95 protein-coding genes, 1 other RNA gene and 1 riboswitch (1 of these 97 running past the window's edge) are annotated in these 115,343 nt (G+C 62.8%); of the genes, 33 read left to right on the plus strand and 63 right to left on the minus strand.

The window, feature by feature from the left end:
• From BLT75_RS17215 to rpsL, 4 genes are all read right to left on the minus strand, one after another.
• Positions 1–502: GTP-binding protein (locus BLT75_RS17215; protein ID WP_143028594.1), on the minus strand; the 502-nt coding region annotated here is incomplete at its 3' end.
• An 87-nt stretch (positions 503–589) separates the two neighbouring features.
• Positions 590–2,713 carry an elongation factor G gene (gene fusA, locus BLT75_RS17220; RefSeq protein ID WP_093034631.1) on the minus strand — a complete coding sequence of 708 codons (2,124 nt, stop codon included), beginning with the start codon at positions 2,711–2,713 and terminating at the stop codon, positions 590–592.
• 15 nt (positions 2,714–2,728) lie between these two features.
• A complete protein-coding gene (gene rpsG, locus BLT75_RS17225; protein WP_093034634.1) occupies positions 2,729–3,199 on the minus strand; it encodes a 30S ribosomal protein S7 in 471 nt (156 codons plus the stop codon).
• Between the two features lie 15 nt (positions 3,200–3,214).
• Complete coding sequence (rpsL, locus tag BLT75_RS17230) at positions 3,215–3,586, minus strand: 30S ribosomal protein S12 (protein WP_093034637.1); 372 nt, start codon at positions 3,584–3,586, stop codon at positions 3,215–3,217.
• A 345-nt stretch (positions 3,587–3,931) separates the two neighbouring features.
• On the opposite strand from rpsL, the gene BLT75_RS17235 reads away from it, so the two are divergent.
• Positions 3,932–4,738, plus strand: coding sequence for a putative rhamnosyl transferase (locus BLT75_RS17235; RefSeq protein WP_093034640.1), 807 nt, complete (start codon positions 3,932–3,934; stop codon positions 4,736–4,738).
• Between the two features lie 2 nt (positions 4,739–4,740).
• The gene (locus BLT75_RS17240; protein ID WP_093034643.1) at positions 4,741–5,559 is read left to right on the plus strand and encodes a putative rhamnosyl transferase; all 819 of its coding nucleotides are present in this window, start codon (positions 4,741–4,743) and stop codon (positions 5,557–5,559) included.
• Here the strand turns inward: BLT75_RS17240 and BLT75_RS17245 are convergent.
• From BLT75_RS17245 to ccoG, 16 genes are all read right to left on the minus strand, one after another.
• Complete coding sequence (locus BLT75_RS17245; protein ID WP_093034932.1) at positions 5,539–6,408, minus strand: DMT family transporter; 870 nt, start codon at positions 6,406–6,408, stop codon at positions 5,539–5,541. The genes BLT75_RS17240 and BLT75_RS17245 overlap by 21 nt on opposite strands.
• Positions 6,409–6,523: 115 nt before the next feature.
• A complete protein-coding gene (locus BLT75_RS17250) occupies positions 6,524–7,684 on the minus strand; it encodes an MFS transporter (RefSeq protein ID WP_093034646.1) in 1,161 nt (386 codons plus the stop codon).
• Between the two features lie 117 nt (positions 7,685–7,801).
• A complete protein-coding gene (gene rpoC, locus BLT75_RS17255; protein ID WP_093034649.1) occupies positions 7,802–12,043 on the minus strand; it encodes a DNA-directed RNA polymerase subunit beta' in 4,242 nt (1,413 codons plus the stop codon).
• Positions 12,044–12,132: 89 nt separating this feature from the next.
• Positions 12,133–16,269 carry a DNA-directed RNA polymerase subunit beta gene (rpoB, locus tag BLT75_RS17260; protein WP_093034652.1) on the minus strand — a complete coding sequence of 1,379 codons (4,137 nt, stop codon included), beginning with the start codon at positions 16,267–16,269 and terminating at the stop codon, positions 12,133–12,135.
• 250 nt (positions 16,270–16,519) lie between these two features.
• Positions 16,520–16,900: a 50S ribosomal protein L7/L12 gene (gene rplL / locus BLT75_RS17265; protein WP_093034655.1), complete on the minus strand. Its 381-nt coding sequence runs from the start codon at positions 16,898–16,900 to the stop codon at positions 16,520–16,522.
• A gap of 81 nt (positions 16,901–16,981) precedes the next feature.
• A complete protein-coding gene (gene rplJ, locus BLT75_RS17270; RefSeq protein ID WP_093034935.1) occupies positions 16,982–17,500 on the minus strand; it encodes a 50S ribosomal protein L10 in 519 nt (172 codons plus the stop codon).
• 290 nt (positions 17,501–17,790) lie between these two features.
• Positions 17,791–18,714, minus strand: coding sequence for a glycosyltransferase family 2 protein (locus tag BLT75_RS17275; RefSeq protein ID WP_093034938.1), 924 nt, complete (start codon positions 18,712–18,714; stop codon positions 17,791–17,793).
• 221 nt (positions 18,715–18,935) lie between these two features.
• Positions 18,936–19,634, minus strand: a complete 699-nt coding sequence (rplA, locus tag BLT75_RS17280; RefSeq protein ID WP_093034658.1) for a 50S ribosomal protein L1 — start codon at positions 19,632–19,634, stop codon at positions 18,936–18,938.
• 1 nt (position 19,635) lies between these two features.
• Positions 19,636–20,061 carry a 50S ribosomal protein L11 gene (rplK, locus tag BLT75_RS17285; protein WP_093034661.1) on the minus strand — a complete coding sequence of 142 codons (426 nt, stop codon included), beginning with the start codon at positions 20,059–20,061 and terminating at the stop codon, positions 19,636–19,638.
• Positions 20,062–20,468: 407 nt separating this feature from the next.
• Positions 20,469–21,002 (minus strand): transcription termination/antitermination protein NusG, encoded by a 534-nt coding sequence (gene nusG / locus BLT75_RS17290; protein WP_093034941.1) that lies wholly within the window; start codon positions 21,000–21,002, stop codon positions 20,469–20,471.
• Between the two features lie 204 nt (positions 21,003–21,206).
• The gene (gene secE / locus BLT75_RS17295; protein WP_093034663.1) at positions 21,207–21,404 is read right to left on the minus strand and encodes a preprotein translocase subunit SecE; all 198 of its coding nucleotides are present in this window, start codon (positions 21,402–21,404) and stop codon (positions 21,207–21,209) included.
• A gap of 89 nt (positions 21,405–21,493) precedes the next feature.
• Positions 21,494–21,898, minus strand: coding sequence for a (R)-mandelonitrile lyase (locus BLT75_RS17300; RefSeq protein ID WP_093034666.1), 405 nt, complete (start codon positions 21,896–21,898; stop codon positions 21,494–21,496).
• Between the two features lie 47 nt (positions 21,899–21,945).
• Positions 21,946–22,104 (minus strand): cbb3-type cytochrome oxidase assembly protein CcoS, encoded by a 159-nt coding sequence (ccoS, locus tag BLT75_RS17305; protein ID WP_093034669.1) that lies wholly within the window; start codon positions 22,102–22,104, stop codon positions 21,946–21,948.
• Positions 22,105–22,108: 4 nt separating this feature from the next.
• A complete protein-coding gene (locus tag BLT75_RS17310) occupies positions 22,109–24,286 on the minus strand; it encodes a heavy metal translocating P-type ATPase (protein WP_093034671.1) in 2,178 nt (725 codons plus the stop codon).
• 4 nt (positions 24,287–24,290) lie between these two features.
• Positions 24,291–24,749, minus strand: coding sequence for a FixH family protein (locus BLT75_RS17315; RefSeq protein WP_093034674.1), 459 nt, complete (start codon positions 24,747–24,749; stop codon positions 24,291–24,293).
• A gap of 2 nt (positions 24,750–24,751) precedes the next feature.
• Positions 24,752–26,179 carry a cytochrome c oxidase accessory protein CcoG gene (ccoG, locus tag BLT75_RS17320; RefSeq protein ID WP_093034677.1) on the minus strand — a complete coding sequence of 476 codons (1,428 nt, stop codon included), beginning with the start codon at positions 26,177–26,179 and terminating at the stop codon, positions 24,752–24,754.
• A 305-nt stretch (positions 26,180–26,484) separates the two neighbouring features.
• On the opposite strand from ccoG, the gene BLT75_RS17325 reads away from it, so the two are divergent.
• On the plus strand, positions 26,485–28,281 hold the full coding sequence (locus BLT75_RS17325; protein ID WP_093034680.1) for a pre-peptidase C-terminal domain-containing protein: 1,797 nt from the start codon (positions 26,485–26,487) through the stop codon (positions 28,279–28,281).
• Positions 28,282–28,439: 158 nt separating this feature from the next.
• Here the strand turns inward: BLT75_RS17325 and ccoP are convergent, their stop codons facing one another.
• The 4 genes from ccoP to ccoN are packed head-to-tail and all read right to left on the minus strand — an operon-like array spanning position 28,440 to position 31,853.
• The gene (gene ccoP, locus BLT75_RS17330; protein WP_093034683.1) at positions 28,440–29,309 is read right to left on the minus strand and encodes a cytochrome-c oxidase, cbb3-type subunit III; all 870 of its coding nucleotides are present in this window, start codon (positions 29,307–29,309) and stop codon (positions 28,440–28,442) included.
• On the minus strand, positions 29,306–29,491 hold the full coding sequence (locus BLT75_RS17335) for a cbb3-type cytochrome c oxidase subunit 3 (RefSeq protein ID WP_093034686.1): 186 nt from the start codon (positions 29,489–29,491) through the stop codon (positions 29,306–29,308). Before BLT75_RS17335 ends, ccoP begins: the two co-directional genes overlap by 4 nt.
• An 11-nt stretch (positions 29,492–29,502) precedes the next feature.
• Complete coding sequence (gene ccoO / locus BLT75_RS17340; RefSeq protein WP_093034689.1) at positions 29,503–30,231, minus strand: cytochrome-c oxidase, cbb3-type subunit II; 729 nt, start codon at positions 30,229–30,231, stop codon at positions 29,503–29,505.
• Positions 30,232–30,245: 14 nt separating this feature from the next.
• Positions 30,246–31,853, minus strand: a complete 1,608-nt coding sequence (gene ccoN / locus BLT75_RS17345) for a cytochrome-c oxidase, cbb3-type subunit I (RefSeq protein WP_093034692.1) — start codon at positions 31,851–31,853, stop codon at positions 30,246–30,248.
• Between the two features lie 190 nt (positions 31,854–32,043).
• Here ccoN and BLT75_RS17350 point away from each other — a divergent pair, with 190 nt between their 5' ends.
• Positions 32,044–32,883 (plus strand): universal stress protein, encoded by an 840-nt coding sequence (locus BLT75_RS17350; RefSeq protein WP_093034945.1) that lies wholly within the window; start codon positions 32,044–32,046, stop codon positions 32,881–32,883.
• A 12-nt stretch (positions 32,884–32,895) separates the two neighbouring features.
• Here BLT75_RS17350 and BLT75_RS17355 read toward each other — a convergent pair whose 3' ends face one another.
• The 3 genes from BLT75_RS17355 to BLT75_RS17365 are packed head-to-tail and all read right to left on the minus strand — an operon-like array spanning position 32,896 to position 36,301.
• On the minus strand, positions 32,896–34,632 hold the full coding sequence (locus BLT75_RS17355; RefSeq protein WP_093034695.1) for an adenylate/guanylate cyclase domain-containing protein: 1,737 nt from the start codon (positions 34,630–34,632) through the stop codon (positions 32,896–32,898).
• Between the two features lie 31 nt (positions 34,633–34,663).
• The gene (locus tag BLT75_RS17360; protein WP_093034948.1) at positions 34,664–34,918 is read right to left on the minus strand and encodes a GlsB/YeaQ/YmgE family stress response membrane protein; all 255 of its coding nucleotides are present in this window, start codon (positions 34,916–34,918) and stop codon (positions 34,664–34,666) included.
• 60 nt (positions 34,919–34,978) lie between these two features.
• Positions 34,979–36,301, minus strand: coding sequence for a serine hydroxymethyltransferase (locus BLT75_RS17365; protein WP_093034951.1), 1,323 nt, complete (start codon positions 36,299–36,301; stop codon positions 34,979–34,981).
• A 98-nt stretch (positions 36,302–36,399) separates the two neighbouring features.
• Between BLT75_RS17365 and BLT75_RS17370 the strand changes: the two genes are divergently transcribed.
• Positions 36,400–37,284, plus strand: a complete 885-nt coding sequence (locus tag BLT75_RS17370) for a LysR family transcriptional regulator (protein ID WP_093034698.1) — start codon at positions 36,400–36,402, stop codon at positions 37,282–37,284.
• Here the strand turns inward: BLT75_RS17370 and fnrL are convergent.
• Positions 37,281–38,024, minus strand: coding sequence for a transcriptional regulator FnrL (gene fnrL, locus BLT75_RS17375; protein WP_093034701.1), 744 nt, complete (start codon positions 38,022–38,024; stop codon positions 37,281–37,283). The two genes, BLT75_RS17370 and fnrL, sit on opposite strands and share 4 nt — an antisense overlap.
• Positions 38,025–38,089: 65 nt before the next feature.
• Here fnrL and hemN point away from each other — a divergent pair, with 65 nt between their 5' ends.
• The gene (gene hemN / locus BLT75_RS17380; RefSeq protein WP_093034704.1) at positions 38,090–39,445 is read left to right on the plus strand and encodes an oxygen-independent coproporphyrinogen III oxidase; all 1,356 of its coding nucleotides are present in this window, start codon (positions 38,090–38,092) and stop codon (positions 39,443–39,445) included.
• Positions 39,446–39,699: 254 nt separating this feature from the next.
• Positions 39,700–41,628 (plus strand): elongation factor G, encoded by a 1,929-nt coding sequence (locus BLT75_RS17385; RefSeq protein WP_093034707.1) that lies wholly within the window; start codon positions 39,700–39,702, stop codon positions 41,626–41,628.
• Between the two features lie 47 nt (positions 41,629–41,675).
• Here BLT75_RS17385 and BLT75_RS17390 read toward each other — a convergent pair whose 3' ends face one another.
• From BLT75_RS17390 to BLT75_RS17410, 5 genes are all read right to left on the minus strand, one after another.
• On the minus strand, positions 41,676–43,256 hold the full coding sequence (locus tag BLT75_RS17390) for an ABC transporter ATP-binding protein (RefSeq protein WP_093034710.1): 1,581 nt from the start codon (positions 43,254–43,256) through the stop codon (positions 41,676–41,678).
• Positions 43,253–44,359 carry an ABC transporter permease gene (locus BLT75_RS17395; RefSeq protein ID WP_093034714.1) on the minus strand — a complete coding sequence of 369 codons (1,107 nt, stop codon included), beginning with the start codon at positions 44,357–44,359 and terminating at the stop codon, positions 43,253–43,255. Before BLT75_RS17395 ends, BLT75_RS17390 begins: the two co-directional genes overlap by 4 nt.
• Before the next feature lie 3 nt (positions 44,360–44,362).
• Positions 44,363–45,454 carry a microcin C ABC transporter permease YejB gene (locus BLT75_RS17400; protein WP_093034717.1) on the minus strand — a complete coding sequence of 364 codons (1,092 nt, stop codon included), beginning with the start codon at positions 45,452–45,454 and terminating at the stop codon, positions 44,363–44,365.
• Positions 45,455–45,463: 9 nt separating this feature from the next.
• Positions 45,464–47,365 (minus strand): extracellular solute-binding protein, encoded by a 1,902-nt coding sequence (locus BLT75_RS17405; protein ID WP_093034720.1) that lies wholly within the window; start codon positions 47,363–47,365, stop codon positions 45,464–45,466.
• Positions 47,366–47,544: 179 nt separating this feature from the next.
• Entirely contained in the window at positions 47,545–48,051 is a 507-nt protein-coding gene (locus BLT75_RS17410) for a c-type cytochrome (RefSeq protein WP_093034724.1), read from the minus strand.
• A gap of 119 nt (positions 48,052–48,170) precedes the next feature.
• Between BLT75_RS17410 and BLT75_RS17415 the strand changes: the two genes are divergently transcribed.
• Entirely contained in the window at positions 48,171–49,004 is an 834-nt protein-coding gene (locus BLT75_RS17415) for a prephenate dehydratase (protein ID WP_093034728.1), read from the plus strand.
• A 4-nt stretch (positions 49,005–49,008) separates the two neighbouring features.
• Here the strand turns inward: BLT75_RS17415 and BLT75_RS17420 are convergent, their stop codons facing one another.
• Together BLT75_RS17420 and nudC are read right to left on the minus strand one after the other, a co-directional pair.
• Positions 49,009–49,479 (minus strand): SRPBCC family protein, encoded by a 471-nt coding sequence (locus BLT75_RS17420; protein ID WP_093034731.1) that lies wholly within the window; start codon positions 49,477–49,479, stop codon positions 49,009–49,011.
• A gap of 39 nt (positions 49,480–49,518) precedes the next feature.
• Positions 49,519–50,502 carry an NAD(+) diphosphatase gene (gene nudC / locus BLT75_RS17425; protein WP_093034734.1) on the minus strand — a complete coding sequence of 328 codons (984 nt, stop codon included), beginning with the start codon at positions 50,500–50,502 and terminating at the stop codon, positions 49,519–49,521.
• 210 nt (positions 50,503–50,712) lie between these two features.
• Between nudC and BLT75_RS17430 the strand changes: the two genes are divergently transcribed.
• The 3 genes from BLT75_RS17430 (at position 50,713) to BLT75_RS17440 (ending at position 53,828) form a co-directional block, all read left to right on the plus strand.
• Positions 50,713–52,590: a bifunctional 2',3'-cyclic-nucleotide 2'-phosphodiesterase/3'-nucleotidase gene (locus BLT75_RS17430; protein ID WP_093034737.1), complete on the plus strand. Its 1,878-nt coding sequence runs from the start codon at positions 50,713–50,715 to the stop codon at positions 52,588–52,590.
• A 39-nt stretch (positions 52,591–52,629) separates the two neighbouring features.
• Positions 52,630–52,728: signal recognition particle sRNA small type (gene ffs, locus BLT75_RS17435), an RNA gene on the plus strand.
• A gap of 401 nt (positions 52,729–53,129) precedes the next feature.
• A riboswitch (cobalamin riboswitch) is annotated at positions 53,130–53,343 on the plus strand.
• An 86-nt stretch (positions 53,344–53,429) separates the two neighbouring features.
• Positions 53,430–53,828 (plus strand): hypothetical protein, encoded by a 399-nt coding sequence (locus BLT75_RS17440; RefSeq protein WP_093034740.1) that lies wholly within the window; start codon positions 53,430–53,432, stop codon positions 53,826–53,828.
• Between the two features lie 13 nt (positions 53,829–53,841).
• On the opposite strand, the gene BLT75_RS17445 is transcribed toward BLT75_RS17440, so the two are convergent.
• On the minus strand, positions 53,842–54,336 hold the full coding sequence (locus tag BLT75_RS17445; RefSeq protein WP_093034743.1) for a protein-tyrosine phosphatase family protein: 495 nt from the start codon (positions 54,334–54,336) through the stop codon (positions 53,842–53,844).
• 165 nt (positions 54,337–54,501) lie between these two features.
• Here BLT75_RS17445 and BLT75_RS17450 point away from each other — a divergent pair, with 165 nt between their 5' ends.
• Positions 54,502–56,262, plus strand: coding sequence for a DNA polymerase III subunit gamma/tau (locus BLT75_RS17450; RefSeq protein ID WP_093034746.1), 1,761 nt, complete (start codon positions 54,502–54,504; stop codon positions 56,260–56,262).
• Between the two features lie 59 nt (positions 56,263–56,321).
• Here the strand turns inward: BLT75_RS17450 and BLT75_RS17455 are convergent, their stop codons facing one another.
• Together BLT75_RS17455 and BLT75_RS17460 are read right to left on the minus strand one after the other, a co-directional pair.
• A complete protein-coding gene (locus BLT75_RS17455) occupies positions 56,322–56,795 on the minus strand; it encodes a GNAT family N-acetyltransferase (protein WP_425441146.1) in 474 nt (157 codons plus the stop codon).
• Positions 56,792–57,835 carry an NAD(P)/FAD-dependent oxidoreductase gene (locus BLT75_RS17460; RefSeq protein ID WP_093034749.1) on the minus strand — a complete coding sequence of 348 codons (1,044 nt, stop codon included), beginning with the start codon at positions 57,833–57,835 and terminating at the stop codon, positions 56,792–56,794. Before BLT75_RS17460 ends, BLT75_RS17455 begins: the two co-directional genes overlap by 4 nt.
• 49 nt (positions 57,836–57,884) lie before the next feature.
• On the opposite strand from BLT75_RS17460, the gene mnmC2 reads away from it, so the two are divergent.
• Together mnmC2 and BLT75_RS17470 are read left to right on the plus strand one after the other, a co-directional pair.
• Complete coding sequence (mnmC2, locus tag BLT75_RS17465) at positions 57,885–58,550, plus strand: tRNA (5-methylaminomethyl-2-thiouridine)(34)-methyltransferase MnmC2 (RefSeq protein ID WP_093034752.1); 666 nt, start codon at positions 57,885–57,887, stop codon at positions 58,548–58,550.
• Positions 58,547–59,452 carry a DMT family transporter gene (locus tag BLT75_RS17470; protein WP_093034755.1) on the plus strand — a complete coding sequence of 302 codons (906 nt, stop codon included), beginning with the start codon at positions 58,547–58,549 and terminating at the stop codon, positions 59,450–59,452. Before mnmC2 ends, BLT75_RS17470 begins: the two co-directional genes overlap by 4 nt.
• On the opposite strand, the gene BLT75_RS17475 is transcribed toward BLT75_RS17470, so the two are convergent.
• Positions 59,408–61,390, minus strand: coding sequence for a lytic transglycosylase domain-containing protein (locus BLT75_RS17475; protein WP_425441147.1), 1,983 nt, complete (start codon positions 61,388–61,390; stop codon positions 59,408–59,410). The genes BLT75_RS17470 and BLT75_RS17475 overlap by 45 nt on opposite strands.
• A gap of 129 nt (positions 61,391–61,519) precedes the next feature.
• Here BLT75_RS17475 and dapA point away from each other — a divergent pair, with 129 nt between their 5' ends.
• Positions 61,520–62,392, plus strand: coding sequence for a 4-hydroxy-tetrahydrodipicolinate synthase (gene dapA / locus BLT75_RS17480; RefSeq protein WP_093034761.1), 873 nt, complete (start codon positions 61,520–61,522; stop codon positions 62,390–62,392).
• A 93-nt stretch (positions 62,393–62,485) separates the two neighbouring features.
• On the opposite strand, the gene BLT75_RS17485 is transcribed toward dapA, so the two are convergent.
• The 4 genes from BLT75_RS17485 to BLT75_RS17500 form a co-directional block, all read right to left on the minus strand.
• A complete protein-coding gene (locus BLT75_RS17485) occupies positions 62,486–63,358 on the minus strand; it encodes a dimethyl sulfoxide reductase anchor subunit family protein (RefSeq protein WP_093034764.1) in 873 nt (290 codons plus the stop codon).
• Entirely contained in the window at positions 63,358–64,107 is a 750-nt protein-coding gene (locus tag BLT75_RS17490) for a 4Fe-4S dicluster domain-containing protein (RefSeq protein ID WP_093034767.1), read from the minus strand. Before BLT75_RS17490 ends, BLT75_RS17485 begins: the two co-directional genes overlap by 1 nt.
• 82 nt (positions 64,108–64,189) lie before the next feature.
• Positions 64,190–67,015 carry a molybdopterin oxidoreductase family protein gene (locus BLT75_RS17495; protein ID WP_093034770.1) on the minus strand — a complete coding sequence of 942 codons (2,826 nt, stop codon included), beginning with the start codon at positions 67,013–67,015 and terminating at the stop codon, positions 64,190–64,192.
• A 117-nt stretch (positions 67,016–67,132) separates the two neighbouring features.
• On the minus strand, positions 67,133–68,266 hold the full coding sequence (locus tag BLT75_RS17500; RefSeq protein ID WP_093034773.1) for a citrate/2-methylcitrate synthase: 1,134 nt from the start codon (positions 68,264–68,266) through the stop codon (positions 67,133–67,135).
• 36 nt (positions 68,267–68,302) lie between these two features.
• Here BLT75_RS17500 and BLT75_RS17505 point away from each other — a divergent pair, with 36 nt between their 5' ends.
• Positions 68,303–69,154, plus strand: coding sequence for a phosphate acyltransferase (locus BLT75_RS17505; RefSeq protein ID WP_093034775.1), 852 nt, complete (start codon positions 68,303–68,305; stop codon positions 69,152–69,154).
• A gap of 7 nt (positions 69,155–69,161) precedes the next feature.
• Here the strand turns inward: BLT75_RS17505 and BLT75_RS17510 are convergent, their stop codons facing one another.
• The 3 genes from BLT75_RS17510 to pdxR all read right to left on the minus strand — a co-directional run bounded on the left by BLT75_RS17510 (position 69,162) and on the right by pdxR (position 73,700).
• On the minus strand, positions 69,162–70,322 hold the full coding sequence (locus tag BLT75_RS17510) for an acetate/propionate family kinase (RefSeq protein ID WP_093034778.1): 1,161 nt from the start codon (positions 70,320–70,322) through the stop codon (positions 69,162–69,164).
• 5 nt (positions 70,323–70,327) lie between these two features.
• Positions 70,328–72,106, minus strand: a complete 1,779-nt coding sequence (gene xsc / locus BLT75_RS17515; RefSeq protein ID WP_093034781.1) for a sulfoacetaldehyde acetyltransferase — start codon at positions 72,104–72,106, stop codon at positions 70,328–70,330.
• A 127-nt stretch (positions 72,107–72,233) separates the two neighbouring features.
• Positions 72,234–73,700: a MocR-like pyridoxine biosynthesis transcription factor PdxR gene (gene pdxR, locus BLT75_RS17520; protein ID WP_093034785.1), complete on the minus strand. Its 1,467-nt coding sequence runs from the start codon at positions 73,698–73,700 to the stop codon at positions 72,234–72,236.
• A gap of 561 nt (positions 73,701–74,261) precedes the next feature.
• Here pdxR and BLT75_RS17525 point away from each other — a divergent pair.
• Positions 74,262–75,074 (plus strand): class I SAM-dependent methyltransferase, encoded by an 813-nt coding sequence (locus tag BLT75_RS17525; RefSeq protein WP_093034788.1) that lies wholly within the window; start codon positions 74,262–74,264, stop codon positions 75,072–75,074.
• A gap of 313 nt (positions 75,075–75,387) precedes the next feature.
• On the opposite strand, the gene BLT75_RS17530 is transcribed toward BLT75_RS17525, so the two are convergent.
• Entirely contained in the window at positions 75,388–75,780 is a 393-nt protein-coding gene (locus BLT75_RS17530) for a hypothetical protein (protein ID WP_093034791.1), read from the minus strand.
• A gap of 48 nt (positions 75,781–75,828) precedes the next feature.
• Positions 75,829–76,608, minus strand: coding sequence for a DUF1013 domain-containing protein (locus BLT75_RS17535; protein ID WP_093034794.1), 780 nt, complete (start codon positions 76,606–76,608; stop codon positions 75,829–75,831).
• Positions 76,609–76,736: 128 nt separating this feature from the next.
• Here BLT75_RS17535 and BLT75_RS17540 point away from each other — a divergent pair, with 128 nt between their 5' ends.
• Positions 76,737–77,366: a ribonuclease T2 family protein gene (locus BLT75_RS17540; RefSeq protein ID WP_093034797.1), complete on the plus strand. Its 630-nt coding sequence runs from the start codon at positions 76,737–76,739 to the stop codon at positions 77,364–77,366.
• Between the two features lie 6 nt (positions 77,367–77,372).
• Here BLT75_RS17540 and BLT75_RS17545 read toward each other — a convergent pair whose 3' ends face one another.
• Complete coding sequence (locus tag BLT75_RS17545) at positions 77,373–77,861, minus strand: hypothetical protein (RefSeq protein WP_093034956.1); 489 nt, start codon at positions 77,859–77,861, stop codon at positions 77,373–77,375.
• A gap of 208 nt (positions 77,862–78,069) precedes the next feature.
• On the opposite strand from BLT75_RS17545, the gene BLT75_RS17550 reads away from it, so the two are divergent.
• Positions 78,070–78,399, plus strand: a complete 330-nt coding sequence (locus BLT75_RS17550; protein WP_093034800.1) for a hypothetical protein — start codon at positions 78,070–78,072, stop codon at positions 78,397–78,399.
• A gap of 57 nt (positions 78,400–78,456) precedes the next feature.
• Here BLT75_RS17550 and BLT75_RS17555 read toward each other — a convergent pair whose 3' ends face one another.
• The 3 genes from BLT75_RS17555 to BLT75_RS17565 all read right to left on the minus strand — a co-directional run bounded on the left by BLT75_RS17555 (position 78,457) and on the right by BLT75_RS17565 (position 81,336).
• On the minus strand, positions 78,457–78,963 hold the full coding sequence (locus tag BLT75_RS17555; RefSeq protein WP_093034959.1) for a potassium channel family protein: 507 nt from the start codon (positions 78,961–78,963) through the stop codon (positions 78,457–78,459).
• Positions 78,964–79,021: 58 nt separating this feature from the next.
• The gene (gene trhO, locus BLT75_RS17560) at positions 79,022–79,936 is read right to left on the minus strand and encodes an oxygen-dependent tRNA uridine(34) hydroxylase TrhO (RefSeq protein ID WP_093034803.1); all 915 of its coding nucleotides are present in this window, start codon (positions 79,934–79,936) and stop codon (positions 79,022–79,024) included.
• 107 nt (positions 79,937–80,043) lie between these two features.
• Positions 80,044–81,336, minus strand: a complete 1,293-nt coding sequence (locus BLT75_RS17565; protein ID WP_093034962.1) for an NAD(P)/FAD-dependent oxidoreductase — start codon at positions 81,334–81,336, stop codon at positions 80,044–80,046.
• Between the two features lie 108 nt (positions 81,337–81,444).
• On the opposite strand from BLT75_RS17565, the gene pncA reads away from it, so the two are divergent.
• The 3 genes from pncA (at position 81,445) to pncB (ending at position 85,731) form a co-directional block, all read left to right on the plus strand.
• Positions 81,445–82,041 carry a bifunctional nicotinamidase/pyrazinamidase gene (pncA, locus tag BLT75_RS17570; protein WP_093034806.1) on the plus strand — a complete coding sequence of 199 codons (597 nt, stop codon included), beginning with the start codon at positions 81,445–81,447 and terminating at the stop codon, positions 82,039–82,041.
• Positions 82,042–82,112: 71 nt separating this feature from the next.
• Complete coding sequence (locus BLT75_RS17575; RefSeq protein WP_093034809.1) at positions 82,113–84,347, plus strand: ATP-binding protein; 2,235 nt, start codon at positions 82,113–82,115, stop codon at positions 84,345–84,347.
• Between the two features lie 94 nt (positions 84,348–84,441).
• Positions 84,442–85,731: a nicotinate phosphoribosyltransferase gene (gene pncB / locus BLT75_RS17580; protein WP_093034965.1), complete on the plus strand. Its 1,290-nt coding sequence runs from the start codon at positions 84,442–84,444 to the stop codon at positions 85,729–85,731.
• A gap of 12 nt (positions 85,732–85,743) precedes the next feature.
• On the opposite strand, the gene BLT75_RS17585 is transcribed toward pncB, so the two are convergent.
• From BLT75_RS17585 to BLT75_RS17610, 6 genes are all read right to left on the minus strand, one after another.
• On the minus strand, positions 85,744–86,643 hold the full coding sequence (locus tag BLT75_RS17585; RefSeq protein ID WP_093034812.1) for a DMT family transporter: 900 nt from the start codon (positions 86,641–86,643) through the stop codon (positions 85,744–85,746).
• A 2-nt stretch (positions 86,644–86,645) separates the two neighbouring features.
• Positions 86,646–88,097 (minus strand): aldehyde dehydrogenase family protein, encoded by a 1,452-nt coding sequence (locus BLT75_RS17590; protein WP_093034968.1) that lies wholly within the window; start codon positions 88,095–88,097, stop codon positions 86,646–86,648.
• A 461-nt stretch (positions 88,098–88,558) separates the two neighbouring features.
• Complete coding sequence (locus tag BLT75_RS17595; RefSeq protein ID WP_093034814.1) at positions 88,559–90,160, minus strand: ABC transporter ATP-binding protein; 1,602 nt, start codon at positions 90,158–90,160, stop codon at positions 88,559–88,561.
• Positions 90,157–90,972, minus strand: a complete 816-nt coding sequence (locus tag BLT75_RS17600) for an ABC transporter permease (protein ID WP_093034817.1) — start codon at positions 90,970–90,972, stop codon at positions 90,157–90,159. Before BLT75_RS17600 ends, BLT75_RS17595 begins: the two co-directional genes overlap by 4 nt.
• Complete coding sequence (locus BLT75_RS17605; protein WP_093034819.1) at positions 90,969–91,916, minus strand: ABC transporter permease; 948 nt, start codon at positions 91,914–91,916, stop codon at positions 90,969–90,971. Before BLT75_RS17605 ends, BLT75_RS17600 begins: the two co-directional genes overlap by 4 nt.
• A gap of 106 nt (positions 91,917–92,022) precedes the next feature.
• Positions 92,023–93,510 (minus strand): ABC transporter substrate-binding protein, encoded by a 1,488-nt coding sequence (locus BLT75_RS17610; protein WP_093034822.1) that lies wholly within the window; start codon positions 93,508–93,510, stop codon positions 92,023–92,025.
• Between the two features lie 344 nt (positions 93,511–93,854).
• Between BLT75_RS17610 and glpK the strand changes: the two genes are divergently transcribed.
• Positions 93,855–95,333 (plus strand): glycerol kinase GlpK, encoded by a 1,479-nt coding sequence (glpK, locus tag BLT75_RS17615; RefSeq protein WP_093034825.1) that lies wholly within the window; start codon positions 93,855–93,857, stop codon positions 95,331–95,333.
• On the opposite strand, the gene BLT75_RS17620 is transcribed toward glpK, so the two are convergent.
• From BLT75_RS17620 to BLT75_RS17635, 4 genes are all read right to left on the minus strand, one after another.
• Positions 95,330–96,589, minus strand: coding sequence for a flavin-dependent oxidoreductase (locus BLT75_RS17620; RefSeq protein ID WP_093034828.1), 1,260 nt, complete (start codon positions 96,587–96,589; stop codon positions 95,330–95,332). The genes glpK and BLT75_RS17620 overlap by 4 nt on opposite strands.
• 64 nt (positions 96,590–96,653) lie before the next feature.
• A complete protein-coding gene (yaaA, locus tag BLT75_RS17625) occupies positions 96,654–97,424 on the minus strand; it encodes a peroxide stress protein YaaA (RefSeq protein WP_093034831.1) in 771 nt (256 codons plus the stop codon).
• 33 nt (positions 97,425–97,457) lie between these two features.
• Complete coding sequence (recQ, locus tag BLT75_RS17630; RefSeq protein WP_093034834.1) at positions 97,458–99,497, minus strand: DNA helicase RecQ; 2,040 nt, start codon at positions 99,495–99,497, stop codon at positions 97,458–97,460.
• 149 nt (positions 99,498–99,646) lie between these two features.
• A complete protein-coding gene (locus BLT75_RS17635) occupies positions 99,647–99,934 on the minus strand; it encodes a YggT family protein (RefSeq protein WP_093034837.1) in 288 nt (95 codons plus the stop codon).
• A gap of 129 nt (positions 99,935–100,063) precedes the next feature.
• Between BLT75_RS17635 and BLT75_RS17640 the strand changes: the two genes are divergently transcribed.
• The 9 genes from BLT75_RS17640 to BLT75_RS17680 all read left to right on the plus strand — a co-directional run bounded on the left by BLT75_RS17640 (position 100,064) and on the right by BLT75_RS17680 (position 107,724).
• Positions 100,064–101,428, plus strand: a complete 1,365-nt coding sequence (locus tag BLT75_RS17640) for an MFS transporter (protein WP_093034840.1) — start codon at positions 100,064–100,066, stop codon at positions 101,426–101,428.
• A 20-nt stretch (positions 101,429–101,448) separates the two neighbouring features.
• Positions 101,449–102,309, plus strand: a complete 861-nt coding sequence (gene mepA, locus BLT75_RS17645) for a penicillin-insensitive murein endopeptidase (RefSeq protein WP_245706572.1) — start codon at positions 101,449–101,451, stop codon at positions 102,307–102,309.
• Complete coding sequence (locus BLT75_RS17650; protein ID WP_093034846.1) at positions 102,282–103,166, plus strand: esterase-like activity of phytase family protein; 885 nt, start codon at positions 102,282–102,284, stop codon at positions 103,164–103,166. The genes mepA and BLT75_RS17650 overlap by 28 nt, the downstream gene beginning before the upstream one ends.
• A 91-nt stretch (positions 103,167–103,257) precedes the next feature.
• On the plus strand, positions 103,258–103,908 hold the full coding sequence (locus tag BLT75_RS17655) for a queuosine precursor transporter (protein WP_093034849.1): 651 nt from the start codon (positions 103,258–103,260) through the stop codon (positions 103,906–103,908).
• A 257-nt stretch (positions 103,909–104,165) separates the two neighbouring features.
• A complete protein-coding gene (arfB, locus tag BLT75_RS17660; RefSeq protein ID WP_093034852.1) occupies positions 104,166–104,585 on the plus strand; it encodes an alternative ribosome rescue aminoacyl-tRNA hydrolase ArfB in 420 nt (139 codons plus the stop codon).
• A 56-nt stretch (positions 104,586–104,641) separates the two neighbouring features.
• Complete coding sequence (locus BLT75_RS17665) at positions 104,642–105,388, plus strand: SDR family oxidoreductase (protein ID WP_093034855.1); 747 nt, start codon at positions 104,642–104,644, stop codon at positions 105,386–105,388.
• 27 nt (positions 105,389–105,415) lie between these two features.
• Positions 105,416–106,432 carry a P1 family peptidase gene (locus BLT75_RS17670; RefSeq protein ID WP_093034971.1) on the plus strand — a complete coding sequence of 339 codons (1,017 nt, stop codon included), beginning with the start codon at positions 105,416–105,418 and terminating at the stop codon, positions 106,430–106,432.
• Between the two features lie 112 nt (positions 106,433–106,544).
• Positions 106,545–106,958, plus strand: a complete 414-nt coding sequence (locus BLT75_RS17675; protein WP_093034858.1) for a c-type cytochrome — start codon at positions 106,545–106,547, stop codon at positions 106,956–106,958.
• Positions 106,959–107,181: 223 nt separating this feature from the next.
• The gene (locus BLT75_RS17680) at positions 107,182–107,724 is read left to right on the plus strand and encodes an isopentenyl-diphosphate Delta-isomerase (RefSeq protein ID WP_093034861.1); all 543 of its coding nucleotides are present in this window, start codon (positions 107,182–107,184) and stop codon (positions 107,722–107,724) included.
• Here the strand turns inward: BLT75_RS17680 and BLT75_RS17685 are convergent, their stop codons facing one another.
• Positions 107,725–109,950 carry a response regulator gene (locus BLT75_RS17685; protein WP_093034864.1) on the minus strand — a complete coding sequence of 742 codons (2,226 nt, stop codon included), beginning with the start codon at positions 109,948–109,950 and terminating at the stop codon, positions 107,725–107,727. It lies immediately after the preceding gene.
• 134 nt (positions 109,951–110,084) lie between these two features.
• Here BLT75_RS17685 and BLT75_RS17690 point away from each other — a divergent pair, with 134 nt between their 5' ends.
• Positions 110,085–115,343, plus strand: the 5' portion of a protein-coding gene (locus BLT75_RS17690; protein ID WP_093034867.1) for an alpha-2-macroglobulin family protein. It continues 168 nt past the right edge of the window; only the first 5,259 of its 5,427 coding nucleotides appear in the window; it begins with the start codon at positions 110,085–110,087; its stop codon lies beyond the right edge, outside the window.

Raw genomic sequence — 115,343 nt, forward strand, 5'->3', positions numbered from 1 at the left:
CCTTGACGATCGGAATGTCGTCGCCGGGGAAGTCGTACGAGCTCAGAAGCTCGCGCACTTCCATCTCGACCAGTTCCAGCAGCTCTTCGTCGTCGACCTGGTCGACCTTGTTCATGTACACGACCAGCGCCGGAACGCCGACCTGACGCGCCAGCAGGATGTGCTCGCGGGTCTGCGGCATCGGGCCGTCAGCCGCGTTCACAACCAGGATCGCGCCGTCCATCTGCGCCGCACCGGTGATCATGTTCTTCACATAGTCGGCGTGGCCGGGGCAGTCCACGTGGGCATAGTGGCGTGCTTCGGTCTCGTATTCGACATGCGCCGTCGAGATCGTGATCCCGCGCGCCTTCTCCTCGGGTGCCGAGTCAATCGCGTCATAGGCTTTGAAGTCACCAAAATACTTGGTGATTGCTGCGGTCAGCGTGGTCTTGCCGTGGTCAACGTGCCCAATCGTGCCAATGTTGACGTGCGGTTTCGTACGCGCGAACTTTTCCTTTGCCATTGCAAAGCTCCTTTTTTCTTACAGAAAGTGCGCGGTCACACGCACCAACAGGGAGAACGGGGTGCGTGGTTTCCCACGCACCTCGGGTTATGCAAATTTCGCCTGAATCTCTTCCGAGATGTTCTGCGGAACCGGATCGTAATGATCGAACTGCATGGTGAACTGGGCGCGGCCCGACGACATCGAACGCAGGGTGTTGATGTAGCCGAACATGTTGGCCAGCGGCACGAACGCGGCAATTGCGATCGCGTTGCCGCGGTTTTCCTGACCCGACACCTGGCCCCGACGCGAGGTCAGGTCGCCGATGATGCCACCGGTGTATTCTTCCGGAGTCACCACTTCGACCTTCATGATCGGTTCCAGCAGTTTCGCGCCAGCTTTCTTCATGCCTTCGCGCATACCCATGCGGGCGGCGATCTCGAAGGCCAGAACGCTGGAGTCCACGTCGTGGAACTTGCCGTCGACCAGAGCGACCTTGAAGTCGATCACAGGGAAACCGGCCAGAGGGCCCGAGTCCATCACCGACTTGATGCCTTTTTCGACGCCGGGGATGTATTCCTTCGGCACCGCACCACCAACAATCTTGGATTCGAAGGAATATCCTTCGCCCGGCTCGGTCGGCGAAATGACCAGCTTGACCTCGGCGAACTGGCCCGAACCACCCGACTGCTTCTTGTGGGTGTAGGTGTGTTCCACCTGTTTAGACACGGTTTCGCGATAGGCCACCTGGGGCGCACCGATATTGGCCTCGACCTTGAATTCGCGCTTCAGACGGTCAACCAGGATGTCGAGGTGAAGTTCACCCATGCCCTTCATGATGGTCTGACCCGACTCCAGATCGGTTTCGACGCGGAAGGACGGGTCTTCGGCCGCCAGACGGGCCAGACCCTGAGACATCTTCTCCTGGTCGTTCTTGGTCTTGGGCTCGACCGCGATCTCGATCACCGGATCCGGGAAGGTCATGGTTTCGAGAACCACGGGCTTGGACGGATCACACAGGGTATCGCCGGTGGTGGTCTCTTTCAGACCGGCCAGCGCGATGATGTCGCCTGCAAAGGCTTCTTCGATCTCCTCGCGGTTGATCGCGTGCATCATCATCATCCGGCCGACGCGCTCGCGCTTGCCCTTGGTCGAGTTGATCATCTGGTCGCCCTTCTTGAGGACGCCCGAGTAGATCCGGGTAAAGGTCAGCGAGCCGACGAACGGGTCGTTCATGATCTTGAACGCCAGGGCCGCGAAGGGCTGTGCGTCATCGGCCGAACGGGCGATGTTGCGCTCTTCGTTTTCGTCGCCCGGTGCAAAGCCCATGTAGGCCGGCACGTCGAGCGGCGACGGCAGGAAGTCGATGACCGCGTTCAGCAGCGGCTGGACACCCTTGTTCTTGAACGCCGAGCCGGCAGCGACCGGAACGAAGCTGAGCGACAGCGTGCCCTTGCGGATCAGTTTCCGCAGGGTGGCTTCGTCGGGCTCGTTGCCTTCCAGGTAGGCTTCCATCGCCTCGTCGTCCTGTTCGACGGCAAGCTCGATCAGGTTGCTGCGCCATTCTTCGGCGACATCCTGAAGGTCTTCGCGGATCGGCTGACGGACCCAGCTTGCGCCGAGGTCTTCACCCTTCCAGACCCATTCTTCCATCTTGATCAGGTCGACGATGCCTTCCAGCTTGTCCTCGGCGCCGATCGGCAGGGCGATCGGGGCGGGGGTTGCACCGGTGCGGTCCTTGATCATCTTCACGCAGTTGAAGAAGTCGGCGCCGATCTTGTCCATCTTGTTGACGAAAACGATGCGCGGAACCTTGTAGCGGTCAGCCTGACGCCACACGGTTTCGGTCTGCGGTTCGACACCGGCGTTGGCGTCCAGCAGGCAGACGGCACCGTCGAGAACCGCCAGCGAACGCTCGACTTCAATGGTGAAGTCCACGTGGCCGGGGGTGTCGATGATGTTGAAGCGGTACTTGGTGTCCGAGGTGCCTTCGGCGGTCGGATCTTCCTGGCGCTGCCAGAACGTGGTCGTGGCGGCCGAGGTGATGGTGATCCCGCGTTCCTGTTCCTGCTCCATCCAGTCCATGGTGGCGGCGCCATCATGCACTTCGCCGATCTTGTGCGACTTGCCGGTGTAGTAGAGGATACGTTCGGTCGTGGTGGTCTTGCCCGCGTCGATGTGGGCCATGATACCGAAGTTGCGGTATCGCGTGAGGGGATATTCGCGTGCCATGTCTGCTCGCTCCTATTACCAGCGATAATGAGCGAAAGCCTTGTTGGCTTCGGCCATCTTGTGGGTGTCTTCACGCTTCTTCACGGCAGTCCCGCGCGACTGGACGGCGTCCAGCAGCTCGCCGGCGAGGCGTTCTTCCATAGTGTTTTCGTTGCGCTTGCGGGCGGCGGTGATCAGCCAGCGGATCGCCAGGGCCTCACGACGCTCGGGGCGCACTTCGCACGGCACCTGATAGGTGGCACCGCCGACACGACGCGAACGAACCTCGACCGAGGGTTTCACGTTGTCGAGCGCTTCGTGGAACACTTCCACCGGGGCGCGCTTGATCTTGGTCTCGACGCGCGTCAGCGCGTTGTAGACGATGGTTTCTGCGACCGACTTCTTGCCGTCGATCATCAGGTTGTTCATGAACTTGGTCAGAACGCGGTCGCCATACTTGGCGTCGGGCAGAACTTCGCGTTTCTCTGCAGCGTGACGGCGCGACATGCTCGTCTCTCCTTCTTACTTCGGACGCTTCGCGCCGTACTTCGAACGGCGTTGCTTACGGTTTTTGACGCCCTGGGTATCCAGAACACCGCGCAGGATGTGGTAACGCACACCGGGAAGGTCTTTTACACGGCCGCCACGGATCAGAACAACCGAGTGCTCTTGCAGGTTGTGGCTTTCACCGGGGATGTAGGAGATCACTTCGAAACCGTTGGTCAGGCGAACCTTGGCAACTTTCCGCATAGCGGAGTTCGGTTTCTTCGGAGTGGTGGTGTACACGCGGGTACAGACGCCGCGTTTCTGCGGGCACTGCTCCAGGTGCTGGGACTTCGAGCGTTTTACTTTCGGCTGCCGCGGTTTGCGGATCAGCTGTTGAATCGTTGGCATTCCGGTTTCTTCCCCGTTTTGCAACACACATGTCATGCACGCGCGCTGCGTGCGGCTTCATTCTTTGCGCGCTTGCGCTAACGCAAACACAAAACCCGCGAGCGTTCCCATTCCGAGGTGAACGTCGCGGTTGGTTCTCAGAGGATCGGGACTACGAAATTGTCCGGACCTTGACCACGTCTATTTGAAATCGGTCTTGGGGCGACCCCCGGTTCCGAGATGTTGCGCGTAATAGGGGGAGTCGGCAGCAGTGTCAACAGCCCCGGTTCATGTTGCCAAGAGGCTGACGGACTGCCAATGTCGGAGCGAGCAGTTTCTACAGGTTTATTCGTGAACAGCAAGGACATGCAAGTCATCGGCCTGTGCCGGTTTTCCTATCCCGCCTTGGGAGGGTTTCAGGTCGAACACGAAACCATCGACGAACGCATTTCCTATCTCTATGCCGAGGACCGGCTGGAAGAGCGGTTCCGGTTGATGGAAACCGTCGCCCTGCCCTGTCTGCGGGAACAGACGGACCAGGAGTTCGAACTGATCATCGTTATCGGCGACAGCCTGCCCAAGCTGCACTGCGACAGGTTGCACGAGCTGACCGCCGACATGCCGCAGGTTCGCATCGTTTCGGAACCTCCCCGTCCCCAACGCGAAGTGATGAAGGAACTGCTGAACGAAGCCCGCAAGGACCCCTCCAGACCCTGCCTGCAGTTCCGCCACGACGACGATGATGCGGTTTCGGTCGATTTCATTGAACGGCTGCGGCAGACGGTGCGCGACTGCCCCGGCCTGATCCGAGACAACCGGACGATGGCAGTGGATTACAACCGCGGCTACGTGGCCGAGGTTGGCGCGCATGGCATCTCGGCCACCGAAACCGTCCGGTCTCTCTATGTCGCCGCTCTGGGCATGTACGTGGCGGGCAACTGTAGCCTGACGATCATGAATTTCGCCCATGAAAAGATCGGCCGGTTCATGCCGGTTGTCAGCCTGAGCGATACGCCGATGTGGGTCCGGACGCACAACGGCTACAACGACTCGCGCCAGAAAAAGGTGAAACCGGTTCCGGTCGAACCATTGACCACGGAGCAAAAAGCCGAATTCGCCATCCGTTTCGCGGTTCGGGATGACCACGTCAAACGGGCGTTTTCGGGAGAATGACGATGCAGATTCTGGGGCTGTGCCGGTTCAGCTATCTGGGCCACGGTGGTTTCAAGATCATGCATGAAACATTGGAGGAACGCCGCGCCTATCTCTACTCCCCGGAACGCATGGAGGACAGGTTCCGCCAGTTCGAGGCCATCACCCTGCCGACCATCGCCGGTCAGACCGACCGCGACTTCGATTTTGTTATCGCCATTGGTGAGTGTTTCCCGGACCGCTATCTGGCCCGTTTGCAGGATCTGACCCGCGACGTTCCCCAGATCCGCATTCGCGCCTTTCCCCCGATGCGCCACCGCACCGCCATGGCGCGTGCGCTGGACGAGGCGCGACGCGACATCGACGCGCCCTGCCTGCAGTTCCGGCTCGACGATGACGACGGCATGGCGCGCGATTTCGTCGAACGCTACCGGCAGGTGGCCGAGGATACCCGCGCCCTCTGGCAGAGGCATCCGGCAGTCGCCGTCGATTTCAACACCGGCTACGTGTTCCGCTGCGGGGAACGCGGCATCGAGATCACCCCGTTCCAATACGCCTACAGCGCCATTGCGCTGGGGGTGATCGTTGCGCCGGGGCATACCGAGGGGATCATGCATCACGGTCACCACAAGCTGTGGACCGTGATGCCCACCATCACCCTTCCGGGCGAGGACATGATGCTGCGCGGGCATAACGATTTCAACGACTCGCGCGCCAAACCCGGCGCGAAACAGTTCGACTATGTCCCTTTGGATGCCGAGGCGGAATCCTATTTCAAGTCCCGGTTCAACGTCGACAACGCGCGGGTTAAGGAGATCTTCTCACGCCCGGCGGCGGCGTGAGCGTTCGCGGAACAGGGTGAACAGACCCGTTGCGACCACCAGGCCAGCGCCCAGCATGGTGACGGGGTCGGGCCAATTGCCGAAGATGAACCAACCAAGCATCAAAGCCCAGATCAGGCTGGTGTAGCGGAAGGGCGCGATAAACCCCACATCGCCCACCCGCATCACCATGACGCTGCACAGGTAGCCCATCAGGACAAAGACCGAGGCACCGAAGATCAGCAGACCCAGATGCAGGTCAAGCGGCACCCAGGTCGTGGTCAGCGAACCCAGCAGGCCGAAACATGTGATCGTGAGCGCGGTTGCAAGCGTGACCACCATTGACGGCACATGTGTGGACATCCGGCGGGTGATCAGGTCGCGCGCAGTCACGCAGGTGACCGCCAGCAGCGCATAGATGGCATAAGTTGTGAACCCGTCCGGACCGGGCCGGACAATCAGCAACATCCCGCAGAACCCGATGCCGATGGCCGACATGCGTCGCCAACCCACCGACTCGCCAAAGATCAGGGCGGCGCCAAGCGTCACGGTCAGAGGCAGCGCCTGCAGGACAGCGGTGACATTTGCCAGCGGCATGTTCATCAGCGCCGTCAGAAAGAAGAAGGTGGCGCCCACCTCGGACAGGCACCGCATCGCCACCAGCGTGCGGTCACGGCGATCGAACCGCAGGTGCAACGCCCCAAGATACCGGGCGAGCAGGAAAATCCACACGCAAGTCAGGGCGCCGCGCAAGGTGATGATCTGGAACAACGGCAGGCTTCCGCCCAGCAATTTGACGATGGCATCGTTGACGGTAAAGGCGGCCATGCTGCCCATCATCAACAGCGCCCCGCGGGTATTGGGTGACATGTTTCGACCTCTTCGCGTGGAGCCGCCGCCGGTGTCGTCTGCCTGTTCGTTCACAAGCTAACGGGCGTGTTCTGACCCGCCACACGGGAAATGACAAGATGCCGCAATCAGGGGATCAAGCGAGCATGCGCCGTCGTTGCATCCAGATGTGCAACACAATTCCGGCCGCATAGAACAGAATAACCGCCGCAAGCATCCCCGCGGTTCCGCCGCTTTGCAGAACGATCATCAGAACCGGGGTGCCCAGCGTATTGCCCAGGTTCCCCATCTGCGCCATCGCGCCATTGGCCAGGGCCCTGTCGCGCGCCGATGCGTTCAGCTGCGGAATGGCCGCGAAACTCGCGCCCTGCACCAATCCGAGAACGGCGAACAGCGCGATGCAGGTCGCGGCAGGCGGTACGCCCAGCCAATAACTGCCGAGCACCGCTGCGGACAGCGCGAATCCGGCCATCACGATGCGCACCGCCGGCCAGTATCGCAACAGCGGCGTGACGATCAGCAGCGAAACGCCGATGCTCGCCACCGGCATCAACCCCACCACGGCCGCACGTTGCCCCTCGGGTAACAGACCCGGCAGGATGGCAACAAGAGAGACGAATGTCAGTGTATAGAACAGCCAGCCCACGGCAGGGGCCGCGACGGACGCCGATCGGTAGGCGTACAGATGCAGGCCGAGAACTTCGCCCAGGTTCAAGGCATTGCCCGACCTGGTCGAATTCTCGTCGGGATCGAGGAGCCACCAGACAAGAGCGGCCAGCGTCGCCATGATGCCGCCGTGGATCAGGAACAGAAGTTGGATTCCGTAGGCCTCCGCCATGGGCAGTCCAAGCCAGGCCACGATCGAGAAGGCAACGGCGAAAAATGTGCTCCAGAGCGTCATCGCGGGCCCGCGCAACCGGTCGCCGGCAATCTGGGCGATCAGCGTTGGCGCGGCGACAACGATCACCAGGTGTGACAGACCTTCGACGATCCGGCTGGTCAGCATCTGCGCAAATCCGGGCATCGTCGCCTGCCAAGCCGAGCACAGGGCGCCCACGATCAAGCCGAGGACCAGCAGCCTGCGAAACCCGTGCCGGGCCACGAGAATGCCGGCGGTCATCCCCAGCACGATCCCGGCAAAGCTGATCATCGAAAGCAACAGGCCAAGCCCTGCGCCGCTGTCCGGATATCGCTGGCCGATCAGGTCGAAGGGCACGGCGATCTTGGCGAATTGCCCCGCCGCGCCCAGTCCGGCGCACCAGAGAAGAAAGATAAGGAACAGCGGGCTGCGTTGCATGCACAAGGGTTATCCCGTTGCGTCTGCGTCCGCCATGCCGATCAGTTCGCGAACCGCAAAGAAAAGACCCCCGCGCAGATGGCGCGGGGGTCTTCTTTCCTTGCTCGGATCAGCCGATCAGTCGCGGCTTTCCGGGGTATCGACCAGCGAGTCGAAATCGTCGTCGACGATGTCGGCATCCATGATCGGCGCGGCCAGCGCGGCAGCGGCTTCGGCCTCTTCGCGGCGGGCCGCGATGACGACGTTGTCCCGCTGGGTCGCGATCTGACGTACCCGCTGGGTCGCGCCACCGGTACCGGCCGGGATCAGGCGGCCGACAATGACGTTCTCCTTGAGGCCCACAAGCTTGTCCATCTTGCCCTGAACCGAGGCTTCGGTCAGCACGCGGGTGGTCTCCTGGAAGGAGGCCGCCGAGATGAACGAGCGGGTCTGCAGCGACGCCTTGGTAATGCCCAGCAGGATCGGTTCGCCCGTCGCCGCGCGACCTCCACGAGCGATCGTCTTCTCGTTGGCCGCGTCGAACTCTTGCTTGTCGACATGCTCGCCCTTGAGCAGCGTGGTATCGCCGCTGTCGGTGATCTCCCACTTCTGCAGCATCTGGCGCACGATGACCTCGATGTGCTTGTCGTTGATCTTCACGCCCTGCAGGCGATAGACCTCTTGCACCTCTTTGACCATGTAGGCCGCGAGAGCCTCGACACCGAGGATCGACAGGATGTCGTGCGGCGCCGGGTTGCCGTCCATGATGTAGTCACCCTTCTGCACGAAGTCGCCTTCCTGCACCGGGATGTGCTTGCCCTTGGGCACCATGTATTCGACGGGCTCCAGACGGTCGTCCGAAGGTTCGATGGTGATGCGGCGCTTGTTCTTATAGTCGCGTCCAAAGCGCACGTAACCGTCGATCTCGGCGATGATCGCGTGATCCTTGGGACGACGGGCCTCGAACAGTTCCGCCACGCGAGGCAGACCCCCGGTGATGTCCTTGGTCTTGGCGCCTTCGCGCGGGATACGGGCAATGACATCGCCGGCCTCGATGGTCTGGCCATCTTCGACCGAGAGGATTGCATCCACCGACATCGGGTAATGAACCGGGTTTCCGGCATCATTACGGACCGGTTCGCCATCTTCACCGACAAGGATGATTTCCGGCTTCAGCTCGCTGCCCCTGGGTGCCGCACGCCAGTCGATCACGATCTTCTGGGTCATGCCGGTCGCTTCGTCGGTCTCGTCGCGCACGGCAAGGCCCGAAACGAGGTCGACATATTTCGCGGTACCGGCCTTTTCGGCGATGATCGGCAGGGTATAGGGATCCCATTCGAACAGCTTGTCGCCGCGCTTGACCGCCGCGCCGTCCTTGACGAACAGCTTGGAGCCATAGCCCAGCTTGAAGCTGGCGCGTTCCTCGCCCTGCGCATCCTTGATCACCAGCTTCATGTTACGGCCCATGACCAGGCTTTCGCCTGCGGCATTGACCAGAAGCTGCGGGTTCTCGAAAGCGATCACGCCGTCCTGGTTGGCTTCCTGGAACGACTGCTGGCCACCCTGGGCAACGCCGCCGATGTGGAAGGTCCGCATCGTCAGCTGGGTGCCTGGTTCACCGATCGACTGTGCGGCGATGATGCCGACCGCCTCACCGATGTTCACGCGGGTACCACGTGCCAGGTCACGACCGTAGCACTGGGCGCAGACGCCCTCTTCGCTTTCGCAGGTCAGCGGCGAACGCACGCGCGCGGTCTGCACGCCGGCCTCGTGGATGGTGTCCGCCATCCGCTCGTCGATGAGCTGACCCGCGGCCACGATCACCTCGTCGGTGCCCGGACGCAGGATATCGTCGGCCGCGACGCGGCCAAGGATACGCTCGGCCAGCGAGGCGACGATCTCACCGTCGTTGACAGCGGCTTCGGCGGTGATGCCGCGGTCGGTGCCGCAATCGGGCTCGCGCACGATGCAGTCCTGCGCGACGTCCACCAGACGACGGGTCAGGTAACCCGAGTTCGCCGTTTTCAGAGCGGTGTCCGACAGACCTTTCCGCGCGCCGTGGGTCGAGTTGAAGTATTCAAGAACGGTCAGACCTTCCTTGAAGTTCGAGATGATCGGCGTCTCGATGATGTCGCCGTTCGGCTTGGCCATCAGGCCACGCATGCCGCCCAACTGCTTCATCTGGGTGACCGAACCCCGCGCACCCGAGTGGGCCATCATGTAGACCGAGTTCGGTTCCTTGTCGGCGCCGTTATCGTCTTTCTGGACCGAAGAGATGGTGTTCATCATCGCCTCGGTGACGCGGTCGTTACACTTCGACCATGCATCGACGACCTTGTTGTACTTTTCGCCCTGGGTGATCAGGCCGTCCATGTACTGCTGTTCAAAGTCTTTCACCTGCTCGCGCGTGTCCTCGACAATGCCCCATTTGTCATCGGGGATCACCATGTCGTCCTTGCCGAACGAGATACCTGCCTTGAACGCCTCGCGGAAGCCCATGGTCATGATCTGGTCGCAGAAGATCACCGATTCCTTCTGACCGCAGTAGCGGTAGACGGTGTCGATCACCTGCTGCACTTCCTTCTTGCGCAGCAGACGGTTGACCAGTTCAAACGGCGCCTTGTTGTTCATCGGCAGCAGCGCACCAAGGCGCACACGGCCTGGCGTGGTCTCGAACCGCTTGAGCACCTCGTTGCCCTCGTCGTCGATCTGGGCGATCCGCGCGGTGATCCTGGAATGCAGATGCACCTCGCCCGCGTCCAGCGCATGCTGGACCTCGTCGATCGAGCCGAAGACCTTGCCTTCGCCAACCATGCCTTCGCGTTCCAACGTCAGGTAGTAGAGACCCAGGATCATATCCTGCGAAGGAACGATGATCGGCGCGCCGTTGGCAGGCGACAGAACGTTGTTGGTCGACATCATCAAGACGCGCGCTTCCAGCTGCGCCTCAAGGCTCAGCGGCACGTGCACGGCCATCTGGTCACCGTCGAAGTCGGCGTTGAAAGCCGAGCAGACCAGCGGATGCAGCTGGATCGCCTTGCCTTCGATCAGGATCGGCTCGAACGCCTGGATGCCCAGACGGTGCAGCGTCGGCGCACGGTTCAACAGGACCGGGTGCTCGCGGATCACCTCGTCCAGGATGTCCCAGACCTCCGGACGCTCCTTCTCGACCAGCTTCTTGGCCTGTTTCACGGTGCTGGACAGGCCCTTGGCCTCCAGCCGCGAATAGATGAACGGCTTGAACAGTTCGAGCGCCATCTTCTTGGGCAGGCCGCACTGGTGCAGCTTGAGTTCGGGACCGGTCACGATGACCGAACGGCCCGAGAAGTCGACGCGCTTGCCCAGAAGGTTCTGACGGAAGCGACCCTGCTTGCCTTTCAGCATGTCGGAAAGCGATTTCAGCGGGCGCTTGTTTGCTCCGGTGATCACGCGACCACGACGGCCGTTGTCGAACAAGGCATCGACCGACTCTTGCAGCATCCGCTTTTCGTTGCGGACGATGATGTCGGGCGCGCGCAGTTCGATCAGGCGCTTCAGACGGTTGTTCCGGTTGATCACCCGGCGATACAGGTCGTTCAGGTCCGAGGTCGCAAAGCGGCCACCGTCCAGCGGCACCAGCGGGCGCAGTTCCGGCGGAATGACCGGAATCACGGTCATCACCATCCATTCGGGCCGGTTACCCGACTCGAGGAAGCTTTCCACGACCTTCAGGCGCTTGATGATCTTCTTGGGCTTCAGCTCGCCGGTCGCTTCGGCCAGATCGGCGCGCAGCTGTTCGGCCTCGGCTTCGAGGTCGATCTGGCTCAGCATCTCGCGGATCGCCTCGGCGCCGATGTTGGCGGTGAAGGCGTCCATGCCGAACTGGTCCTGGGCATCCATATACTCTTCTTCGGTCATCAGCTGACCATAGGAGAGATCGGTCAGGCCCGGCTCGGTGACCACGTAGTTTTCAAAGTAGAGGATGCGCTCCAGGTCCCGCAGCGTCATGTCGAGCATCAGGCCGATCCGGCTGGGAAGCGACTTCAGGAACCAGATATGCGCGACGGGCGCGGCCAGTTCGATATGGCCCATGCGCTCGCGCCGGACCTTTTGCAGGGTGACTTCCACGCCGCATTTTTCGCAGACAACGCCGCGATACTTCATGCGCTTGTATTTGCCGCAGAGGCATTCGTAATCCTTGATCGGGCCAAAGATACGGGCACAGAAGAGACCGTCACGCTCGGGCTTGAACGTGCGATAGTTGATGGTCTCGGGCTTCTTGATCTCGCCATAGGACCACGAAAGGATTCGCTCGGGGCTGGCCAGCGACACCTTGATCTCGTCAAAGACCTTCGGAGGGGTCAGCGGGTTGAACGGGTTGTTCGTCAGTTCCTGGTTCATTTGTTTTCCTCAAATTCGTGCGGAGTGTGGGGGGAAGCCCAGGATTTTTCGGCGAAAAATCCTGGGTCGAGAATTTTCGTCGAAAATTCTCAGTCTTCCACCTCCGCATCCAGGAGTTCCATGTTCAGGCCGAGGCCACGGACTTCTTTCACCAGAACGTTAAAGCTCTCGGGAATGCCCGCTTCGAAATTGTCCTCGCCCTTGACGATCGACTCATAGACCTTGGTCCGGCCGGCCACGTCATCCGACTTCACCGTCAGCATTTCCTGCAGGGTGTAGGCGGCACCATAGGCTTCCAGGGCCCAGACCTCCATCTCGCCGAAACGCTGTCCACCGAACTGCGCCTTGCCGCCCAGCGGTTGCTGAGTGACCAGGCTGTACGGTCCGGTCGAACGCGCGTGGATCTTGTCGTCGACCAGGTGGTGCAGCTTGAGCAGGTACTTGATGCCCACCGTGACCGGGCGCGCGAACTGCTCGCCGGTGCGGCCGTCGAACAGGATGCTCTGACCGCTGGTGTCGAACCCGGCGCGCGTCAGCGCGTCGTTGACATCAGCCTCTTTCGCACCGTCAAAGACCGGCGTTGCGATCGGCACACCCCGGGTGACATTGCCTGCGGCTTCGACCAGCGCGTCGGCGTCCAGACCCGAAATGCCCTCTTCGTACACGTCCTCGCCATAGGCGTGGCGCATCGCTTCGCGCACCGGGGTCAGGTCACCGGACCGGCGGTATTCCTGCAATGCCTCGTCGATCCGCAGACCCAGACCGCGTGCGGCCCAACCCATATGGGTTTCAAGGATCTGACCGACGTTCATCCGCGACGGCACACCCAGCGGGTTGAGGCAGAAATCGACCGGGGTCCCGTCGGCGAGGAACGGCATGTCCTCCATCGGCACCACTTTCGAAATCACACCCTTGTTGCCGTGACGGCCGGCCATCTTGTCGCCCGGTTGCAGCTTGCGCTTCACCGCGATGAAGACCTTGACCATCTTCATCACGCCCGGCGGCAGGTCGTCGCCACGGCGGACCTTCTCGACCTTGTCCTCGAACCGAGCATCCAGAGCACGCTTTTGCAGCTCGTACTGCTCGTTCAGGGCCTCGACGATCTTGGCGTCTTCCTCGTTCTCCAGGGCCAGCTGCCACCACTGACCGCGGGTCAGGGTTTCCAGCAGGTCCTCGGTGATCTCGGAACCCGGCTTGATGCCCTTGGGACCCTTGACTGCGACCTTGCCCATGATCAGCGACTTCAGACGCGCATAGATGTTGCGGTCGAGGATCGCCAGCTCGTCGTCCCGGTCACGGGCCAGACGTTCAACTTCCTCGCGCTCGATCTGCAACGCACGCTCGTCCTTGTCGACACCATGGCGGTTGAACACCCGGACCTCGACCACGGTACCGTAATCGCCCGGCTTTACCCGCAGCGAGGTGTCGCGCACGTCGGACGCCTTTTCACCGAAGATGGCACGCAGAAGCTTTTCTTCCGGCGTCATCGGGCTTTCGCCTTTTGGAGTGATCTTGCCGACCAGAATGTCGCCCGGCTGCACTTCGGCACCGATATAGACGATACCGGCCTCGTCGAGGTTGCGCAGGGCTTCCTCGCCGACGTTCGGGATGTCGCGGGTGATCTCTTCCGGCCCAAGCTTGGTGTCACGGGCGGCGACCTCGAATTCCTCGATGTGGATCGAGGTAAAGACGTCATCGCGCGCGATGCGCTCCGAGATCAGGATCGAGTCCTCGTAGTTGTAACCGTTCCACGGCATGAAGGCCACGACCACGTTCTTGCCCAGGGCCAGTTCGCCCATGTCGGTCGAGGGGCCGTCGGCGATCACCTCGCCCTTGGCCACGACATCGCCCACCTTGACCAGCGGACGCTGGTTGATGCAGGTGTTCTGGTTCGAACGCTGGAACTTGCGCATGCGGTAGATGTCGACACCCGCATCGCCGAGTTCAAGATCCTCGGTCGCCCGGATCACGATACGCTGCGCATCGACCTGGTCGATGATGCCCGCACGCTTTGCCTGGATGGCCGCGCCCGAGTCGATAGCCACCTTGGCCTCGATGCCGGTGCCTACCAGCGGCGCCTCGGCCCGCAGGAGCGGCACCGCCTGACGCTGCATGTTCGAGCCCATCAGAGCGCGGTTGGCGTCGTCGTTTTCAAGGAACGGGATCAGCGAGGCTGCAACCGAAACCAGCTGTTTCGGCGACACGTCGATCAGGTCCACGTTTTCGACCGGGGCCAGGGTATAGTCACCGGCCTGACGGGTGTTGACCAGTTCGTTCACGAACCTGCCGTTCTCATCCAGCGTCGCGTTGGCCTGCGCCACGGTGTGACGCATTTCCTCGGTCGCGGACATGTAGTGCACTTCGTCAGTGACCTGCCCGTCGTTGACGACGCGATACGGGGTCTCGATGAAGCCGTACTTGTTCACGCGGGCAAAGGTGGCCAGCGAGTTGATCAGACCGATGTTCGGACCTTCGGGCGTTTCAATCGGGCACATCCGGCCATAGTGGGTCGGGTGCACGTCGCGCACCTCGAAGCCGGCGCGCTCGCGGGTCAGACCGCCCGGCCCAAGCGCCGAGAGGCGACGCTTGTGCGTCACTTCGGACAGCGGGTTGGTCTGGTCCATGAACTGGCTGAGCTGCGAGGAGCCGAAGAACTCGCGCACCGCGGCAGCAGCCGGTTTCGCGTTGATCAGGTCCTGCGGCATCACGGTGTCGATCTCGACCGAGGACATCCGCTCCTTGATCGCGCGCTCCATGCGCAAGAGGCCGACGCGGTACTGGTTCTCCATCAATTCGCCGACCGAACGCACCCGGCGGTTGCCGAGGTGGTCGATGTCGTCGATGTCGCCCTTGCCGTCGCGCAGTTCAACCAGCGCACCGATGCAGGCGATGATGTCTTCGCGGCGCAGGGTGCGCTGGGTGTCGGCGGCATCCAGATCGAGACGCATGTTCATCTTGACCCGGCCAACGGCCGAGAGGTCATAGCGCTCGCTGTCGAAGAACAGCGTATCGAACAGCGCCGACGCAGCCTCGACGGTGGGCGGTTCGCCCGGACGCATGACGCGGTAGATGTCCATGAGCGCGGTTTCCCGGTTCATGTTCTTGTCCTGCGCCATGGTGTTGCGGATGTAGGGGCCGACGTTGATATTGTCGATGTCCAGAACCGGGATATCGGTGATGCCGGCATCCAGCAATTCCTTGACGGTGCCGCCGATCAGGTCGCCGTCCTTGTCATACTCCAGCGTCAGCTCGTCGCCGGCCTCGACATAGATCGCGCCCGTTTCCTCGTTGATGATATCCTTGGCAACGAACTTGCCGACAATGTGACCGAAGGGAACCAGCAGGTTCTTGACGGTGCCTTCCTCGATCAGCTTCTTCACCGCGCGGGGGGTGATCTTCTTGCCGGCCTCGGCAATCACCTCGCCGGTTGCGGCATCGACCAGGTCATAGGTCGGGCGGGTGCCGCGAACACGTTCCGGGAAGAAGGGAGTGACCCAGCCCTTCTTCTTTTCAAGCTTGAAGGAGATCGTCCTGTAATAGGCATCCATGATGCCTTCCTGATCCAGGCCCAGGGCATAGAGCAGTGTCGTCACCGGCAGTTTGCGGCGGCGGTCGATACGTGCGAACACGATATCCTTGGCGTCGAATTCGAAATCCAGCCACGAGCCGCGATACGGGATGATGCGGCAGGCGAACAACAGCTTGCCCGAGGAGTGGGTCTTGCCCTTGTCATGATCGAAGAACACGCCCGGCGAACGGTGCATCTGGGACACGATCACCCGCTCGGTGCCGTTCACGATGAACGTGCCGTTGGGCGTCATGAGCGGCATGTCGCCCATGAACACGTCCTGCTCCTTGATGTCCTTCACGCTCTTGCCGCCGGTATCCTCGTCCACATCGAACACGATCAGCCGCAGGGTGACTTTCAGCGGGGCGCTGTAGGTCATGTCGCGCTGCATGCATTCGTCGACGTCGTATTTCGGCTTTTCCAGCTCGTATTTCACGAATTCCAGCACGCTGGTTTCGTTGAAATCCTTGATCGGGAAAACCGACTGGAACACGCCCATGATACCTTCGCCATCGGCAGGCTTCGCGCCCTCGCCGGAGTTCAGGAACAGGTCGTAAGAGGATTTCTGCACCTCGATGAGGTTCGGCATTTCCAGCACTTCGCGGATCTTGCCGTAGTATTTGCGAAGACGTTTCTGGCCAAGGAACGATTGAGCCATGTCAGATGTCACCTTTTCATTTTCTCACCGGTCAAGGGCGCCGCCGGGCCCCGGCGCCTTGACCATTCGAGACGACACGTTCGGATCAATTCATGGCCACCGTCCCGAATGGCGGCCTCCCGATGCGCGAACCGCGTCTTAGAAAACGCCCCGATTCCAGAGGCCCTTTCTAAGACAGGTTCGGCTGGACCCGGATTTTTCCGGGCCCAGCCAATACTGCGATGCGTCCAAGACGCACCTGTGACCGTGCTTAGGCCAGCTCGACCTCGGCGCCAGCTGCTTCCAGCTTGCCCTTGATCTCTTCGGCTTCTGCCTTGGCAATGCCTTCCTTGATCTTGCCGCCGGCTTCGACCAGGTCCTTGGCTTCCTTGAGGCCCAGACCGGTGATCGCGCGCACTTCCTTGATCACGTTGATCTTCGAAGCGCCGGCGTTCTTCAGAACGACGTCGAATTCGGTCTTTTCCTCTTCGGCAGCTGCGCCGCCGGCGTCGCCGCCTGCTGCTGCAACCATCACGGCGCCGCCAGCTGCGGGCTCGATGCCGTATTCATCCTTCAGGATGTTTTTCAGTTCCTGTGCTTCCAGCAGGGTCAGACCCACGATGCTTTCTGCGAGTGCTTTCAGATCAGCCATTTTATCAGCTCTTTCCGTTTACAGTGTGTGTGTTCCAACGTCGGGGCACATGCCCCACGCAGATCATTCAGTGCCAACCGCTTACGCAGCTTCCGCCTTCTCGATGATGGTGGAAAGGATGCCAGCGATGTTGCTTGCAGGTGCGCCAATCGCGCCAGCGATGTTCGAAGCAGGTGCGCCGATGCACGACACGATCTGAGCAATGAGCTCTTCGCGCGACGGCATTTTCGACACGGCTTCGACGCCAGCACGGTCCAGAGCCGCTCCGCCCATTGCACCGCCGAGGATCTCAAATTTCTTGTTATCCTTGGCGAAGCCCTCGGCCACCTTGGCTGCTGCCACGGGGTCCTCGGAATAGGTCAGAACGGTCATACCCGTCAGCAGGTCGGCCATGCTTGCACACGGCTTTCCCTCAAGGGCGATTTTGGCGAGCCTGTTCTTGGCAACACGCACAGACCCACCCGCTTCGCGTGCACGCGCGCGCAGGTCCTGCATCTCGGCAACTGTCAGACCGGCGTAGTGAGCAACCACCACGACGCCAGAGCTTTCGAAGATCTGGCCGAGTTCTTCGACCACTTTCTCTTTCTGGGCTCTATCCACAGTTCTCTCCAATTTTGGGACGTTGATGCGTCCCGGCTCATATTTGCCGGGCTTGCACCCGGCGTTCATGTCCGCATTACGGGGCTGAGCCAAATAATCGCCCGAGGGTCGAGCCCTCGATCTCTTTGGTCCTTCCCGTCTCAGGCAGGAAATTAAGGCCGCATTTGCAACCACCCACCGTCTTGGACGAAACGAAATAAAGCGCACGACGAATCGCACGCTTTAATCCGGTCCTTTACTTAGGGCAGAGCGGCGGGCTTTCCAAGGGGTAAAACGACCGATCGGCGCATTCAGGCCGCTGCATGATCCTCGCCAAAACGGCGGGCACTGATTTCATCAAGGTCTATCGGCAGTTCCAGACTTACCCCTTCTGCGCGAAGCCGATCAAGCCTGTCGGCGTCGACGCCATGCAGATCGGCATGCAACGTACGCAACCTTTCTTCGACATCGGGCGCATCGAGGATGGCGCGGATGCGTTCCGTCAGCGGAACGGTAAAACCGGCGGAAACCAGACGCCAATCGAGCTTGGACCGCCAGACGGCATAGTCCAGGCCGATATGATGAAGGAGGGCCGCGCCCTCGCGAACCGGCACGTATTTCTCGGCGATTTCGCTGCCGTCCGCGCGCTGCGCCCAATGCTGGCGCAGGCTGACGCCGGGCAAACCACACCGGATGAAGGACTTTCCCTGCGGATGTCCGATCAGGCCTTTTCTGCGAGGACCGAACAACGCGGCGCTGTCGCCATAGACGCGGCGGGCGACATCCCTTTCCATCGGCAGCCGATACACATGCCCGGATGCCTGCGCCGGAGACGCCACGATTTCGGCGGTTTCCACCCGCACCGCCTCGACGGCATCCGGCACGCCCGCCAGAAAGCCCGCCACCGTCCCGTTCATTACATGAAGGAACTCGTCTGCATCGACATTCAGAAGCCAGCCAACCGGCAACGACCGGTAGACCCAGCTGAGCGCCGCATTCTGCCGCTTGGTGAAACGGGTGTCGGGTGTCAGACCCAGATCAGCCCAGAAACTCGGGGTGCAGGGAATGCAGGTGATTTCAGGGATAGCGGAAAGCACCCTTTGGGCAGGATCGTCCGGATTGTCGAACAGCAGGATCAAGCCGGCGGCCCCGGCCTCAAGATACCAGGCGGCAAACCGCAATGTGTCCGACAAAGGTTCGTTGAGGATGGCGCCCACGCGCCACTCTGGGGTCATGCCCCGCACCGTATTTTCATTGCCGCTCGCCTCTGCCATGGCCTGACGTTTTTGCGAGCGAAGCTTACACCCAAGGCATTTGCCAAGTCAAAACGGCGCCGGATATTCCGCCCGTCCCGATGCCCGGCGCAAAACCTCCCGGAAAAGAAAAACCCGGAACCGCCAGTTGCGATTCCGGGTCATGTTTTCAGGCTGCGGGCAAAGCCGCAAACCCCGTCGGCTTAGTTGCCTGCGGCGTTCGACACGTCGACCGACACGCCCGGACCCATGGTCGAGCTGAGCGCGATCTTTTTCAGGTAGGTGCCTTTTGCGCCGGTCGGCTTGGCCTTGGCGACGGCATCCACAAAGGCGCGGATGTTCTCGGCCAGCTTGGCCTCGTCAAAGGACACCTTGCCAACGCCGGCATGGATGACGCCGGCCTTTTCGACCTTGAACTGGACTTCACCGCCCTTGGCGTTCTGCACGGCCTGAGCGACATCCATGGTCACGGTCCCAACCTTGGGGTTCGGCATCAGGTTGCGCGGGCCGAGGATTTTACCCAGGCGGCCGACAACCGGCATCATGTCCGGGGTCGCGATGCAGCGGTCGAACTCGATCTTGCCGGACTGGATGGTTTCCATCAGGTCCTCGGCACCGACGATGTCCGCGCCAGCGGCCTGTGCCTCTTCGGCCTTGGGGCCACGGGCAAACACGGCGACGCGCACGGTCTTGCCGGTGCCGTTCGGCAGGCCGACAACACCGCGGACCATCTGGTCGGCATGGCGCGGGTCAACGCCCAGGTTCATCGCGATCTCGACGGTTTCGTCGAACTTGGCCGAGGCCGACGACTTGATCAGGGCAACAGCTTCTTCGACCGACAGGTTTTCCTTGCCGGCAAAGGCTTCGCGGGCTGCGCGGGTGCGTTTTCCAAGCTTTGCCATCTTACTTCACCTCGATGCCCATGGACCGGGCCGAGCCCAGGATGATCTGCATTGCGCCATCGATGTCGTTGGCGTTGAGATCCTTCATCTTCGCTTCGGCGATTTCGCGGACCTGAGCAACCGTCACGGTACCAGCGGTGGCGCGCGACGGGGTCTTGGAGCCCGACTGGATCTTGGCGGCCTTCTTCAGGAAATAGGACGCGGGCGGCGTCTTGATTTCCATGGTGAAGGATTTGTCCTGATAATAGGAAATCACGGTCGGGCAGGGTGCGCCAACTTCCATGTCTGCGGTCTTGGCGTTGAACGCCTTGCAGAATTCCATGATGTTGATTCCGCGCTGACCCAGCGCGGGGCCGACTGGCGGCGACGGGTTTGCCTTGCCGGCGGGCACCTGAAGCTTCAGCGTGCCGATCAGTTTCTTGGCCATTGGCCTTCTCCTTTTTCAACACCTTCGGGGCGCGCCCCTCAGGCCATGTTGCCGTGGTCCGGTCCGAATGCCGCGGCACTCTCGCCTCCCACACAGGTGTCGAAGGCCAGCCATGGGCTGCCCCCGAACGCGAGCCGTTTAGAGGGTTGTTCGCAGGTTTGCAAGAGATTCCCTGAAGTATCCGCATTTGAAGAGGCGCAGCCGATCGCGGCCTCTTCCGCCTCGTTCCGGCGGTACGCAAATGGCGGCCAGGTCAGGCTATGGCTGCGACGGGACAAATCCCGCAATCTCGCGCTCGACAGCACCGGTAAACGCCAGAGCCGCCCGGTTGCTCCCTTGACCACCGGCTGCGTGTACCCGACGGGCAAATCGCCGATGCGGTCCTCGGGCCAACCCGCGCCGATGAATCACGACTGTTTGGCGACCTGTGTGAAGTCCAGTTCGACCGGGGTTTCCCGGCCAAAGATCGACACCGAAACACGCAGCTTCTGGCTGTCGTCGTCCACGCCTTCGACCATGCCGTCGAACCCTTCGAAGGGACCATCGTTGACCTTGACGCGTTCGCCGATCTCGAAGGAGATCAGGGTGCGCGGCGCTTCCTCGCCTTCCTGGACGCGGTTCAGGATCTGGTTGACCTCTGCATCGCGCATCGGCATCGGCCGGCCCTGCGGACCGAGGAATCCAGTGACCCGGTTGATCGAGTTGATCAGGTGATAGCCGCGATCGGACATTTCCATGTGCACCAGCACGTAACCGGGCATGAAGCGGCGCTCGGTCGTGACCTTCTTGCCCCGGCGCACCTCGATGACCTCTTCGGTAGGAACCAGAACCTCGTCGATCTGGTCCTCCAGGCCATTCTCGGCGACCGAGGAACGGATCTGCTCTGCGACCTTCTTTTCGAAGTTCGAAAGAACGCTGACCGAGTACCACCGTTTCGCCATGAACCTGTCGTCCTTGTCTTTGCTTGCCAGGTCGTCCAAAGGCCCCGGCGGATGTGTCGAATTGGGCGCGGCAAAGCCACGCTCTCCGGAACAAAAAGCGGCGCGCAACTCGAATCGCCGCACGCCCGTCCCAAAGGTTCCGCGTGAACTAGCCCCTGAACAGCAGATGTGCAAGGCCGGATTGTCCACCCGGCCCGCGGTCGGTCAGTTGAACATGCCCAGAAGCAGTTGCAGGCCGCCACGAATCGAAAGGTCGACGAGCGCGAAGAAAACTGCCGTGAGCGCAGCCATGATGAAGACCATGACCGTGGTCAGCAGAACCTCGCGGCGGGTCGGCCAGACGACTTTCGAAATCTCTGCGCGGACCTGCTGGATGAACTGGATCGGGTTGCTGGTGGCCATCTGCCTGACTTCTCTCTGCTTGCGGATTATGGGCACATAACTGGACCGGAGGTCGAATTCAAGGCCGGTTCAGTTCCCCGGGCATTCGTTCACGCGGGAACGGCCAGGTAATCGGAGTCGGAAACCTTGTCCAGCCAGTTGGCCACCTGTCCGTTCTCCGCCTCTTGAATAGCCAAATGGACCATTCCCGTATAAGGCGCGGCCCCGTGCCAATGCTCCTCGCCGGGCGGAATCCAGACAGTGTCGCCCGCGCGAATAAGGCGTGGCGCTGAATTCCGGGTGCCGACCAGTCCCACCCCGGACAGCACGTGCAGCGTCTGACCCAGCGGATGCGTATGCCAGGCGGTTCTGGCGCCCGGTTCGAACCCCACACGAAGGGCGCGTACCCGAGCCGGTTCCGGAGCCTCGATCACCGGATCCTGCCAGACGGTCCCGGTGAACCATTCCTCGTTCGCGCGCCGGGTCGGCCGGCTGCCGCTTTCGAATATCTCCATTCTGGATCTCCCATGTTTCCCTCAGTCTGGCGCAAGCCGGAAAAGCGTCAAGGCTTTGGCCGGTCGTCCCAGTCATTCGACAAGATGCGGCGGGCATCGCCTTCGGGGTCGTCATACTGGTTCGAGCGCACGGTATAGACAAAGGCCAGCAATCCGACCGCACCAAGGATCAGGGAAATCGGGATCAGGATCGAAAGGACTTCCATAGGCTCACCTCAGCCGCAGCGCATTGAGAGACACGGTAATGGACGAGGTCGACATGGCCAAGGCCGCAATCAGAGGCGAACACAGGCCGACAACCGCAAGAGGCACGGCAATGATGTTGTAGACGGTGGCGATCTGGAAGTTCTCCCGAATGCGGCGGGTCGCTTTTTTCGCGGTGTCACAGGCACCGGCAATGGGGCTCAGATCGGTGCCCAACAGAACGATGTCGGATGCCACCCGCGCCGCATCCAGCGCCGAGGCGGGCGAGATCGAAACATGGGCGGCGGCCAGTGCGGCCGTATCGTTCAACCCATCGCCAACCATCAGGATGCGCCTGCCCTGCCCGGTCAGCGCCTGTACCCGCGTGACCTTGTCCTGCGGCAGCGCCTCGGCCATCCAGTTGGCAATCCCCAGCCGGGCGGCGAGCGCCTCGACCGCGCCGGTCGTGTCGCCGGAAATCAGCATGACCTGCTTGCCCGACGCCTGAAGCGCCGCAACCGTTTCCTCGGCGCCGGGACGCAGCGCATCGGTGAACAGGAAGCCGACCGGCGAATGGTCACCGACCGCCAGCCAGGCCGAGGTTTGTCCGCCATGTGTCGCGCCCACCCAGGCAGCGCGCCCAAGGCGCACGCGCTGGCCGTTCCAGACACCTTCGGTGCCGTAGCCGGGCACCTCGGTCAAATCCTCGACCGAAGCCGGTTCAACGTCAGCTGCCCGCGCGGCACGCGTCAGCGAAACCGCAAGCGGGTGTGACGACGCCTGCGCCAGTGCCAGCGCGATTGACAGATCTTCGCGCGACATACCGTCCAGATTGGTCATTTCGGGCATACCTGCGGTCAAGGTGCCGGTCTTGTCGAAAACCACAGTGTCGACCTCGGCCAGCCGTTCGAGCGCGGTTGCGTGCTTGATCAGCATGCCCTTCTTGAAGAGCCGACCCGAGGCGGCAGTGGTCACCGCGGGCACCGCAAGACCCAGCGCACAGGGACAGGTGATGATCAGCACGGCGGCGGCGATGTTCAGGGCCGTGCGCACGTCACCGGAATAAATATACCAGCCGACAAAACTGAGCGCAGAGAGGATATGCACCCCCGGCGCATAAAGCTTTGCCGCGCTGTCCGCCAGCGAGGTATAGCGCGAGCGCCCGCTTTCGGCGATGGCGACCAGATCGGCCATGCGGTGCAACGATGTCTCCTGCCCCACTGCGCTGGCGCGAATGACCAGCGGCCCGGTCAGGTTGACCTCGCCGGCGCTGACTGCAAAGCCCGGTTCCGCAAAGACCGGCAACGTCTCACCCGTCAAAAGCGAGCGGTCGAGCTCGGAGCGGCCTTCGACAATCTCGCCATCCACGGGCATCCGCCCACCCGGACGCACCAGGATCAGGTCACCGACCACCAGCTGCGCAACGGGCACTTCGGTTTCACGGCCAGCCTCCATCCGGATCGCCCGGGGAACTTCGAGCGCGGCCAGTTCTTCGGCCGCCGAGCGTGCAACCGCCCTTGTCCGATAGTCAAGGTACCGACCCGCCAACAGGAAGAAGGTCAGCGTCAGCGCCGCATCGAAATAGGCATGTTCGCCCGAGAGCGAGGTTTCCCACAGCGAGGTCACCAGCGCCAGAACGATGGCCAGCACGATGGGCACATCCATGTTGAGGCGCTTGACCTTCAATGCACCCCAGGCACTGACAAAGAAGGGTTGCGCCGAAAAGGCGATGGCCGGCATGGCGATGGCCGCGGAAATCCAGTGGAACATGTCGCGCGTCGCATCCGAAGCCCCCGACCAGACCGACACCGAAAGCAGCATGACGTTCATCGAGGCGAAGCCCGCCACCGCCAAACGCATCAGCAGGTCGCGGCCGGCGCGATCGGTCTGCGTGGCATTCAGCGCGCCCGGGTCAAGTTCGTGCGCCTCGTAGCCGGCGCGTTCCAGAACCGGGATCAGGTCAGCAGCACGCAGGTCCGGGGCCGCCTTGATCAGCGCCCGCTTGAGTGTCAGGTTTACGCGCGCATCCTCGACACCCGGATGGGCGGCCAGGGCACGCTCCACGGTCGAGATACAGGCCGAGCAATGAATCCCTGGCAAGGACAGGGCGATCTGTACGTCCTCCGGAACCGGCCTGGCCGGTTCAACCGGACCTGCCACGCAGGCCGGGCAGGCCGCAAGCGAGGGGCGAAGCTGGGCCGTCACCGCATCAGCCCTTCACGTGCAGAACGACACGCTGGGTGAATTCGGTGCCATCGTCGGCCCGCGCGACCATCCGGATGTTCCAGTTTCCGTCGCCCAGTTCCGCCCTGGCCACGTAGACTGTGCCGTCAAACGTGAAAGCAGGCTCGATGTCTTCCTTTACATGCGTGGCGCGCCCCAGCACCGCCTTCAGATCCGACACTTCGACCGGTTGCCCGGCCTGGTCGGTAATCGACACGGTGACAAGCCCGCCCGAGGCGTCGGCACGAACCGACCAACCCAGGGCCTCTTGCGCGTGCAGCCGGGTATTGAATTCCTGGCTGGCAACATAGGAATTCTTCACCTCCAGCCCTGGAAAGGTCTTTATCGCGCTATAGGCCAGCAGGATGTTGACCCCGATGATCACACCGAAGGCGCCGATGAACACCGCCGCTGCGTGCTTTCCGGTAAACTTGCGTTCGCTCATGATCAGTTCCCTCGCCCGTTGAATGTCGTGTCCTTGTAGGCGCGCTCGCCATTGCCCAGATCCTCGACCCAGATACGTACATCGGTGCTCGCGGCCTGCGATGGCGCCGCGTCCTTGGGTGTCACGATGTATACACGCTGGAGCTGGGCCGTATCTGCCGGAACAACCACGGATTCATAGGGCGTTCCCTCAAGCTCGATCCGCATGGTCGGGTCTCCGACGACAGACAGGCGGAATCTGCGGTCTTCTCCATGCTTGTTGCGCAGGCGCACGTCGTAAGTATTGCGGATCGACCCGTCAGACAGGGTGACAAAGGTCGGGTTGCGCACCGGGGCCACGGTCAGGTCGATATCGGACCGGATGAAAAGCGCGAAAAGCAGCGCAAAACCGACCAGCGACCACAGGCCAGTGTACATGATCGTGCGCGGCCGGAAGATGTGCTTCCATACGTTCTTGGGAGGCTGGCCTGCGCGCTCGGCCTGCTCGTCCTTGAGCGCCATGTAGTCGATCAGGCCGCGCGGCTTGCCGATCTTTTCCATCATGTCGTCGCAGGCGTCGATGCACAGCGCGCAGGTGATGCACTCCAGCTGCTGGCCGTCGCGAATGTCGATGCCGACGGGGCAGACGTTGACACAGGCCATGCAGTCGATGCAGTCGCCCAGTTCCGAGTCCTCGGTGCGCTTGCCCTTGCCGCGCGGCTCGCCGCGCCACTCGCGGTAGCCGACGGTCAGCGTATCCTCGTCCATCATCGCGGCCTGGATCCGCGGCCAGGGACAGGCGTAGATGCAGATCTGTTCACGGGCGAACCCCCCGAACAGGAATGTGGTGAACGTCAGCACTGCCATCGTCGTATAGGCGATGGGGTGCGCATTCAGCGTCACCAGATCGCGCAGCAGGGTGGGCGCATCGGCAAAATAGAAAATCCAGGCCCCGCCGGTGGCCAGGCCGATCAGCAGCCAGACCGTCCATTTGGTCAGCCGCAGCCGCGCCTTGCGGAAATCAAGCTTCTTTTGCCGATGCAGGCGCAGTCGTGCATTCCGGTCGCCTTCGATCCAGCGCTCGACCAGGATGAAAAGGTCGGTCCACACGGTCTGCGGACAGGCATAGCCGCACCAGACCCGGCCCAGTGCCGATGTGAACAGAAACAGCCCCAGCCCCGCCATGATCAACAGGCCCGCAACGAAATAGAACTCATGCGGCCATATCTCGACCCAGAAGAAATAGAACCGGCGGTTGGCCATATCGAGAAGCACCGCCTGATCCGGCAGGCTTGGACCGCGGTCCCAGCGAATCCAGGGGGTCACATAGTAGATGCCCAGCGTGATCGCCATGATGATCCATTTGAGATTGCGGAACTTTCCCGACACGCGTCGGGGAAAGATCGGCTCTCGCGCGGCATAAAGGCTGGGGGCCGGGTTGGATTCGCTCACGGATTCGCTCCGAACATTTGGGCAGTTTTCCGGGTGACTTCTTCCAGATCGTTGCCGCTGCCACTTTGACATGGGTCAAAAAGCATATCTGTGGTTAAGCTTTTCGCACGCAACCCGGCGCGACACCGTGACACCCGAGCCGCCCAGCCAGGACGGCAATCATCGCCTGCGTACCGTGTACGACCGCAAACTGCCTATGCCGCAAGAGCCGGAATCGGAGGGGGAGCCAGGTCAGCATCTTTACATAAAGGCTCCTGCTAAATATCGTTTCGTCTCAAGATTGAAATCGTTTAAGGACTGTTGAAATGGCTTTGATAACCGGTGATTTCGCGCCCAATCCGCCCGTTACGGAAACAGATGATCTGCCGAACGATCTGTCCACTTCCGTTTCCTTGATTCCGGCCCAGGTTCTCAACGGCACGATTGACGCCGCAACCGGCGATCGCGGCGACTGGGTGTCGGTGGAGTTGGAGGCCGGCACGGACTACGTCATTCGCATGGACGGGGCCGGATTGGATGACCCGTACCTGGTTTTGCTGGACTCGGCCGGGAATGAGCTGCGTGTAAATGATGACTGGAACGGCTTGAACTCTCAGATAACATTTACACCTACGGAAAACGGCACGTATTTTGTCCGGGCGACTTTCTTCCGCCATTGGAATCCGGGTTTCCAGGCTGGCGGCAGCTATACACTTTCGGTTTCCCCGCCCAACGGTCAACAACTGTCCGGTACCGGGCTGGATGACACAATCATCGGCAATCCAGACCGCGACACGATCGAAGGGTTCGCTGGAGACGACTGGATCGATGGAAATGGCGGCGGCGACCGGATTTACTCGGGCCTTGGCGACGACACGGTAGTAAACGCCGGAGATCGTGCCGAGATCGGCACTGGTGACGGCAACGACTCGGTAGAGGGAGCCAGGTGGGTTCGGATCTGGACAGGCGCCGGAGCAGACACGGTTGTCGTGGAAGGCCGCAGCGCCGAGGTACACACGGGTCAGGATGGCGACATGGTCACCGTTGTCCGTGACGATGACGATGCATACTGGGGCGGAAACCGGATCTACACATGGTTTGGTGATGACACCGTTGATGTCGAGGCGCCCGCGACCGTTTTCGGCGGCCCCGGAAATGACCTGATCCGGGCAATCGGCCCGGAAGCCATTCTTTACGCAAATGGCGACACCGGAGGGCCGGACTACTCGGACCATGGCAACGACACGATCATCGGAGGAACCCAAGGCGACAGGATCTTTGGTGGCTACGGCGACGACAGTTTGGTCGGAAACGCCGGCAGAGATCTGATGTATGGTGGTTCCGGAGATGACACCCTTGATGGCGGTGACGGCGACGACGTTCTGCATGGCGAACTTGGTAACGACACTATCGATGGCGCAGAAGGCAACGACTGGATTTTCGGCGCAGAAGGCAACGACAGTATTCTTGGCGGCGACGGTGCAGACAGCCTTTTGGGGGATCAGGGAAATGACAGCCTCGATGGCGGCAACGGCGCGGATTGGATGGAAGGGGGCCATGGGAACGACGTCCTGCATGGCAACGATGGCAACGACCGCCTATGGAGCGGCGACGGCAACGACACCGTCTCTGGCGGCGAGGGCGATGACCGGTTGGGCGGCGGACAAACCGGCGACGACAGCCTGTCCGGCAACCAGGGCAACGACCTCATCTGGGGCGGACACGGAAACGATACGCTGATCGGCGGCTATGGCAACGATTCCCTTTATGGCGGCACCGGGGACGACCTGTTGCGCGGCGATGACGGAGACGACCAGCTCGACGGCGGGTCGGGATCCAACCTGCTCGATGGCGGGGCAGGCAATGACACTTTGATCGCAAGGTCCGCGACAGATACCGTCGCGTTTTCCGACGGGGACGATCTCCTGCTGGCCTTTGCACCCGGCAGCGGTGCGCGGATCGACCTGTCCGGCGTCGCCGCGATCACCGATTTCGCGGACCTGCTGGCCAACCACCTGAGCGATACGGATCTGGGCGCGGTGATTGACGATGGCAGCGGCAATACCCTGACGCTCGACCATCTCCTGATCGCCGATCTGAGCGCCGACGACTTCTTGTTCTGAACGGTCCTGGACAAGGAAAACCCCGCCAAACAAAAATTGGTTGGCGGGGTTTTTTGCTTTACATCAAAAGGGCGTCGGCTGTTCAGGAAACGCGCGAACAGATCGAACAGCCGACGCCAGCCACCGGGCAGCGCAGGCCGCCCGGTGGTATTCCGGTTTTACTCACCGCCGCCCAACTGGTGGACATAGGCCGAGACCGCGCGGATCTCCGCCTCGGTCAGGCGGGTGTTCCACGGAGGCATGACGCCAAAGCGCGAGTTTGTGACGGTTTCCGAGATATCCGCATAGTCGCCACCATAAAGCCAGATCGCATCGGTCAGGTTCGGTGCACCTTGGGTGCGGTCACCTGTTCCGTCCTCGGCATGGCAGGACGCGCAGTTGTCGGCATAGACCACAGCACCTTCGGATACCTTGGATGCATCCCGCGGCTCACCCGACAGCGACATCACGTAGTTGACCACCTGGTCGATCTGTTCGGCCTCCAGCAACTCGTCACGACCGAATGCCGGCATTTCGGAATAGCGCGCATCGTCGTTTTCCGTGTTTCGGATCCCGGCGGTGACGGTTTGGTGGATTTCTTCCATCGAACCACCCCAGAGCCAGTCATCATCGAGCAGGTTCGGATAGCCCTTGGCCCCCGCCGCGCCGGACCCGTGGCACTGGGCGCACCAGGTCTTGAACACGGCTGCCCCCGCAGAAACGGCATAGGAGTTCAGCTCGGCATCCGAACTGATCGCGCTCAGTTCCGCGGCTTCCAGCCTGGCGTTGATCGGCGCGTTGGCCTCTTCGACCTCGGCGATTGCCGCCGCGACGTTGGCGCGCGTCGACCAGCCCATCACCCCCGCCGTGGCCGAATTGATCAGCGGCCAGGCAGGATAGGCAATGGTGTAACCGATGCCCCAGATGATCGTCAGGTAGAAGGTCCACAGCCACCAGCGCGGAAGCGGGTTGTTGAACTCTTCGATCCCGTCCCAGGAGTGTCCGGTCGTTTCCGGATCGCCTTTCTTGATTTCGGATTTCTTGCTCATTGCCGCGCCTCCTTGGATGTGGCGGGTTTGTCCTGGTGGCGGAAGGGGATGTTGGCCGTATCGCTATAGGATTTGCTTGCTCCCGGACGGAAGACCCAGAGGATCACTCCGATGAAGAAGGCGAACAAGGCCAGCAGCATCCAGCTGTCCGCGAATTGCCTGAGGAGTGTGTACTGTTCCATTCATGCCTCCCTCAGCGGCTCGCGTCCGGCGTGAAGGTCGAGAAATCGACCAGCGTGCCAAGCATCTGCAGATAGGCGATCAGCGCATCGGCCTCGGAAACACCCGGCTGACCGTCGAAATTGCGCACGTTCACCTTGTCGCCATAACGCTCGAGCAGACCGTCATAGTCGCTGTCCGGATCCGCCTGGGCGGCAAAGTCGGCCTGCGCGTTCTCGATCATCTCGTCGGTATAGGGCACGCCGACGATTGCGTTGGTCGCCATGATGTCGCCGATGTACTTGCCGTCGATCATGGTGCGCTCGAGGTAGCCGTATTTCGGCATCACCGACTCCGGAACCACCGACTGCGGATCACGCATGTGGTCCACATGCCATTCGTCCGAATAGCGGCCACCGACACGAGCCAGGTCGGGCCCGGTCCGTTTGGACCCCCACTGGAACGGATGGTCGTACATCGACTCGGCCGCCAGCGAGTAGTGGCCGTAACGCTCGACCTCGTCCCGCATCGGGCGGATCATCTGGCTATGGCAGACGTAGCAGCCTTCACGCAGGTAGACTTCGCGCCCGGCCATTTCGAGCGGGGTGTAGGGCCGCATGCCCTCCACCTTCTCGATGGTGTTCTCCAGATAGAACAGCGGGGCGATCTGAACGATACCGCCGATGGTCACGACCAGGAAGCTGAAGATCAGCAGGAGGGTCGCGTTGGTCTCGAGGATCTTGTGTTTTTCGAGAATTGCCATTGCTCCGGCCCTCCTTATTCAGCCGGGACCGCGACCGAAAGGCTGGCCTCTTTGGCCGGTGCCTTGCGGACGGTCATCCACAGGTTGTAGCACATGATGATCGCGCCGGTGAGGTACAGGACCCCGCCCAGACCACGCACCACGTACATCGGGAACTTGGCGGCCACGGTGTCGGCGAACGAGTTCACGAGGAAGCCGTTTGCATCCACTTCGCGCCACATCAGGCCTTCCATGATGCCTGTCACCCACATCGAGGAGGCGTAGAGCACGATACCGATGGTGGCGAGCCAGAAGTGATAGTTCACCAGTTTCAGCGAGAAGAGGCGATCACGCTTCCACAGTACGGGCACCAGGAAGTAGAGCGCGCCGAAGGTGATCATGCCGTTCCAGCCGAGCGCACCCGAGTGCACGTGACCGATGGTCCAGTCGGTGTAGTGGCTCAGCGAGTTCACCGCGCGGATCGACATCATCGGCCCTTCGAAGGTGGACATGCCGTAGAAGCCGACCGAGATCACCATCATCCGGATGATCGGATCGGTGCGCAGCTTGTCCCATGCGCCCGACAGCGTCATCAGGCCGTTGATCATGCCACCCCACGAGGGCATCCACAGCACGACCGAGAACACCATACCCAAGGTCGAGGCCCAGTCGGGCAACGCGGTGTAATGCAGGTGGTGCGGACCGGCCCAGATGTAGATGAAGATCAGCGCCCAGAAGTGGATGATCGACAGCTTGTAGGAGAACACCGGGCGTTCTGCCTGCTTGGGAATGAAATAGTACATCATACCCAGGAAGCCTGCGGTCAGGAAGAAGCCGACGGCGTTGTGGCCGTACCACCACTGCGTCATGGCATCCTGCACACCCGCCCAGACGATGACCGATTTGGAACCCCAGATGCTGACCGGAATGGTCAGGTTGTTGACCACATGCAGCATGGCGACGGTGACGATGAATGACAGGTAGAACCAGTTCGCCACGTAGATATGGGGTTCCTTGCGCTTGATGATCGTGCCCAGAAACACGGCCAGGTAGGCCACCCAGACAATTGTCAGCCACAAGTCGACATACCATTCGGGCTCGGCATATTCCTTGGACTGTGTTCCGCCCAGCAGATAGCCGGTTGCCGCCAGCACGATGAACAGCTGATAGCCCCAGAACACGAACCACGCCAGGTTGCCGCCCCAGAGCCGCGCGGCGCTGGTGCGTTGAACCACATAGAACGAGGTTGCGATCAGGGCGTTACCACCAAAGGCGAAAATTACCGCCGAGGTGTGCAACGGACGCAGACGACCGAAGTTGGCAACCCCCTGCGCCCATTCGAAATTGAGGCCGGGGAAGGCGAGCTGAAAGGCGATGAATGTTCCGACGAGGAAACCGACGACACCCCAGAAGGCGGTAGCGATCACTCCATAGCGGATCACGCCATCCATGTATTCACCCGACAGGTTGATCGTCTTGCCGGGCTCGTCCGTCTTGCGCAGCGTCCAGATGAAAAGCCCACCGGCGACAAACAATACGATGACCGCATGCACCTGGTAAGCCAAATCACGCGCGAAATTGATCCCCATCGCGGCGAACAGCGCGATGAGACCAAGCGCAATAAGCTTGATATAATTCGACATTTTGCGTCCCTTTGCCTTGTCCCACGCGATTCTTGTGCCACGCCAGACGGATTAGACTGGGCGTTTAATTGAAGAATTGCGCCCCACTCTGCTTTGATCTGCATCAAGACATGCGACGGAAATGTGTGAGACGCATAATCCAATTGGAACGCCCCGAATAACCGGGGTGCGATACGCGCACGAGGTTGAGATGGCCTACAAGTCCCTGCTGACGGTACTGACAGACCCCGAACAGTCGAAAACGGCTCTGGATCAATTGGTTGCACTGGCGGAATCTCAGGATGGCCATGCCGAGGCTCTCTGCCTTGGCGTCGACCGTAGCCAGACGGGATACTACTATGCCGGCGCAAACGCCCTGATCCTGCAAGAGACCCTGAACCGGGCGAATGCGGAAGCTGAAGAGGTTCTGACTTTGGCCAAGGATCACCTGAGCAAGTCAGGTGTTCGCTGGTCGGCCGAAAGCGGCGTCGCCCAGATCGCCGATCTCGGCCGCCACGTTGCTTACCGTGCCCGGTTTTCGGACCTCGTTGTCCTGCCACGTCCCTATGGCGAAGGCCGGGGCGCCGAGGCCGAGCCGATCGTCGAAGCCGCCATGTTCGAAGGCCATGCCCCAGTCCTGGTCGTGCCCGACAACCGCGCTCCGATGAAACTGCCGCGCACCGCCATGATCGGCTGGAACGAGAGCGTCGAGGCAATGCGGGCGATCCGGCTTGCAATGCCATTCCTCAAGGCGGCCGAACTGGTCCGGATCGTGGTCATCGACCCGCCGCAACACGGACCCGACCGTTCCGATCCCGGCGGGTTGCTCAGCCAGATGTTGTCGCGTCACGGCGTCAAGGTCGAGATCGACGTCCTGAGCAAGACGATGACACGGGTTTCGGACATCCTGAACCGACACGCGGCGGATACCGATGCGGATTTGATCGTGATGGGCGCCTATGGCCATTCACGGTTCCGCGAAGCGATTCTTGGCGGCGCAACCCGGAACATGCTGGAGAAGGCAAGCGTTCCCATTTTCATGGCGCACTGAATTAGCAAGGGGTTACTCCGGTAGCCCCACCGCCTTGAGCCAGTGGCTGTTCTGCTGCGTATGCAACGCGGCGCGAAAGAACTTGTGGTGATCCTGGAACCGGGACACCGAGAATTCGGGTGACAGGTCCAGCAGCCTGCGCGCCATCGTATGCGCCTCGTCCATCCTGCCGAGTTCGCAGAGCGAACAGATCGAATGGACATAAAGCACGACGACATTTGGGTTCAACCGCAACCCCGCTTGCGACGCCTCGAGCGCTTCTTCGAAACGACCGGCGTCGCGATGAACCGCGGCAATCGCGACCAGCGCCCGAAACCACAAAGGGTCCTTGGGGTTCAACTGTCGTGCCCGGTCCGCCAGATCCAGGACCTTCAGGCTGTCGCCCTGCAACGCCTCGAGCATCGCCAGCGAGGTCCAGGCCCAGGCGAAACTCGGGCAGCCTTCGCAGGCTTGCCGGACCAGCCCCATTCCCTTTTCGATTTCCAGACCGAAGAAGGCCAGCGCATAGCCTGCATAGGCCGCGACTTCGAGATCGCCCGGAGCAAGGTCGAGTGCGGCATTGGCCAACTCACCGCCGCGCGCGCGGTCCGTCTCCTGCGCATAGCCGACGCGCCACGCGACATTCAACGTATGGCACCATGCCCGGAGCGCCATGGCCTTGGCATAGTCGGGGGCGGCCCCGATCGCCGAATCCAGAAGTTCGGCCGCCTTGGCGACCTGTGCCCGGTTCAGCGCCGCCAGCCCTTGCAGGTAATAATCATAGGCGCTGGCATTGCCGGGCGCGCTCTGGGCGGCGCGTCTCATCTCGGCCATCTGGACGGTTGGGGCCACGGCCGCGACCACGGCTTCGGTCACCTTGTCTTGCAAGTCGAAAATGTCTTCGCCGGTTCCGTCGAAACGCTCGGACCAGACCTGCGCGCCTGTGGTGGTATCCGCCAACTGGCCCGTTACCCGGACCCGGTTTCCCTGAATCCTGAGACTTCCTTCCAGGATGTATCTGACCCCCAGTTCCCGCCCGATCTGACGAATGTCCATCGGCGTCCCCTTGTAGGCGAAGGAGGAATTCCGGGCGATCACGAACAGCCAAGGCACCCGCGCAAGGGCCGAGATGATATCCTCGGTCAACCCATCGGCGATGTACTCGGTTTCCGGATTGGCCGACCAGTTCGTCAGCGGAAGAACGGCCAGGGATGGTTTGTCGGCTACTCTTCTTTGCGTGGCGGGCGCCGCGACCTGCCTCAAAGGCATCCACTCGAACAATCGGACGCTGCGCGAGATGTTCTTCAGAACCGGTGCGCCCGCGTCCCGAAATACCATGTCCAGCCGCCCCGAGACTTCGTCCCGGACCCGTTCCGAAACGACAACGCCACCCTCGGGCGCGAAGGCCTCGATCCGGGCGGCGATGTTCACGTCATCGCCAAAGATGTCGTTGTTTTCCGAGAGGATCTCGCCCGAATGGACGCCAACCCGCAATCGCATCTGTTCGCCATCGTCCAATGGCGCATTGCGTTCCATCATCCGGTTCTGGATCGCCGCCGCACAGCCGACCGCGTCGCGGGACGAAGCGAATTCGGCCAGCAGCCCGTCGCCCATCGTCTTGACCACCCGCCCCCGGTGCAGTCCGATGACCAGTTCCATGGCGTCCAGATGTCCCCGCGCGGCGCGAACCGCCATTTCCTCGTTGCGCCCGACATGAGCACTGTAACTTGCGAAATCCGCGACAAGAACCGCCGCCAATCGTCTTTCCATCAGGCCCCACCCCTGCTTCAAAGCCGAGGCATCATGCCTTGCGGATGAGACCGATCAGGAACAGCAGGATGACCGCGCCGATCGTGGCATGCAGAACGGATGCCAGAAACCCGCCGCCCACGGCAAAACCCAGGGCCGGGAAGATCAATCCGGCCAGAAAAGCGCCCACGATACCGACGATGAGGTTGCCGACCAGGCCAAACCCGCGTCCGGCCATGATCTTGCCGGACAACCACCCGGCCAATGCCCCGACGATGAGCATAACCAGCAGGCTTTCGAACTGCATCATCCCTGTCTCCCGAACCTTGGTTTCCTTCGGCAAGTAGATCACGGATCGGCGGTTCGGTCACGTTCTGATGTAATGCATGCCCTGAAACCGCGCGCGCATCTCGCGGGTACGGAGCGCCACCGCCTCGGGGTCGTTGCCGGTCAGCCCCTGGGTGATCAACCATGCCAGCTCGGCGGCATGTTCGGGCGTCACACCCCGGCGAACCAACTCTGGCGTTCCGATCCTCAGCCCATTCAGATCACCGGCCACCGGGTCGATCGGCAAGCCGATGCCACAGGCAAGAAACCCCGCGCGGCGCAATGTTCTGGATCCGGCCTGACCACCGCCGAACCGGCCTGCCTCGACCGCGAACTGGTGTGAGGCGGTTGCACCGCCCAAGCCATGAAACACCGGCAGACCCAGCGCTTCCAACTCGGCGGCCAGTGCCTGGGCAAGATCGACCATGGCCTGGGCATAGGCCGGCCCGTGATCAACCCAGTCGAGCAGCGAAATCGCCAGTGCCGCTGATTTCGCCGCGTCGAAATTGGCCGTCATACCGGGAAAGGCGATGGCGTCCAGGCGCTCGGCAATTTCGGCATCGTTGGTCACGATCAGGCCGCCGGCAGGGCCGCCGAGGCTCTTGTAGGTGCTCATCGTCATAAGATGCGCGCCCTGTTCCAGCGGATTTGCCCAGACCCCGCCCGCGATGATGCCGCATTGATGCGCCGCATCGAACAGGACCTTTGCCCCAATCTCATCGGCAATCTCGCGCACCCCTGCAACCGGATGCGGGAACAGGTTCAGCGACCCGCCGACGGTGATCAGCCTGGGTCTGTGTTGCCTTGCAAGTTCGGCAAGCGCGCGCAGATCGACGCTGTACCCATCCGAATCCACCGGCGCCTCGATGGTCGCCAACCCATAAAGACCGGCACAGCCGGGCTTGTGATGCGTGACATGCCCGCCGACGCTGGCGGGTGGCGCGATGATCGTGTCGCCGGGCCGGGTGACCGCCATGAATCCGTAGAGATTCGCCAACGCACCCGACGCGACCCTGATCTCGGCATAACGGGCATTGAACACCTGCGCGGCCAGTTCGGCGGCGATCACTTCGATCTCCTCGATGGCTTCGAGACCCATTTCGTATTTGTCGCCGGGGTATCCAAGGGACGGGCGGCTACCCAAACCCGCCGCCAATGCGGCCTCGGCGCGCGGGTTCATCACATTGGTGGCCGGGTTCAGGTTGAAGCACTCTTCGTCATGGATAACCCGGTTCCGTTCGATCAGCCTCCCGAGCCGCTCCTCGATCGCGTCGCTGTTTGCGCGCGCGGTCTCGGCGGCGATCTCCTGCACACGGGCTTCGCATTTGGCAGGAACCCAAGAGCGGTGGACAAGATTTGGCATGTTGATCTCCATCTTTCATCATCAGGATGGTCTGCGTCCGGATTGCGCACAAACCAGATTTAGGAAAAATTAGGGCTAGAAAAATTGAGGCTCACGCAATGCCGATATCTCCGCCACGCCCACGCCCGCTGCCACTGAACGCCCTGCGCGCCTTTGAGGCGGCGGCGCGGCTTGAAGGCTTTGCCGCCGCTGCCGAGGAGATCGGGGTCACGCCTGGCGCCATCTCGGCGCATGTGAAACAACTCGAACAAGCATTGGGTGCCCCGTTGTTCGTGCGCACTGCGCGTGGTGTTTCGTTGACAGCGCTGGCGCTCAAGGTTCTGCCGGACCTGACGCGGGGCTTCGATGCCCTTGCAGCCGCCAGCCGCACGCTACAGTCAGACGCCGCACCGCAGGTGGTGCAGGTGGTGGCCTTGCCTTCGGTTGCGCAACTCTGGCTGTCGCCTCGGTTGCCGGGTCTGCGGCAGGCCGCGCCCGAGATCGAAATCTCGGTCACCGCGATGGAGGCGCCGCCCGATCTCAAACGTGCACCCTATGACCTGTACCTGTTCTTTGGCGATGGCCCCGGAGAACCGCTGGCGCCCGATGTCATCTTTCCGGTCTGCGCCCCCGGACTGGCGAGCAAGCTCAAGCGACCGGCAGACTTGGCCAACCTGCCCTGTCTGTCCGACAGTAGCTGGAGCGGCGATTGGGAGGCATGGGCGACCGAGGCGATGCCGGGCCAGCGATTTGCCCCCCGGGGTCCGGTGTTTTCGCTCTATGCGCTCGCGGTCGAAGAGGCGGTGAATGGTGCCGGCGTTCTCATCGGACACGAGGCGCTGGTTGCTCCCCTGCTGGCCAGCGGCCGGCTTGTCGCACCTTTCGACATCAAGGTCCGGCTGCAACGGCAGCTTTCCCTGTGGAGCCCCCGCCCCATTCGCGAAGGCAGCACCGTGGACCGCGTGGCGCGCTGGTTGCGACAGGGTAGTGCAGGTCTCCTCTAGACCAGGAAACCACCATCCGCATCATCGCCCGCTTCTTCCATCAGCCGGCCCATGTCGGGAACGGTCACGTGACGCTTGCCTTCGAGGTGGATGACACCATCCTTTTTCAATGCGGAGATCTGCCGGCTGACTGTTTCCAGCGTCAGCCCCAGATAATCCGCCATTGCCTCGCGGGTAAGCGGCAGGTCGAACACGATCGGCCCACTCAGCCCGCGCTTGGTCAGCGACGCATCGCGCCGGGCGATGATCGACAAAAGGCTGGCGATCTTTTCCCGTGCTGTCTTGCGGCCCAGCACAAGCATCCACTCGCGCGCGGCATCAAGTTCATCAAGGGTCATTTCCAGCAGCCTGTGCGCGATATGCGGCGTCCGCGCCATCAGATCCTCGAACGGTTTCTTGCGGAAACAGCACATCACCAGATCGGTGGTCGCCACGACATCATAAGGCGCATTTTCGCGCCCCGGTCGACCGACGAAATCGGATGGCAGCAAAAGGCCCACCATCTGGGTACGGCCATCTTCCATGGTCTGGGTCAAGGAAGCGATTCCAGAAACGACGGAGCCTACGAAATTCATCTGGTCACCGGACCAGATGATCGTCTGCCCGGCCTCGAAACTGCGATAGTACTTGATCACTTCGAGTTCGCCCAACTCTTGCGGCTCGCAACGCGCGCAAACCGCACGATGCCTGATCGGGCAATCGCTACATTCCGAGTGGCTGAGTTGCGGTTGGCTGCTCATATGTTCTCGGTCCTACTTGATCTGGGTCAAGGTCCATCCTGGACCGCTCACTTAAGCCTACTTCCATGACAGCGAAATCTCAATTGGCCCGACTCGGACTTTTTGACGCGAAAGTACCGAGATATACGAGTTACCCCACCGCGCCTCATTTCAGCAATGACGTGGGCGCAAGTGATTTTGGCGACTGGATCGGGGCGATTCCACCGGGAAGCGCGATTTCGCTTTATGTGCATGTGCCTTTCTGCCGAAGGCTTTGCTGGTTCTGCGCCTGCCGGACCCAGGGCACCAAGACCGACAATCCCGTCATTGCTTACGTGGATACGCTCAAGGAAGAATTGGCATTGCTCGCCCGCCGCCTGCCAGCGGATGTCCGCCTGTCACGATTGCATTGGGGCGGCGGTACTCCGACACTTCTCCGCCCGGAGTTGATGCGCGATCTTGCACGCGTCATTTTCGACGTCGTGCCGCTGGGGTCCGATGCCGAGTTTTCCGTGGAAATCGACCCCAATGAAATCGACGAGGCCAGATTGGACGCGCTGGCCGAGGCAGGCATGAACCGCGCCTCGATAGGGGTGCAGGATTTCGATGAGGAAATCCAGAAGACGATCGGCCGTATCCAGGGCTACGACGTGACGCGCCGGGCTGCAGAAATGATCCGTGCGCGTGGGATCCGGAGCCTGAATGCCGACATTCTCTATGGTCTGCCGCATCAGACCCGCGGCCGGATGACCGAAAGCGTCCAGAAGCTGCTGTCGCTCAATCCCGACAGGGTCGCGCTGTATGGCTATGCGCATGTGCCGTGGATGTCCAAGCGCCAACAGCTGATTCCCTCGGATGCATTGCCCACACCGGAACAGCGGCTCGACCTGTTCGATACCGCGCGGCGACTGTTTCTGTGGGACAACTATGCCGAGATTGGGATCGACCATTTTGCAACCCAGGACGACGGGCTGACCAAGGCGCAGGCGCGCGGACAGCTCAGGCGCAATTTCCAGGGCTACACCGACGATCAGGCCGATGTTCTGATCGGCATCGGAGCCAGTTCGATCTCGAAGTTCCCACAAGGATATGCGCAGAATGCCCCCGCCACATCGGCACATGTAAACGCGATCCGTGCCGGTCGATTCTCGACGTCGCGTGGGCACCGGTTCAAGGGGCAGGATGTCCTGCGCGCGCGCCTGATCGAGGCGCTGATGTGCGATTTCCGAATCGACTCGACCGAAATCCTGCGGGACCACGACATCTCGGCCGACGAGTTGCGCCGCATGTTCCAGGACGCAAACAACATGTTCGAAGGCATTCTCAAGATCACGGAAGACGGGCTGTTCATTCCGCAGGAAGCCCGGCCCCTGACCCGCATGGTGGCACGCAGCTTCGACGCCTACGACCTCAGCAAGGCCGGGCACAGTTCGGCCATCTGATCCCAAGAAAGAGCCGGGTGGGTACATTCCTATCCCGCCCCGCAACCAACCAAGGGGGTTGACGGACAAACCCCCGATTTCACACACTTGGCACAAGGCAGGATTTTCCGGCGGTGCGCCCGCGCACCGAACTTGCGGAACATCCTGTCGCGAGGCAGGTGATAACCCGGAACAGGCAGGCGGACGCGGTACCGTTCGCAACGGGTCCTGTCGTGCAGCAAGACAGTATTGCAGCAATAAAAGGGACAGCCCCCATGCGCGTTTTCACCGTTCTCGGACCCACCCAATCGGGCAAGTCCACATTGGTCGAGGCCATCAGTCGCCTCGACAGCCGCCCCACAACATTCGACTTGTCCGGAACCGTGCACTTGCACGGTTTTTCTTACCTTGACGAGCCGTGGTGCGCGATTGACGTGGATGGGGGCGGCGATGCGCTGGCCTTTGCCGGCCCGGCCATGGCGATTTCCGATGCGGCGGTGATCGTGGTGCCGCCCGACCCGGATGCCGCCGTGCTTTGCGCCCCCTATCTGCGGTTGGTCGAAGAAGCGGGTATCCCGTCCATCCTCTTCATCAACAGGATGGACAATCCCAACGGACGCATCCGCGATATCGTGGCGACCTTGCAGGGTTATTGCAGCCATCACATCACCCTGCGTCAGGTGCCCATCCGCGATGGCGACCAGATCGTGGGCGCGGTGGATCTGATCTCGGAACGGGCCTGGCAGTATCGCGAAGGCCAGCCATCGGCGCTGATCGAAATACCGGGCTCGGCCATGGAGCGGGAACAGGAGGCACGCGCCGAACTGCTCGAAGCATTGTCGGATTACGACGATCACCTGCTTGAACAACTGATCGAGGACAAGCAGCCACCCAGTGCGGAGATCTACGATCTGGCGGCCAAGGTCCTGCAGAACCACCAGTTGATCCCCGCCTATCTGGGTGCGGCGAGCCATGGCAACGGGCTGACGCGCATCATGAAGGCGCTGCGCCACGAGGCGCCTCAGTTCGATATTGCGGCCGGGCGCGACGCCGCTGGTGAAAAGGCCCGCGCCATCGCCGGATTTGCCGATGTCAAGAAACACATCGGCAAGATCGTCGTGCTGCGCGGTCTCGGAGAGGGAGTAAAGGCACATGAATCTCTGGGCGGCGAGTCCGTCGGCAGCCTGATGGATCTGGACGCGCGCAACCAGATCGGCGCGCTCGAAGCGGGCCGGATCGGGCTTGCGGTGAAATCCGATCACCTGTCGCCGGGCAATATCTACGACAGCGCCGGGGCGACCGAACTGCCGCATTGGGCGCGCAGCCACCCGCCTAGCCTCCGGCAATTGATTACCCCGGCCCATGAGCGCGACGATGCCCGGCTGTCATCGGCGCTGGCCCGGATGGAAGAGATCGACCCCGGACTGAGCCTGAGCGTAGACGAAGCCACCGGACATGCCATCCTGGGATGTCAGGGTCCGCAACACCTGCGCCGGGTCTCGGCAAAGCTGGCCGAGGATTTCGGAGTGGAGATCGTCGCTGAACCGGTCGATGCGGCTTACCGCGAAACGATCCAGAAGCCGGTAGAACACCACCATCGCCACCGCAAGCAATCGGGCGGGGCCGGTCAGTTCGCCGACGTGCTGATCTCGGTCGAACCGCTACCACGCGGCAGCGGGTTTCTCTTCAACGAGGTCGTCAAGGGCGGCGCGGTGCCAAGGAACTATATTCCCTCGGTTGCGCAGGGGGCCGAGGACGCGCTGGCGCAAGGGCCCGAAGGCTTCCCGGTGGTCGATTTGAAGGTGACGCTGAAGGACGGCAAGCACCACGCGGTGGACAGTTCCGACTATGCCTTCCGCACGGCGGGAAAGGCGGCAGTACGCGAGGCGCTGCCGCTGGCAAAACCCGTTGTCCTGCAACCGATCCTGCGCGCTGAAATCCACCTGCCATCGATTTTTGTCGGTGATCTCGTACCAACGATCAGTTCGCTTCAAGGGCAGGTCCTCGGCTTCGAAGCACATCCCAGCGCCACGGGTTGGGAGGTGTTCAACGCCCTGCTGCCAGCCGTGGCCGAAGACGAGTTGCACAGATCTCTGGCCAGTTCCACCCGAGGCACCGGTTGGGTGAAACTGAGCTTCGACCATTACGAGGAATTGCGCGGCCCCGTGCCGAAATCGGCAAAGGAACGCGCCGCAGCCGGATGATATAAGCTGTTCCGAAAGGCCCGGCGTTACTCCGGGCCTTTCAAAGGTCAGCCAGCCGCCGCAATCAGGGTGCGTGTATAGTCGGTCCGGGCGTTTTCGAACAGTGCCTCGGTCTCGCCGGTTTCGATCACGTCGCCTTGGCGCATTACGACAACCTTGTGCGACATCGCCCGCACGACCTTGAGGTCGTGGCTGATGAACAGGTAGGCCAGACCGTACTTGCGCTGCAAGTTGCGCAGCAGGTCCACGATCTGAACCTGCACCGTCATGTCGAGCGCGCTCGTCGGTTCGTCCAGCACCAAAAGCTTTGGCCGCAGCACCATCGCCCGCGCAATGGCGATCCGTTGGCGCTGGCCACCGGAAAACTCGTGCGGGTAACGATCCATCGTCGCCGGGTCCAGCCCGACTTCACGCATCACCTCGGTGACCAGTTCGCGCGGCGCACGTTGCGGGTCCACCTTGTGGATCGTCAGCCCCTCGGAAATGATCTGGGCGCAGGTCATGCGTGGGCTCAGGCTGCCGAACGGATCCTGAAAAACGATCTGCATGTCCTTGCGCAGGCGGCGCAATTCACGCGTGGACCAGCCGCGCACGTCCTCGCCACGAAAGGTAATGCCGCCCTCGGACCCAATCAGCCGCATGATGGCCAGCGCCAGCGTGGTCTTGCCCGAACCGCTTTCGCCCACGATCCCCAGCGTTTCGCCCGCGCGGACGGAGATCGAGGCGTCGTTCACCGCCTTTACATGACCCACGGTCCGTTTCAGGAATCCGCGCTGGATTGGGAACCACACCCGCAGGTTCCGGGTGCTCACGATTTCCTCGGCGCTCCGAGAAACCGGATCTGGCCTGCCCGAAGGCTCCGCCGCCAGCAGCTTGCGCGTATAGGGGTGCCGGGGGTTTGCAAATATCTCGGCGGTCGGGCCGGTTTCCACGATCTCGCCCGCTTTCATCACGCAGACCCGGTCGGCGATCCGCCGCACGATGCCGAGGTCATGGGTGATGAAGAGCATTCCCATGTTCTCGGATTTCTGCAAATCCGCCAGCAGTTCCAGGATCTGCGCCTGTATGGTGACATCCAGCGCGGTGGTCGGTTCATCGGCGATCAGGATGTCGGGCTTGTTTGCCAGCGCCATGGCGATCATCACCCGCTGCCGCTGCCCGCCGCTCAACTGATGCGGATAGGCATCCAGACGGGTCTCCGGGTCGCGGATCCCGACCTTGACCAGCAACTCCAGAATACGCACCCGCGCCGCCTCGCCCGCCAGCCCCTGATGCAACGCCAGCGATTCCGCCATCTGTTTCTGGATGGTGTGCAGCGGGTTGAGCGAGGTCATCGGCTCCTGGAAGATGAAGCTGATGTCGTTGCCGCGCACATCCATCAGCCGCTGTTCGCTGGCGCCGATCATCTCCTGCCCGTCATAGGTGACAGAGCCTTCGACGATGGCGCTGTCTCCCAAAAGCGACACGGTCGACAGGGCAGAGACCGACTTGCCCGATCCGCTTTCGCCTACCAAGGCCACCGTCTCGCCGCGGTTGACCGAGAAGGAGACGCCGCGCACTGCCTGGCTGATCCGGCCATCCTGGCGGAACGAGACCCTCAGATCTTTCACCTCGAGAAGTGCGCTCATGAAAAGGTCTTTCTCGGGTCGAAGGCGTCGCGCACGCCTTCGAAGATGAAGACCAGGAGCGACAGCATGATGGCAAAGGTGAAAAACGCCGTGAAGGCCAGCCAGGGCGCTTGCAGGTTCTGCTTGGCCTGCAAGGTCAACTCGCCCAGCGAGGGCGCCGAGGACGGCAGGCCGAAGCCGAGAAAGTCGAGCGAGGCCAGACCGCCGATGGAGCCTGTGACCAGAAACGGCAGAATGGTGACCGTCGCGACCATCGCGTTGGGCAGCATGTGGCGGAACATGATGGTCCAGTCGCTGACGCCCAGCGCCCGCGCCGCGCGCACATATTCCAGGTTCCGGGCGCGCAGGAATTCTGCCCGCACGACGCCCACCAGCGCGGTCCAGCCGAAGATGATCGAGATGATGACCAGCATCCAGAAACTGCGCTGGAAGATCGAGAACATGATGATGATCACGTAAAGCCCCGGCGTGGCCCCCCAGATCTCGATCACCCGCTGCATGATCAGATCAAGCCTGCCGCCGAAAAACCCCTGCAACGCCCCGGCGATCACGCCTATGACGCTGGAGGCGGCGGTGACGATCAACGCAAACAGGATCGACAGGCGGAACCCGTAGATCACGCGCGCCACGACGTCCCGCTTGGTGTCATCGGTGCCCAGCCAGTTCTGCCCGTTGGGCGGCAGCGGCGCCGCGCCCGGCCGGTCCACCGTGGTACGAAAGGAATAGGGGATCGGCGGCCAGATGGCCCAACCCTCGTGAAAGTCGTCGGCCTGATAGGTGCCGGCCTCGATCTCTTCGATGATCCCCTCGGGATCGTCGAAACACTCTTCCATTCCACCGCTGGCGATCAGGCATTGCACCTCGGGGTCGCGATAGATTGCCTCGGTCTGGAAATCGCCACCAAAGGCGGTTTCGGGATAGAAGGAAAAGATCGGCATCCGCAACTCGCCGCGATAGCTGACGACAATCGGTTTGTCGTTGGCGAGAAACTCGGCAAAGAGCGAGATCCCGAACAGGACCGAGAACACGATCAGTGACCAGAAGGCGCGGCGATTTCGGCGAAAATTGTTCCAGCGGCGCTGGTTCAGCGGCGACAGGCGCATGGATCAGCCCTCCCGCCGTTCAAAGTCGATCCGGGGATCGACCAGCACATAGGTCAGGTCCGACAGGATGCCGACCAAGAGACCGATCAGGCCGAACACGAAAAGCGTGCCGAACATCACCGGATAGTCGCGCGCCACCGTCGCCTCGAACCCCAATCGCCCCAGACCGTCGAGCGAAAAGATCGTCTCGATGATCAGCGAGCCCCCCAGGAAAACCGACAGAAACACCGCCGGAAAGCCCGAGATCACGATCAGCATCGCGTTGCGGAACACATGACCATACAGCACTCGGCTTTCGCTCAGCCCCTTGGCGCGGGCCGTAATCACGTATTGCTTCTTGATCTCGTCGAGAAAGCTGTTCTTGGTCAGCAGGGTCAGCGTGGTGAAGGCGCCGATGGTATAGGCGGTCAGCGGCAGGGCGATGTGCCAGAGATAGTCCAGCACCTTGCCGATCAGCGACAGGTCGGCGAAATCGTCCGATGTCAGGCCGCGCAACGGGAAGATCTGCCAGTAACTGCCACCGGCGAACAGCACCAATAGCAGGATGGCGAACAGGAACCCCGGGATCGCATAGGCCGCTATGATCAGCCCGCTCGTCCAGGTGTCAAACCGTGACCCGTCGCGCACCGCCTTGCGGATGCCCAGCGGGATCGAGATGGCATAGGCGATCAGCGTCGACCACAGGCCCAGCGTGATCGAAACCGGCATTTTCTCCAGCACCAGGTCGACGACGTCGATCTTGCGGAAATAGCTCTCGCCGAAATCGAGATGCAGATAGTTCCAGAGCATCAGCAAGAACCGTTCATGCGCCGGCTTGTCCAGCCCGTAAAGCTCCTCCAGCTCCTTGATGAACTCCGGCGGCAGGCCGCGGGCCCCGATGTAGCGGTCGTTGACCGCATTGGTCTGAGTGTTCAGCTGCGCATCGTTACCCTGCCCGGCAAAGCTCTCGAACACGTCGCCGCCGCCCTGCAACTGGGCGATGGCCTGATCCACCGGACCGCCCGGAACGAATTGCACCAGAACGAAGTTGACCAGCATGATCCCGAGCAGCGTCGGGATCACCAGCAGCAATCGTCTGAGGATATAGGCGCCCATCTAGCCGGATTACCTCAGCGCGCCCGAGGATTTCAGCGCGGCAGCACGGTCGGCGTCGATCCACCACAGATCCTCGATACCCAGCGCATAGGGCGGCAGGTTCTGAGGGTAGGAATACATGTCCCAATAGGCCACCCAGTATTTGCCCAGGTACCAGGTCGGCACCATGATCCGCTTGGCCCGCAACACACGGTCCAAGGCCCGTACATTCGCCTGCAACTCCTCGGTGGTCTTGGCCGCGACGATCCCGTCGATCAGCGGCTCGATGTCCGGCCCGTGCACGCCCGACGGGTTGAACACCGAATAGGCCGCGGCCTCGGCTCCGAACTGCTGATAGAGCCCGGTCGAAGGTTGCAGCGACATCGGGTAGCCGCCCACGATCATGTCGAAATCACGGTCGCGCCGCCGCAGGGTGAATTGCGCGTCATCCACCCTGTTGTAGAGGGCGTCGATGCCCATGACCTTGAGGTTGTCGACAAAGGGCTGGATGATCCGGTCAAGCGTCGGTTCGTCGGACAGGAACTCGATCCTGAGCGTCTCGCCCGAGGCATTGCGACGCACGCCGTCGCTGCCGACAGTCCAGCCGGCCTCGTCCAGCAGCTTCATCGCGCGGCGCAGGTTCTTGCGGTCGTTCTGGCGGTCCGGGCTGGAGCTGTGGGCGCTGACCGGCTCCTCGTTCAGCACGGCGGGATCAAGCGCGTCACCCAGCGCTTCGAGCACCTCTCGCTCGCGCCCTTCTGGCAGGCCGGTCGCTTCGAGCGGGGTGCCTTGCCAGAAGGAATGCCGCTGCTGGAACAGCCCGTATTGCAGGCTCTCGTTGGTCCATTCGAAGTTGAACGCCAACTGCACCGCCGCGCGCACGCGAATGTCCTGAAACTGCGGCCGGTCCATGTTCATCACGAAACCGCTGGCATTGGGCACATCACCATCGACCAGTTCAGCCTTGACCACATGGCCCTTGGCAATGGCCGGGAAATCATAGGCGGTGGCCCAGCTTTTGGAGTTGTTTTCCTGCCGCAGCGTGTAGTTCCCGGCCTTGAACCCCTCCATCGCGGCAATCGTGTCGGTGTAATACTCGACCCGGATCGTGTCGTAATTGTTGCGCCCGACGTTCACGTTCAGATGCGCACCCCAGTAATCGGGATTGCGGCGGTAGGTGATGCGCCGGTTGATGTCGAAACTTTCCAGGACATAAGGCGCCGAGCCGATACCCTGTTCCAGCCGCGGTTCGTCCAGGCGGCGGTTTTCCGGATCGGCCATGAACCACGCCTTGGAAAAGATCGGCGTGCCGCCCACTTGTGTGATCAGCGCCCGGCGCGGAATGTCGGGCGCGAAATGGAACTTCACCCGGTGGCTATCCAGCGCCTCGGCCTTGGGGATACGTTTTCTGACCGCATCGGCATAGGATTTCAGCCCCTGTTCCAGCAGGATCTCGTGACTGAACACCACGTCCTCAGCGGTGATCGGCGTGCCGTCGGAAAACCGCGCCTCGGGCCGGATGTTGAAGATCACCCAATCCTGGCTTTCGGGATATTCCAGGCTTTCGGCCACCAGCCCGTAATACGACGCCGGTTCGTCGTAGGATGGAAAAAGAAGCGACTCGTACTGGTCCGCCGACCGCGCCGCCGCGCGTCCCTTGCGGGTGAACGGGTTGAGGTTATCGAAGGTGCCGATCGCGGCATAGCTCAACTCGCCGCCCTTGGGCGCATCGGGGTTCACATAGTCGAAATGCGCGAAGCCTTCAGGGTACTTGAGGTCGCCGAATTCCGCAAACCCATGGCTCTTGATGATCGTCTCCTGGGCGCGGGCAAATCCGGCCAGCGCCAACAGGACGATCCCGGCAAGCAGCAGCATCACACCTGGCCGGAAATCCAATGCTTTGGCACGGGTCGCGGCACGGGGGGATTTCATCGGGCTCTTCCTCCGGTTTGGGTTGGCATGTCCGCCAATCTTGTTTCCGATAGCTAATGGCCCCGCAAGGGGACTTGCAAGTTTAGATTAGGTGAACCGTTCGTGAAGTCAGCCCCGGCAAACGAAAAAGGCCGCTGCACGGTGGCAGCGGCCTTGATCTGTAAGAGTTTTGCCTCGGCTCAGCTGCCGGTGCTTTGCAGATAGGCGATCAGGTTCACCCGGTCGCCGATCTTGTTCAGGCCCGAAAAGCTCATCGAGGTACCCGGAACGGCAGCCGACGGCTTGGCCAGGAATTCATTCAGCGCTTCGGGCGTCCAGTCGCCGCCGTGCGCCTGCATGGCGCCGGAATAGCCAAACCCTGCGACCGAGGCCACCGCGCGGCCAACTACTCCGTCGAGGTGCGGGCCGGTGGCATCTTCGCCATTCAACTTGTGGCAAGCGGCGCATTTCTTGAAGACGTTCTTGCCCTTTTCGGCATCGGCCGAAGCCATCAGCTCTTCAAAGCTGACGGTTTCTTCTTCACCGCCCGATTCTTCGGCTTCTGCAACTTCGATTGCATAGGCGGGCTCGTCGCCGTGGCCGCCAACATGATAGACCGTCTCGGCGGCCCACTTGGCGAGAAGAAGCGCCAGGAAAGCGCCGAACAGGCCGGCAGCGGCCTTGGTAACTGTCATCGTGTCGAACATTGATCGCGAGTCCATTTCAGCTGTCTGCGCGGCTGTCTAAGGCTTCCCCTCGCAAGAGGCAAGGTATAGACACCGCGACCAAACGCCCAAAATGTAACTTGTTGCACGGAAACGACCCCATGACCCATCGCATCGCCTTCCAGGGAGAGCCCGGCGCCTATAGTCACGAGGCCTGCCGCAACGCCCGCCCCGAGATGGAAGCGCTGCCTTGCCGTACGTTCGAAGACGTGATCGAAGCCGTGCGTTCCGGCGAGGCCGAGCTTGCGATGCTGCCGGTCGAGAACACGACTTATGGCAGGGTCGCCGATATTCACCGGCTGTTGCCGCACAGCGGATTGCACATCATCGACGAAGCTTTTGTGCGCGTGCACATCAACCTGTTGGGTGTGCCGGGTGCGAAACTGCAAGATATCCGCGAGGCGCATTCGCATCTTGTGCTGCTGCCTCAGTGTTCCGGTTTTCTGAAGAAGCATGACATCACCGGCCGGGTCAGCCCGGACAATGCCCGCGCCGCCCGTGAAGTGGCCGAACGGGGCGACAAGAGCCATGCCGCGCTGGCCAGCGAACTGGCCGGAGAGATCTATGGTCTGAACGTGCTCGCCCGCCATGTCGAGGACACCGACAACAACACCACCCGGTTTCTTGTAATGTCCCGCGAGGGCGACGAATCGCGGCGCGGCGATTTCGGCATGATCACCAGTTTCGTCTTCGAAGTGCGCAGCATTCCGGCTGCGCTCTACAAGGCTCTGGGCGGGTTCGCGACAAATGGCGTGAACATGACCAAGCTGGAAAGCTACATGCTGGACGGTTCGTTTTCGGCAACCCAGTTCTATGCCGACATCATGGGACATCCCGACGATGCCAACGTCGCGTTGGCGATGGAGGAACTCAACCACTTCACCACGAATGTCGAAATTCTGGGGGTCTATCCCGCGGCCCGGCCCCGCGCCTGAGGGATCACGCGCGGGCGCGGGCGCACCGGTCTTCCATTTCTTTGGCGAATTCGGCCATGCGGAGCTTGAACCGGCGCGTCAGGTTCTTCTTCGCCAGCTTCAGGGATTGCAGGAACAGTCGCGCCGAAAGAGACTTTGCGCCCAGTTCGACCCCCAGGCTCAGCCGCGTCCTGCGCGGAGACAGCGCCAGCAACTCGATTGTCACGATCGAATCGATGTTCTTGCTGTGCCCTTCAAAGCGCATCAGTTGCGGTGGCTCGAACTGTGTCAGCACCACGTGCATCTCTCGGGGCCGCCCGCGCAGATTGAACCGCGTGTCCCAGGCCATGCCCGCGCCGACCGGTGCATCCTGATCGACCCGCTGAACCTCTACGCCACGGCGAATGGCCGAGCGTTCGAAGCTCTCGAATTCCGATAGAATGGCGAATACCTCGGCGACCGGCGCTTCGATGTCTTCCTTGCTGGAAAATTCCATGACAACCCTGACTTGTTGAGCGTTGACCCGACTGTCCCTTTAATCAAGTGTATCCGCAAGCCAGTTCTGCAACAGGAAGTGCGCAATGGCGCCCTTGCGGGCAGGTTTGATGCGGTCATGCTCACCTGCAAAAACCTGCATCATTTCGCTGCGACCGACCCAGATTGCATCCTCCAGTTCCGCAGGGTCGACCCGGATGTCACGCGCCAACGCTTCGCCGCGGCACCCCATCATCAACGAAGCGGGGAAAGGCCAGGGCTGGCTGGCCAGATAGTCGACCCGGCCGACCGGTATGCCTGCTTCTTCCAGGACTTCCCGACGGACAGCCGACTCCAGCGTCTCTCCCGGTTCGACAAATCCCGCAAGCAGCGAATACATGCCCTCGGGCCAGCCGGGAGACCGGCCCATCAGCACGTCATCCCCATTGGTGATCAGCATGATGACCACGGGATCGGTGCGCGGGAAATGCTGCCCGCCACAGGCGGGGCAGCTGCGTTGCCATCCGCTTTGCACCATTTCGCTGCGCTCCCCGCAACGGGCGCAGAACTGGTGCGACAAGTGCCATCCCGAAATGGCCTTGGCGGTTGCGGCGAGTTCCGCCTCGCGCGGGGTGAGCCGGGTCATCACCCTGCGCAATTCCACAAAGACCTCTCCGGGCGGCAGGTCGGGATGTTGTTGTTCCGACTTGTCAAAGAACGCGCCGACGCTGGCTGTATCCAGTCCTACGGCCTGCCAATTGGAAATGTCATGTCCGAACACGGCTGCGCCGTCGTCGTCCAGCCCCAGAAAGACGGGGCTGTCGGTATTGCCGCCGGGACCGCTCTGGATCAACTGATGTCCAAGCGGCACCCAGGCCAACCGGTCCAGCCCATCGCCCCCCAACAGCAGCTTGCCGCGCCACATCAGCAGGCAGCGTGCGGCGGCGTCCGAAGCCAGCCGGTCCAGGGCAGCAGGATCTCCGCGCAAATGAGCAGCCCTGTCCAGCCCGGAACTTCCGAAAGTCACCGATTCCGCCCGTTTCATTTTCGCCCCCTGTGTTCCTGTCGCCAGAGGCGTGCCACGTGAGATGGTCCAAATCAATCTCGTCGGCAAAGCTGACGCGCATTCGATGCAGCACTGACACAAATGGTATCTGGCCAATCACTTGTAATTCGGAGTTTTTCCGTGTGCAGATCGAGAAACTCAACCTCCTGAAGGCGATGGCATTGCTTCACGAGAATCATTGGTAATCGAATGACACGCTGCGCCTCTCGCTCTGCGGGCGGAAAACCGGAACGACACTTGCACCCGCAAAGAATTCGGCTGCTCGCCACATCGGACCTGCACATGCAGTTGACGGGCTTCGATTACTACGCGGACCGGCCCGAAACAGGATCCGGCCTGACCCGGCTTGCAACCCTGATCAACCTGGCCCGCTCCGAGCCGGGCGTGGATCTGGCGGTCCTGCTCGACAATGGCGACAGCCTTCAGGGAACGCCAATGGGCGACGTCTTTCACGAAGTCACGGACCTGCCCCATCCTCTGATAAGCGCCTTTGACCACTTGCGGTACGACGCAATCGGGCTGGGCAACCACGATTTCGACTTCGGACTCGACGCTCTTGGACGGGTGCTGGCGCAAGCACCCTGCCCGGTGGTCTGCTCGAATGCCCTGCTTCTCACCGGGAAATGCCCATGGTCGGAAACGCTGGTCCTTAAACGGGTTTTGAACGTCGGCGGCGAGAGCCACTCGCTTGCCATCGGGCTGGTTGCGGTTTTGCCCCCCCAGACTGCGCAATGGAATGCCCATCATCTCGACGGCAAGGTCAAGATTGCTGACATCGTCGAAACCGTCCGGATCAAAAGCGCACAGCTCAAGGCGCAGGGGAGCCACCTGGTTGTCGTTCTCGCACATTCGGGTCTCGGGGAAACATGCGAAAAACCGCATCAGGAAAACGCCGTTATTCCGCTGGCGGCCCTGGACACCGTGGATGCGATAGTCGCCGGCCACACTCATTTGCGGTTTCCTGCGACATCCGGCGACATGCGCCCGCATGTTGCGGCGGAACAGGGGATGATCCATGGAAAGCCGGTGGTGATGCCAGGGCAATTCGGATCGCATCTAGGGGTAATCGATCTCGACATTCTGCCCAACCACGAAAGCGGCTGGAAGATCGCGCGCGCCACCGCCTCCTTGCGGTCGGTTGACGATCGTACGCCCCACGCCAAGGACCTGCTTTCCCTTTTGTCCCCCGCGCATGAAGCGACCCGGCAGGCGGCGAACCGGCCCGCCGGGCACAGCGGGCAGGAACTGCACAGCTATTTTTGCTTTGCCGCGCCCGATCGGGTGTTGGCCAAGGTTGCGGCCGCACAGGCGGCGGCAACGCGCTCGTTTCTGCAAGGTAAACCCGAGGCTACGCTGCCTCTCTTGTCGGCCGCCTCTCCATTGAAGGCCGGAGGCAGATCTGGTCCGGGCCATTACACCCATGTCCCCGCAGGAGACCTCACGCTGCGCCATGTATCGGATCTCTACATGTTCCCAAACGAACTTCGTGCGGTTGTCGCGACCGGCGCAGTGTTACGCGAGTGGCTGGAAATGGCGGCGGGTGTCTTTTGTCGGATAGACGGTGGTAGCCGTGACTATCTGCTGCTGAACGATGCCATGCCCGGCCACAATTTCGATGTTCTCCACGGGCTCAGCTATGAAATCGACCTGTCTGTATCTGCCCGTTACGACCATGACGGCGCGGTAGTTCATCCACAGAACCATCGTATACGCGACCTGACCTGGAACGACGAACCTGTCCGCGACGATCAACGCTTTGTGGTGGCCCTGAACAACTACAGGGCAAACGGCGGCGGCCACTATCGCATGCTCGCCAGCGCCAAAGCCCTGGGCTTGCCGACACTCTCGATTCGATCAGCGCTCTGCGACTACCTGTCGGGCCGCCTGCCCCGAGACCCGCTGGAGGATGCCCCGCCCCCCTGGCGATTTTCCCCGCAGCCAGGGCATTCGGCCGTTCTTCGCACCAGCCCGCGCGCGCGAGACCATGTCGCCGACCTGCCGGATCGGCGCACCACGGATCTGGGCGTCGATGACCAAGGCTTCCTCTGCCTGAAGCTCGACTTGTGATGTCTTGCCTTTGCACGCCTCTGCACCTATATGAGCGGTCGAGAGGTTGGCGCGGGCGAGCGCCTCGCCAACTTGGTCAGGTCCGGAAGGAAGCAGCCACAACGAGTCCCGCTTGGGTCGATGTCCAGCCTCTCACCCCACCCCCTCCCAGTCGGCAGAAAGCACACGAACCCCTCGGTTTTCATGGGCGTATGCAACAAATCTTGCTTCAATTTCTGCTACAAATCAGGGTTTCGAGACAGGCAGGAAAGACGTCCGGCACATTCGCAGCAAACGGTGCGTTCGGATCAGCATTCCGAACGAGCTGGCCCCGATCATCGGCAGGACCGGGCTGACTGGAATCAACCTGCCCCCTGAGCCTCCCGCGCTTGGTCAGGCGGAGCGAACCACCTGCGCGGCCGAGAATATCGGCCCCTGTGGCCTGTTCAAGATTGCAGATACGCGCCCTGACCGCCGTTTAGTCGGGGGCACTTGGTCACTCTCCCGGAAAACCCTCCACAGGTGCCTCCGGATGCCAGTTGACAGCCACATCCGGGTCCGGTTACCGCTGGGGCGATGGTTCCCGTGCCGATTTTCGACTCGGGATGAAAAGGGAACGCGGTGCGATCTTGTGGAAACACAAGGCCAATGCCGTGACTGCCCCCGCAACTGTAGGCGGAGAGCGAAGCCGAAACACCACTGGCCATCAGGCCGGGAAGGTCGGCAAAGCAGCGACCCGCGAGTCAGGAGACCTGCCATCGAAGACGTAACTCGAACCCGGGCGGGGTGTCCGGAAGAGACATTCGCGCCTTGTCTGGCCGTCTCTCTCGATCGCCCCTGCCCCCTGCGCGGAGGGCGCAATGATCTGGACGACCGATACACATAATTTTTCCGCCACCCTGTGCCAGCGCACCGGCAAACCATGCTCGGCGCTTGCGGCAATGGCTCAGAATCTGGCCCATGCCATGAACAAGGCAGAAGCCACGACAGGACAGGATTTCGAGATCGAAGGCGAGTTCTCCCTGCCGACCTGTCCTGGTGGCTGCCGGGCGCTCTATGCCGCCTCGCACCGCCGCATCCGCGTGTTCTGCGGCGTTACCGAAACGGCAGAAACATCCTGGTTGAACCGGATGGCCGACGCGCTGATGGACCCGCAGGGACAGGTCTTGACGGCGGACGGGCATACATCGGCCTGCGCTTTTGCCGAAGCGGTGCGCACCCCGAATTGGCATCGGCAACCAGAGGCAGCGCCGATGTGACCAGCGGAACGAGTCAACCGGTTTTTCGCCCGGCCTTGGCCCAGGCAAGCTGTTCATCCGTTTCCACCGCACATGGGCGAACCGCGCGCAGATGCTTCAGCGCGGCTTCGGGAGTCTCTCCGGTCTCGATCATAAGGCGCAGCGCCGCCATTCCGGACCTGCCGCAGCCGCCAAGGCAATGGATCAGCACCCGCCCACCACCATGCAGCGCGTGGCGGGCCGAGGCACTGACCGCGGTCCATTTCGCCTCGGTCTCCCGACCCGGCGTGCCGAAATCCTCGACCGGAAGATGCGCCCAACGGCAGGCACGCGCCTGGATGTCTGCACCGAAATTGCGCGCACCATGCTGCATCATCTCGATTTCCGTGGACATCGAGATCACCAGCCCCGGCGCCCAGGATCCGATCAGGTCGACATCGCCGGCATAGTCGCCGGACCGCCCCGGCAGCTGGCAAATGGCAAGCGTACCGCCGCCGACCTGCAACGCATAGATCACGAGGTCAGACATGCCCCGTCCTTTTTCCCTGCCGACAGCATCCCGCTGCCTTCGACATGTCTAACCTCGCCTTGTCCGCCACGAAAGAAAATTTCACTGACTGGTGTGATCTGGCGAGGTGGACGTGCGGACCCGGGGCCACTACCCTGCCGCTGACCCGATTCAGACAGAGCGCCAATGACCGACACTGCCTCCACGCCTTACCAGGTACTGGCCCGCAAGTACCGACCCGAGACCTTTGCCGACCTGGTGGGTCAGGATGCAATGGTACGGACGCTGAAGAATGCCTTTGCCGCCGACCGGATCGCGCAAGCGTTCATAATGACCGGTATCCGGGGGACCGGAAAGACAACCACGGCGCGGATCATCGCCAAGGGAATGAACTGTATCGGTCCGGATGGAACGGGCGGGCCGACGACGGACCCCTGCGGCAAGTGCGAGCACTGCGTCGCCATCATGGAAGGCCGCCATGTCGACGTGATGGAAATGGACGCCGCCAGCCGCACCGGCGTGAACGACATCCGCGAGATCATAGACAGCGTCCGCTATCGCGCCGCCAGCGCACGCTACAAGATCTACATCATCGACGAAGTTCACATGCTGTCGACAAACGCGTTCAACGCGCTCTTGAAAACGCTGGAAGAACCGCCCGCGCATGTGAAATTCATCTTTGCCACCACCGAGATCCGCAAGGTGCCGGTGACCGTGCTCAGTCGCTGCCAGCGGTTCGACCTGCGCCGGATCGAGCCCGAAGACATGATCGCGCTGATGCGTCGGATCGCCGATGCAGAGGGGGCCCGGATCGCCGAGGATGCGCTGGCGCTGATCGTGCGCGCCGCCGAGGGTTCGGCGCGGGATGCGACCTCGCTCTTGGATCAGGCGATCAGCCATGGCGCGGGCGAAACCAGCGCCGAGCAGGTGCGCGCGATGCTGGGCCTGGCCGATCGCGGCCGGGTGCTGGACCTGATGGACATGATCCTGCGCGGCGATGCGGGCGCGGCCCTGACCGAGTTGGGCGCGCAATATGCCGAAGGTGCCGACCCGATGGCGGTGCTGCGCGACCTGGCCGAGATCACCCATTGGGTCTCGGTGGTCAAGATCACGCCCGATGCAGCCGAAGACCCGACCGTTTCGCCCGACGAACGCGCACGCGGACGGCAGATGGCAGACGACCTGCCGATGCGGGTACTCTCGCGCATGTGGCAGATGTTGTTGAAAGCGCTGGAAGAAGTGGCCGCAGCCCCGAATGCGATGATGGCCGCCGAGATGGCGGTGATCCGGCTGACCCATGTCGCCGACCTGCCCAGCCCCGAGGAATTGATCAAGCGGTTGCAGGATGCGCCGCCTCCGCCGAACCCGGGCGGCGGGGCAAAGCCGGCACCGGCGGCCAGCGCGCCCCTTGCGGGCAGCGGGGCGCAGATGGCCTATGCCACTGCAAGCGCTCCGCGCGGCGGGAATGGCGGGCCGGTCGCCGCATTGGCGCAGGAGGCGCAAGCCGTTCTGGCCCGCTATCCGAGCTTCGACCATGTCGTCGAACTGATCCGGACCAACCGCGATGGCAAGCTTTTGGCGGATGTCGAAATGGATCTGCGTCTGGTCAGCTATCAGCCGGGCCGGATCGAATTCCAGCCGACCGAACGCGCGCCATCCGACCTGGCTCAGCGGTTGGGAAGCGCCCTGCAACGCTGGACCGGCAACCGCTGGGCCGTCACTGTGGTGGCCAGGGGCGGCGGCAAGACCATCGACGAAATCCGCAATGCCGAACGCTACGCTCTGGAGGAACAGGCACGCGAACACCCGCTGGTGCAGGCCGTTCTGGCCCAGTTTCCCAAAGCCCGGATCACCCATATCGAAACACCCGAGCAGAAGGCCGCGAAAGTGGTCAGCGAGGCCCTGCCCGAGGTCGAGGAAGAATGGGACCCGTTCGAGGATGGTTGAGCGCAGGTGGTGGCACGCGAAGCGCCAAGAATTTTCGTCGAAAATTCTTTGGCCCTCAGTCAGGATAGTCGTTTCTGCATGGTGATGGAGGTCGACCGGTCATATCCGGAATGTGCCTTTTCACCGGTCTTGACGAACCCCATACGGGCAAAAGCGGCGTGGTTCTCGACCAGTTCGACACGCGTTTCCAGTTCCAGCACCGGCAAACCCAAGGCAAGGGCACGCGCTTCGGCGCAGTTTACCAGCCGTCGCGCAAGACCCTTCCCACGGCAGGCCGCCTTCACCGCCAGCTTGCCAAGGTAAAGCCGCCCCGGCTTCACGGTCAGGAACATCACCGCCACCACCGGATCGCCCAGAACCCAGACCTCACCCCGTGCGGCCTGTTCCGATATCGCAGTCTTGGTCAACCGGAGCATCGAGGATGGCGGGTCGATCCGCCCGTCCATATAGGCGAAGCTGGTTTGGATGAGCGACAGTATGGTGCCGATTTCGGCACTGTGCGGCTCGATCCGACGCGGGATTTCGGCGGTCACAGCGACGCCTCCGGGCGGAAATCCTCGGGGATGCCATCGCGCCGGTCAAGCAGCAGGTCGGCCATGACTTGCGCCACCTTGGGCGCCATGCCGAAACCGATCTTGAACCCGCCATTGGCGATGAACTGACCGGGATGGAGCGGATGTTGCCCCAGCATCGGCGCACGCGAGCGGCTGCGCGGCCGCACACCCGCCCAGCGCTCGATCACCTCGGCCCCGTGCAGGACCGGCACGGCCTGCACCGCACGGTCCAATACCTCGTCCAGAGCGGCGTCAGTGCTGCGCGGATCGTCATATTCGCGTTCCGAAGTCGAACCCACAGCAAGCGTGCCGTCAGCATGGGGTACGATATGCACCGCATCGACAAACAGCTGCGGTGCCGCGCGGCCTGCATCGAACCGCAAGAGCGCGGCTTGCCCCTTGATCCCGCTTCCAAGAGTCCGCCCGGTTACACGGTTCAGTTCCTCAAGCCCGGCAACCCCAGTGGCATGCACCACCTGGCCACGGTCAGGTGCATCCGCGACGACCTCTACCCCCCGCACGGCAAGCGCAGAAACCAGCGCGGCACAGGCACGGCGCGGATGCATCCGGGCGCTGAGCGTGTCATGCACGACCAGCCCGGTGGGCGACGGCGGGCACCAGCCGCCCATTTCCCCAACCGGACGAACCCGCCATTCCGCCCGCCCTTGCCACAGCGTGCTGGCGTTTTCCGCCCGCGCCCGCGCCAGTTCCACCGAGCGGTCATCCGTCAACGGCTGGATGCGCCCGGTGCGGGCATAGCCCGGAGATACACCGCCCGCCGCTTCGACCCCGGCCCAGAACGCTTCGGCCATGATCAGGCTGTCAAACTGGAATGCCTTCTTGGCGTTCCAGTTCTCCGGCACATGCGGGGCCAGAGCGCCGACCAGCCCGCCCGAGGACCCCGAACCCGGCCCGAACGGGTCCACCACCTGCACCCGCGCACCGCGCAGGACGCAGGTCCAGGCAATGGACAGGCCGAATATCCCCGCGCCGCGTATCGTCACTTCGGCCATTGCCATTGCCCGTATCCTTCGCCAGTGTCGCGCCGATTTCGTAGGGGATATTCGCATGGTTGACCAGCACGCGAAACTGAGCTGGACCGATGACCGGGTGCCGGTGTCGGAGCGTTTCAACGACCCCTATTTCTCGCTTCAGAACGGTCTGGCGGAAACACGTCATGTATTTCTCGCCGGTAACGACCTGCCCGCCCGTTTCGCCTCCGGCTTTCATATCGCGGAACTGGGCTTCGGGACCGGGCTCAACATGCTGACCGTCTGGGCCGAATGGGAAGGTGCCGGGCGAACCGACCCCTTGCGCTTCACCAGTTTCGAAGCCTTCCCCATGGCCCTCGCCGATCAGGCACGGGCGCTTTCGGTCTTTCCCGAGCTCGCGCCATGGGCAGAGCGGTTCCTGGATATTTGGCAAGGCGGCACCTGCGACCTTGGCACCCTGCACCTGAGCGTGATCGAAGGCGACGCCCGCCAGACTCTGCCCGCCTGGGACGGCCTTGCCGACGCCTGGTTTCTGGACGGGTTTTCCCCGGCCAGGAATCCGGAACTCTGGGAACAGGAATTGCTGAACCATGTCGCAAACCACACAGCACCCGGTGGCACGGTTGCGACATATACAGCAGCGGGATTCGTTCGCCGAGGACTGGCGGCCGCCGGCTTCTCGGTAACCCGCACCCCGGGCTACGGGCGAAAACGGCACATGACACAAGGTCTGAAGGCATGACTATGGCGACGACGCGGGTGCAACAGAACAACATTCCGGCCGGCATTGCGCTGATGCTGGCGTCGACCATTGTCTTTTCCTTGCAGGACGGCATCTCGCGGCATCTGGCATCGAGCTACAACACCTACATGGTGGTGATGATCCGCTATTGGTTCTTCGCGGCCTTTGTCATCACCCTGGCAGCCCGGTCGCGCGGCGGCTTGCGTGCGGCGGTGCGGACTTCGCAACCCGGCATGCAGATCTTTCGCGGCCTGCTGCTGGCCGGCGAAATCTGCGTCGCCGTTTTCGGCTTTACCGTGCTTGGCCTGATCGAGAGCAATGCAGTCTTCATCTGCTACCCGCTGCTGGTCGCGGCCCTGTCCGGGCCGGTTCTGGGCGAAAAGGTCGGCTGGAGAAGATGGAGCGCCATCAGCATCGGCCTGGTGGGCGTGCTGATCATCCTTCAGCCCGGCGTGGGCGTGTTCAACCCCTGGGCCATCGTACCGCTGATCTCGGCCTTCATGTTCGCGCTCTACGCGCTTTTGACCCGCTACGTGGCACGGCAGGACAGCACCGCCACAAGTTTCTTCTGGACCGGCACGGTCGGCGCGGTCGCGATGACGGCGGTCGGTCTGTGGTTCTGGGAACCAATGACCATGGCCGACTGGCGCTGGATGGCGGTCCTTTGCGTGACCGGCGCTCTGGGTCACTGGCTGCTGATCAAGTGCTACGAGATGGCCGAGGCGAGCGCGGTGCAGCCCTTTGCCTATTTCCACCTGATGTGGACCTCGATCCTGGGCATCACGATCTTTGGCGAGAATCTGCGCACCGCCGTTATCGTCGGCGCCACGCTGATCGTCGCCGCAGGGCTGTTCACCCTATGGCGCGAACGCGCGCAACGTCGCGCCGGCAAGCTCGGCTGAGAAGGGGATCGGCAGCGGCTCCTGCCCCAAACGCGCCCGGTAGACCGGCAGACTTTCGGTCACCCGCATGATGTAGTTCCGGGTCTCCTCGAACGGGATATGCTCGATCCAGTCGACGACATCCGGATTGCCGGTGCGCGGGTCGCCGAACCGCTCCATCCAGCTGATGGGGCGATTGGGCCCCGCGTTGTAGCCTGCGGCCATCATCACCACATTGCCATCGAATGAGCCGGCAAGACCGGCCAGGTAATTGGCCCCGAGCTTGGCATTGTATTTCCAGTCCTGCGTAAGATTGTCGGTGGAGTGTCCACCCAGAATGCCAAGTCCGTCTGCCACCAGTTCCGCGGTTGCCGGCATCACCTGCATAAGCCCGCGCGCCCCTGCGCCGCTGATCACCACCGGGTCGAACTCGCTTTCGCGGCGGGCGATGGCCAGCACCATTTCGGGCGCCATCGGCAACTCCAGGTCGGCAACCGGGTGCAGCGGGTAATAGGCGCCCGCCAGCACAACCCCCTCCTGTGCCTTGCGCTTGGCGATCATCAGCGCCAGATGCGGTTGACCCATTTCCAGCGCCATGTCGGCCAGTTGCGATGCCTGCCCCTCGTCCAGGCTCTCGGCAAGATGCGTCAGAAAGCGCTCCGCCAGATCCAGTTCTCCCGCGCGCAGCAGCAGCAACCCTGCTTCCAGCACGCTGGACTGCATGAAGGGCGCGTCGCGCCATGGCGGGTTTTTCGGCGGCGTCCTGAGTATCGGATCGAAGGGCCGCCCGATCCGCTCGGCGGCCAGAAGCCCGTAGAACGAGGTCTGGTTCTCGGCCCCGATCGAATAGGCGGCGTGCGCCTTTTCCGCATCGCCCAAAGCCGCATGGGCTCGGCCTAGCCAATACCCCGACCGCCCCTTTGATATCGGTGAATTCACCGCCGCATCGAACCTCTGGAAATGAATCACCGCAGCAGATGGGTCATTCAGCTTGGCCAGCGCGATATACCCGGCAATCCATTCCAGTTCGGCATAGGTATACCCCATCTCAGGCGTCATGAAGTGCAGCGCCGCCACCTTGTAGGCGCGTTCGTTCTCTTCCTGACGCATCAGCAACCGGGCCAGCCGGGCGCGGGCATTGCCCCATTTGTCCGGCTCTCCCAACGACTCGGCACTGACCGAGCGTTCAAGCATCAATTCTATGGCGCTGTCGTCGAGTTCCTTTCGGTCGCGCCAGACAAACCGGTCATGCGCCAGCCCCGGCGCATCGGCCAATGCCGCCGGAACGGCCGCAATCAGTGAATCCACTCCCGGCTCCATGTCCTTGAGCGCGATACGGGCCGCCGCCAGCTTGCGTTGATCCTCGTCCACCAGCGACAGCATCTGCCGGGCGCTGATCGTGTAACCGTCCCACAACATCCGGTCGAGCCGCGCCTCGTGATGCGGTTTCAACAACTTGCCGAAGTTTTCGATGAAATCCTTCTGTAGCCCGGCACCCATGGGAAGGGTCCGCCAGGCCTTGACCAGTTCCGCCTCGGCATCTCCGCGCTGTCCCTTGGAGATCAGCGCCACGGCATGATTCAGAACCCCTTCGGCGCTTTGCGGCGGCATGGCCCGATAAAATTGCAGCACCCGATCCGGGTCCGCATTGGTGAACTGCGGCTCGGCCTGCTTGCGCAGATAATCCATGCCGGGCCAGTCCGCACGCCTCTCGGCAAACACAAGGGCATCGCCGTCCGTGCCGTAACTCCGCCGCAGCCAGTGCCAGACGATTATGTCCCGCGCAACCGAACCTCGCTCGCCCGCGATGCTCAGCGCCTCGGTCCAGTTGTCGTCGCGCATCTCCCGCAACGCGAGGCGCAGATTCGCGGCCGCATCGGCCCAAACCGGGGTGACGAATGCGAAACACCAGAAAATCATGGCCGTCAGAGCGGCTGGAAGGCGGGTCATCCCTTGCATTTCCTGTCGAACCAAGGCTAGAGCCTTTCACGTTAAACCTTGCGCGAACGGGATCAAATCACATTCCTGCCCGCGCGGGGAACCAGCGGGCAATTGCCCGTTTGCCATGCAATCTAGGGAGCATCTTCCATGTTCAAAGGCTCGATGCCTGCACTCGTCACCCCGTTCCGCAACGGCGAGCTGGACCTGGACACGCTCAAACGTCTGGTCGAGTGGCAAATTGGCGAAGGATCGACCGGTCTCGTACCCGTCGGAACCACCGGTGAAAGCCCGACTTTGACGCACGAAGAACACGAAACCGTCGTGGCCGAAGTGGTCAAGGCCGCCGCCGGCCGGGTGCCGGTAATCGCCGGCGCGGGCTCCAACAACACGATCGAAGCCATCCGCTTCGTCCAGTTCGCCGAGAAGATCGGCGCCGATGCCGCCCTCGTGGTGACCCCTTACTACAACAAGCCGACCGCGCGCGGCCTGCTCGCCCATTTCACGGCGCTGCACGATTGCGCCGAAATCCCGATCATCATCTACAACATCCCCGGCCGCTCGGTCGTCGACATGAAACCAGCGACCATGGGCGCGCTCGCCAGGCTGCCGCGCATCATCGGCGTCAAGGATGCGACCGGCGACCTCGCCCGCGTCAGCCAGCAACGCGCCGCCTGTGGACCCGATTTCATCCAGCTGTCGGGCGAGGATGCCACCGCACTGGGCTTCAATGCACATGGCGGCGTGGGCTGCATCTCGGTTACGGCCAACGTGGCGCCCCGGCTCTGCGCCGAGTTCCAGCAGGCCACCTTGGCCGGTGACTACGCCAAGGCGCTCGAATACCAGGACCGGCTTATGCCCCTGCACGAGGCGATCTTCATCGAACCCGGTCTTGTCGGCGCCAAATACGCGCTGTCCAGACTCGGCCTGTGCAGCGAGGAAGTCCGCTCGCCCCTGACAGGGCTGGAAGACAGCACCAAGGCCGCCATCGATGCGGCGATGAAACACGCGGGTATCCTGTAACCCGCCCGACACCGGGCCGGCGCCCTCTTCCTGGCGCCGTGCCTGCTTCTTTCTGGTTATAAATACTCGTTTGGCGCGGCCTGTCCGCGCGCGCTACCGCTTGCCGTAATAGAGCCCCACGACATGTTCCGCCTGGGCAAAGAACAGCCAGCGTGAGGCCACAACGCCCGCCACATGGGACAAGACGGCCAACAATGCAAAGACATGGCTGAATGGCAACAGCAGCAGCGCAAGAGGCACTGCAAAGGCCAGTCCGAATGCGATCAGCCGGAGTTTTTGCGCATGTTTGCGGCCCACCACATGCACGAATTCCCGCAGCAGGTAATTGCTGCCGGTGTGAGGCGGCTCGAAGGCACGCACGGCACCTCGGGTCCCCAGTCCGGTCGCCGTTCCCAGATCGGTTCCGGAACGCGCCAACGCACCATCCGTGATCTTCCACCATGCCAATTGCACAAGCGCAGCAAGGGTCAACAGCACCAGCGCCAGGGAAATCTGGCCGGACAACAAGGCCCCGCCGGCCAGGCTCAGCGACAGGAACAGCACTGGCGTCAGCCAGGTGTTCCAGCGGGGGATACTCCTGAGTTGGGCGTAGATCATCGATGTCGTGAACACCGTACCCAGCGACAGCGCCGCGCCCAGCCAGCCCAGAAGACCCCAGCGCTGCCCAAGGAACACCGGGCCGATTGCATAAAGCCCCATGACGAGCAGCGCCGCAACGGCGGTACAGCCCTCGCGGCTCAGCCAGCTTGTGCGCCACTGGCTGAACGCCTTCCAGGCGCGCTCGGGGTGTCCGAGGTGGAAGGTCGACGCCAGAAGCCCACCGACCGCCAACCCGTAGGCTATTGCAAAGAAGACAAAAGCCACCCAGCCCGAAACGTCCGGCACGCCAAGACCAAGAAAGACCAGCAGACCAAATCCCAGCCCCGACAAGGTGGTAAAGATGATGACGGAAGGAGCAGGATGCATCAGAGTTTCTCCAGGGCCTTGTCGAGCCAGGCGATGAACCCCTTGGGCTCTTCGGCGACCGGCGCCAGCAAGGGCGCCAGGATGTCGATCTGATCGTCGATCCGGTCCTTTGGCCGGGGGGGAAGGTACTTGTTCACGGGCTTGGTGCCCATTTCCGGCATCAGGTCCATGCCCCCACGTTCAGCCACCAGCTTCGACACCGCGCTGCCCGGATCACCCAGATCGCCGAAATGACGCGCGCCCGCAGGGCAGGTGCGCACACAGGAGGGGACACGGTCCACCTCGGGCAGGTTGTCGTTATAGATCCGATCGACGCAGAGGGTGCATTTCTTCATCACCCCCTCGGCCAGATCCAGTTCACGCGCGCCATAGGGGCAGGACCATGCGCAAAGGCCGCAACCGATGCAATCGCTCTCATTCACCAGAACGATCCCGTCCTCGACCCGCTTGTAGCTGGCCCCGGTCGGGCAGACGGTGACACAGGGCGCGTCCTCGCAATGCAGACAGGACTTTGGGAAATGGATCAGCTGTGCCGCACCCTGTTCCGGCTGCACCTCGTAGGAATGGACCCTGTTCAGGAAGGTGCCCGACGGATCGGCCCCATAGGGGTTCTGGTCGCTGAGCGGTGCGCCGTAGTTCTCGGTGTTCCAGCCCTTGCAGGAAATCACGCAGGCATGGCAGCCGACGCAGGTATCGAGGTCGATCACCAGCCCCATCTTGCGGTCTGTCTTTTCGGGAAGGTCGGTCATGTGACACTCTGCCGGAGTTGTGCGCGACCAAGAAAATTCGGCGAATTTTCTTGGCGGTGATCCAGTTGGAAACCCAATCTCTTCATCGGCCAACCTTCCATTTGAGCTGGCCCGGCCCAGTGCCGACCGGCGACTTGATCGGCGGAAAGGCGGGCTGGCTTTCGCTCCGGCCTTCTGGGTCCGCCGCTTTCTCGATCCGGACCTTCAGATCGAACCAGGCTGCCTGACCGGTCACCGGGTCGGAATTGGCCCAGCGCAGCCCGTCGCCCCTGGGCGGCAGCAATTCGTGGATCAGATGGTTCAGCAGAAAGCCCCTGGTGGCCTCGGGTACATCCGTTTCCAGCGCCCAGGCGCCCTTGCGCTTGCCGATCGCATTCCAGGTCCAGACGGTGTTGTCATTGAGCGCTGCCATCTCCATCACCGGTACCACGATCTCGCCATGGGGTGAGGTGACACGCGCCCAATCGCCATCCTCAAGCCCTTGTTCGCGCATGATTTTCGTCGGGACGTATAACGGGTTTCGCCCGTGCAGCTGCCGCAACCAGGCGTTCTGGGTGCCCCAACTGTGGTACATCGCCATGGGTCGCTGGGTCAGGGCGTTGATGGTGAAGCCCTGGTTCCCCTGCTGGTCCGTTTCGTACCAGATCGGCAGCGGGTCGAGTTGTTCCCTGATCCGGCTTCGCAACCGGTCCGGCGGCTGGCGGTCGCCGTGGCCCTCGGCGGCCAACTGGAACCGACGCATCGGCTCGGAATAGAGCTGGAACAGATAGGGTTGCGGACTGTCGTACAAACCCATGCCGACGGCCCAATCCTGATAGGCCGCATTCCATGGCTTGTAGTAGCGTGCCGCATCCGGCACGTGTTCGACAAAGAAGCCGCCGTTTTCGATGTAGCGGTTCAACTGATCCGGATTGACCTCGCCGCGGCCGGCCTTGTCGCCCGCCTCCCCCCGGAATCCGGCCAGCGGGCCGATGCCGGGTTTGCGCTGGTGGTTCACGATGTAATCGGCGTAGTCAGTATATCTGGCCTGACCGTTTTCATCCGTGAAACCGGGCAGTTTCAACAGGTTGGCCAGCTGGATCAGCACCGTCTGGAAGCCGCGCACGTCACGATCGGGCGCGATCACCGGCCAGCGAATCGCGTCCGCCGCGCCGTCCGCCTCGCAAATCGGACGGTCCAGAAGCGAGATGCAGTCATGCCGTTCCAGATAGGTGGTGTCGGGCAGGATCAGGTCGGCATAGGCGACCATTTCCGAAGAATAGGCATCCGAGTAGATGATCCTCGGGATGACGTATTCGCCGCTCTCGTCCTTGTCCGTCAGCATGTCGATCACGCCGCGCGTGTTCATGGTCGAGTTCCACGACATGTTCGCCATGTACAGGAACAGCGTGTCGATCCTGTAGGGGTCCCCGGCATGGGCGTTTGAGATCACCATATGCATAAGCCCATGGGAAGACATGGGATTTTCCCAGGTGAACGCCTTGTCGATCCGCGCCGGGCTGCCATCAGGTTTGAGCGCCAGATCCTCGGGACCGCGCACGAAGCCAAGGTGCGGGCCATCGAGCGGGGCGCCCGGTGTTGCCTTGCAATGGGGTTTGGGGTGCGCCTCGACCGGCTTGGGATAGGGCGGTTTGAAGCGGAAGCCGCCGGGCACCTCGACCGTGCCCAGAAGGATCTGCAACAGGTGCAGGGCGCGGCAGGTCTGGAAGCCGTTGGCGTGGGCCGAAATACCACGCATGGAGTGGAAAGAGACAGGTCTCCCCAACATCTTGTGGTGCTTCTCGCCCCGGAAATCGGTCCATTCCTGGTCGATCTCGAAGGCTTCGTCAAAGGCGACGCGGGCGATTTCGGCGGCCAGCGCGCGGATGCGCGGGGCGGGGATGCCGCAGCGGTCGGCCACGGCCTCGGGTGCGTACTCCTCGGACAGGTAGCGATTGACCATTTTGTACATCACCGTGTGGCAGGTTTGGCCGTTTTGTACATGGGTTCCGGTCAGGTCCGGGCGCACGCCGGGGCGGTCGAAGGGGGCCAGTTCGCCGGTCGCGCGGTCGATCACCAGCACCTTGCCGTCTGCATCACGCAAGAGAAGGCCGTGGTCGTCGCCACCCGGGTTCTCGATCACCAGACAGGGCGCGTTGGTGTAGCGCGCGAGATAGTCGAGGTCGACCTTGCCCGCCTTCATCAGCACGTGGACCAGCGACAGGATCAGCAGCCCGTCGGTGCCGGGCGTGATCCCGAACCAGTCGTCGGCCACCGCGTTATAGCCCGAGCGGATCGGGTTGACCCCGACCACCCGCGCGCCGCGCGCCTTGATCTTGCCTATGCCCATCTTGATCGGGTTGCTGTCATGATCCTCGGCCACGCCGAAGAGAATGAACAGCTTGGTGTGATCCCAATCGGGTTGCCCGAATTCCCAGAAGGCGCCGCCCATCGTGTAGATGCCTGCCGCCGCCATGTTGACCGAGCAGAAGCCGCCATGCGCGGCATAGTTCGGGGTGCCGAAATTCTGTGCCCAGAAGCTGGTGAAGCTTTGCGACTGATCGCGCCCGGTGAAGAAGGCCAGTTTCGACGGGTCGCTCTCGCGGATCGGTTTCAGCCAGCTTGTGGCGATCTCTAGCGCCTCGTCCCAGCTGATCTCCTGGAACTCGCCCGAACCGCGCGGGCCGACGCGTTTCAGCGGCGCGCGCAGGCGCGAGGGCGCGTTGACCTGCATGATGCCGGCCGACCCCTTGGCGCAGAGCACGCCCTTGTTCACCGGATGGTCGCGGTTGCCTTCGATATAGGCGACCTTGCCGCCCTTCATGTGCACGTTGATGCCGCAGCGGCAGGCGCACATGTAGCACGTCGTCTTGCGCACCTCGTCGGACACAGGCGGCGAGGTGTCGATCTGCGGCTGCTGAAAGGTCATTCCCTGTTCCCCGTTTTCCGCAACGGTAATGCGGAAGGTTGTTTTTTGTGAACCATTTTCTGCGTTTTGCGGATCAGTCGGGACAATGTCATCCGTTTCGTGCCGCTTGCGGTAATTCTATCTCTGGTCCATCGGCACGTAAGCGCGCGGTGCTGGACCGTCGTAGAGCGTGAGCGGACGGATCAGGATGTTGCGCCGCAGCTGTTCGATGCATTGCACGATCCAGCCCGGCACCCGGCCGATGGCAAAGATCGGCACGTAGAAGTCCATCGGGATGCCGTGCAGCTGGTAGATCACGCCCGAGTAGAAATCGACGTTCACGTTCAGCCCGTGCCGGGCATAGGGCTGCATCGCCTCGACCACGCCTTGCAGGATGGCATACCATTCCGGCGCGCCCATCTCCTCGCCCAGCTTACGCACGCCCTCGCGCATGTGGCGGGCGCGGGGATCCTCGGTGCGATAGACGCGGTGGCCAAAACCGGTGACCGGTTCGCGCATCTTGCGCTTGGCCCTGACATAGTCGGCGGCGTTCTCAGGGCTACCGATCTCGTGCACCATCTTCATCACATCCTCGGCGGCGCCGCCATGGGCGGGGCCTGCGAGGGTCGAGAGCGCGGTGACGATGGCGCCGTGCAGGTTGGCCTCGGTCCCCACCGTGACGCGGGCGGCAAAGCTGGAGGCGTTGGAGCCGTGTTCGGCATGCAGGATGAAATCGACATCGGCCAACCGGGCGGCATCGGCCGAGGGTTTCTCGCCCTTCAGCATCCAGAGCCAGTTGGCGGCGTGCGACAGGGTATCGTCGGGCGCCACCGGATCGCGGCCATTGCGGATCGCCTCGTGCGCGGCGATGATCATCGGGATCTGGCTGGTCAGGCGAATGCCGTTCTCGACAAAGGCGTCCTCGCTGACCTCGCGGCTGGCGGGTTCGAGGGCGGCCAGCGCCGAAACGGCGGTGCGCAGCACGTCCATCGGGTGTCCGTCTTTGGTCGCGCGAATGATGTCGAACAAGGGCGGCGGCAGGGTGCGGGCGGATTTCAGCCGGGCGTCGAAGGTGGAGAGTTCAGCGGCCGTGGGAAGCTCGCCATGGATCAGCAAATAGGCCACCTCCTCGAAACTGGAGCGGGTGGCGAGATCGTGGATCGAATAACCACGATAGCTGAGCTCGCCCCTGGGCCCGTCGATATGGCTGACGCCGGAGCGTTCGAAATAGACGCCCACCAGGCCACGGTTGATCTTGACCTCGTCTTTCATAGCTGTCTCCTTTCGGGGATTGGACTGGAGGGGAAGATGACGGCACTGGACCGCGCGCTGGAAACAGCCCGGACCCGCGAGGCGCGGGTGGTGTTTCCGGAAATGGACGATCCGCGCGTGGCCGCGGCCACGGCGGAACTGGCCCGGCAGGGCCTGTGCACGCCTGTGGGATTGGGCACTCCGTCCCAGTCCCATGTCGCGGCGCTGGTCGAGGCACGCGGCGTGAAGGAGGCGGTGGCGCGGCGGATGCTGGGCAAGCCGCTGTACCTGGCCGCCGCGATGGTGGCCTGCGGCGAGGCCGAGGCGATGGTGGCGGGTGCCGACAGCCCCACCAAACGGGTGATCGAGGCGGCATCCATCGCGATCGGGCTGGCCGAGGGGGTTTCGGTGCCCTCGTCCTTCTTTCTGATGCAGTTCCCGGACGGGCGCGAACTGATCTTTGCCGATTGCGCGGTGAACGTGGCCCCGGATGCCGGGGCGCTGGCGGCGATTGCGCGCGCCTCGGCGGTCACGGCGCAGGCGCTCCTGGGATCGGCGCGGGTGGCGCTGCTGTCATTCTCGACCGGCACCTCGGGTGCGGGAGACAGTGTCGAGCGGGTGCGGGCAGCGGCAGAGGCGACCGGGTTCCTCGGGCCGGTGCAGGCGGATGCGGCGCTGAACCCCGCCATCGCCGCAAGGAAGGGGCTGGGCGCGGGCGATGCCAACGTGCTGGTGTTTCCCGATCTCGATGCCGGCAACATCGCGTACAAGCTGTGCCAGGAACTGGCCGGGGCGCAGGCGCTGGGGCCGATCCTGCAAGGGTTCCGCAAACCGGTCTGCGACCTGAGCCGGGGGGCCACGGTCGAAGATATCGTGGCGGCGACTTCGGTGACGCTGGCGCTGGGATAGTCCGGGGTCATTCGGCCTCCAGCTGGGTCCGGGCATCGCGGGCGATCATCCGCTCTTCTTCCGCGGGGACGATCCAGATCGCGACGCGGGAGTTGTCGGTGTGCAGACGCGGCTTGCCCGCGTGGTTGGCGTCAGGGTCCATGCGGGCGCCCAGCCATTCGAGGCCGCGCAGGATGCGGGCGCGCACGCCGATGGCGTTTTCGCCGATGCCGCCGGTAAAGGCGATGGCGTCGAGCCCCTCCATCGCGGCGATCAGGCTGCCGGCGTGGCGCAGCGTCCAGTAACAGAAATGCTCGATGGCAAAGTCGCTGTCGGCGGTGTGGTCCAGCATCAGGCGGCGCATGTCGGACTTGCCGCCCGACAGCCCCAAGAGCCCGCTTTCGTGGTTCAGGATCGCCTTGGTGCGCTCCAGCCCGTGATCTTCGACCAGCCTTAGGACGGCGTTGGCGTCGATGCCGCCCGAACGAGTGCCCATTGTCAGCCCGTCGAGCGGGGAATAGCCCATGGTGGTGGCGATCGAATGCCCATTGCGGATGGCGCAAAGCGAGGCGCCGTTGCCGAGGTGGAAGGCAAGAAGGCGGGCGGGCAGCGGCTCTCCCGAAATCTCGGGCAGGCGGCGCACCAGCGAGGCATAGCTGAGACCGTGGAACCCGTAGCGGCGGATGCCCTTGGTCTCGATCATCCGGGGGATCGCATAGCGGGTCGCGACCTCGGGGTTGGTGGAGTGGAACGAGGTGTCAAAACTGGCGAATTGCGGCAGGTCCGGCGCCAGTTCGGCCAGCGTGTCGATGGCGGCGAGATTGTGCGGGTTGTGCAAGGGGGCGAGTGGCGAGCAGGCGGCGATCTCGGCCCGGACCTCGGGCGTGATGCGCACGGGCGCGGTCAGCTTGCGGCCGCCATGCACGACGCGATGGGCGGCGGCGCGCAGATCCGAGACCTGCACGCCTGCGGTTTCAAGCGCCTTGAGCACGGCAGAAAGGGCGGCGCGGTGGTCGATCAGCGGCAATTCGGTCTTTTGCGTGCCGACCTGCAGGAAAGACACGCCGCCGATGCCGGCGGCGATACCGGACAGGCGTTCCGCGAGGTCGGGACCGAAAACCGCGAACTTGATCGACGAAGACCCGGCGTTGAGGACGAGAATCATGTCTTTGGCGCCGGGTTCGCCCATGTCGATCAGACCTGCTGCTCGCGCATGTCGGCCTTGTCGATGCCGGCCACGCGGACGGGTTTCTTCATTGCGTCGCGGCGGAAAGGCTCGCCGAGTTCTTGGTTGATCATGGCCTCGATCAGGGTGGTACGCCCATGTTTCATCTGGTCCTCGATGGCTTTGGCCAGTGCGGTGGTCAGTTCGTCCATGGTGCGGGCGACGACGCCTTGCAACCCGCAGGCGCGGGCGATGCCGGCATAGCTGACCTGCTCGTCCAGTTCGGTGCCGACGAAATTGTCATCGAACCAGAGGGTCGAGTTGCGCTTTTCCGCGCCCCACTGGTAGTTGCGGAACACCACCTGGGTGATCGCGGGCCATTCGCCGCGGCCGATCGCCGTCAACTCGTTCACCGCGATGCCAAAGGCGCCATCCCCGGCAAAGCCCACGACGGGCACGTCCGGGCAGCCGATCTTGGCGCCGACAATCGACGGCAGGCCATAGCCGCAGGGCCCGAAGAGGCCGGGCGCGAGGTATTTGCGGCCTTCCTCGAACGAGGGATAGGCATTGCCGATGGCGCAGTTGTTGCCGATGTCGGAGGAGATGATCGCCTCTTTCGGCAGCGCGCTCTGGATGGCGCGCCATGCCATGCGCGGGCTCATCCACTCGGGCTTGGCGGCGCGGGCGCGTTGGTTCCAGGTGGTGCCCGGATCGTCATCCTCGTGGGTCATCTCGGTCAGTTGCTGCGCCCAGCGCGACTTGGTTTCGGCGATCCTGGCCTTGCGGGCGGCGCGGCCTTCGTCGCCGGCACTGTCCGAGAGTTGGTTCAGGATACCGGTCGCCACCTTGGCGGCGTCGCCCACGATACCCACGGTGACCCGCTTGGTCAGGCCGATACGGTCGGGGTTGATATCCACCTGGATGATCCTGGCCTCGGTCGGCCAGTATTCCATGCCATAGCCCGGCAGGGTCGAGAACGGGTTCAGACGGGTTCCGAGGCAGAGCACGACATCAGCGTCCTTGATCAGTTCCATCGCGGCCTTGGAGCCATTGTAGCCGAGTGGCCCGGCAAACAGCGGGTGCGAGCCGGGGAAGGCGTCGTTGTGCTGGTAGCCCACGCAGACCGGCGCATCGAGCCGTTCGGCCAGCGCCTTGGAGGCCGCGATGCCGCCGCGCGACAGAACCACGCCGGCGCCATTCAGAATCACCGGGTTCTTTGCATTCGACAGCAGGTCGGCCGCCTGCGCTACGGCCTGTTCACCGCCCGAGGGGCGTTCGAATTCGACGATCGCGGGCAGTTCAATGTCGATCACCTGGGTCCACATGTCGCGCGGGATATTGATCTGGGCCGGGGCGCTGGCGCGCCTGGCGTTCATGATCACGCGGTTCAGAACCTCGGCCACGCGGCTGGGGTCGCGCACCTCTTCCTGGTAGGCGACCATGTCCTCGAACAGTTTCATCTGCTCGACTTCCTGGAAACCGCCTTGGCCGATGGTCTTGTTGGCGGCCTGCGGAGTGACCAGCAAAAGCGGGGTGTGGTTCCAGTAGGCGGTTTTCACGGCGGTCACAAAATTGGTGATGCCGGGGCCGTTCTGGGCGATCATCATCGACATCTTGCCGGTGGCGCGGGTGTAGCCATCGGCCATGAACCCGCCCGAGCCTTCATGCGCACAATCCCAGAAGGTTATGCCGGCGGCCGGGAAGATGTCCGAGATCGGCATCATGGCCGAGCCGATGATGCCGAAGGCATGCTGGATGCCATGCATCTGAAGGGTTTTGACGAAAGCTTCCTCGGTCGTCATTTTCATGAGAACGCACTCCATGCGATTGATCACTGGCCAGCGCCATTCCGGACGCAGGCGAATTGGAGTCAGGTTTAGGCGCAAGGGGAAGGCCAGCGTTAGGGCCAGAAAGGAAACCCACTTAGCGCCAGTTTCAGTCGGCGTGCCGCTCGATTGCGCGGGCGATGCGTTCGATGCCCGGCGCAATGCGATCCGTCGGGATCGAGGAATAGCCAAGGCGGTAGTAATTGGTCGGCCGGTCGCTGCCGGAGAAGAAGGTGGTGCCCGGTTCGATATGCACGCTTTCGCTGCGCAGGGACATGGCCAGCGCGCCGCAATCGACGCCCGTCGGCGCTTTCATCCACAGGGAGGAACCGCCATAGGCGCCGCGCCCGGCGATGGTCAGGCCGTGTCGGGCGATGGCGCGCTCGATTTCCTGACGCCGTTGCAGCAGGACCGAGGACATGCGGCGGATCTGGGCGTCGTAGTGACCCAGCGACAGGAAATAGGCGGCGGTGCGCTGGATATGGCCGGGCGGGTGGCGCAGCACCAACGAGCGCAGGGCACGCGCCTCGCGTATGAACGGCTCGGACCCGACCATGTAGCCGAGCCGCAGACCGGGAAACAGCGATTTGGAGAAACTGCCCACGTAGATCACCCGCCCGTCCTGGTCGAAGGATTTGAGCGCCGGAGAGGGCGCACCCAGAAAGGCCAGTTCGAATTCGTAATCGTCCTCCACGATGGTGGCGTCGATCTCGCGCGCGCGTTCCAGCAGGGCGTGGCGGCGCGCAATCGGCATAGTCGCGGTGGTCGGGCTCTGGTGGCTGGGGGTGGTGAAGATCACGTCCGTGTCGTCGGGAATAGCCTCGGGCGGCAGACCATCGAGATCGACCCGGAGCGGCACCAGGCTACAGCGCGACTGGATCAGCAATTCCCGCAGGGCGTAGTAGCACGGGTCCTCGATCGCTGCCTTGCGCCGACGGTTCAGCAGCACCCGCGCCGCCAGCCAGAGAGCGTTCTGGGCGCCAAGCGTGATCAGGATTTCCTCGGGCCGGGCCGAGATGCCGCGCCGGGGCAGCGTGTGCCGTGCGATGAATTCGATCAGCAGCGGATCGTCCTGGTCGACGTAATCGGCGGTGAGCGAGGCGAAATCCTTTTGCCCCAGCGCGCGCACGGCGCAGAGCCGCCAGTTGGCGTGATCGAACAGGGTGGGATCAGCCTGGCCGTAGATGAAAGGGTAGCGATAGCTGCGCCAGTCCGCCGGTTTCTGCAACGTGTCGCCGCCGGTGAACTTGCGCGCGATGGCGCGGGACCAGTCCACCGTTTCCTGATCGCGCTGGGCCGGCGTGTAGCTGGGCGGGATGGGGGCGTTTTCCGACACGAAATAACCCGAGCGTCCGCGGGACGTCAGGTAATCGTTGGCGAGAAGCTCGGTATAGGCGAGGGTCACCGTTATCCGGCTTACGCCCAGATGAGCAGCCAGGCGTCGCGACGAGGGGAGTTTCTCGCCCACGTGAAAACGCCCCGACAGGATGCCTTCGGCGATCATCTGCTGGATACGCGCCTGCAACGTGCCCTGCACGCCCTGTTTCAGAAAGAAGGTTTCGACCGGGATGCCCATCAGACCATTCTATGTTGGACTTATGAGGGCTACAATCTGGACTTACCGGATGGAAACAAGATCTTTGCCGCTCTGGCAATAGAGGTGTGGTTCAACTGGACTGAGCGGTGTTTTTCGGACCCTGCGAGGGATCAGGCCAATCACGTGCCCGGCCTTCCGATAGCCTGGGGTCCGGGGCCGTCCTCGGGACAGCCCCGGCGGGATAGGGTCAATGGAACTGGTCGACCCGGCGCTGCATGTCGATGCAATGCTGAAACGCACGAACGAGGTTGTCGATGATGCGGGCGGTTTTGGGGGACGGGATAATCATGGGAAACTCCGTTGTTTGAACTTACGCTAAAGTGAGTCGCGACATAGGTCTGTGAACTGTTTCATGCGTTATGGCGCCGACCTCGTGTCAGCCACCGCAAGTGGCCCCCGGGAGGTTGGCGGACAGGCGGGAGCAGTCGCAACCGGCAGAACCGAGCATCCGTGACATCACGGGGGCATAGAGTCCGCTTCGGAGATTCGAGACATTCGTGGTAAGCTGACTGCATTGCCGTTGAAATCAGAGCGACCGACATGTCGGACGATGCAGCGAAGTTCACGGGAGATATTCCCACTCATTATGACGCCGGCCTTGGCCCCGTTCTGTTTTCCGACTTCGGGGACAGGTTGTGTGCCGCCGCTTGCGAGGGCACGGCAACAAGGGCAATCGAACTGGCGGCCGGAACCGGGATCGTCAGCCGCAAATTGCGCGATACCCTGCCTCGCGAAGCGTTGCTGCTCGTAACCGATCTCAACGCCCCGATGCTGGAGGTTGCCCGGCGCAAGTTCTCTGACTCGGAGAACGTGGAAATCGCCTTGGCCGATGCAATGGACCTGGATTACGAGGATGCCGCGTTCGACCTGATGGTCTGCCAGTTCGGGGTGATGTTCTTTCCCGACAAGCCCGCCTCGTTTCGCGAGGCCGCGCGGGTGCTCAGGCCGGGCGGACGCTATGTGTTCAACGTCCTCAGCGCCATGCAGGAAAACCCGTATTCGCAAATTGCATACGCCATACCCGCGCAGTTCTTTTCCGGAGAACCGCCCGGATTCTACAAGGTTCCGTTTCACTATGGAGACCCCGACGTGGTTCACAAGGATCTGGCAGCGGCCGGTTGGCAGGACGTGACGCATGAGACCATCCGGTTGCGCAAGAAGATCATGGACCCGGAGGCATTTGCCCGGGGTCTCGTGTACGGCAATCCGGTGATTGACGAATTGCGGACCCTGGGCGGTGTTGACCCGGAAATCGTCGCAGAGGCAGTGCTTAGAGCCCTTGAAGTCACGTTCGGGCCGACCGACATGACAATGCCGCTGGAAGCGACGATCTTTTCCTGCACTGTCACCTGATGTCCCGGCAAGACGGACTCCGCCCAAACGTCGGCTCAGTCCGGACGTAAGCCAGTCGCACTCCGCGCGAAAAGCGACGGCTCTGGCACATGCCTCACAAAGCATCCTGTTCGCGGTGCTGCTGGCGCTGGGAGCACTTGGGGGGGCCCCTGTCGGAGGTCATGTCCTTCTGGCAGAGCGCGCGTGCTGGCACTGTCCCGCAGCGGTGCGCTGGCGGATTCGCTGCGCAGATACAAGCGTTCGGGCTGCTGTGGATGCGGCACCCGGAAACCGCAGACCCCGGTGTGGTGGGTTCCGGATGCTCTGCGCCCGTTTACTGCCCCGCGCAATGATGCGGCAGTTTCAGCCGGTAGCGCGCCTCGCGGCTGGTCACATAGACCCGTTTCTCGACACAAGCGGTGGTGGTGATCGAGGTGGCAATCGGCCCGTCGGTGGTGGTGATCGAGATGGCATGCCCGTCAGGCAGCCGCAACGAGACTACGGCGCCCTTGTTCAAGTCACCGTTGATGGCAACCGCCGACAACACATCGAGGGTCAGGAAAGCTTCGTGCTCGTGCTCCTCCTCGCCTTTGCCGAAGAAGAACAACATGAGCAGGATTGCCACGATCAGAGCCGCCGCCGCCAGAACGGCGCCACGGGTCTGGAAGAAGGCATAGACTGAAACCGCGCGGTGCGGTCCGATCAGTTTGGAAAGGACTTCAAGCATGGGCTCGTACAGGCAGGAACCCCGGCCATCTGGCCGGGGCATGTCGGATCAATAGCGCGGATCGTCGTCGTCTTCGTCTTCGTCGTGATCTCCGCCCTTGGGCAGGTTGAAGAAACTGTCGGCATCCACGATCGGCCCGTTGTCGTCTTCGTCGTCATCGCTGGTGTCGATCGGCTCGGAGAGCGAGAAGTTCTCCAGCCCTTCGATGGCGGTCGGGATGCGCGGAGAGGTTTCCATGCCCAGCGACTGTTCGGTCGAAACCAGCTTGCGGCGCTCGTCATCGCTCATCACGCCACCTTCGGCGGCTTTCTTGGCAGCGGCCTTTTGTACCACCGAGTCCAGTTCGGACTGGCGGCAAAGACCCAGAGCCACCGGGTCGATGGGCTGCATGTTGGAAATGTTCCAGTGGGTGCGCTCGCGGATCGACTGGATCGTCGGCTTGGTGGTGCCGACCAGCTTGGCGATCTGCCCGTCGCTGAGTTCGGGGTGGAACTTGACAAGCCACAGGATCGCGTTCGGACGGTCCTGCCGTTTCGACAGCGGGGTGTAGCGCGGGCCACGACGCTTTTCCTCGCCTGCGGCGGCGGGGTTGAACTTGAGCTTGAGCTTGTGCAGCGGATTGTTCTGCGCCTTGTCGATTTCTTCCTGCGTCAGCTGGTTGTTGGCGATCGGGTCGAAGCCCTTGACGCCGACAGCCACGTCGCCATCGGCGATGCCCTGGATCTCCAACTCGTGCATGCCGACGAAATCGGCGATCTGCTTGAAGCTGATCGTCGTGTTGTCAACCAGCCAGACGGCGGTCGCCTTGGCCATCAAAGGTTTTGCCATGGCTTGTCTCCTTGCGAATACATCTCTCCCGTCGCCGGAATTCGGCTGCCCCAGTGTCTGGAGCGTGTTTCCGTTGTCGGGGAACTCGGGGAGTATATAGTCGGGCCAGGCAGATAAGGAAAGAGCGAATGCGCTGGCTGGTCTTTTGGGTACTGAGCGCGGTTTCCGTGCTGGCCGACGGCGAGAAGCCGGGCCGGTTCGACTATTACGTCCTTTCGCTGAGCTGGTCGCCGAACTGGTGCGAGACCACCGGCGATGCGCGGGGCGAGGACCAGTGCAACCCGCGCCATGACCATGGCTGGATATTGCATGGGCTATGGCCGCAGTACCAGTATGGCTGGCCATCCTACTGCAGTACCTCCGAGGCGCCGCCGACCCGGCGCATGACCGCCAAAATGGCAGATATCCAAGGCAGTTCGGGCCTCGCCTGGCACCAGTGGAAGAAACACGGCACCTGTTCGGGGCTGAGTGCGCAGGGCTATTTCGACTTGTCGCGCGAAGCCTATGACAGCGTGGTGCGGCCAGAGGTGTTCCGCCAACTGGACCGCACCGTCCAGCTACCGGCACGGGTTGTCGAAGAGGCGTTTCTCCTGGCAAATCCGGCGCTTGAACGCGACATGCTGACAGTGACCTGCAAGGGACGCTACATCGCCGAGGTTCGAATCTGCCTCTCGAACAGCCTGAAGCCCGTCCCCTGCGGCCGCGACGTGGTGCGGGATTGCCGGACCGAGGATGCCCTGCTGCACGCGATTCGCTGAGTTCCGTCAGCCCTGTTCCTTCTGGCATTCCCGCGCATATTCCAGCGCCTTGGCAGTCCCTTTCAGGTCGATGGCCATGACCTGCCGGCCATCGGCGCCATAGACGGTCATGGCATTGCGCTGGGCAATCGCATGCACGAATTCGCGGTCCGTGAAGAACACGGTCGCGCCACGGATTTTGTCCTGTTTGGCCCCGATCGCGGTGGCTTCGAACTTTTCGCCGTCGAGATCGAAGGTTACGGGATAGCTCTTGCCGTCCTCGATCTCGCCCCAGGCCTGATTGTAGACGGTAAAGTAACCGCGATTGCCCAGCTCGTCATATCCCAGACGGACAACCGAAAGATCCTGATACACGGTCTGGATCAGGCAGCCGTTGCCAAGGGCGGGGTCGACCATCAGATTCCAGCCATGCACGAAACCCTTGTCGATCAAGTCCTGTGACCATGCGGCAGTCGCTGTTGTGGCAGCAAGAACAAGGGCGATCAGGCGGGTCATCGGGAGTTCTCCGGGATTGGTTCGATTGCTTGAAACCTTGGTAGCGGCAAAGCCCGCGAAGCCAAAGGTAAAGTTTCGGACCGCCAACATCCGGTCCCTGCCGGCGAAACGCGAGGCCATGGTTTGAAATCGCGGTTTCCGGCAGAGGACTTGAAACAGATCCGAAAATGTTCTACTTTTGTTCCAAATCGGAACGGAGGTGCTGCCCATGCTCAACGCCCCCAATATGCAATGGTCTGACGGACCCGCCAACGATTACCATCTGTTGCCCGTAACCGAGAAACAGATGCGGTATGCCCGCGCGATAGCCGAACGTTCGGCACTGGAAATTCCGGTCGAGGCCCAGCGCGACCGCCGGGTTCTCTCCGCCTGGGTTTCCGCGCATCGTCCGGCCGCCCAATCCCGGTTCGACCGCTACCCTTCGGGCAAGCAGGTCGCCTATGCCGAGCGCATTGCACGCGCCAAGCATCGCAGGGTGCCGCCGGAGTGTTTTCACGACAAGTCTGCCATGTCTGCGTGGATCGACAGGAACCGCTGAAGGGAAACGGATTGCCGGGTGGCCACAGGCACCCAGCACCTTGGTTTCCGAGGCACGTCAGGTTTTCGAATGACGCTCGTACGAGGCCACCGCCACTGCCGCCGAGACGAAGAGACCGAGCAGGATGTATCCGGTGACCGCCTCGGCCACGGCCAATCCACGGCACATGCCCACGGGCTGCAGATCGCCGTACCCGACCGTGGTGAAGGTGACATAGGAAAAGTACAGAAACTCCGATGATCGGTCGGCACCCAGAACGCAGCTGTCGGAGTACCCGAACGAGGAATAGACCGCTGCATAGAGAAACGGGACGGACTGGATGAAGGAAATGCCCATCAGGACGACCTGATGCTTCGGCTGGCCGATCCTTACTACATAGGTCCAGAGCTGCATCAGCAACCAGCCGGCCAGCAGAACCGTCGAGATGACGCCCAGGGTGCCCCCGGCAATTCCTTCGCCGACACGGGACAGAATGGCAAATGCCAGGCTGGAGACGATCACCATGCCGCCCGCCGCGATCAGCGTTCCACGCCATTCGCGAGTCAGGGATATCGGTTTGACCATGTCCAGCTCCTCCTGTGCCTGGCGCGATCTTCTCTCGCCGGACACAAGGGCGCAAGCCTTACCCGGCGCAATGGCCGCCGAGGTGTTCCTCTCCACGGGCGCGGGCCAGAGCAATCTGTTTCTGGCGTTCGCGGAACCGCCTCTTGTCCGCTTCCGAAGTCTCGTCGATGCAAAGATGACAGCTTACGCCGTGTTCGTACTCGGGGCGCTGGCGATCTTGGGGCAGGATCGGGCGGCGGCACCCGTGGCACAGTTCGTGCGGACCCTCGACCAGCCCGTGACCGACCGAGACCCGGTTGTCGAAGACGAAACACTCGCCCTGCCAGGTACTGTCATCGGCCGGCATCTCCTCGAGATAACGCAGGATGCCGCCCTTGAGGTGATAGACCTGCTCGACGCCCTGTCCCAACAGGTAGTTGGTGGATTTCTCGCAGCGGATCCCGCCAGTGCAGAACATCGCCACGCGCTTGTTGTGGAACCGGTCCTTGTTGGCCTCCCACCAGGCGGGGAACTCGCGGAAACTGTCGGTCTTGGGGTCGATGGCGCCTTCGAACGTGCCGATCGCCACCTCATAGTCGTTGCGGGTGTCGATCACCACGACATCTTCCGACCGGATCAGGTCATTCCAGTCCTTCGGTTCCACGTAATGACCGACCCCGGCCAGAGGATCGACATCCGGCTGGCCCATGGTGACGATCTCTTTCTTCAGCCGCACCTTCATCTTGCCAAAGGGCGGATGGTCGCTCTGCGCTTCCTTCCATTCCAGATCGGCACAGCCCGGCAGGCTGCGGATACGAGCCAGCACCGCGTCGATTCCGGCACGGGGGCCGGCGATGGTGCCGTTGATGCCTTCCCGTGCCAACAACAGCGTACCCTTGACGTCCTGCGCCCGACACAGGGCCAGCAAGGCCGGTTGCAAGGCGGCGGGATCGGGGAAACGGGTGAAATGATAGAGGGCGACGATCGTGTACATGCCCCGCCCTTAGAGCGATGCGCCCGCCAATTCAAGAGGCGGTTTCATACGCCATTTCCAATAAAACAAGGGTTTTTCCTGCATGTTTCAGAGGTAGTCCGCCAACATCAGAGACCAAGCGCATCAAGCAACCGGTATTTCGCGACCGTCGCGGCAACCCCCAGGCGCCGAAGGCCATGAAACGGGATCGGACGCGGATCGGTAACCGGAAAATCCAACCCGACCTCGGGCGTACCGCTGGCCCAATCCGCCATCACCCGCCCCATGGCGGTCGCCATCGCCACGCCACGCCCGTTGTAGCCGAGCCCGGCCATGATGCCCTTGCCCAGCCTGTCGAGATGCGGAAAGTGATCTGTTGTGACCGCGACGAACCCACCCCAGGCATGGGTCCATCGCACACCATCCAGTTGCGGGTAGAGCTTTGCGCTGACCTGCCGCAGCGCCTTCATCCGGGTGCGCGTGGCGGCAGCGCCATAGGCGCCGCGTCCGCCCATGATGAAGCGCCCCGCCGCGTCCCGTCGGTAGTAGAGCAACAGCCGCCGGGTGTCCGAGAGGGCATGTTCGCCCGGCAGGATTCCGGCCAGCACCTCTGGCGGCAGGGGTTCCGTGGCTACCTGCACCGACCGGACCGGAACCACCGTTCGGGCCAGGCCCGGCGCGAATGCGTCCGTGTAGGCATTGGTGCAGATCAGCACCCGTCGCGCCCGCAGGGAACCGCCGGTTGTGGTGAGGATATGCGTCGACCCATCCGCTTCGATCCGCAGAACCCTGCTATGCCCGTGGATCGCTGCGCCGGCGCGGACCGCTGCCGCAGCCAGGCCCAGCGCATAGTTCAGCGGGTGCAGGTTGCCGCCGCGATGGTCGATCAACCCGCCGCGATAGGCAGCGCTCCCCGACAGATCGGCGATTCCGGCAGCGTCCAGCGGCTCAACCGCGGCGCCAAGCCTTTGCCATTGCGCGGCTTTGTGATGCAGGTCGCGCAGACCGGCGGCGTCATGCGCGCCGCGCAGCCAGCCGACCGGGCGTGCATCGCAGTCGATTCCGTACCGTGCGACAAGGTCGAAGACCAGTTGCCCGGCCGTTCCCGAAAGCCGCAACATCCGCCCGCCCATGTCGGCTCCGAACCGCGTGGTGATCTCCTCGGGGTCGGGGTGAAGGCCGGGATTGACCTGACCGCCGTTGCGCCCCGAGGCACCCCAGCCGGGCGTTTCCGCCTCGAGCACAACACAGGCAATCCCGCGTTCCGCGAGGTGCAAGGCCGCCGAAAGCCCGGTGAACCCACCACCGATTATGGCGACCTCGGTTTCAAGGCTACCGGTCAGCGGCGGATGGGGCGCGGACATGTTTGCCGTAGCTGTCCACAAGCTGTTGGCGATCACGGGCGGTTCATTGGCGATCATGGCGTCCTCCGTCGCTGCCACGGTTCGGTCAACTCGCCGTTCCGGTCAAGCGCATTGACGCACGCGGACTGGCTGCTTACCCATGTTTCAGCCAGGAAGGAGAACGGTATGACCCAGGCCCTAATCGTGATCGACGTCCAGAACGATTTCTGCCCTGGCGGAGCGCTGGCCGTGCCCGACGGCGACGTGATCGTGCCCTTGATCAACGAGATGATGGGCGATTTCGATTCCGTCATCCTGACGCAGGACTGGCATCCGGCGGGCCATCTGTCCTTTGCCTCGTCGCATCCCGGCAAGGCGGCTTTCGACCTGGTCGATATGCCTTATGGTCCACAGGTGCTGTGGCCCGACCACTGCGTTCAGGGCACCCGTGGGGCGGCGTTTCATCCCGACCTGCGGACCGATGCCGACCTGATCATCCGCAAGGGGTTCCGAAGGGGAATCGACAGTTACTCGGGCTTTTTCGAAAACGACCGGACAACGCCGACCGGGTTGGAAGGATACCTGCGCAACCGTGGCATCGACCGGCTGACCCTGGTTGGCCTCGCAACCGATTTCTGCGTGCATTACTCGGCGGTCGACGCCGCGCGGTTGGGCTTTGCCGTCGAAGTCCGGATGTCCGCCTGCCGCGCCATCGACCTTGACGGCTCGTTGGAAGCCGCGACCGGGGCGATGATATCCGCAGGTGTGATCCTGGCCGGATAGTTGCCTTTTGTTAAGAGGTTGCGCGCTAGAACCTTGGGACCAAAGTCAATGTTTTTCCCCGGGGTTCGCCGATGCAAAAAGCCGGGTCGTCTGCGGCCGACCAACTGGCGGAGTTCGAGCGGAGATACAGCCGCCGCGGCCTGCTTGTCCGTTATGCTCGGGGGCGGGTGAAGAATTTCGGCAATCGCCAGATCATGACGTTTTCGGGCGGGTTTGCCCTGGCGCTGACCGAAGGACCGGTGACAGGTGGGGCGGCTGTTCTGATCGCCCTGTTCGGCGAACTGGTCGATTGCCTGTTCCTGTCGCGTCTGCCCCGTTTGCTGGAATCCGGTTTCGGAATTCGAAAATTGCTGGTGATCAGCACGGTTACGGCCGCGGTGCAGGCGCTGACGATCGTGGCTTGCGTATTAATGGCCTGGTTCGGCGACCAAAGCGGATTGTCCCCGCTGTTTACCATCGCGTTTCTTGCAGGTGCGTCAATCAACGCCGGCCTGGTGCTTCCATTCCACCGCTCCGCCGGAACGGTCCGGTTGATCGCCTATGCTCTGGCGACCGCATTCATTTTTTTCTTCGATGCCCTGAATGCCCCGAGGATCGACTCCGTCCATTTCCTGAATGCCGGCGGCACTGCGATGCTTGGTTTCATGGTGGCCCTGTTCCTGAGTTTTGTGAACAGGGGATTCGAGACGCATCGGAAGACCACGCTTCGCCTTATCGAGCAGGGTCAAGACCTGATGCGCCATCAGAAAGAGGCGCAACAACTGTCCTTGGTCGCAAGAAATGCCAATGACAGCGTGATCATGTCAGATGCGAATGGTCGGATTGTCTGGACCAACGAAGCGTTCAGCAGGATCACCGGATACTCGGCTGCCGAAGCACGGGGGCGGCTTCCCGCAGAGTTGCTGAACGGGCCTGAAACCGATCTTGCCACTTCGAACGCCATCACAGCCGCGCTTATGTCGGGAAAACCCTTTCGCGGAGAGATCCAGAACCTGACAAAAGACGGCCAACCGATCTGGATGGACGTCAACATGGTGCCGATCGTGGATTCAGACGGCAATATCGAGATGACGGTGGCCGTCGAACGCGACATAACATCCGGGAAGATCCACGAACAGGAACTGGCGGCCGCTCGCGAGGCGGCAGAAGAAGGGGCCCGGGTCAAAGCCGATTTTCTGGCCACGATGAGCCATGAAATCCGTACGCCGATGAATGGAGTTGTCGGCATGGCCGACCTGCTGTCCGAAACCCGGCTGAACACCGAACAGAAAGAATATGTCGATACCATCAAGAATTCGGCAGCGGCCCTGCTTGCCATCATCAACGACGTGCTCGACCTGTCACGTCTGGATGCCAACAAAATGACGGTTCATCCCGTCGACTTCGATCTTTTCGCCTGCATTTCGGAAACGGTGCGGCTGATCCGGCCACAGGCGCAACACAAGGGATTGAAGCTGACCTTGAAGACATTGAGCGAGGTTCCCGATCTCGTGAACGCCGACAATGGACGGTTGCGCCAGGTGCTGATCAACCTTCTCGGGAACGCGGTGAAGTTCACGGAAACCGGGGGGGTCGATCTGCGCCTGTCCGTGGAAGACACGGATCTTGGCCATATTGCCACGATCGAGGTCGAAGATACCGGCATAGGAATTCCGGCAGAAAAGCTTGAGCATGTGTTCGAACGCTTTTCACAGGCCGAGGCGGACACCACCCGGGCCTATGGAGGCACCGGCCTTGGATTGGCGATTTCGCGCGAGCTGGTCGGGTTGATGGGGGGGCGGCTCACCGTCGAGTCCACTCTGGGCCGCGGGTCGTGCTTTACCCTGCGATTGCCGCTTGGGCTGCCGGACCGTACAGGCGGCTCCGGCAGCAGGCCCGTCATTGCGCCACGACACCGCGCCCTGCTCCAGGGGCGGGTGGTGCTGGTGGCAGACGACAACAGGATCAACAGGCTGCTGATCGCCAAGTTCCTGGCAGACTTGCCTGTACGGCTCGAATTCGCGTGCAATGGCCAGGAGGCGGTGGACATGGCAGTACGTCTCGCCCCTGACATCGTCTTCATGGACATGTCGATGCCGCAAATGAGCGGGGTCGAGGCGACCCGGCTCATTCGCGGGAACAACGGGGCGCATCCGCCTATCGTGGCCTTGACGGCAAATGCCTATGACAGCGATCGCAAGACCTGTCTTGATGCCGGGATGAACGACTTTCTCAGCAAACCCATCGGCAGGTCCGAACTGGTTTCGTGCCTGCTGGCTCACCTCAATGGTCCCGCATCGGCCACCGAAGAACACCGGTCCGCTTGAAACGGATCACGCCTGTCTGGCCGGCCAAGCGCCGAATTGCCATACCTGCGCTGCTGGCGTATCCATGTCTGACCAGATTTACGAGGCCGGCTCAGTGGACATTGCAACCCGTGTGTACAATCACAAATGGAAGATCGACCCCATCGTGCGGTCGTTGATCGACACTGATTTCTACAAGCTGCTGATGTGCCAGTCAGTGTTCCGGAACAAGCCCGACACGGAAGTCACCTTTTCGCTTATAAACCGGACCACACGCATACCGCTGGCGAAGCTGATCGACGAGAGCGAATTGCGGGAGCAGCTGGATCACATCCGCTCGCTTCGCCTGAGCAGGGGGGAAAGCACCTGGCTGCGCGGCAACATGTTCTATGGCAAGCGCCAGATGTTCCGGTCCGATTTCATGGAATGGTTCGAGGGGCTACAACTTCCACCCTATCATCTGGAGCGCCGGGGCGACCAGTACGAACTGACCTTCGAAGGCAAGTGGCACGAGGTCATGCTGTGGGAAATCCCGGCGCTGGCGGTGCTTATGGAATTGCGTTCGCGCGCAGTGCTGCACGACATGCGACGATTCGAATTGCAGGTCCTCTATGCCCGCGCCATGACCCGCGTCTGGGAAAAGATCGAACGCCTGCGCCAGATCAATGCGCTGACGATCGCCGATTTCGGAACCCGGCGGCGGCATTCCTTTCTGTGGCAGGACTGGTGCGTGCAGGCGATGATCGAGGGGCTGGGACAGAGTTTCACCGGCACTTCGAATTGCCTGATCGCCATGCGGCGCGAAGTCGAGGCGATCGGCACGAATGCGCATGAACTGCCGATGGTCTATTGCGCCCTGGCCGAGGATGACGCCGCCCTGGCCCGCGCGCCCTATGACGTGCTCAGCGATTGGCACGAGGAGCACGACGGCAACCTGCGCATCATCCTGCCCGACACTTACGGAACCGCCGGTTTTCTGGAACGGGCGCCGGACTGGCTGGCCGGTTGGACAGGAATACGCATCGACAGCGGCGACCCGGCAACGGGCGCCGAAACAGCGATCCGCTGGTGGCGAGCGCGCGGCGAGGACCCGACACAGAAGCGCATCATCTTTTCCGACGGCCTGGACGTGGACAAGATCGTCGAGCTGCATCGGCAGTTTTCGGGCCGCGCCAAGGTTTCGTTCGGCTGGGGCACACTCTTGACCAACGATTTCCGCGGTCTCGTGCCCGATGACGGGCTGGCGCCGTTCTCGCTGGTCTGCAAGGCGGTTTCGGCCAACGGCAACCCCACGGTGAAGCTGAGCGACAACCCCGAAAAGGCGATGGGACCGGCCGATGAGGTCGAGCGTTACAAGCGGGTGTTCGGCGTGGGCAAGCAGGAGCGGCAGGAGGTTGTGGTCTGAGACGGCTCCAGATCAGGAACGCCGGGACATCCGGCGTTCGCGCCAGATGACCAGCAAACCGCCCGCGACGATGAAAAGTGCCCCGGGAAACAGGTCGGCCCAGGGCGCCTCGTCGAACGCGATCCAGCCCGCGACAAAGGCGAAGGGGATGCCGAAATAGCTGAACGGGGCCAGGTTGCTCTGTTCGGTCATGCGGTACGAGACCACCAGGCACAGAACGGCTGTGCCGCCAAAGGCGCCCATGGCCGCCACCCAGGCGAGATCGCGGAAATCCGCGATGGGTGTGAACCCGCCCGCATAAAAGGCCAGCGCCAGCGACCCGAAAAGCGCCGAGACAACAGAGTACAAATTGATCACCGGGCTGGGCACCTCAGGGTCCATCAGGCGGGCCGACACTCCGGACAGGGCATAGAGAAAAGCCGCACCCAATGGAGCAAGCGCGTCCAGCGTGAAGGTATCGCTGCCCGGTTTCATCACCATCAGAACGCCGGCAAACCCGAGCAGAACGGCCAGCCAGCGAATCCAGCCTACCCGCTCGCCCAGCAGCGGAACCGCGAGCGCCGTCATGAAGATCGCGTTGGCATAGGTGATGGTGGAGGCGGTGGCAAAGGCCATCACGCCCAGCGAGTAGTAGAACAGGAACTGCGCGAAGGTGACAAAAATCCCGCGCAGAAACCCCAGTTTCCATTGCCGCAAGCGCCAGGGCCTGCCGGCCGCATGCCACGCCCGCGAGGACCACAGCGCAATCAGGCTGGGAAAGATGCCGAAGAAGTTGCGATAGGCCGAAAGCTCGGCGGCGGAATAGCGCGGCGACAGGAGCTTGATGATCAGCCCCATCAGGTCGAACAGCACCAGCGCCAGCAGCGACAGCGCGATCGCCAGTATGACGTTGTCGCCGCTGCGGCCGCTCATCGTCAGCCGTGCCGGGCCGCGACAGTCTTGAGCTGAGAAAAGCCGTAGAGCGCCTCGAATCCTTTTTCGCGGCCGTGACCGGATTTGCCGACCCCGCCAAAGGGCAGCTCGACCCCGCCGCCTGCACCGTAATTGTTGACAAAGACCTGGCCCGCCCGCAGCCGTTTGGCCAGCCGCATCTGGCGTGCGCCATCACGGGTCCAGATGCTGGCGACCAGGCCATAGTCGGTGCCGTTGGCGATTGCGACCGCCTCTTCTTCGGTATCGAACGGGATGAGCACCTGAACAGGGCCAAAGATCTCGTCGCGGGCCAGCGCGTGATCGGGGGGCACGTCGGCAAACAGCGTCGGACGGACATAGGCACCGGCCTCCGGCGCGTGGTCGACGATCCGGCCCTGGGCGGCAATGGTCAGATCCGCGCCCTTGGCCAGGAACCCGGTTACGATCTCCTTTTGCCGGGCCGAGATCAGCGGCCCGACCCTCAGATCCTCGGCCGCCGGACCAACTGTCAGTTCGGCATAGGCGGCGGCCATGCGCGCCTTGACCTGGTCATACACGCCCCGCTGCGCGAGGATGCGGGACGAGGCCGAACAGGTCTGGCCGGCGTTCTGGCAGCCGGCATTGACAAGAAAAGGCAGCGCCGCATCCAGATCGGCGTCGTCGAACACAAGTTGTGGCGACTTGCCTCCCAGTTCCAGCGTCACCGGCACCACGTTGCGCCCCGCCGCCTGCTGCACCAGTGCGCCGGTGGCAACCGATCCGGTGAAGGAGATATGATGCACGCCCGGATGACCGGACAGGGCCGCGCCCGCCTCGGCCCCCAGCCCCGGCACCACGTTCAAGGCCCCGGCAGGCAACCCCGCCTGCATGGCCAGATCGGCAAAGGCCAGCGCGGTCAAACAAGCCTCTTCGGCCGGTTTCAGAACGCAGGCATTGCCCATGGCGAGCGCCGCCCCGACCGAACGGCCGATGATCTGCATCGGATAGTTCCACGGCACGATATGGCCGGTGACGCCATGCGGTTCGCGCAGGGTATAGACGGTGTAGCCGTCAAGATATGGAATCGTCTCGCCCATCACCTTGTCGGCGGCACCTCCATAGAACTCGCAATAGCGCGCCAACGCCACGGCATCGGCACGGGCCTGGGTCAAGGGTTTGCCCACATCCGCCGCCTCGATCACGGCGAGATCCTCGACCCTCTCAAGTACCAGCTGACCCAGCCGGGTCAGCACCCGGCCCCGCTCGGTCGCGGTCATCCGGCCCCAATCGCCGTTCAATGCCGCCTCGGCCGCGGCCACGGCAGCGTCGATATCTTCGGACCCGCCACGGGCGATCCGGCAGATTTCAGACCCGTCAGAAGGGTTGACCAGAACCAGGGTCGCACCGCTTTGGGCCGGTTGCCAGGCGCCTCCGACGAGGCACAGAGAAGGGTCGAACCAGAGAGGCAGCGACATGGTGGTCTCCTTTCCGAAGTCAAATGTGTAACTGTAGCGCTGATGCGGTGTAATTGGAGGGCATCGGCGCAGATTGGCAAGGGCCGGCATCCCGGCAAGGCAGTCGGCCCAGAATCCATCCGCCGCGACCGCGGCATTGGCAACCCCGAAACGCCAGCGCCCGGGATGTCGGGCAAAGACGGATTGTGCCGCCCTGCTGCCAAATCCTTGCCGCCGGAACGCGGGGAAAACGGTGAATTCGGCCAGTTCCCGCAGCCCGCAGCGATGCAGTCGGACCAGCGCAAACCCGACCTTTTGATCCTTTTGGAGAATCCAGTAAGCCACCCTGTCGGCATCGCGCCAATGACGCGCCGCCATTTCTCCGACGGGCAAGGGCACATCCGGGACGACTTCGGCCAGATAGGGGAGCATCGCCGCTATAAGGTCGGTCCGGTCCTCTCTGCCGATCCGGGTCAACACGATCATCGCGCGACCATGGGTCTGCGCCGTGGCAAACGGGGGGCGGCGGCGATCAGCGCCTCGGTATAGGGGTGCTGGGGGTCGGAAAAAACCTGTTCGGTTTCGCCCTGTTCCACGATTCGCCCCGCCTGCATGACCATTACCCGATCGGTGATTGTCCGGACCACGCTCAGGTCGTGACTGATGAACAGGTAGGTCAGGTCATAGGCGGCGCAAAGCTCGGCCAGCAGGTCGAGGATTTGCGCGCGAACCGAGACATCGAGCGCCGAGACCGCCTCGTCGAACAGGATCAGTTGCGGGCGGGTAATCAGCGCGCGGGCGATCGCGATGCGCTGCCGCTGGCCGCCGGAAAACTCGTGAATGTACTTTCCGGCATCGTCGGGCGACAGGCCGACAGCGGTCAGCATCTCGGCGATGCGGTCGCGCCGCTCCGTGCCGGTCGGCGGCTTCTCCAGCAGAAAAAACGGCTCGGTCACCAATCGGTCGACCCGGTGACGGGGATTGAAACTGCCATAGGGGTCCTGAAACACCACTTGCATCCTGCGCCGGACCGCCAGATTGGGCCGGTTGCCGGTATAAACCGGCTGCCCGTCAAGAAGGATATGACCGTCCTGCACCGGCTCCAGCCCGAGAATCGCACGGGTCAAGGTGGACTTGCCGCAGCCGGATTCGCCCACCAGCCCCAGACGTTCGCCCCGGTGCAGCGTGAAACTGACATGATCGACGGCGCGATGCTGCCCCGGCCTGGCAAACAGGCGCGTGCGCGGCAACGGATAGTCGCGGACCACGTTCGCAACCGCCAGTAAAGGTTCCTGACCGAGAGGTTCGGGCAGCGTGACCTGATGTTCCGACGCGGCAAAAAGCATCTTGGTATAGGGATGTTTCATCCCCGCCAGCAGCTGCGGCGTCGGCGCGGCCTCGACCACTTCTCCATGCCTCATGACGGTGATGTGGTCCGCCATGTCCGCAACCACGGCCAGATCATGGGTGATCATCAGCATACCCATGCCGTATTCGTCCACCAGACCCTTGAGCAGGTCGAGGATCTGCGCCTGGGTGGTCACGTCCAGCGCGGTCGTAGGCTCGTCGGCGATCAGCAGTTTCGGGCGCAGCGCAATGGCCATCGCAATGACGACCCGCTGCCGTTGACCGCCGCTGAGTTCGTGCGGATAGCGCGACAGCGGGAAACGGTCGGGCGGCAGCCCGACGCGAGTCAGAACCTCTCGGGCGCGGTCTTCGGCCTGATCCGGCGGCATTGCCTTGTGGATCAGGATCGTTTCCATCACCTGATCCCCGATGGTCTTTACCGGGTTCAGCGCGGTCATCGGTTCCTGGAACACCATGCCGACCGCAGCTCCCCGCAAGGCGCACATGCGGGTTTCGGGCAGGGTCAGGATCTCTTGCCCGTCCAGGCGGATCGAGCCACTGGTCCTTGCGCCATCTGGCAGAAGCTGCATCACCGCCAGCGCCGTCATCGACTTGCCCGACCCGCTTTCGCCGGTGACGGCGACAATTTCGCCCGGCTCGATGATCAGGTTCACACCCTTGAGGATGTCGAAACCGTGGATCGACAATGACAGGTCATCTATGCGCAGCAGGCTCATGTTCGGGCCACCCGAATGCGCGGGTCGAGCAGGTCGCGCAGACCGTCGCCCATCAGGTTCAGCCCCAGTACGGTCAGGATGATCGCAACCCCCGGTATCAGCGCCAGATGCGGGGCAAAGCTGACCATCGTCTGCGCATCCGCCAGCATCCGGCCCCAGCTGGGCGTGGGCGGCTGCGCGCCCAGCCCGACATAGCTCAGCCCCGCCTCGGCCAGGATGCCCAGCGAGAACTGGATGGTGCCCTGCACGATCAGCAGGTTCGCCACATTGGGCAGGATATGTTCGGCCGAGATCCGCGCAGCCCCCTTGCCCGCGACGCGCGCGGCCATGATGAACTCGCGCTCCCACAGGCTCAGCGCTGCGCCACGGGTGATGCGGGCAAAGACCGGGATGTTGAAGATGCCGATGGCGATGATCGCGTTGACCGCGCCGGCTCCGAACACCGCGGTGATCAGGATCGCGATCACCAGCGAGGGAAAGGCAAAGACCAGATCATTGCCGCGCATGATCAGCTCGTCCAGCCAGGACCCCTTGCGCGCGGCGGCGGTCAGGCCCAGCGGTACGCCAAGGCTCATGCCGATACCCACCGCCAGAAGGGCGACCGCGATCGAGGTCCGTGCGCCCACCATGATCATCGAGAACATGTCGCGCCCGAAATGGTCGGTGCCGAACCAGTGCTGCGCGCCTGGCGTTTGCAGCTTGGCGGGAATGTTCAGCGCGGCGTGATCGTAGGGAGTCCAGACAAAGGACAGAAGCGCCGCCAGCACCACCAGCGACGACAGCGCCGCGCCGAGGATCAGGTTGCGGCTCATGTCCGGGACCTCAGGCGCGGATCGACGGCGGCATAGGCCAGATCGACCAGGAAATTGACCATGATCACGGCAAAGACCAGCAGCATCACCACCGATTCCACGACAATCAGATCGCGCGAGGAAATCGACTGGAACACCAGACGCCCCAGACCCGGCAGGTAGAACACCTGCTCGATGATGATGGACCCGGCGAGCAGGAAGGAGAATTGCAGACCGATGATCGTGAGAACCGGGATCAGCGCATTGCGCACCCCATGCCGCCACAGCGCCTGCCGGCGCGTCAGCCCCTTGGCGCGGGCGGTACGCATGAAATCCTCGCCCAGAATATCCAGCAGCGCCGAGCGCATGACCCGCGCGAGAATCGCGGCCTGCGGCAGGGCCAGCGCGACGGCGGGCAGGGTCAACGAATGCAACCCCGCCCAGATGCCCTTGTCCCAGCCAGCGAAACCGCCCGCGTTGAACCAACGCAGATTGATGGCAAAGACCAGCACCAGCATCATCGCAAACCAGAAGTTCGGCACCGCGACTCCCAGCTGCGTCGCGCCCATCACCGCAACGTCACCGGCCTTGCCCCGGCGCGACGCGGCATAGATGCCGGCCGGGAAGGCAATCGCGGTCGACAACGCCAGCGCATAGAGCGCCAGCGGCAGCGAAACCCACATCCGGTCGGCGACCATTTTCGACACCGGAGTGCGATAAGTGTAGGAGACGCCGAAATCGCCCTGCAACATGCCGGCGACCCAAGTGAAATATCGCTCGGTCTTGGAGACGTCGAGACCCAGCTCCGCGCGCAACGCGGCCAGGGTATCCTCTTGCGCATTGACCCCCAGCATGAACGAGGCGGGATCGCCCGGTGCCACCTCGATCACCGCAAAGATGACGAGCGAGGCAACAGCGAGGCTGAGCACAAGCGACAGGGCGCGTTTCAGGCTGTAGCGAAGCATTCCGAGGAGAATCAACCAGTCCAGTAAATGGCCCGCCACCGAGGCGGCGGGCCAGGAAATCGCAGATTTTCTGAGCCATTTTCGGTTCGGGAAAATGGCTACCGGATCACTCGGCCCAGCTGATCGCGGCAAGGTCGGTCGCTGCGGTCGGCGCGTTGGCCCACAGCCCCCGCACTCCGGCCTTGGCCACGCTCAGCGCAGCAAGCTGGAACAGGTAGCCGTTCACGTAATCTTCGGAAATGATGCGCTGAGCCTGTTGCAGCAATTCGGTCCGCTTGTCCGGATCGGTGGTCGAGTTCAGCGTGGTCATCAGCTCCTGGAATGCCGGGTTGTCATACTGGAAATAGTAGTCCGGCCGGGCATAGATGCCGATGTCCATCGGCTCGGTATGGCTGACGATGGTCAGGCCGAAATTCTTGCCCTTGAACACGGTTTCCAGCCATTGCGCCCATTCGACATTGGTGATCTCGGCCTTGATGCCGACCGCGGCCAACTGTGCCGCGATGATCTCGCCGCCACGACGGGCGTAGGATGGCGGCGGCAGGTGCAGGGTGGTTTCGAACCCGTCCGGGAACCCGGCCTCGGCCAGCAGCGCCCTGGCCTTGTCGGGGTCAAAGGCCGAGTTGCCGGTGAGATCGACATAGGCCGGGTTATGCGGCGCGAAATGGCTGCCGATCGGCGTACCATATCCGAACATCGCCCCGTCGATGATCGCCTGCCGGTCGATCGCATGAGCCATCGCCTGACGGACCTTGATGTTGTCAAAGGGCGGCTGCTTGTTGTTGGTGGACAGGATCGTTTCACCCTCGGTCGAACCCACGAGCACCTGGAACCGCGGATCGGCTTCGAACTGCGGCAGGTTCTCGGGCGCGGGGAAGCCGGTGAACACATCCACATCCTCGGCCATCACTGCGGCAAAGGCGGCAGTCGGGTCCGAGATGAACTTGAACGTCGCCTGCGCCAGCGCCGGTTGGTCGCCCCAGTACCCAGGGTTGCGGTTCAGCACGATCTTGTCGCCCTGCACCCATTCGCCCAACGTGTAGGGGCCGGTGCCGACAGGCGCGGTCTTGATGTTCTCGATGCTTTCGGGTGCCACGATCACCGCGTCGCCCCAGGCCATGTTGAACAGGAAATTGCCGTCTGGTTCCTTCAGCGTGACCTTGACCGTCTGCGGATCGACCACGTCCACGCTGTCGATACCTGCAAACAGCGCCTTTTGCGCGTTGGCGCTGTCCTCGGCGCGCGCGCGGTCGAGGCTGAACTTCACATCCTCGGCATCCATCGTGGTGCCGTCGTGGAATGTCACGCCGTCATGCAGATTGAAGGTATAGACAGTGCCGTCGTCCGAAATTTCCCAGCTTTCCGCCAGGGCCGGCACGATCGAGCCGTCACCCATGAACCGGGTCAGGCCCTCGAAAATGTTCACATAGACCACCGAGTCGATGGCCTGCGCGGCAGCACTGGTCGGGTCCAGATGCGGTGGCTCAAGCTGCATCGCGATAGTGATGTCATCCTTTGCCGACGCGGCTCCGGCAAGCAGCAGGGCGCTCAGGGCAAGACCAGATACAAGCCCCTGTTTTCCAATCCATTTCATTTCATCTCTCCCGGTTCGGTTAAGGCGACGCGGTGCAGCGACCGGCCATGGCATGCCTCACTGTTTCGCCAAAGTTCGGGGTAATCAAGGAAATGTTGGCGCAACCCCGCTATCTCGAGGCGAGGGAGGTTCAGCGGCCCGCATGCCGCCCTCATCAATCAGGCAACCAGAACACACGCCATGCACCTGTAACCCCTCCGGTCTTCGCCGGAGGCAGGCAGACAGAACGGCGACGCGACTTTCATACGAAACCCTGCACGTCACAACCATCTGGTATGGGCTTCCGGCAATCCTGCTTTTCCGTCTAAAGTCCCCGGTCAGACGACCACGACAGGGGGCAGCAGATGACCTATATTCTGGCGATAGACCAGGGCACGACCTCGACCCGGGCGATCCTGTTCGATGCGGACATGCGCCGGGCCGCAACGGCGCAACAGGAATTCACCCAGCATTTCCCCGAACCGGGATGGGTCGAGCATGACGCCGACGAAATCTGGGCGACCACGCTCAAGGTCTGCCGCGACGTGATGATGGCCCAAGGCATCGGCCCCGAACAGGTCGCGGGCATCGGCATCACCAATCAGCGCGAAACGACCGTGGTCTGGGACAAGGCCACCGGCGCGCCGATCCACCGGGCCATTGTCTGGCAGGACCGCCGGACCTCGGCCATCTGCGAGCGCCTCAGGCACGCGGGATGCGAGGATGATTTCATCGCCCAGACCGGCCTGCTGCTGGATCCCTATTTCTCGGGCACCAAGGTGAAGTGGATCCTCGACACCGTGCCGGACGCCCGTGCGCGGGCCGAGGCCGGAGACCTGCTGTTCGGCACCATCGATTCCTTCCTGATCTGGCGGCTGACCGAGGGTCGCGTGCACGCGACCGACGCGACCAATGCCGCGCGCACCCTGCTGTTCGACATTCACGAAGGGGTCTGGAGCAAGGAAATCTGCGAATTGCTCGACGTACCCATGAACATGCTGCCCGAGGTGTGCGATTGCGCCGCGGATTTCGGGACCACAACGCTGCTTGGTGGACAGATTCCCATTCTGGGCGTGGCAGGCGACCAGCAGGCGGCAACCATCGGTCAGGCCTGTTTCAAGCCCGGAATGATGAAATCGACCTATGGCACGGGGTGTTTCGCGCTGCTCAATACCGGGACGCAGCCCGTTGCCTCGCAGAACCGGCTGTTGACCACTATCGCCTACCAACTGGACGGGCAACGCACCTATGCGCTGGAAGGGTCGATCTTTATCGCGGGGGCCGCGGTGCAATGGCTGCGCGACGGGCTGGGCATAATCGAGAATGCGGCCCAGAGCGGCGAGTTGGCGGCCAAGGCCGACCCGGCGCAGAACGTCATCCTGGTGCCCGCGTTCACCGGGCTGGGCGCACCTTATTGGAAGCCCGACTGCCGCGGCGCGATGTTCGGCCTGACGCGCAATTCGGGGCCTGCCGAATTCTGCAAGGCGGCGCTGGAAAGCATCGCCTTCCAGACCCGCGACCTGTGGGAGGCGATGCAGGGCGACTGGGGCGCGGATGCGGATGTGATCCTGCGGGTCGATGGCGGCATGAGCGCCTCGGACTGGGCGATGCAGGGCCTTGCCGACCGTCTGGGCGCCCCTGTGGACCGGCCGGTGATGCAGGAAACGACGGCGCTGGGCGCGGCCTGGCTGGCCGGGATGCGGGCCGGTGTCTATCCCGACCAGGCCGGATTTGCCGAAACCTGGGCGCTGGACGCGCGCTTTGCACCGAAGATGCCCGAAGGCAATCGCGAAGCCGCCTATCGCCGCTGGAAGACAGCCGTAGAGGCTGCCATGCTGGTCTAGCCTGCTATCCGCGCGCCTTCGGCGATTGTCCGGGGGCGCGCATTCAACTCTTCGATCGAAAACCCCGCGATGGATTTGTACTTGGCGGCATGCGCGGCCAGTTCGCTGCGGGGAATGACGGTTTCGATGTCATCGAACGCGCCACCGCACAGGTCCTCGACCCGCTGCAAGATCCCGTCCGGACCACCGCCCGCGCGATTGGCGCGACCAACGGCGGTCGTCACCGGGCGCACCCCGGCCTCGTAGGCAGCCAACGCCGCCGGCGTGGGCCCATGCGCCAGTATCATTGCCCCGATGATGCGGGCATCGAGAATGGCCTGGCTTGCCCCGTTCGACCCCACAGGATAGGTCGGATGGGCGGCATCCCCCATCAGCGTCACCGAACCGTCCGTCCATACCGGCAGCGGGTCACGATCGACCATCGGGTATTCATATACCACCTCGGCCCCTCGGATCAGGCCCGGCACGTCGATCCAGCCGAATGACCAGTCGGCGAAGTCGGGCAGGAAGTCGGCGATATTCGCCGCCCGGTTCCAGTCTTCCTTCTTCCACGCGGCGTCGAGAGGGAATCGTTTCTCGGCGATCCAGTTGATCACCGCCATCCCGTCGCTGTCGGGATTCGAGATCGGATAGGACACCAGCCGCAGGTCGTCGTGCCCGATCATCACCATCGCCCCGCCGCCGAAGTAATCCGGCGCGCGGGTCGTCGCGCGCCACAGCACGCGCCCGTTCCAGATCGGCTCTCCTTCGTCCGGATACATCTGCGCGCGCAGCGCCGAGTGGATACCGTCGGCGGCCACCAGCAGGCGGCCTTCGACCTTTTTCCCATCGGGCAGGACCAGCACCGCGCCATCCGGCCCGGACTCGAACCCGGCGGCGCGCGCGCCCGTGACCACACAGTCGCGACCGGCGCGGTCGATGAGCGCGCGGTAGAGCATCATCTGCAGATGCCCTCGATGCACCGAATATTGCGGCCAGGCGTACCCGGCCCAGGTTCCGCGCGGTTCTTCCCAGATCGTCTTGCCAAGTTTCGAATAGAACCCGAGCTGCCGGGTGCGCACCCCGATCCGGTCCAGTTCCTCGCCCAGACCCAGATCCAGCAGTTCGCGCACCGCATTCGGTTGCAGGTTGATCCCCACCCCCATCGGGCGCAGTTCGGACGTGGCCTCGTAAATGCGGAATGGCACCCCGATCTGGTGCAGCGTCAAACCCAGGCTGAGCCCAGCGATACCTGCGCCCGCGATCAGTACTGTCATGTGCTGTTCTCCCTCTCTTCGGGCCACAGACTGCCGGTCCGGGCGTGGAAGGTCGAGAGGAAATTCACCCCTGGTAGGGGCGCAGGAAAACCGGCCGATCCGGTTTGGACATTTCCGGGCGATAGGCATAACCGCCCGCATCGAACTCGGTCAGCGATGCAGGGTCGGTCAAGCGCCGTTGTATGACATACCGGGCCATTGCACCGCGGGCCCGCTTGGCGAAAAAGCTGACCACTTTCGGCGCCCCACCCTTGTCCTCCATGAAGACAGGCGTGATCACCCTCAGCTTCAGCGCCTTGGGCGCGACGGCGCCGAAATACTCCTGGCTGGCACAGTTCACCAGAACGTCGGTCCCGATTTCCGCCGCCTGTGCGTTCAGCGCCCCGGACAGCTGATCGCCCCAGTAGTCGTACAGCGATTTCCCCCGCCGGGTTTTCAGCTTGCTGCCCATTTCCAGACGATAGGCCTGGATCGCGTCCAGCGGGCGCAGCAGACCATAGAGGCCCGACAGGATGCGCAGGTGATCCTGCGCCCAGTCCATCTCGTCGCTGTCCAGCGAACCGGCCTCGAGGCCGAGATATGTTTCCCCGGCAAAGGCCAGCGCCGCCGGTCGGGTCACGGCACCTTCGGGTGCCTCGGCAAAATCCCGGAACCGGTCACGATTGAGCCGCGCCAGATCGTCACTGAGATCCATCAGCTTCTTCAACTCGGCCAGCGTCAGGTTGCGCGCCGATCTTGCCAGTCGGACCGCATCGTCCTGAAAGGCCGGTTCGGTGACCGCAATGTCACGTTCCGCCCAATCCAGCCTCTTGGCCGGAGAGATCACCACCAGCATGTTCCGCCCCCTGTTCCCTAGTCTCGGCCGTATCTAGTCCGACTGCCCGAGAACGTCCAGAAATGCCGCGCCAAATCGTTCCCAGCGACGATCCCCCAGAGCCTGCTGCACCGCATTCCGATCATCGGCGCGCATCTGCGCCACCCGCGCCAACTGCGCCGCCGAGCAACTGAGCGGCTTGTCTATCCCGTCCGGCCCGCGCATCAGGCTGGCCTGTACCGCCAGAAGCCGATCATAGGTTGCGGCCGTGTCGCGCCCCGCCAGTCGTCGCCGGGCCGGGTGCAGCATCTCGGCCGCACCGTTCACGACCTCCAGAAACATGGCACCGTAGCGCTCCAGCTTCCTTGCCCCAACACCGCCGATCCGCGCCATCTGGTCCAGCGTCGCGGGGCGCTTTTCAGCCATTTCGATTAGGGTCCGATCGGGAAAGATGACATAGGCCGGAACGCGCGCCGCCTCGGCCAGCGCCCGGCGTTTGGCCTTGAGCGCCGAAAGCAGCGGTGCATCTTCCTCGCCAACCATGGCCTTGACCGCCGGACGTCGTGCCGCGGCGCGAACCGTATCCTTGCGCAATTCGATTGCTGCCTCGCCCCGCAGGATCGGCAAGGCCGCCTCGGTCATCCGCAGCGCCCCATGGCGTCCGGGGTCAGGGCGAACCAGATCGTGTCCCATCATCTGCCGGAAAATTGCCTGCCACTGCGCCTTGCTGAACGTGATGCCAACGCCATAAGTCGGCAGAAGGTCATGACCGCGTTCGCGGACCTTGTCGGTCATGTTGCCCAGCAGAATGTCGGTCAGATGCCCCGCTCCGAACCACTCCTCGGTCCTCAGGATCGCCGACAAGGCCATGCGGACCGGCGTCGTGGCGTCGAACAGTTCGACCGGGTTGTCGCACAGGTCACATCTGCCGCAGGTGACATCGGTTTCGCCGAAATAGCCCAGCAGGGTCTGACGGCGACAGGTCAGCGCCTCGGCCAGGCCCAGCAGGGCGTTCAGGCGGGCATGGTCGGCAGCACGGCGTTCGGGTGGGGCAAGCCCCTCGTCGATCTGGTTGCGGCGCAGGCGGATGTCGTCAGGGCCATAGAGCGTCAGGGTCTCGGCCGGGCCGCCGTCACGGCCCGCACGGCCGATTTCCTGGTAATAGGCTTCGATCGACTTGGGCAGGTCGGCATGCGCGACCCAGCGGATATCCGGCTTGTCGATGCCCATGCCGAATGCGACGGTGGCCACCACGATCAGCCCGTCTTCACGGGCAAAACGGGCCTCCACGATACGACGGTCCTCGGCCTCCATGCCACCATGATAGTGGCAGGCGCTATGTCCATCCTCGCGCAGCGCCTGCGCGAGCACCTCGGTCTTGGCGCGCGTGCCGCAATAGACGATGCCCGCCTGCCCCCGTCGTCCCCCCGCAAAATCGAGGATCTGACGCCGCGGACTATCCTTCACCGCAAAGGCCAGATGGATGTTGGGCCGGTCAAACCCGCGCAGGAAGAAACACGGCTCGACTCCGTCGAACAGTTTCTCGACAATCTCGGCGCGCGTCTCCGCATCGGCGGTGGCGGTAAAGGCGGCCAGCGGTACGCCCAGCGCCCGGCGCAATTCACCGATCCGCAGGTAATCGGGCCGGAAATCATGGCCCCACTGGCTGACGCAATGCGCCTCGTCGACCGCGATCAGATTCACCCCGATCCGCCTCAGCATCCCCATCGCCGCACCCGAGGCAAGCCGCTCGGGCGCCATGTAGAGCAGCTTCAGCCGTCCCTCCTCCAGCGCAGCCCATACCGCTTCGGTTTCCTCCACGGTGTTCCCCGAGGTCAGGGCGCCCGCCGCGACGCCCGCCTCCTGCAAGCCGCGGACCTGATCCCGCATCAGGGCGATCAGGGGCGAGATGACCACCGTCACCCCGTCACGCATCAAGGCCGGCAACTGGAAACAAAGCGATTTGCCGCCCCCGGTGGGCATGATTGCCAGCACATTCTCGCCACTGGCGACCGCATGGGCGATCTCTTCCTGCCCGGGCCGGAACGCGTCGAATCCAAAGACATCTCGCAGCAGGGGCGCGGCGTCGAACATGTGGAAAGGGCCTGCTCTATCTTTTCAATATGCTCGTTTCCGGCAGCATACACGCGGCCAAAAGACTGAAACAAGCCTGCTTCTTTCTGGTTGGCAATACTCCGGGGGAACGGCCGCAGGCTGTGGGGGCAGCGCCCCCCGCCGGCTGATCAGTAAAAGGCCGCCGCGTTGTTGATCAGGATGATCCGCAGCGCCATGATGCCCAGCAGCACGACCAGCGGGGTCAGGTCCAGCCCGCCCATCGGCGGCAGGATGCGCCGGATCGGTCCATAGATCGGTTCAAGAACCCGGTTCAGCCCGTACCAGATCTGCGCCACCAACTGCTGGCGCATGTTCAGCACCTGGAAATTGATCAGCCAGCTCATGATCACATGCGCCAGGATGAAGAACCAGACCACATCCAGGATCAGCATCAGGATTTGAAACAGCGACTGCATGGGGCCTCCTCGGTTGCCGACCGGAAAAAGACCTAAGAGCAGCCGCGCAAAGACGCAAGGGCCAAGGAAAGACTTGCCTAATGGCCAAGGCAACCGCCATAACCAGAAAAAACGGGCAGGGAAACGGAAATGGCAGGGATTTCGGCGCGCAAGCGGATCTGGGGCTGGTATTTCTTCGACTGGGCCAGCCAACCCTATCACACCCTGCTGATCACCTTCATCTTCAGTCCTTTCTTCGCCGCGGTGGCCGCGGATTACTTCATGGGCCAGGGTCTGGAGACCGAGGCCGCCAAGGCACAGGCACAGGTGGTCTGGTCGCAATGCCTGACGATCACCGGGCTGATCATCGGTATCGGCGCCCCGTTTCTGGGCGCGATGGCGGATATCTCGGGGCGGCGGATGGCCTGGATCACCCTCTTTTGCGTCATGTATGTCGTGGGTGCCTGGGGGCTTTGGTACATGGATCCCGCGGGCGGCAACCTGTGGTGGATGATTGCAAGTTTCGGAATTGGTTTCATCGGAGCCGAATATGCGCTCATCTTCATCAACGCGCAGCTGCCCTCGCTTGGCACCAAGGAAGAGGTGGGCAGGATCTCGGGGTCCGGTTTCGCCTTTGGCTATCTTGGCGGCGTCGTGGCTCTGTTCATCATGCTGCTGCTGTTCGTCGAACAGACAAACGGCAAGACGCTGATCGGGCTTGACCCGGCGCTGGGGCTCGATGCCGAAACACGCGAGGGCACGCGCTCGGTCGGTCCGTTCACCGCGCTCTGGTTCGTGGTCTTCATGATCCCCTACTTTCTGTGGGTGCGTGAACCCCCCGGCAACGGGCGGCGCGGCAGATTTGCAGAGGCTGTCAAACTGGTCGTCCAATCGGTGAGGAATCTGCGCCACCGGGGCAGTCTTGCCAGTTATCTCGCTTCCTCGATGTTCTATCGCGATGCACTGAACGGGCTCTACGGGTTCGGCGGCGTTTATGCCCGGCTGGTTCTGGGTTGGGAAATCACCCTGATCGGCGTGTTCGGGATCATCGCGGCGATTTCCGCCGCGCTGTTCAGCTGGGTCGGCGGACTGGCCGACCTGAAATATGGCCCGAAACGGGTGATCATCGGCTCGATCCTTGTCCTGATCCTCGTCTGCACCACGATCGTCGGCATGGATCGGACCCAGATCTTCGGCATCGCGCTTGCCGAAGGGTCAAAACTGCCCGATGGCCTGTTCTTCGTCTGCGGTGTTCTGATCGGTGGCTTTGGCGGCATCCTGCAGGCATCCAGCCGCTCGATGATGGTGCGCCACACCGCCCCCAATGCTCCGACCGAAAGCTTCGGGCTTTACGGTCTTTCAGGCCGTGCGACCGCATTTCTCGCACCCGCGCTGATCGGTGCGGCGACCGCCGCCACCGGCAGTGCACGCCTGGGGGTTTCACCGGTCGTCGGCTTGTTTATTCTGGGCCTGATCCTGCTGAAGTGGGTCAATCCGAGAGGAGACCAGAGTTAGTGTTTTTCCAGAGAGTTGCCATATTCCTGTTCTGCCTGATTCCCCTGACGGGCCTGTCCCCCGCGCAGGCGGAACCACTCGCAAAGGAACTGTTCGGGGCGCAGAAGACCGCCTCTCGGCAAAAACCCGCCGCCTATGGCAGCTATGCCAAGGGCTGCGCCGCCGGGCTGGAGCAATTGCCGGAAACCGGGCCTACGTGGCAGGCGATGCGCCTCAGCCGGAACCGTAACTGGGGCCACCCCGACACGATCGACTTCATCAAGGACCTCAGCGCCTTTGCCGCCGGTCAACGCGGCTGGAACGGTCTTTACATCGGCGACATCAGCCAGCCGCGCGGCGGGCCGATGTTGACGGGACATCGCAGCCACCAGCTGGGCCTCGATATCGACATCTGGATGCTGCCGGCGAACAACCTGCGCCTGTCCGGTCCGCACCGCGAAAAGATTTCTTCGGTTTCGCTGCGCCGGGCCGAAGGCGCCTATGTCAATTCCAACTGGACCGAGCAACATCACGCGATCATCCGAGAGGCCGCGCGCGACAAGCGGGTGGCGCGGATCTTCGTCTTTCCGGGCGCCAAGGTCTGGATGTGCAACAACGAGAAGGGAAATCGTGCCTACCTGCGCAAGATCCGGCCGTGGTGGGGGCATCACTATCATTTCCATGTCCGACTCAATTGCCCCAACGGGTCTTCGGGCTGTGCCGATCAGGATGCACCGCCCAGCGGTGACGGCTGCGCCGAGGCACAGGAATGGGTAAACAACATCCTCAATCCTCCGCCACCGAAACCGCGCGATCCGAACGCGCCGCCTCCCAAACAGCGCCGCGAGTACGTTCTGGCCGATTTGCCCAAGCAATGCGTCTCGGTCTTGCAGTCGCAATAATCGCTGCCGTCGCGCTGTCCCTGCCTGCACGGGCCGTCGACCGGGGCAAGGCCGAGCATCTGGACAGTTTCACATGGCACCGGGTGGAACCCTGGTTTGGCGGGTTTTCGGCAATCGAACTTGCGCCGGATGGTCTGTCGATGACGGTCTTGTCGGACCGCGCCACCATACTGACCTCACGGATCGAGCGAGACACGGACCGGATCACCGCGATCACGCCCGACCAGGTCCAAAAGCTCAGGTCGAGCCGAAACAAGGTGCTCGAAGGCCGTGTCGGGGACAGCGAAGGACTGGCCATCGCGCCCGACGGGTCCGTCTACATCTCTTTCGAGGGCGTCGCGCGGGTGGCGCGTTACCGCAGCCTCGACGCACCGGCCGAGGTCCTTTCCCGCCCCCGGGCCTTTGACCAGTTGGCGAGGAACGGGGCGTTCGAAGCACTGGCGATGGATGCAAGGGGGCGTCTTTACACCATGCCCGAGATCAGCCGCGCCGCGGATGGCAGCATCCCTGTCTACCGCTGGGATGGCCGGGCCTGGGATACCGCCTTTCATCTGGAACAAGTAGGGGGGTTTCTACCCGTCGCCGCCGATTTCGGCCCGGACGGCCGGCTTTATGTTCTGGAGCGCGATACCGGCACCATCGGCTTCCGCTCGCGCCTGCGGCGCTGGACCTTGACCGGACGGGGCGTGACCGAAGAGGAAACCCTGTTCCAGAGCAGGACGGGCAAGCATGACAATCTCGAAGGGCTGTCCGTCTGGCGCGATACCCAGGGCCAGTTGCGTGCCACCATGATCTCGGACGACAATTTCCGGTTCCTGCAACGCACGGAAATCGTTGAATACCGCCTGCCGGATTGACTCGGGACAGCTGCGCAGGCTACAGGCGGCGCTTGCTCGCCCTGTTCGGCGGGCCAAGTCGCCGCACCCTTGTAAAAACGGACTCTGAGACATGACCCGCAAACACTTTCCCGGCATTCTTGCCATGGCCGCCATCGTCGTGGCCTCGAACATCCTGGTCCAGTTCCTGATCTTCGACGGTCTGCTGACATGGGGAGCGTTCACCTATCCGTTCGCCTTCCTCGTCACCGATGTGATGAGCCGGGTCTATGGGGTCGAAGCGGCGCGGCGCGTCGTGTTCGCGGGTTTCGTGACCGGCGTTGTCTGCTCTCTGATCGGCAGCCAGATCATGTTGCAGGGAGACGGATACACTTATGCCGCCGTGCCGCTGCGCATTGCGGTCGCTTCGGGCACCGCCTTCCTGATCGCGCAACTGACCGATGTGGCGGTGTTCAACCGGCTGCGCGGCGGCGGCTGGTGGCGGGCGCCGCTGGTTTCGACACTGGTCGGATCCGCGCTTGATACCGCCCTGTTCTTCACCATCGCGTTTTCGGCCAGCATCCCGGTGTTCGGTCCGGATGCCGATGCCGCGATCAACTGGGCGTGGGAATCCGTGCCCTTCATGAACTGGGGTGCGCCCGCGCCTTTGTGGGTGACTCTCGCGTTTGCCGACTGGCTGGTCAAGCTGTCGCTGGCGCTGGTCGCATTGATACCGTTCCGCCTGATCGTTCGGCATCTGACGCCAACCCGAGGCGCTGCCTGAAAAAAACGTTTGGCGCAAATCACTTCCTGTGGCAGGCTGAAGGTGAGTTCAACAGCAAAGCAAAGGAGGTGGTCCAGTGTCGAGAAAGGGATTGGAGAGAGGTGTCGGAACCTAGGGCAGGCGCCGGTCAAGGCAGTCCTTGGCGGTGATCCGCCCCGGTCGAGCCGTTTGGCCCACTGGCACAGCTTCCTGAACTTTCGAAAGGTCGCCCCATGGGCGGCCTTTTTCATGGGACGTCGCGAGGCTATGGTCACGCCATGCTCTATGTGACCAACGATATCGCAATTCAGGACTGGGAGTTGAGCGAAAGCTTCATCCGCGCCTCGGGGCCGGGTGGGCAGAATGTCAACAAGGTCTCCTCAGCGGTCGAACTCCGGTTCGAGGCAGCACGCTCTCCCTCACTGCCTGCCCCGGTCAAGGCGCGGCTGAAACGGCTCGCCGGGCGGCGCTGGACCAACGAAGGCGCAATCGTCCTGCAGTGCGACGAAACCCGCAGCCAGGCGCGGAACCGGGAGATTGTCCGCGAACGGCTTGTGGAATTGATCGCCCGCGCGCTGATTGCCCCCAAGCGCCGTATCGCCACGAAACCGACCAAGGGTTCGGTTCGCCGGCGGCTCGACGCAAAGAAGGCGCGTGGCGAAATCAAGTCACTGCGTGGCAAGATAGCCGACGAATAGGCTGGCGCCGCCTCGTTCCGGTGCTAGGGTGTCGCCAGCGCAGAGGGAGCAAGCATATGAGACTGAACGGAAAGACCGCAATCGTCACGGGTGGCGCGCAGGGTTTCGGCGCTGGGATCGTGGCCAAGTTCGTGTCCGAAGGCGCGCGCGTCATGGTTGCCGACATCAACATCGAACAGGCACAGAAAACGGCGGCCGAAATGGATGGTGACGCCATTGCCCACCAGGTCGACGTATCCGATGGAAACTCGGTCGACGCGATGGCGGCAGCGGCATTGCGCCGGTTCGGACATGTGGACATCCTGGTCAACAACGCGGGCGTGACGCATCTGCCGACCCCGCTGGAGGATGTCAGCGAAGCCGATTTCGACCGGGTGTTCCTGGTCAACATGAAGTCGGTCTACCTGACCGCCCGCGCGTTGGTTCCCCATATGAAGGGGCGTGGCAACGGTGCAATCCTGAATATCGCCTCCACCGCAGGCGTTTCGCCGCGCCCCCGGCTGAACTGGTACAATGCTTCCAAGGGTTGGATGATTACGGCGACCAGGACCATGGCTGTCGAACTTGCCCCGTCGGGAGTTCGTGTGAACGCGTTGAACCCCGTTGCCGGTGAAACCCCGCTGCTCAAGTCCTTTATGGGCGAGGATACGCCGGAGACGCGCGCCAAGTTTCTGGCGACAATCCCGCTGGGCCGGTTCTCGACACCGCAGGACATGGGCAACGCCGCCTGTTTCTTGTGCTCGGACGAGGCCAGCATGATCACTGGCGTCGCCATGGAAGTCGATGGCGGTCGCTGCATTTGAGCAACCGGAGATCAGGACCGACCAATGATGCATCCCGGCCCCCGCAACCTGATCACCGATGTTCCCGGTCTGAAAGTCGGTAACGCACAGGATGACGTGCTGAAATCCGGTGCGACGGTTCTGACAGCGGACCGTCCCTTCATGGCCTCTGTCCACGTGATGGGCGGCGCGCCGGGGACACGTGAAACCGACCTTCTGGCCCCCGACAAATCGGTCGCGCGTGTCGATGCGCTGGTGCTGTCCGGCGGTTCGGCCTATGGGCTGGATGCCTGTTCGGGCGTCTCGGATGCCTTGCGGGCACAGGGCCGCGGGTTCCACGTGGCCGATGCCGTGATCCCGATCGTACCGGGCGCGATCATCTTCGACCTGCTCAACGGCGGGAACAAGGACTGGAGTGAAAACCCCTATCGCATGCTCGGTGCGGCGGCGTTTCACGCCGCAGCCGAAAATTTTGCCCTTGGCACCGCCGGGGCAGGAACCGGCGCACTCACGGCAATGCTGAAGGGGGGCCTGGGCTCGGCCTCGCTGGTGCTGCCGGATGGCACCACGGTCGGTGCATTGGTCGCGGCCAATCCGATGGGCAGCGTCACGACCCCCGGCGAGCGCCATTTCTGGGCCGCCCCGTTCGAAATCGGTGACGAATTCGGCGGGCTTGGGCCCGACAGCGCCACCGGTCTCGGACGCCAGATGGAGAGCCGTAAGGCCAAGGCCATGCGAAACCGAACCGATGAACGCGCCAATACGACGATTGCCATCGTCGCCACCGACGCCGACCTCAGCAAGGCACAATGCCAGCGGATGGCAATTGCGGCGCACGACGGCATCGCGCGGGCCACGGTGCCCGCCCATTCTCCCGGCGACGGGGACCTCGTGTTTTCGGTTTCGACCGGCGAACGCCCGATGGCCGCGCCGGAGCGCGATCTGACCATGATCGGTCATGCTGCGGCGATCTGCCTGTCACGCGCCATCGCCCGCGCCGTGTTTCTTGCGCGACCTGCCCCGGGCGATTTGCTACCATGCTGGGAAACGGTCCAAATCACATAAAAAGCCCGTGATCGGGTGCGACACAGTGCCTGAATGGGACATTCGGACAGTTGACTCGCACCGAGAGTAAAGTCTCTCTTTGGCGCAACGGAAAACCTGAGGAGATCACACAATGAACCGCATCATTGCCACCGCCTTTGCCTGTGTCCTTGCCGTCCCTGCCCTTGCATCCGGCGATGCCGAGAAGGGTGAAAAGGGGTTCAACAAGTGCAAGTCCTGCCACATGGTCGAATCGCCCGCCGGCGAGACCATCGTCAAGGGCGGCAAGACAGGGCCGAACCTGTACGGCGTCGTCGGTCGCGCTGCTGGCAGCGCCGAGGATTACAAGTACAGTGACAGCATGACGGCCGCAGGGGAAAAAGGACTTGTCTGGGACGAAGAGACCTTCGTGGCCTACACGCAGGATCCGGCAGGCTTCCTGAAAACCTACCTGGATGACACCGCCGCCAAATCCAAGATGACCTTCAAGCTCAAGTCGGGCGGTGAGGATATCTTCGCCTTTCTAGAAAGCGTTGCCGCCGAATAATGGACCCTGTCCGGGTATCGCGATCGAGGCCGCAGTATCAGACTGCGGCCTTTTATACGATTGAACACGCGCCGGATCGCTTCCACTTTGGAAGGGCGGAAACGCCAAGCGGGACTGACATCGCTTCGAACGCCGCAAGAAACACCCTTTTCTGGCCGGACCGGCCCCCGATCTGACGATAGACGGGCTTCGTGCATGCAGGAGTTTTCGACATGGGGATGGTATGGGTATCCTGATTCCGGCCTGGGTCGATGGCGCACTCGCCCCGGTGGACAAGTTGGAAGCGCATGAGAAAGGCCTGAAGCACAAGGCGGTATCAGTGTTCGCCGTGCGTGGCATGGATATCCTGATTCAACGCCGGGCCCTGGGCAAATATCACACACCTGGCCTTTGGGCGAACACCTGCTGCACGCATCCGGAATGGGACGAAAGCGCCTCGGCCTGTGCGGTGCGCAGACTTCGCGAGGAACTTGGAATCACCGGACTTTACCCCGAGTATCGCCACCGGCTGGAGTACCATGCCGACGTCGGCAACAACATGGTCGAAAACGAAGTCGTGGACGTGTTTCTCGCCCATGTCCGCGGGCCGCTGGATGTCACTCCAAACCCCGATGAAGTCATGGATACCCGCTGGATCGCGTACCACGATCTCCTGGCCGAAGTTCAGCGGTATCCCGAGCGTTTCACACCCTGGCTGAAGATCTATCTATACCACCATGCGGATACGATCTTTGGGCCGGACCTGATCATTTCGGCAAAAGCGTGATCAGTCGTCCTCTTCCGTTGTGAACGGAAGGGTATCGCTGGGCCGTGCCTCGGAAATCTGGGCATGAAGCAGGGCCTTGCGCAGGGGTTTCGTCATGTACTGATCCAGCCCCGCGGCGAGAATCCCCTCGCAATCTCCGGACATGGCATGGGCGGTCAGCGCGACGATGGGAACGTGTCGGCCGGTTCCGGCCTCTTGCCTGCGGATTTCCATGGTTGCCTGTTTGCCATCCATTTTGGGCATCGAAATATCCATGAAAATCAGGTCCGGATGGAACTCGCGCCAAATATCCACCGCCTCCAGGCCGTTGTCGGCAAAACGCAGGTCGATATCCAGCGACTTGACCATCTTGGCAAACACCAATTGGTTCGTCCGGTTGTCTTCCGCTGCGAGAACCTTCATTTTCCGACTTTGCCGGGGCTCGCCTTGCGGGCCTGGTTCAGCTTCCCCCCGAGGGGCCTGCTGCGCGCTTGCTGGTGCCACAGGGCAGTCCGGGACACCAGCAGCAACAGAGAACAGGAGACGAAACAGTTCCGATCGCGGAATCGGTTTCTGAAGTACCGCCTGCACATGCAGACGCGACGGGTCACCGCTCAGCTGAGCGGGATTGGAAGAAAGCAACAAAACAGGGACATTGCCCCAATTCTGTTCCCGCAGCTTCCGTGCAAGCCCCAGACCGTTCATGCCCGGCATGTCGTGGTCGCAAAGCACAAGGTCTATGCTGTCGTCCATCAGCCGCAGCGCCTCCTCGCCCGAGGCACAACATGTGACCCGTACCCCGAGTTGCGACAGCTGCTTGTCCAGGATTGCCCGGTTCACACCCTGATGGTCGGCCACGAGAACATGCCTGAGCGCCCCAGGCAGGTTTGGTAATTCCGCTTGCTGCGGCTCGCTCATCGGCAAAGTGAGGCGGAACCCGAAACACGATCCCCGCCCCTCCTCGCTTTCGACCCACACGGTGCCGCCCATCATCTGGACCAGACGCCGCGAGATGGCGAGGCCAAGCCCGGTCCCGTCGAACTGGCGGTTGCGCTCGTTCTCGACCTGGTTGAATTCGCCGAAGATATGCGAAAGCTTGGATTTCGGGATGCCGAGACCGGTGTCCTCGATCGCGACATGTATCGCGCACCGCCCCGATAGCGGATCGGGTACGCCTGTGACCCGAACCAGCACATGCCCCCGAGACGTGAACTTGACCGCGTTGCCGACCAGATTTGTCAGGACCTGACGCACGCGCCCCGGATCGCCGACGAAGAGCGTCGGCAGGAACAGGTCGTAGTCGACGAGGAGCGACAGCGCCTTGTCCCGCACCGTCGGTTGCATCAACATCGCCACTTCGTGGACACAGCGCTCCAGATCGAAGGGCTCGGGGTGCAGCACCATCTTGTCCGCTTCGATCTTGGAATAGTCCAGCACATCGTTGATGATCACCAACAAGGCTTCGCCCGAGCTTTTTATCGTGCTGGCATACAGTCTCTGTTCCTCGTCGAGAGCGGTGTCGCACAAAAGCTCGGCCATGCCCACAACGCCGTTCATCGGCGTACGGATCTCATGGCTCATGTTCGCGAGGAATGCGGACTTGGCACGATTTGCGGCTTCCGCCTTTTCGCGGGCGGCGCGCAACTCGGCCTCGTATCGGACCGTAGATGTGATGTCCAAGGCCAGGCTGACCACATCGCCGCCATGGCCGCGCTGGTCGATCATCTTGACATATTGGTCGTTCCACAACCGAACTACGACCGGCTCCGGCGTGGGCGAGGTCCAGCGGTCAAGCATCATTTTCTGCCATTCGGAATTGGTCAATGCATCGGTATCGACGATCCCTTCTTCTGTCATCAACTCCAGAATGCGACGGTAGGATATGCCGGGCGCAACTTCTTCGAGCCCGTCGAAGACGTTCAGATAGGCTGTGTTCGCCCCGATCAGCCGGCTTTCCGCATCAAAGAATGCGAACCCGTCCTCGATGGTCTGAATCGAGTGCCACAGCCGCCGTTCGGCGACCTCGATCTTGGCATTGGCGACGGTAAGGTCGGATTTGACCTTTTCGTTCTCGTCGCGAACCGTCGCCACCTCGGCCTGTTTTTCGCCGATCTGCCTGGTCAGGGCCAGGGCATGCCGCCCCAACTTTCGGTTGGCTGCGGACAGTTCCGCCTGTTTCAGTTCCAGCAATCTTTCGGCGGCAAGCCTCGCACGGCGTTCCTCGGCAAGCTTGTTGACCAGGCTCATTCGTGACAGTCCCCAACACAACCTGGCCGACAACATCGAACAGATCGGTGAAAAAGAGCTTAAGGGCGACGGGCCGGGAATCCTTGCAAACCCACGTGTGCCCGTGCGACCTTTGCATTGAACAGGAGGTCGGTATGCGACGTTTTGGATTTTTACTAATTCTTTATTTTTCGGTGTTTTTCTCTGGTGCAACGCTCTCTCAGACGCAGCAGGTGGCCCCGGCTTTCCGCTATGTCGTGACCCGCGACATGGACTTTTTTGGCGAGGATCTGGATGCGCTGTTCGACACCGACCTGTCATCCTGTGTGCGGGCCTGCGACGTCAACCGGGCTTGCGCTGCGTTCACCTTCAACGCCCGGTCGAACGCCTGCTTTCCCAAAAAGGGGGTTAGCCAGCAGACCCCGTACCAAGGCGCCATCTCAGCCCGGAAATGGCCGATTCCACAAGCTGTCGTGGACAGGGCGCAGGCACGCGCCGCGGAGTTGGAGTTTCTCGGAGCATCCGACCTGACGTCTGCCTCAGACCTCGCGCGGACGCTCGGCCTGCGTCACCCGGCGGGCGATCTGGCTCTGGACCAGGTGCTGGATGCGATGCGCACCGCTTCCAATCCGGCGCAGGCGATGGGCTGGGCCGGGGTGGCGGTGTCGTTGTCTGACCGCGCCGACCTCTGGGCCGAATACGCGCGCCTGCTGCTGTCGATCCGCACCAACGACGGCACTGCCCGCGGTGATTACCAGCGGCGGGCGCTCCTGGCTTCGGTCAACGGCTACCTGCGGGCCGATCAGCCTGGCACCGAGGTGAATGCGCTCGATCTCATGGCGCAGGCGCTCGAACGCTCGGACCGCGGGCGCGACACGGTTGCGGCGCTTCGGCTTGCTTCGAAAATCCAGCCGCGCGAAGACATACTGGCCGCACTCGAGGCGGCCGTCGCGAAATACGGCTTTCGCGTCACTGACAGCACCGTGGAAAGCGAAAGCGCACTGCCGCGCATCTGTGCGCAATTCTCCGAACCGCTGGTCAGGGCCGGGGTGGACTATGATCCCTATGTACAGTCCCCCGATGCCCCGTTGGTGGTACAGGCGGACGGAAACCAGTTGTGTCTGGACGGGGTCGAGCACGGGCAACGCTACCGGGTGACCCTGCGCAAGGGCTTGCCCGCCGCCTCGGGCGAAACACTCTGGAAAGACGTGACCCTGAGCCATTACGTCCGCGACCGCAGCCCCGCCGTGCGCTTTCCGGGGCGGTCTTACGTGTTGCCCAAGGCGGCGGATGCCGCGATTCCGGTTGAAACGGTGAACACGACCGCGCTGGACCTCACCCTGCGCCGGGTCAGCGACCGCAACCTGCTGCGTGCCGTGCAGGAAGGGTATTTCGGCCGGCCGCTGTCCTATTGGGAGGACCAGAGCTTTGCCGCCGACATCGCGCAAGAGGTTTGGACGGGCACCGCAGAAGTCGAAAGCGAGTTGAACCGCGACATGACCACCCGCCTGCCGCTGGCCGAGGCCATTGCCGGGCAACCGGCTGGCATCTATGCGCTTACTGCCCGTGTGCCCGGTGCCGACCCCTATGACGATCCGGGCGCGACACAATGGTTCGTCCTGTCCGACCTTGGCCTGTCCACCGTATCGGGTAACGACGGGCTGCATGTCACCGTGCGCGGCCTGTCGGATGCCGCCGCCCGCGGCGGTGTCGCCCTGACGCTGGTGTCACGCGCCAACGCGGTGCTGGGCACCACAACAACCGACGCCGATGGCTATGCCCGCTTCGACCCCGGCCTGGTCCGTGGCATAGGGTCGGCAGCCCCCGCACTGGTCCTCGCCAACCTGGGCGAGGACGATATCGGGTTCCTGTCGCTCACCGATCCGGCCTTTGATCTGTCCGACCGCGGCGTCGAGGGGCGCAGGCCCGCTGGCCCTGTCGATGTGTTCCTGACGACCGACCGGGGCGCCTATCGCGCCGGCGAAACCATCAATGCAACGATGCTGAGCCGCGACAACACGGCACGCGCCATCGAGGGGCTGCCGCTGACCGCGATCCTGAGCCGGCCCGACGGGGTTGAATATACCCGCAAAGTTTCTGACGGCGGTGTCGCCGGCGGCCATGTCTTTGCCCTGACCGTCGGCCCCAGCGCCCCGCGCGGCACCTGGCGGCTCGAGATCAGGAGCGACCCCAAGGGCGAGGCCCTGGCAAGCCAGAGCCTGCTGGTCGAGGATTTCCTGCCCGAACGTATCGACTTCTCGCTCTCGCTACCCAATGCCCCGCTCTTTCCCGGTGACAGCCCGCCGCTTGACATCGAGGCGCGCTATCTCTTCGGCGCTGCGGGCGCCGATCTGACGATCGACGGTCAGGTGTTGCTGAGCGCCTCCGAAGAGATCGATGGCTGGCCCGGCTACCGCTTTGGCCGGCATGACGCCCATGTCTCGACCCAGAGCAGCTATTTCGGCGGCGAGCGCACGGATGCCGCAGGTCGCGCGCGCCTTGCGGTCGAGATTCCCGATGTCGATGCCGAGGGGAAACGACTTTCGGCCACTGTCATCGCAAGGCTGGCCGATGGCTCGGCCCGTCCGGTCGAACGGCGGCTGACCGTACCCGTCTCACCCGCAACCCCGGTCATCGGTATCAAGCCGATGTTCGAAGACGTGGTGAGCGAGGGCACCGATGCGGCCTTTCAGGTCATCGGTCTGACCCCCGATCTGTCCCCGCAACCGATGCAGGTGAAATGGACGCTGAACCGCGTCGAGACCCGCTATCAGTGGTATCAGCTCTACGGCAACTGGAACTGGGAGCCGATAACTCGCCGCACCCGCATCGCAACCGGCGAAGCGGCACTGGGCGAGGCGCCCCTGTCGCTGTCGCAGCCGGTGGAATGGGGGGAATACGAACTGGTGGTGGAACGGCTCGATGGCACCTATGTCGCCACATCGGTCGATTTCTACGCGGGCTGGTACCAGGCGGCCGATGCCTCGGCCACGCCGGATCGGCTGGAGATGTCGCTGGACCGCGAAAGCTATCGTCCCGGCGACACCGCCCGGCTGCGCATCGTTCCCCGCATGTCCGGCACGGCGCTTGTCTCGGTCCTGTCCGACCGGGTGATCGCCCGCCAGGCGATAGAGGTCGAGGCCGGTGAAACCGTGATCCCGCTGGAGGTGAGCGCCGATTGGGGCACCGGGGCCTATGTCACCGCGACGGTGATCCGGCCGATGGATGTGGCAGCGGGACAGAACCCTGCCCGCGCGCTGGGTCTGGCCCATGCCAGCGTCGAGCCGGTAGGCAAGGAACTGTCTGTCAGGATCGACGCGCCGGAGGTGGCCAAACCCCGCCGCACCCAGACGATTCGCGTTGCGGTCGATGGCGCGCAACCGGGCGACCAGGCCTGGCTGACGCTTGCCGCCGTCGATCTTGGCATCCTGAACCTGACCGGATTCCAAAGCCCCGACCCCAAGACCCATTACTTCGGCCAGCGCCGGTTGGGCGTTGAACTACGCGACATCTATGGCCGCCTGATCGACGGAATGAATGGCGCCACGGGGATCGTGCGGTCGGGCGGTGATGCCGACAACGGTCTCAGGATGCAATCGCCCCCACCGACGCAAGAGCTGATGGCGACGTTCAGCGGGCCCGTTCAGGTCGGCCAGGATGGCACTGTCGAGGTGGATATCCGCCTGCCCGCCTTCAACGGAACCGTCCGGCTGATGGCGGTGGCCTGGTCCGGTGCCGCGGTCGGCCAGGCAGAGCGGGACATGATCGTGCGCGACCCGGTGGTGGTGACCGCAACCGTGCCCCGCTTCCTTGCGCCAGGCGACAGCAGCCGGATCCTTCTGGAAGTGGTGCATGCCGATGGCCCGTCCGGCCAGATGGAACTGGCCCTTACAGCGTCCGGCGGGCTTGGGATCGGCGCTCAACCGGGCCGGGTCACGCTGGCGGACGGGGCAAAGGCCCTGTTCGAAATCCCGGTCTCGGCGACGGCGATCGGAGATCCCCTCATCAAGGTCAGCCTGGTTACACCCGACGGGCGCGAGCTGGGCCAGACCCTGACACTGGCGGTCCGGGCCAACGATCCGGTCGTGGCGCAGACCCGCCGCTTTGCACTGGGCGCGGGCGACAGTTTCCTGTTCTCCGATGATGTCTTTGCCGGTCTGCGACCGGGTTCCGCGCGTGCGGTCCTGTCCGCCGGGCCGCTCGCGAAATTCGATGCGCCCGGCCTTTTGGAACTGCTCGACCGCTACCCCTATGGCTGTACCGAACAGGTCACGTCGCAGGCGATGCCTCTTCTGTACCTGAGCGCCGTGGCCGAGGCGGCGGGCCTTGGTCATGGCCCGCAGATTGCCGAGCGTATCGACGCCTCGATCCGGCGCATCCTGACCCGGCAGGCCTCGAACGGCGCGTTTGGTCTCTGGCGCGCGGACAGCGGGGATTTCTGGCTTGATGCCTATGCTTCGGATTTCCTCAGCCGCGCGCGTGCCACAGGTCATCCGGTGCCGGATCGCGCCTTTGCCATGGCGATGGACAACTTGCGCAACCGCATCAGCTATGCCCCCGACTTCGACGAAGGGGGAGAGGATATTGCCTATGCCCTTATGGTGCTGGCGCGTGAAGGCGCGGCGGCGATGGGCGATCTGCGCTATTATGCCGACGTCAAGGCCGACGCCTTCACCACGCCGCTGGCGGCGGCGCAGCTTGGCGCGGCGCTGGCGTTTTATGGCGACCAGACACGTGCCGATGCCATGTTCGCGCAGGCAGCGCGCATGGTGGCGGGCCAACGGGCCGAAAACCCGGTCTGGCGGGCAGATTACGGCACCAACCTCCGCGACGCCGCAGGCTTGCTCACCCTGGCCGCCGAGGCAGGCAGCGCGGTGGTCGACCGTGACGCGCTTCTGGCGCGGATCGACCGGCCGGCGGGCCAGATGTCGACGCAGGAAGCGGCCTGGACACTGCTTGCCGCGCAGGCGCTGGTCAAGGCACCGGAACAAACCGGCCTCAGGGTCAACGGCGCTCCAGTGGCCGGGCCTTTTGTCCAGGTGCGCGAAGGCCTTGGGAAAGAGGTTCTCAACATCACCGCGTCAGACGGTAAAGCCACCGATATCACGCTGACGACGATGGGCGTGCCCGAGGTTTCCCCCCCGGCTGGCGGCATGGGCTACACCATCACGCGGACGCTTTACACGATGGACGGCGCACCGATTGATCGCGACACGTTCACCGTGGGTGAACGCTTCGTCACCGTCCTGACCGTGTCGCCGCACGAGGACACGGGCGGGCGCCTGATGGTCAACGACCCGTTGCCCGCGGGATTCGAGATCGACAACCCGGCGCTGTTTAGGTCGGGTGATGTGCGCGCGCTCGACTGGCTGGCGATGGACGAGGCCGACCATGCCGAGTTTCGCAGCGACCGC

It is taken from the genome of Ruegeria marina (assembly GCF_900101475.1).
Taxonomy (GTDB): domain Bacteria; phylum Pseudomonadota; class Alphaproteobacteria; order Rhodobacterales; family Rhodobacteraceae; genus Ruegeria_B; species Ruegeria_B marina.

Bases quoted from the DNA above. Each gene is read 5' to 3' on its own strand.
- BLT75_RS17250 (WP_093034646.1), bottom strand. From the start codon at position 7,684: ATGCAACGCAGCCCGCTGTTCCTTATCTTTCTTCTCTGGTGCGCCGGA.
- BLT75_RS17655 (WP_093034849.1), top strand. From the start codon at position 103,258: ATGACCCGCAAACACTTTCCCGGCATTCTTGCCATGGCCGCCATCGTC.
- BLT75_RS17390 (WP_093034710.1), bottom strand. From the start codon at position 43,256: ATGAGCGCACTTCTCGAGGTGAAAGATCTGAGGGTCTCGTTCCGCCAG.
- BLT75_RS17565 (WP_093034962.1), bottom strand. From the start codon at position 81,336: ATGATCGCCAATGAACCGCCCGTGATCGCCAACAGCTTGTGGACAGCT.
- BLT75_RS17400 (WP_093034717.1), bottom strand. From the start codon at position 45,454: ATGGGCGCCTATATCCTCAGACGATTGCTGCTGGTGATCCCGACGCTG.
- BLT75_RS17555 (WP_093034959.1), bottom strand. From the start codon at position 78,963: ATGGTCAAACCGATATCCCTGACTCGCGAATGGCGTGGAACGCTGATC.
- BLT75_RS17500 (WP_093034773.1), bottom strand. From the start codon at position 68,266: ATGAAAGACGAGGTCAAGATCAACCGTGGCCTGGTGGGCGTCTATTTC.
- fusA (WP_093034631.1), bottom strand. From the start codon at position 2,713: ATGGCACGCGAATATCCCCTCACGCGATACCGCAACTTCGGTATCATG.
- BLT75_RS17420 (WP_093034731.1), bottom strand. From the start codon at position 49,479: ATGGAATTTTCCAGCAAGGAAGACATCGAAGCGCCGGTCGCCGAGGTA.
- BLT75_RS17545 (WP_093034956.1), bottom strand. From the start codon at position 77,861: ATGACCCGCCTGATCGCCCTTGTTCTTGCTGCCACAACAGCGACTGCC.
- fnrL (WP_093034701.1), bottom strand. From the start codon at position 38,024: ATGAGCAGCCAACCGCAACTCAGCCACTCGGAATGTAGCGATTGCCCG.
- BLT75_RS17505 (WP_093034775.1), top strand. From the start codon at position 68,303: ATGACGGCACTGGACCGCGCGCTGGAAACAGCCCGGACCCGCGAGGCG.
- BLT75_RS17590 (WP_093034968.1), bottom strand. From the start codon at position 88,097: ATGTCGCTGCCTCTCTGGTTCGACCCTTCTCTGTGCCTCGTCGGAGGC.
- BLT75_RS17370 (WP_093034698.1), top strand. From the start codon at position 36,400: ATGCCGATATCTCCGCCACGCCCACGCCCGCTGCCACTGAACGCCCTG.
- BLT75_RS17610 (WP_093034822.1), bottom strand. From the start codon at position 93,510: ATGAAATGGATTGGAAAACAGGGGCTTGTATCTGGTCTTGCCCTGAGC.
- nudC (WP_093034734.1), bottom strand. From the start codon at position 50,502: ATGAAACGGGCGGAATCGGTGACTTTCGGAAGTTCCGGGCTGGACAGG.
- BLT75_RS17640 (WP_093034840.1), top strand. From the start codon at position 100,064: ATGGCAGGGATTTCGGCGCGCAAGCGGATCTGGGGCTGGTATTTCTTC.
- BLT75_RS17680 (WP_093034861.1), top strand. From the start codon at position 107,182: ATGGGTATCCTGATTCCGGCCTGGGTCGATGGCGCACTCGCCCCGGTG.
- BLT75_RS17685 (WP_093034864.1), bottom strand. From the start codon at position 109,950: ATGAGCCTGGTCAACAAGCTTGCCGAGGAACGCCGTGCGAGGCTTGCC.
- hemN (WP_093034704.1), top strand. From the start codon at position 38,090: ATGACAGCGAAATCTCAATTGGCCCGACTCGGACTTTTTGACGCGAAA.
- rpoC (WP_093034649.1), bottom strand. From the start codon at position 12,043: ATGAACCAGGAACTGACGAACAACCCGTTCAACCCGCTGACCCCTCCG.
- ccoN (WP_093034692.1), bottom strand. From the start codon at position 31,853: ATGTCGAATTATATCAAGCTTATTGCGCTTGGTCTCATCGCGCTGTTC.
- BLT75_RS17360 (WP_093034948.1), bottom strand. From the start codon at position 34,918: ATGCAGTTCGAAAGCCTGCTGGTTATGCTCATCGTCGGGGCATTGGCC.
- BLT75_RS17665 (WP_093034855.1), top strand. From the start codon at position 104,642: ATGAGACTGAACGGAAAGACCGCAATCGTCACGGGTGGCGCGCAGGGT.
- BLT75_RS17355 (WP_093034695.1), bottom strand. From the start codon at position 34,632: ATGGAAAGACGATTGGCGGCGGTTCTTGTCGCGGATTTCGCAAGTTAC.
- BLT75_RS17240 (WP_093034643.1), top strand. From the start codon at position 4,741: ATGCAGATTCTGGGGCTGTGCCGGTTCAGCTATCTGGGCCACGGTGGT.
- rplK (WP_093034661.1), bottom strand. From the start codon at position 20,061: ATGGCCAAGAAACTGATCGGCACGCTGAAGCTTCAGGTGCCCGCCGGC.
- BLT75_RS17675 (WP_093034858.1), top strand. From the start codon at position 106,545: ATGAACCGCATCATTGCCACCGCCTTTGCCTGTGTCCTTGCCGTCCCT.
- BLT75_RS17385 (WP_093034707.1), top strand. From the start codon at position 39,700: ATGCGCGTTTTCACCGTTCTCGGACCCACCCAATCGGGCAAGTCCACA.
- rpsG (WP_093034634.1), bottom strand. From the start codon at position 3,199: ATGTCGCGCCGTCACGCTGCAGAGAAACGCGAAGTTCTGCCCGACGCC.
- BLT75_RS17475 (WP_425441147.1), bottom strand. From the start codon at position 61,390: ATGCAAGGGATGACCCGCCTTCCAGCCGCTCTGACGGCCATGATTTTC.
- glpK (WP_093034825.1), top strand. From the start codon at position 93,855: ATGACCTATATTCTGGCGATAGACCAGGGCACGACCTCGACCCGGGCG.
- rpsL (WP_093034637.1), bottom strand. From the start codon at position 3,586: ATGCCAACGATTCAACAGCTGATCCGCAAACCGCGGCAGCCGAAAGTA.
- BLT75_RS17335 (WP_093034686.1), bottom strand. From the start codon at position 29,491: ATGGAACAGTACACACTCCTCAGGCAATTCGCGGACAGCTGGATGCTG.
- ccoP (WP_093034683.1), bottom strand. From the start codon at position 29,309: ATGAGCAAGAAATCCGAAATCAAGAAAGGCGATCCGGAAACGACCGGA.
- BLT75_RS17350 (WP_093034945.1), top strand. From the start codon at position 32,044: ATGGCCTACAAGTCCCTGCTGACGGTACTGACAGACCCCGAACAGTCG.
- arfB (WP_093034852.1), top strand. From the start codon at position 104,166: ATGCTCTATGTGACCAACGATATCGCAATTCAGGACTGGGAGTTGAGC.
- BLT75_RS17600 (WP_093034817.1), bottom strand. From the start codon at position 90,972: ATGAGCCGCAACCTGATCCTCGGCGCGGCGCTGTCGTCGCTGGTGGTG.
- BLT75_RS17235 (WP_093034640.1), top strand. From the start codon at position 3,932: ATGCAAGTCATCGGCCTGTGCCGGTTTTCCTATCCCGCCTTGGGAGGG.
- yaaA (WP_093034831.1), bottom strand. From the start codon at position 97,424: ATGCTGGTGGTGATCTCTCCGGCCAAGAGGCTGGATTGGGCGGAACGT.
- BLT75_RS17535 (WP_093034794.1), bottom strand. From the start codon at position 76,608: ATGGCAAAACCTTTGATGGCCAAGGCGACCGCCGTCTGGCTGGTTGAC.
- BLT75_RS17595 (WP_093034814.1), bottom strand. From the start codon at position 90,160: ATGAGCCTGCTGCGCATAGATGACCTGTCATTGTCGATCCACGGTTTC.
- BLT75_RS17415 (WP_093034728.1), top strand. From the start codon at position 48,171: ATGACCCATCGCATCGCCTTCCAGGGAGAGCCCGGCGCCTATAGTCAC.
- BLT75_RS17445 (WP_093034743.1), bottom strand. From the start codon at position 54,336: ATGTCTGACCTCGTGATCTATGCGTTGCAGGTCGGCGGCGGTACGCTT.
- BLT75_RS17620 (WP_093034828.1), bottom strand. From the start codon at position 96,589: ATGACAGTACTGATCGCGGGCGCAGGTATCGCTGGGCTCAGCCTGGGT.
- xsc (WP_093034781.1), bottom strand. From the start codon at position 72,106: ATGAAAATGACGACCGAGGAAGCTTTCGTCAAAACCCTTCAGATGCAT.
- ccoO (WP_093034689.1), bottom strand. From the start codon at position 30,231: ATGGCAATTCTCGAAAAACACAAGATCCTCGAGACCAACGCGACCCTC.
- BLT75_RS17485 (WP_093034764.1), bottom strand. From the start codon at position 63,358: ATGCATCCTGCTCCTTCCGTCATCATCTTTACCACCTTGTCGGGGCTG.
- secE (WP_093034663.1), bottom strand. From the start codon at position 21,404: ATGGCCACCAGCAACCCGATCCAGTTCATCCAGCAGGTCCGCGCAGAG.
- BLT75_RS17525 (WP_093034788.1), top strand. From the start codon at position 74,262: ATGTCGGACGATGCAGCGAAGTTCACGGGAGATATTCCCACTCATTAT.
- rpoB (WP_093034652.1), bottom strand. From the start codon at position 16,269: ATGGCTCAATCGTTCCTTGGCCAGAAACGTCTTCGCAAATACTACGGC.
- BLT75_RS17245 (WP_093034932.1), bottom strand. From the start codon at position 6,408: ATGTCACCCAATACCCGCGGGGCGCTGTTGATGATGGGCAGCATGGCC.
- BLT75_RS17540 (WP_093034797.1), top strand. From the start codon at position 76,737: ATGCGCTGGCTGGTCTTTTGGGTACTGAGCGCGGTTTCCGTGCTGGCC.
- rplA (WP_093034658.1), bottom strand. From the start codon at position 19,634: ATGGCAAAGCTTGGAAAACGCACCCGCGCAGCCCGCGAAGCCTTTGCC.
- BLT75_RS17365 (WP_093034951.1), bottom strand. From the start codon at position 36,301: ATGCCAAATCTTGTCCACCGCTCTTGGGTTCCTGCCAAATGCGAAGCC.
- BLT75_RS17670 (WP_093034971.1), top strand. From the start codon at position 105,416: ATGCATCCCGGCCCCCGCAACCTGATCACCGATGTTCCCGGTCTGAAA.
- BLT75_RS17450 (WP_093034746.1), top strand. From the start codon at position 54,502: ATGACCGACACTGCCTCCACGCCTTACCAGGTACTGGCCCGCAAGTAC.
- BLT75_RS17440 (WP_093034740.1), top strand. From the start codon at position 53,430: ATGATCTGGACGACCGATACACATAATTTTTCCGCCACCCTGTGCCAG.
- rplL (WP_093034655.1), bottom strand. From the start codon at position 16,900: ATGGCTGATCTGAAAGCACTCGCAGAAAGCATCGTGGGTCTGACCCTG.
- BLT75_RS17405 (WP_093034720.1), bottom strand. From the start codon at position 47,365: ATGAAATCCCCCCGTGCCGCGACCCGTGCCAAAGCATTGGATTTCCGG.
- BLT75_RS17575 (WP_093034809.1), top strand. From the start codon at position 82,113: ATGCAAAAAGCCGGGTCGTCTGCGGCCGACCAACTGGCGGAGTTCGAG.
- BLT75_RS17495 (WP_093034770.1), bottom strand. From the start codon at position 67,015: ATGACCTTTCAGCAGCCGCAGATCGACACCTCGCCGCCTGTGTCCGAC.
- BLT75_RS17275 (WP_093034938.1), bottom strand. From the start codon at position 18,714: ATGACCCCAGAGTGGCGCGTGGGCGCCATCCTCAACGAACCTTTGTCG.
- BLT75_RS17530 (WP_093034791.1), bottom strand. From the start codon at position 75,780: ATGCTTGAAGTCCTTTCCAAACTGATCGGACCGCACCGCGCGGTTTCA.
- BLT75_RS17430 (WP_093034737.1), top strand. From the start codon at position 50,713: ATGACACGCTGCGCCTCTCGCTCTGCGGGCGGAAAACCGGAACGACAC.
- pdxR (WP_093034785.1), bottom strand. From the start codon at position 73,700: ATGGGCATCCCGGTCGAAACCTTCTTTCTGAAACAGGGCGTGCAGGGC.
- pncA (WP_093034806.1), top strand. From the start codon at position 81,445: ATGACCCAGGCCCTAATCGTGATCGACGTCCAGAACGATTTCTGCCCT.
- ccoS (WP_093034669.1), bottom strand. From the start codon at position 22,104: ATGGAAGTCCTTTCGATCCTGATCCCGATTTCCCTGATCCTTGGTGCG.
- BLT75_RS17635 (WP_093034837.1), bottom strand. From the start codon at position 99,934: ATGCAGTCGCTGTTTCAAATCCTGATGCTGATCCTGGATGTGGTCTGG.
- BLT75_RS17490 (WP_093034767.1), bottom strand. From the start codon at position 64,107: ATGACCGACCTTCCCGAAAAGACAGACCGCAAGATGGGGCTGGTGATC.
- dapA (WP_093034761.1), top strand. From the start codon at position 61,520: ATGTTCAAAGGCTCGATGCCTGCACTCGTCACCCCGTTCCGCAACGGC.
- BLT75_RS17470 (WP_093034755.1), top strand. From the start codon at position 58,547: ATGACTATGGCGACGACGCGGGTGCAACAGAACAACATTCCGGCCGGC.
- trhO (WP_093034803.1), bottom strand. From the start codon at position 79,936: ATGTACACGATCGTCGCCCTCTATCATTTCACCCGTTTCCCCGATCCC.
- BLT75_RS17550 (WP_093034800.1), top strand. From the start codon at position 78,070: ATGCTCAACGCCCCCAATATGCAATGGTCTGACGGACCCGCCAACGAT.
- mnmC2 (WP_093034752.1), top strand. From the start codon at position 57,885: ATGGTTGACCAGCACGCGAAACTGAGCTGGACCGATGACCGGGTGCCG.
- BLT75_RS17510 (WP_093034778.1), bottom strand. From the start codon at position 70,322: ATGGGCGAACCCGGCGCCAAAGACATGATTCTCGTCCTCAACGCCGGG.
- BLT75_RS17585 (WP_093034812.1), bottom strand. From the start codon at position 86,643: ATGAGCGGCCGCAGCGGCGACAACGTCATACTGGCGATCGCGCTGTCG.
- BLT75_RS17300 (WP_093034666.1), bottom strand. From the start codon at position 21,898: ATGGAGATATTCGAAAGCGGCAGCCGGCCGACCCGGCGCGCGAACGAG.
- BLT75_RS17460 (WP_093034749.1), bottom strand. From the start codon at position 57,835: ATGGCAATGGCCGAAGTGACGATACGCGGCGCGGGGATATTCGGCCTG.
- BLT75_RS17605 (WP_093034819.1), bottom strand. From the start codon at position 91,916: ATGCTTCGCTACAGCCTGAAACGCGCCCTGTCGCTTGTGCTCAGCCTC.
- BLT75_RS17395 (WP_093034714.1), bottom strand. From the start codon at position 44,359: ATGCGCCTGTCGCCGCTGAACCAGCGCCGCTGGAACAATTTTCGCCGA.
- BLT75_RS17410 (WP_093034724.1), bottom strand. From the start codon at position 48,051: ATGTTCGACACGATGACAGTTACCAAGGCCGCTGCCGGCCTGTTCGGC.
- BLT75_RS17325 (WP_093034680.1), top strand. From the start codon at position 26,485: ATGGCTTTGATAACCGGTGATTTCGCGCCCAATCCGCCCGTTACGGAA.
- recQ (WP_093034834.1), bottom strand. From the start codon at position 99,497: ATGTTCGACGCCGCGCCCCTGCTGCGAGATGTCTTTGGATTCGACGCG.
- BLT75_RS17650 (WP_093034846.1), top strand. From the start codon at position 102,282: ATGCGTCTCGGTCTTGCAGTCGCAATAATCGCTGCCGTCGCGCTGTCC.
- BLT75_RS17315 (WP_093034674.1), bottom strand. From the start codon at position 24,749: ATGAGCGAACGCAAGTTTACCGGAAAGCACGCAGCGGCGGTGTTCATC.
- nusG (WP_093034941.1), bottom strand. From the start codon at position 21,002: ATGGCGAAACGGTGGTACTCGGTCAGCGTTCTTTCGAACTTCGAAAAG.